Annotated in this window: 122 protein-coding genes and 24 pseudogenes (1 of these 146 cut by a window edge); 82 read left to right on the forward strand and 64 right to left on the reverse strand. The window is 63.6% G+C overall.

Going from position 1 to position 107,829, the window contains the following annotated elements:
• Positions 1–136: 136 nt before the first annotated feature.
• From U5L98_RS07685 to U5L98_RS07705, 5 genes are all read left to right on the forward strand, one after another.
• The gene (locus tag U5L98_RS07685; RefSeq protein WP_322557727.1) at positions 137–601 is read left to right on the forward strand and encodes a 2-hydroxyacyl-CoA dehydratase; all 465 of its coding nucleotides are present in this window, start codon (positions 137–139) and stop codon (positions 599–601) included.
• Between the two features lie 10 nt (positions 602–611).
• Positions 612–1,034, forward strand: a complete 423-nt coding sequence (locus U5L98_RS07690; protein ID WP_322557728.1) for a GIY-YIG nuclease family protein — start codon at positions 612–614, stop codon at positions 1,032–1,034.
• Positions 1,034–2,284, forward strand: coding sequence for a GspE/PulE family protein (locus U5L98_RS07695; RefSeq protein WP_322557729.1), 1,251 nt, complete (start codon positions 1,034–1,036; stop codon positions 2,282–2,284). Before U5L98_RS07690 ends, U5L98_RS07695 begins: the two co-directional genes overlap by 1 nt.
• 119 nt (positions 2,285–2,403) lie before the next feature.
• Positions 2,404–3,015: a L,D-transpeptidase gene (locus U5L98_RS07700; protein ID WP_322557730.1), complete on the forward strand. Its 612-nt coding sequence runs from the start codon at positions 2,404–2,406 to the stop codon at positions 3,013–3,015.
• Positions 3,016–3,192: 177 nt separating this feature from the next.
• On the forward strand, positions 3,193–3,456 hold the full coding sequence (locus U5L98_RS07705; RefSeq protein ID WP_322557731.1) for an Lpp/OprI family alanine-zipper lipoprotein: 264 nt from the start codon (positions 3,193–3,195) through the stop codon (positions 3,454–3,456).
• Positions 3,457–3,595: 139 nt separating this feature from the next.
• Here U5L98_RS07705 and U5L98_RS07710 read toward each other — a convergent pair whose 3' ends face one another.
• Positions 3,596–4,645 carry a L,D-transpeptidase family protein gene (locus U5L98_RS07710; protein WP_322557732.1) on the reverse strand — a complete coding sequence of 350 codons (1,050 nt, stop codon included), beginning with the start codon at positions 4,643–4,645 and terminating at the stop codon, positions 3,596–3,598.
• 232 nt (positions 4,646–4,877) lie between these two features.
• Positions 4,878–8,327 carry a transcription-repair coupling factor gene (gene mfd / locus U5L98_RS07715; RefSeq protein ID WP_322557733.1) on the reverse strand — a complete coding sequence of 1,150 codons (3,450 nt, stop codon included), beginning with the start codon at positions 8,325–8,327 and terminating at the stop codon, positions 4,878–4,880.
• Between the two features lie 203 nt (positions 8,328–8,530).
• Here mfd and U5L98_RS07720 point away from each other — a divergent pair, with 203 nt between their 5' ends.
• The 9 genes from U5L98_RS07720 (at position 8,531) to U5L98_RS07760 (ending at position 17,499) form a co-directional block, all read left to right on the forward strand.
• Positions 8,531–9,991 (forward strand): glyceraldehyde-3-phosphate dehydrogenase, encoded by a 1,461-nt coding sequence (locus U5L98_RS07720; protein ID WP_322557734.1) that lies wholly within the window; start codon positions 8,531–8,533, stop codon positions 9,989–9,991.
• Between the two features lie 486 nt (positions 9,992–10,477).
• The gene (locus tag U5L98_RS07725) at positions 10,478–11,827 is read left to right on the forward strand and encodes a Na(+)-translocating NADH-quinone reductase subunit A (RefSeq protein ID WP_322557735.1); all 1,350 of its coding nucleotides are present in this window, start codon (positions 10,478–10,480) and stop codon (positions 11,825–11,827) included.
• The gene (locus tag U5L98_RS07730; RefSeq protein WP_322557736.1) at positions 11,827–13,053 is read left to right on the forward strand and encodes an NADH:ubiquinone reductase (Na(+)-transporting) subunit B; all 1,227 of its coding nucleotides are present in this window, start codon (positions 11,827–11,829) and stop codon (positions 13,051–13,053) included. Before U5L98_RS07725 ends, U5L98_RS07730 begins: the two co-directional genes overlap by 1 nt.
• Positions 13,053–13,868 carry a Na(+)-translocating NADH-quinone reductase subunit C gene (locus tag U5L98_RS07735; protein ID WP_322557737.1) on the forward strand — a complete coding sequence of 272 codons (816 nt, stop codon included), beginning with the start codon at positions 13,053–13,055 and terminating at the stop codon, positions 13,866–13,868. The genes U5L98_RS07730 and U5L98_RS07735 overlap by 1 nt, the downstream gene beginning before the upstream one ends.
• A 2-nt stretch (positions 13,869–13,870) precedes the next feature.
• Positions 13,871–14,539, forward strand: coding sequence for an NADH:ubiquinone reductase (Na(+)-transporting) subunit D (locus U5L98_RS07740; protein WP_322557738.1), 669 nt, complete (start codon positions 13,871–13,873; stop codon positions 14,537–14,539).
• A gap of 1 nt (position 14,540) precedes the next feature.
• Positions 14,541–15,158, forward strand: coding sequence for an NADH:ubiquinone reductase (Na(+)-transporting) subunit E (gene nqrE, locus U5L98_RS07745; RefSeq protein ID WP_322557739.1), 618 nt, complete (start codon positions 14,541–14,543; stop codon positions 15,156–15,158).
• A gap of 71 nt (positions 15,159–15,229) precedes the next feature.
• On the forward strand, positions 15,230–16,462 hold the full coding sequence (gene nqrF / locus U5L98_RS07750) for an NADH:ubiquinone reductase (Na(+)-transporting) subunit F (protein WP_322557740.1): 1,233 nt from the start codon (positions 15,230–15,232) through the stop codon (positions 16,460–16,462).
• A 189-nt stretch (positions 16,463–16,651) separates the two neighbouring features.
• Positions 16,652–16,906 (forward strand): (Na+)-NQR maturation NqrM, encoded by a 255-nt coding sequence (gene nqrM / locus U5L98_RS07755; protein ID WP_322557741.1) that lies wholly within the window; start codon positions 16,652–16,654, stop codon positions 16,904–16,906.
• Positions 16,907–17,178: 272 nt separating this feature from the next.
• Complete coding sequence (locus tag U5L98_RS07760; RefSeq protein WP_322557742.1) at positions 17,179–17,499, forward strand: hypothetical protein; 321 nt, start codon at positions 17,179–17,181, stop codon at positions 17,497–17,499.
• A gap of 78 nt (positions 17,500–17,577) precedes the next feature.
• Here the strand turns inward: U5L98_RS07760 and U5L98_RS07765 are convergent, their stop codons facing one another.
• The 4 genes from U5L98_RS07765 to U5L98_RS07780 form a co-directional block, all read right to left on the reverse strand.
• Entirely contained in the window at positions 17,578–19,740 is a 2,163-nt protein-coding gene (locus tag U5L98_RS07765; protein WP_416208187.1) for a YjbH domain-containing protein, read from the reverse strand.
• Positions 19,741–19,853: 113 nt separating this feature from the next.
• Complete coding sequence (locus U5L98_RS07770; protein ID WP_322557744.1) at positions 19,854–20,654, reverse strand: capsule biosynthesis GfcC family protein; 801 nt, start codon at positions 20,652–20,654, stop codon at positions 19,854–19,856.
• On the reverse strand, positions 20,645–21,247 hold the full coding sequence (locus tag U5L98_RS07775; RefSeq protein ID WP_322557745.1) for a hypothetical protein: 603 nt from the start codon (positions 21,245–21,247) through the stop codon (positions 20,645–20,647). Before U5L98_RS07775 ends, U5L98_RS07770 begins: the two co-directional genes overlap by 10 nt.
• 199 nt (positions 21,248–21,446) lie before the next feature.
• Positions 21,447–21,698 (reverse strand): hypothetical protein, encoded by a 252-nt coding sequence (locus tag U5L98_RS07780; RefSeq protein WP_322557746.1) that lies wholly within the window; start codon positions 21,696–21,698, stop codon positions 21,447–21,449.
• 532 nt (positions 21,699–22,230) lie between these two features.
• Here U5L98_RS07780 and U5L98_RS07785 point away from each other — a divergent pair.
• From U5L98_RS07785 to U5L98_RS07855, 15 genes and pseudogenes are all read left to right on the forward strand, one after another.
• A complete protein-coding gene (locus U5L98_RS07785) occupies positions 22,231–23,349 on the forward strand; it encodes a polysaccharide export protein (protein WP_322557747.1) in 1,119 nt (372 codons plus the stop codon).
• Positions 23,349–23,786, forward strand: a complete 438-nt coding sequence (locus U5L98_RS07790; RefSeq protein ID WP_322557748.1) for a low molecular weight protein-tyrosine-phosphatase — start codon at positions 23,349–23,351, stop codon at positions 23,784–23,786. The genes U5L98_RS07785 and U5L98_RS07790 overlap by 1 nt, the downstream gene beginning before the upstream one ends.
• 196 nt (positions 23,787–23,982) lie before the next feature.
• Positions 23,983–24,324: a four helix bundle protein gene (locus tag U5L98_RS07795; protein WP_322557749.1), complete on the forward strand. Its 342-nt coding sequence runs from the start codon at positions 23,983–23,985 to the stop codon at positions 24,322–24,324.
• 180 nt (positions 24,325–24,504) lie between these two features.
• On the forward strand, positions 24,505–26,679 hold the full coding sequence (locus U5L98_RS07800; RefSeq protein WP_322557750.1) for a polysaccharide biosynthesis tyrosine autokinase: 2,175 nt from the start codon (positions 24,505–24,507) through the stop codon (positions 26,677–26,679).
• 178 nt (positions 26,680–26,857) lie between these two features.
• Complete coding sequence (locus U5L98_RS07805; RefSeq protein WP_322557751.1) at positions 26,858–28,276, forward strand: MBL fold metallo-hydrolase; 1,419 nt, start codon at positions 26,858–26,860, stop codon at positions 28,274–28,276.
• Positions 28,277–28,638: 362 nt separating this feature from the next.
• On the forward strand, positions 28,639–28,800 hold the full coding sequence (locus U5L98_RS07810; protein ID WP_322557752.1) for a hypothetical protein: 162 nt from the start codon (positions 28,639–28,641) through the stop codon (positions 28,798–28,800).
• 27 nt (positions 28,801–28,827) lie between these two features.
• Positions 28,828–29,127 (forward strand): nucleotidyltransferase domain-containing protein, encoded by a 300-nt coding sequence (locus U5L98_RS07815; RefSeq protein ID WP_322557753.1) that lies wholly within the window; start codon positions 28,828–28,830, stop codon positions 29,125–29,127.
• A complete protein-coding gene (locus U5L98_RS07820) occupies positions 29,124–29,420 on the forward strand; it encodes a hypothetical protein (RefSeq protein WP_322557754.1) in 297 nt (98 codons plus the stop codon). The genes U5L98_RS07815 and U5L98_RS07820 overlap by 4 nt, the downstream gene beginning before the upstream one ends.
• A gap of 310 nt (positions 29,421–29,730) precedes the next feature.
• Positions 29,731–30,021: a hypothetical protein gene (locus U5L98_RS07825; RefSeq protein WP_322557755.1), complete on the forward strand. Its 291-nt coding sequence runs from the start codon at positions 29,731–29,733 to the stop codon at positions 30,019–30,021.
• Positions 30,018–30,305, forward strand: coding sequence for a type II toxin-antitoxin system RelE/ParE family toxin (locus U5L98_RS07830; RefSeq protein ID WP_322557756.1), 288 nt, complete (start codon positions 30,018–30,020; stop codon positions 30,303–30,305). The genes U5L98_RS07825 and U5L98_RS07830 overlap by 4 nt, the downstream gene beginning before the upstream one ends.
• An 87-nt stretch (positions 30,306–30,392) precedes the next feature.
• A pseudogene (locus tag U5L98_RS07835) lies at positions 30,393–31,711 on the forward strand (IS1380 family transposase).
• 248 nt (positions 31,712–31,959) lie between these two features.
• The gene (locus U5L98_RS07840; RefSeq protein WP_322557757.1) at positions 31,960–32,184 is read left to right on the forward strand and encodes a DUF2281 domain-containing protein; all 225 of its coding nucleotides are present in this window, start codon (positions 31,960–31,962) and stop codon (positions 32,182–32,184) included.
• Positions 32,171–32,548: a type II toxin-antitoxin system VapC family toxin gene (locus U5L98_RS07845; RefSeq protein WP_322557889.1), complete on the forward strand. Its 378-nt coding sequence runs from the start codon at positions 32,171–32,173 to the stop codon at positions 32,546–32,548. The genes U5L98_RS07840 and U5L98_RS07845 overlap by 14 nt, the downstream gene beginning before the upstream one ends.
• Positions 32,549–32,635: 87 nt before the next feature.
• The gene (glmS, locus tag U5L98_RS07850; protein WP_322557758.1) at positions 32,636–34,573 is read left to right on the forward strand and encodes a glutamine--fructose-6-phosphate transaminase (isomerizing); all 1,938 of its coding nucleotides are present in this window, start codon (positions 32,636–32,638) and stop codon (positions 34,571–34,573) included.
• A gap of 59 nt (positions 34,574–34,632) precedes the next feature.
• The gene (locus U5L98_RS07855; RefSeq protein ID WP_322557759.1) at positions 34,633–34,962 is read left to right on the forward strand and encodes a hypothetical protein; all 330 of its coding nucleotides are present in this window, start codon (positions 34,633–34,635) and stop codon (positions 34,960–34,962) included.
• Between the two features lie 59 nt (positions 34,963–35,021).
• Here the strand turns inward: U5L98_RS07855 and U5L98_RS07860 are convergent.
• Positions 35,022–35,243 (reverse strand): annotated as a pseudogene (locus U5L98_RS07860) (3'(2'),5'-bisphosphate nucleotidase CysQ family protein); the annotation flags it as partial.
• Between the two features lie 316 nt (positions 35,244–35,559).
• Here U5L98_RS07860 and U5L98_RS07865 point away from each other — a divergent pair.
• Positions 35,560–35,808 (forward strand): DUF2442 domain-containing protein, encoded by a 249-nt coding sequence (locus U5L98_RS07865; RefSeq protein ID WP_322557890.1) that lies wholly within the window; start codon positions 35,560–35,562, stop codon positions 35,806–35,808.
• A 148-nt stretch (positions 35,809–35,956) separates the two neighbouring features.
• Here U5L98_RS07865 and U5L98_RS07870 read toward each other — a convergent pair.
• Positions 35,957–37,009 (reverse strand): annotated as a pseudogene (locus U5L98_RS07870) (elongation factor 1-alpha C-terminal domain-related protein); the annotation flags it as partial.
• A 378-nt stretch (positions 37,010–37,387) separates the two neighbouring features.
• Here U5L98_RS07870 and U5L98_RS07875 point away from each other — a divergent pair.
• Positions 37,388–38,383: an Rpn family recombination-promoting nuclease/putative transposase gene (locus U5L98_RS07875; protein ID WP_322557760.1), complete on the forward strand. Its 996-nt coding sequence runs from the start codon at positions 37,388–37,390 to the stop codon at positions 38,381–38,383.
• Positions 38,384–38,482: 99 nt separating this feature from the next.
• Here the strand turns inward: U5L98_RS07875 and cysQ are convergent, their stop codons facing one another.
• The 4 genes and pseudogenes from cysQ to U5L98_RS07895 form a co-directional block, all read right to left on the reverse strand.
• Positions 38,483–39,247, reverse strand: coding sequence for a 3'(2'),5'-bisphosphate nucleotidase CysQ (cysQ, locus tag U5L98_RS07880; protein ID WP_322557761.1), 765 nt, complete (start codon positions 39,245–39,247; stop codon positions 38,483–38,485).
• 122 nt (positions 39,248–39,369) lie between these two features.
• Positions 39,370–41,264 (reverse strand): annotated as a pseudogene (gene cysN, locus U5L98_RS07885) (sulfate adenylyltransferase subunit CysN).
• A gap of 19 nt (positions 41,265–41,283) precedes the next feature.
• The gene (cysD, locus tag U5L98_RS07890; RefSeq protein WP_322557762.1) at positions 41,284–42,183 is read right to left on the reverse strand and encodes a sulfate adenylyltransferase subunit CysD; all 900 of its coding nucleotides are present in this window, start codon (positions 42,181–42,183) and stop codon (positions 41,284–41,286) included.
• 41 nt (positions 42,184–42,224) lie between these two features.
• On the reverse strand, positions 42,225–43,037 hold the full coding sequence (locus U5L98_RS07895; protein WP_322557763.1) for a helix-turn-helix domain-containing protein: 813 nt from the start codon (positions 43,035–43,037) through the stop codon (positions 42,225–42,227).
• Positions 43,038–43,172: 135 nt separating this feature from the next.
• Here U5L98_RS07895 and U5L98_RS07900 point away from each other — a divergent pair.
• A pseudogene (locus U5L98_RS07900) lies at positions 43,173–44,168 on the forward strand (SLC13 family permease); the annotation flags it as partial.
• A gap of 181 nt (positions 44,169–44,349) precedes the next feature.
• The gene (locus tag U5L98_RS07905; protein ID WP_416208216.1) at positions 44,350–44,901 is read left to right on the forward strand and encodes an SLC13 family permease; all 552 of its coding nucleotides are present in this window, start codon (positions 44,350–44,352) and stop codon (positions 44,899–44,901) included.
• A gap of 4 nt (positions 44,902–44,905) precedes the next feature.
• On the opposite strand, the gene U5L98_RS18750 is transcribed toward U5L98_RS07905, so the two are convergent.
• The 4 genes and pseudogenes from U5L98_RS18750 to U5L98_RS18755 all read right to left on the reverse strand — a co-directional run.
• Positions 44,906–45,160 (reverse strand): TatD family hydrolase, encoded by a 255-nt coding sequence (locus tag U5L98_RS18750; RefSeq protein ID WP_416208217.1) that lies wholly within the window; start codon positions 45,158–45,160, stop codon positions 44,906–44,908.
• Positions 45,072–45,710: a TatD family hydrolase gene (locus tag U5L98_RS07910; RefSeq protein ID WP_322557764.1), complete on the reverse strand. Its 639-nt coding sequence runs from the start codon at positions 45,708–45,710 to the stop codon at positions 45,072–45,074. The genes U5L98_RS18750 and U5L98_RS07910 overlap by 89 nt, the downstream gene beginning before the upstream one ends.
• A complete protein-coding gene (locus tag U5L98_RS07915; protein WP_322557765.1) occupies positions 45,644–47,440 on the reverse strand; it encodes an ATP-binding cassette domain-containing protein in 1,797 nt (598 codons plus the stop codon). The genes U5L98_RS07910 and U5L98_RS07915 overlap by 67 nt, the downstream gene beginning before the upstream one ends.
• Positions 47,441–47,629: 189 nt before the next feature.
• Positions 47,630–48,229: pseudogene (locus U5L98_RS18755) on the reverse strand (hypothetical protein); the annotation flags it as partial.
• 278 nt (positions 48,230–48,507) lie between these two features.
• On the opposite strand from U5L98_RS18755, the gene U5L98_RS07920 reads away from it, so the two are divergent.
• Positions 48,508–48,654 (forward strand): hypothetical protein, encoded by a 147-nt coding sequence (locus U5L98_RS07920; protein WP_322557766.1) that lies wholly within the window; start codon positions 48,508–48,510, stop codon positions 48,652–48,654.
• Positions 48,655–48,680: 26 nt separating this feature from the next.
• Here the strand turns inward: U5L98_RS07920 and U5L98_RS07925 are convergent, their stop codons facing one another.
• The 5 genes from U5L98_RS07925 to U5L98_RS07945 form a co-directional block, all read right to left on the reverse strand.
• Entirely contained in the window at positions 48,681–49,280 is a 600-nt protein-coding gene (locus U5L98_RS07925; protein ID WP_322557767.1) for a hypothetical protein, read from the reverse strand.
• A gap of 752 nt (positions 49,281–50,032) precedes the next feature.
• Complete coding sequence (locus U5L98_RS18760; RefSeq protein ID WP_416208188.1) at positions 50,033–50,356, reverse strand: hypothetical protein; 324 nt, start codon at positions 50,354–50,356, stop codon at positions 50,033–50,035.
• Positions 50,308–51,270, reverse strand: coding sequence for a hypothetical protein (locus U5L98_RS07935; RefSeq protein WP_322557769.1), 963 nt, complete (start codon positions 51,268–51,270; stop codon positions 50,308–50,310). The genes U5L98_RS18760 and U5L98_RS07935 overlap by 49 nt, the downstream gene beginning before the upstream one ends.
• Positions 51,271–51,334: 64 nt before the next feature.
• The gene (locus tag U5L98_RS07940) at positions 51,335–51,724 is read right to left on the reverse strand and encodes a GNAT family N-acetyltransferase (protein ID WP_322557770.1); all 390 of its coding nucleotides are present in this window, start codon (positions 51,722–51,724) and stop codon (positions 51,335–51,337) included.
• A gap of 119 nt (positions 51,725–51,843) precedes the next feature.
• Entirely contained in the window at positions 51,844–52,089 is a 246-nt protein-coding gene (locus tag U5L98_RS07945; RefSeq protein WP_322557771.1) for a hypothetical protein, read from the reverse strand.
• A gap of 220 nt (positions 52,090–52,309) precedes the next feature.
• Here U5L98_RS07945 and U5L98_RS07950 point away from each other — a divergent pair, with 220 nt between their 5' ends.
• The 5 genes and pseudogenes from U5L98_RS07950 to U5L98_RS07965 all read left to right on the forward strand — a co-directional run bounded on the left by U5L98_RS07950 (position 52,310) and on the right by U5L98_RS07965 (position 55,792).
• Positions 52,310–52,687: an aminotransferase class V-fold PLP-dependent enzyme gene (locus U5L98_RS07950; protein WP_322557772.1), complete on the forward strand. Its 378-nt coding sequence runs from the start codon at positions 52,310–52,312 to the stop codon at positions 52,685–52,687.
• 1 nt (position 52,688) lies between these two features.
• Positions 52,689–53,081, forward strand: a complete 393-nt coding sequence (locus U5L98_RS07955) for an aminotransferase class V-fold PLP-dependent enzyme (RefSeq protein ID WP_322557773.1) — start codon at positions 52,689–52,691, stop codon at positions 53,079–53,081.
• 695 nt (positions 53,082–53,776) lie between these two features.
• Positions 53,777–54,115, forward strand: a pseudogene (locus U5L98_RS18765) (pyridoxal-phosphate dependent enzyme); the annotation flags it as partial.
• 212 nt (positions 54,116–54,327) lie between these two features.
• Entirely contained in the window at positions 54,328–54,954 is a 627-nt protein-coding gene (locus U5L98_RS07960; protein ID WP_322557774.1) for a pyridoxal-phosphate dependent enzyme, read from the forward strand.
• 43 nt (positions 54,955–54,997) lie between these two features.
• Complete coding sequence (locus tag U5L98_RS07965; protein ID WP_322557775.1) at positions 54,998–55,792, forward strand: ABC transporter ATP-binding protein; 795 nt, start codon at positions 54,998–55,000, stop codon at positions 55,790–55,792.
• Positions 55,793–55,836: 44 nt separating this feature from the next.
• Here the strand turns inward: U5L98_RS07965 and U5L98_RS07970 are convergent.
• The 13 genes and pseudogenes from U5L98_RS07970 to U5L98_RS18795 form a co-directional block, all read right to left on the reverse strand.
• Positions 55,837–56,394 (reverse strand): annotated as a pseudogene (locus U5L98_RS07970) (FAD-dependent oxidoreductase); the annotation flags it as partial.
• A gap of 141 nt (positions 56,395–56,535) precedes the next feature.
• Positions 56,536–57,264, reverse strand: coding sequence for an NAD(P)-binding protein (locus U5L98_RS07975; protein ID WP_322557776.1), 729 nt, complete (start codon positions 57,262–57,264; stop codon positions 56,536–56,538).
• Positions 57,265–57,439: 175 nt separating this feature from the next.
• Positions 57,440–57,670 carry a 4Fe-4S binding protein gene (locus tag U5L98_RS18770; protein WP_416208218.1) on the reverse strand — a complete coding sequence of 77 codons (231 nt, stop codon included), beginning with the start codon at positions 57,668–57,670 and terminating at the stop codon, positions 57,440–57,442.
• Positions 57,642–57,968, reverse strand: a complete 327-nt coding sequence (locus U5L98_RS18775; protein ID WP_416208219.1) for a hypothetical protein — start codon at positions 57,966–57,968, stop codon at positions 57,642–57,644. Before U5L98_RS18775 ends, U5L98_RS18770 begins: the two co-directional genes overlap by 29 nt.
• Complete coding sequence (locus U5L98_RS18780; protein ID WP_416208220.1) at positions 57,946–58,128, reverse strand: hypothetical protein; 183 nt, start codon at positions 58,126–58,128, stop codon at positions 57,946–57,948. The genes U5L98_RS18775 and U5L98_RS18780 overlap by 23 nt, the downstream gene beginning before the upstream one ends.
• A gap of 32 nt (positions 58,129–58,160) precedes the next feature.
• A pseudogene (locus U5L98_RS18785) lies at positions 58,161–58,697 on the reverse strand (hypothetical protein); the annotation flags it as partial.
• 344 nt (positions 58,698–59,041) lie between these two features.
• The gene (locus U5L98_RS18790; RefSeq protein ID WP_416208189.1) at positions 59,042–59,170 is read right to left on the reverse strand and encodes an NADH-quinone oxidoreductase subunit C; all 129 of its coding nucleotides are present in this window, start codon (positions 59,168–59,170) and stop codon (positions 59,042–59,044) included.
• A 194-nt stretch (positions 59,171–59,364) separates the two neighbouring features.
• Positions 59,365–59,487 carry a hypothetical protein gene (locus U5L98_RS07985; protein WP_322557778.1) on the reverse strand — a complete coding sequence of 41 codons (123 nt, stop codon included), beginning with the start codon at positions 59,485–59,487 and terminating at the stop codon, positions 59,365–59,367.
• A 12-nt stretch (positions 59,488–59,499) separates the two neighbouring features.
• Entirely contained in the window at positions 59,500–60,084 is a 585-nt protein-coding gene (locus U5L98_RS07990) for an NADH-quinone oxidoreductase subunit NuoB (protein WP_322557779.1), read from the reverse strand.
• A 126-nt stretch (positions 60,085–60,210) separates the two neighbouring features.
• Positions 60,211–60,603: an NADH-quinone oxidoreductase subunit H gene (locus U5L98_RS07995; protein ID WP_322557892.1), complete on the reverse strand. Its 393-nt coding sequence runs from the start codon at positions 60,601–60,603 to the stop codon at positions 60,211–60,213.
• A pseudogene (locus tag U5L98_RS08000) lies at positions 60,534–60,836 on the reverse strand (NADH-quinone oxidoreductase subunit H); the annotation flags it as partial. The pseudogene U5L98_RS08000 and the gene U5L98_RS07995, both read right to left, overlap by 70 nt.
• A gap of 286 nt (positions 60,837–61,122) precedes the next feature.
• A pseudogene (locus tag U5L98_RS08005) lies at positions 61,123–62,127 on the reverse strand (proton-conducting transporter membrane subunit); the annotation flags it as partial.
• Positions 62,058–62,423, reverse strand: a complete 366-nt coding sequence (locus U5L98_RS18795; protein ID WP_416208221.1) for a proton-conducting transporter membrane subunit — start codon at positions 62,421–62,423, stop codon at positions 62,058–62,060. The pseudogene U5L98_RS08005 and the gene U5L98_RS18795, both read right to left, overlap by 70 nt.
• On the opposite strand from U5L98_RS18795, the gene U5L98_RS08010 reads away from it, so the two are divergent.
• Positions 62,340–62,528, forward strand: a complete 189-nt coding sequence (locus U5L98_RS08010; protein ID WP_322557780.1) for a hypothetical protein — start codon at positions 62,340–62,342, stop codon at positions 62,526–62,528. The genes U5L98_RS18795 and U5L98_RS08010 overlap by 84 nt on opposite strands.
• 431 nt (positions 62,529–62,959) lie before the next feature.
• On the opposite strand, the gene U5L98_RS18800 is transcribed toward U5L98_RS08010, so the two are convergent.
• The 10 genes and pseudogenes from U5L98_RS18800 to U5L98_RS08045 all read right to left on the reverse strand — a co-directional run bounded on the left by U5L98_RS18800 (position 62,960) and on the right by U5L98_RS08045 (position 67,018).
• Complete coding sequence (locus U5L98_RS18800) at positions 62,960–63,715, reverse strand: proton-conducting transporter membrane subunit (protein WP_416208190.1); 756 nt, start codon at positions 63,713–63,715, stop codon at positions 62,960–62,962.
• Positions 63,716–63,996: 281 nt separating this feature from the next.
• Positions 63,997–64,125, reverse strand: a pseudogene (locus U5L98_RS18805) (proton-conducting transporter membrane subunit); the annotation flags it as partial.
• Between the two features lie 150 nt (positions 64,126–64,275).
• On the reverse strand, positions 64,276–64,596 hold the full coding sequence (locus U5L98_RS18810; RefSeq protein ID WP_416208222.1) for a hypothetical protein: 321 nt from the start codon (positions 64,594–64,596) through the stop codon (positions 64,276–64,278).
• Positions 64,597–64,619: 23 nt separating this feature from the next.
• Positions 64,620–64,877 (reverse strand): NADH-quinone oxidoreductase subunit K, encoded by a 258-nt coding sequence (locus U5L98_RS08020; protein WP_322557782.1) that lies wholly within the window; start codon positions 64,875–64,877, stop codon positions 64,620–64,622.
• Positions 64,874–65,413 carry an MnhB domain-containing protein gene (locus U5L98_RS08025; protein ID WP_322557783.1) on the reverse strand — a complete coding sequence of 180 codons (540 nt, stop codon included), beginning with the start codon at positions 65,411–65,413 and terminating at the stop codon, positions 64,874–64,876. The genes U5L98_RS08020 and U5L98_RS08025 overlap by 4 nt, the downstream gene beginning before the upstream one ends.
• On the reverse strand, positions 65,410–65,553 hold the full coding sequence (locus U5L98_RS08030; RefSeq protein WP_322557784.1) for a hypothetical protein: 144 nt from the start codon (positions 65,551–65,553) through the stop codon (positions 65,410–65,412). Before U5L98_RS08030 ends, U5L98_RS08025 begins: the two co-directional genes overlap by 4 nt.
• Positions 65,550–65,831 carry a Na(+)/H(+) antiporter subunit B gene (locus U5L98_RS18815; protein ID WP_416208191.1) on the reverse strand — a complete coding sequence of 94 codons (282 nt, stop codon included), beginning with the start codon at positions 65,829–65,831 and terminating at the stop codon, positions 65,550–65,552. The genes U5L98_RS08030 and U5L98_RS18815 overlap by 4 nt, the downstream gene beginning before the upstream one ends.
• Before the next feature lie 30 nt (positions 65,832–65,861).
• Positions 65,862–66,242 (reverse strand): monovalent cation/H(+) antiporter subunit G, encoded by a 381-nt coding sequence (gene mnhG, locus U5L98_RS08035; protein ID WP_322557785.1) that lies wholly within the window; start codon positions 66,240–66,242, stop codon positions 65,862–65,864.
• The gene (locus U5L98_RS08040; RefSeq protein WP_322557786.1) at positions 66,242–66,433 is read right to left on the reverse strand and encodes a monovalent cation/H+ antiporter complex subunit F; all 192 of its coding nucleotides are present in this window, start codon (positions 66,431–66,433) and stop codon (positions 66,242–66,244) included. Before U5L98_RS08040 ends, mnhG begins: the two co-directional genes overlap by 1 nt.
• Positions 66,434–66,634: 201 nt before the next feature.
• Positions 66,635–67,018, reverse strand: coding sequence for a Na+/H+ antiporter subunit E (locus U5L98_RS08045; RefSeq protein ID WP_322557787.1), 384 nt, complete (start codon positions 67,016–67,018; stop codon positions 66,635–66,637).
• A gap of 979 nt (positions 67,019–67,997) precedes the next feature.
• Here U5L98_RS08045 and U5L98_RS08050 point away from each other — a divergent pair.
• From U5L98_RS08050 to cysM, 3 genes and pseudogenes are all read left to right on the forward strand, one after another.
• Positions 67,998–68,213 (forward strand): YeeE/YedE family protein, encoded by a 216-nt coding sequence (locus U5L98_RS08050; protein ID WP_322557788.1) that lies wholly within the window; start codon positions 67,998–68,000, stop codon positions 68,211–68,213.
• A gap of 25 nt (positions 68,214–68,238) precedes the next feature.
• Positions 68,239–68,664, forward strand: coding sequence for a DUF6691 family protein (locus tag U5L98_RS08055; protein WP_322557789.1), 426 nt, complete (start codon positions 68,239–68,241; stop codon positions 68,662–68,664).
• 49 nt (positions 68,665–68,713) lie between these two features.
• Positions 68,714–69,605: pseudogene (gene cysM, locus U5L98_RS08060) on the forward strand (cysteine synthase CysM).
• Here the strand turns inward: cysM and U5L98_RS08065 are convergent.
• Positions 69,572–70,054: a DapH/DapD/GlmU-related protein gene (locus tag U5L98_RS08065; protein WP_322557790.1), complete on the reverse strand. Its 483-nt coding sequence runs from the start codon at positions 70,052–70,054 to the stop codon at positions 69,572–69,574. The pseudogene cysM and the gene U5L98_RS08065 overlap by 34 nt on opposite strands.
• Positions 70,055–70,095: 41 nt before the next feature.
• On the opposite strand from U5L98_RS08065, the gene U5L98_RS08070 reads away from it, so the two are divergent.
• The 4 genes from U5L98_RS08070 (at position 70,096) to U5L98_RS08085 (ending at position 72,436) form a co-directional block, all read left to right on the forward strand.
• Positions 70,096–70,419: a hypothetical protein gene (locus U5L98_RS08070; RefSeq protein ID WP_322557791.1), complete on the forward strand. Its 324-nt coding sequence runs from the start codon at positions 70,096–70,098 to the stop codon at positions 70,417–70,419.
• 274 nt (positions 70,420–70,693) lie between these two features.
• Positions 70,694–71,389 carry an FAD-dependent oxidoreductase gene (locus U5L98_RS08075; RefSeq protein ID WP_322557792.1) on the forward strand — a complete coding sequence of 232 codons (696 nt, stop codon included), beginning with the start codon at positions 70,694–70,696 and terminating at the stop codon, positions 71,387–71,389.
• 197 nt (positions 71,390–71,586) lie between these two features.
• The gene (locus tag U5L98_RS08080; protein WP_322557793.1) at positions 71,587–71,904 is read left to right on the forward strand and encodes a hypothetical protein; all 318 of its coding nucleotides are present in this window, start codon (positions 71,587–71,589) and stop codon (positions 71,902–71,904) included.
• Between the two features lie 10 nt (positions 71,905–71,914).
• Complete coding sequence (locus U5L98_RS08085) at positions 71,915–72,436, forward strand: 2Fe-2S iron-sulfur cluster-binding protein (protein ID WP_322557794.1); 522 nt, start codon at positions 71,915–71,917, stop codon at positions 72,434–72,436.
• Between the two features lie 79 nt (positions 72,437–72,515).
• Here the strand turns inward: U5L98_RS08085 and U5L98_RS08090 are convergent, their stop codons facing one another.
• The 6 genes and pseudogenes from U5L98_RS08090 to U5L98_RS08105 all read right to left on the reverse strand — a co-directional run bounded on the left by U5L98_RS08090 (position 72,516) and on the right by U5L98_RS08105 (position 74,627).
• Complete coding sequence (locus U5L98_RS08090; RefSeq protein WP_322557795.1) at positions 72,516–73,226, reverse strand: Ldh family oxidoreductase; 711 nt, start codon at positions 73,224–73,226, stop codon at positions 72,516–72,518.
• Positions 73,195–73,353 (reverse strand): annotated as a pseudogene (locus tag U5L98_RS18820) (Ldh family oxidoreductase); the annotation flags it as partial. The gene U5L98_RS08090 and the pseudogene U5L98_RS18820, both read right to left, overlap by 32 nt.
• Before the next feature lie 85 nt (positions 73,354–73,438).
• Positions 73,439–73,954 (reverse strand): annotated as a pseudogene (locus U5L98_RS18825) (Ldh family oxidoreductase); the annotation flags it as partial.
• A gap of 13 nt (positions 73,955–73,967) precedes the next feature.
• Entirely contained in the window at positions 73,968–74,174 is a 207-nt protein-coding gene (locus tag U5L98_RS08100; RefSeq protein ID WP_322557893.1) for a DUF6062 family protein, read from the reverse strand.
• Between the two features lie 64 nt (positions 74,175–74,238).
• Positions 74,239–74,355, reverse strand: a pseudogene (locus U5L98_RS18830) (hypothetical protein); the annotation flags it as partial.
• Positions 74,352–74,627, reverse strand: coding sequence for a DUF6062 family protein (locus U5L98_RS08105; RefSeq protein WP_322557797.1), 276 nt, complete (start codon positions 74,625–74,627; stop codon positions 74,352–74,354). The gene U5L98_RS08105 and the pseudogene U5L98_RS18830, both read right to left, overlap by 4 nt.
• A 523-nt stretch (positions 74,628–75,150) precedes the next feature.
• On the opposite strand from U5L98_RS08105, the gene U5L98_RS08110 reads away from it, so the two are divergent.
• The 10 genes and pseudogenes from U5L98_RS08110 to ilvD all read left to right on the forward strand — a co-directional run bounded on the left by U5L98_RS08110 (position 75,151) and on the right by ilvD (position 84,688).
• The gene (locus U5L98_RS08110) at positions 75,151–75,552 is read left to right on the forward strand and encodes an AI-2E family transporter (RefSeq protein WP_322557894.1); all 402 of its coding nucleotides are present in this window, start codon (positions 75,151–75,153) and stop codon (positions 75,550–75,552) included.
• Between the two features lie 345 nt (positions 75,553–75,897).
• Positions 75,898–76,437, forward strand: coding sequence for an ABC transporter substrate-binding protein (locus U5L98_RS08115; protein WP_322557798.1), 540 nt, complete (start codon positions 75,898–75,900; stop codon positions 76,435–76,437).
• A 201-nt stretch (positions 76,438–76,638) separates the two neighbouring features.
• Entirely contained in the window at positions 76,639–76,845 is a 207-nt protein-coding gene (locus tag U5L98_RS08120; protein WP_322557799.1) for a hypothetical protein, read from the forward strand.
• An 818-nt stretch (positions 76,846–77,663) separates the two neighbouring features.
• Positions 77,664–77,795 carry a hypothetical protein gene (locus tag U5L98_RS08125; protein ID WP_322557800.1) on the forward strand — a complete coding sequence of 44 codons (132 nt, stop codon included), beginning with the start codon at positions 77,664–77,666 and terminating at the stop codon, positions 77,793–77,795.
• A gap of 456 nt (positions 77,796–78,251) precedes the next feature.
• Positions 78,252–78,563, forward strand: coding sequence for a hypothetical protein (locus U5L98_RS08130; RefSeq protein ID WP_322557801.1), 312 nt, complete (start codon positions 78,252–78,254; stop codon positions 78,561–78,563).
• Between the two features lie 339 nt (positions 78,564–78,902).
• Entirely contained in the window at positions 78,903–79,307 is a 405-nt protein-coding gene (locus tag U5L98_RS08135) for an ATP-binding cassette domain-containing protein (protein WP_322557895.1), read from the forward strand.
• A gap of 698 nt (positions 79,308–80,005) precedes the next feature.
• Positions 80,006–80,987 (forward strand): annotated as a pseudogene (locus U5L98_RS08140) (TRAP transporter substrate-binding protein).
• Positions 80,988–81,153: 166 nt separating this feature from the next.
• Entirely contained in the window at positions 81,154–81,477 is a 324-nt protein-coding gene (locus tag U5L98_RS18835) for a TRAP transporter small permease (protein ID WP_416208223.1), read from the forward strand.
• Positions 81,372–82,826 (forward strand): annotated as a pseudogene (locus tag U5L98_RS08145) (TRAP transporter large permease subunit); the annotation flags it as partial. The gene U5L98_RS18835 and the pseudogene U5L98_RS08145, both read left to right, overlap by 106 nt.
• Positions 82,827–82,837: 11 nt before the next feature.
• Positions 82,838–84,688, forward strand: a pseudogene (gene ilvD / locus U5L98_RS08150) (dihydroxy-acid dehydratase).
• A gap of 192 nt (positions 84,689–84,880) precedes the next feature.
• On the opposite strand, the pseudogene U5L98_RS08155 reads toward ilvD, so the two are convergent.
• Together U5L98_RS08155 and U5L98_RS08160 are read right to left on the reverse strand one after the other, a co-directional pair.
• Positions 84,881–86,014: pseudogene (locus U5L98_RS08155) on the reverse strand (aminotransferase class I/II-fold pyridoxal phosphate-dependent enzyme); the annotation flags it as partial.
• Between the two features lie 111 nt (positions 86,015–86,125).
• Positions 86,126–86,713, reverse strand: coding sequence for a cupin domain-containing protein (locus U5L98_RS08160; protein WP_322557802.1), 588 nt, complete (start codon positions 86,711–86,713; stop codon positions 86,126–86,128).
• 89 nt (positions 86,714–86,802) lie between these two features.
• Between U5L98_RS08160 and U5L98_RS08165 the strand changes: the two genes are divergently transcribed.
• Positions 86,803–87,075: a hypothetical protein gene (locus U5L98_RS08165; protein WP_322557803.1), complete on the forward strand. Its 273-nt coding sequence runs from the start codon at positions 86,803–86,805 to the stop codon at positions 87,073–87,075.
• A gap of 984 nt (positions 87,076–88,059) precedes the next feature.
• Here the strand turns inward: U5L98_RS08165 and U5L98_RS08170 are convergent.
• Positions 88,060–88,239 (reverse strand): hypothetical protein, encoded by a 180-nt coding sequence (locus U5L98_RS08170; protein ID WP_322557804.1) that lies wholly within the window; start codon positions 88,237–88,239, stop codon positions 88,060–88,062.
• A 36-nt stretch (positions 88,240–88,275) separates the two neighbouring features.
• On the opposite strand from U5L98_RS08170, the gene U5L98_RS08175 reads away from it, so the two are divergent.
• The 5 genes from U5L98_RS08175 (at position 88,276) to U5L98_RS08190 (ending at position 90,473) form a co-directional block, all read left to right on the forward strand.
• The gene (locus U5L98_RS08175; RefSeq protein ID WP_322557805.1) at positions 88,276–88,719 is read left to right on the forward strand and encodes a hypothetical protein; all 444 of its coding nucleotides are present in this window, start codon (positions 88,276–88,278) and stop codon (positions 88,717–88,719) included.
• Positions 88,703–88,870, forward strand: coding sequence for a hypothetical protein (locus U5L98_RS08180; protein WP_322557806.1), 168 nt, complete (start codon positions 88,703–88,705; stop codon positions 88,868–88,870). Before U5L98_RS08175 ends, U5L98_RS08180 begins: the two co-directional genes overlap by 17 nt.
• Before the next feature lie 97 nt (positions 88,871–88,967).
• Positions 88,968–89,291 carry a hypothetical protein gene (locus U5L98_RS08185; RefSeq protein WP_322557807.1) on the forward strand — a complete coding sequence of 108 codons (324 nt, stop codon included), beginning with the start codon at positions 88,968–88,970 and terminating at the stop codon, positions 89,289–89,291.
• A gap of 289 nt (positions 89,292–89,580) precedes the next feature.
• Positions 89,581–89,853, forward strand: a complete 273-nt coding sequence (locus tag U5L98_RS18840) for a squalene/phytoene synthase family protein (protein ID WP_416208192.1) — start codon at positions 89,581–89,583, stop codon at positions 89,851–89,853.
• 104 nt (positions 89,854–89,957) lie between these two features.
• A complete protein-coding gene (locus tag U5L98_RS08190; RefSeq protein WP_322557808.1) occupies positions 89,958–90,473 on the forward strand; it encodes a squalene/phytoene synthase family protein in 516 nt (171 codons plus the stop codon).
• A gap of 179 nt (positions 90,474–90,652) precedes the next feature.
• Here U5L98_RS08190 and U5L98_RS08195 read toward each other — a convergent pair whose 3' ends face one another.
• The 4 genes and pseudogenes from U5L98_RS08195 to U5L98_RS08205 form a co-directional block, all read right to left on the reverse strand.
• Positions 90,653–90,850 (reverse strand): FxsA family protein, encoded by a 198-nt coding sequence (locus U5L98_RS08195; RefSeq protein WP_322557896.1) that lies wholly within the window; start codon positions 90,848–90,850, stop codon positions 90,653–90,655.
• 344 nt (positions 90,851–91,194) lie between these two features.
• Positions 91,195–91,479, reverse strand: a pseudogene (locus U5L98_RS18845) (hypothetical protein); the annotation flags it as partial.
• Positions 91,480–91,582: 103 nt separating this feature from the next.
• Positions 91,583–91,693 (reverse strand): annotated as a pseudogene (locus U5L98_RS18850) (NlpC/P60 family protein); the annotation flags it as partial.
• Positions 91,694–92,230: 537 nt separating this feature from the next.
• Positions 92,231–93,271 carry a TrkH family potassium uptake protein gene (locus tag U5L98_RS08205; protein ID WP_322557810.1) on the reverse strand — a complete coding sequence of 347 codons (1,041 nt, stop codon included), beginning with the start codon at positions 93,269–93,271 and terminating at the stop codon, positions 92,231–92,233.
• Positions 93,272–93,369: 98 nt separating this feature from the next.
• On the opposite strand from U5L98_RS08205, the gene U5L98_RS18855 reads away from it, so the two are divergent.
• Complete coding sequence (locus U5L98_RS18855; protein ID WP_416208193.1) at positions 93,370–93,525, forward strand: zinc finger domain-containing protein; 156 nt, start codon at positions 93,370–93,372, stop codon at positions 93,523–93,525.
• Here the strand turns inward: U5L98_RS18855 and U5L98_RS08210 are convergent.
• The 3 genes from U5L98_RS08210 to U5L98_RS08220 all read right to left on the reverse strand — a co-directional run bounded on the left by U5L98_RS08210 (position 93,452) and on the right by U5L98_RS08220 (position 95,777).
• Positions 93,452–94,399: a glycosyltransferase family 4 protein gene (locus U5L98_RS08210; protein ID WP_322557811.1), complete on the reverse strand. Its 948-nt coding sequence runs from the start codon at positions 94,397–94,399 to the stop codon at positions 93,452–93,454. The genes U5L98_RS18855 and U5L98_RS08210 overlap by 74 nt on opposite strands.
• A 247-nt stretch (positions 94,400–94,646) precedes the next feature.
• Positions 94,647–94,832, reverse strand: coding sequence for a hypothetical protein (locus U5L98_RS08215; RefSeq protein WP_322557812.1), 186 nt, complete (start codon positions 94,830–94,832; stop codon positions 94,647–94,649).
• A gap of 321 nt (positions 94,833–95,153) precedes the next feature.
• On the reverse strand, positions 95,154–95,777 hold the full coding sequence (locus U5L98_RS08220; RefSeq protein WP_322557813.1) for a hypothetical protein: 624 nt from the start codon (positions 95,775–95,777) through the stop codon (positions 95,154–95,156).
• 120 nt (positions 95,778–95,897) lie between these two features.
• On the opposite strand from U5L98_RS08220, the gene U5L98_RS08225 reads away from it, so the two are divergent.
• The 9 genes from U5L98_RS08225 to U5L98_RS08255 all read left to right on the forward strand — a co-directional run bounded on the left by U5L98_RS08225 (position 95,898) and on the right by U5L98_RS08255 (position 100,300).
• Complete coding sequence (locus U5L98_RS08225) at positions 95,898–96,518, forward strand: ankyrin repeat domain-containing protein (protein WP_322557814.1); 621 nt, start codon at positions 95,898–95,900, stop codon at positions 96,516–96,518.
• Positions 96,415–96,654 (forward strand): ankyrin repeat domain-containing protein, encoded by a 240-nt coding sequence (locus U5L98_RS18860; RefSeq protein WP_416208194.1) that lies wholly within the window; start codon positions 96,415–96,417, stop codon positions 96,652–96,654. Before U5L98_RS08225 ends, U5L98_RS18860 begins: the two co-directional genes overlap by 104 nt.
• A 58-nt stretch (positions 96,655–96,712) precedes the next feature.
• On the forward strand, positions 96,713–96,952 hold the full coding sequence (locus U5L98_RS08230; protein ID WP_322557815.1) for an NAD(P)-binding domain-containing protein: 240 nt from the start codon (positions 96,713–96,715) through the stop codon (positions 96,950–96,952).
• A gap of 25 nt (positions 96,953–96,977) precedes the next feature.
• The gene (locus U5L98_RS18865) at positions 96,978–97,529 is read left to right on the forward strand and encodes an NAD(P)-binding domain-containing protein (RefSeq protein WP_416208224.1); all 552 of its coding nucleotides are present in this window, start codon (positions 96,978–96,980) and stop codon (positions 97,527–97,529) included.
• 105 nt (positions 97,530–97,634) lie between these two features.
• Entirely contained in the window at positions 97,635–98,096 is a 462-nt protein-coding gene (locus tag U5L98_RS08235; protein ID WP_322557816.1) for a hypothetical protein, read from the forward strand.
• The gene (locus U5L98_RS08240) at positions 98,084–98,713 is read left to right on the forward strand and encodes a hypothetical protein (protein ID WP_322557817.1); all 630 of its coding nucleotides are present in this window, start codon (positions 98,084–98,086) and stop codon (positions 98,711–98,713) included. The genes U5L98_RS08235 and U5L98_RS08240 overlap by 13 nt, the downstream gene beginning before the upstream one ends.
• Before the next feature lie 21 nt (positions 98,714–98,734).
• Positions 98,735–99,358 (forward strand): MFS transporter, encoded by a 624-nt coding sequence (locus U5L98_RS08245; protein ID WP_322557818.1) that lies wholly within the window; start codon positions 98,735–98,737, stop codon positions 99,356–99,358.
• A gap of 60 nt (positions 99,359–99,418) precedes the next feature.
• Complete coding sequence (locus tag U5L98_RS08250; protein WP_416208195.1) at positions 99,419–99,928, forward strand: MFS transporter; 510 nt, start codon at positions 99,419–99,421, stop codon at positions 99,926–99,928.
• A 9-nt stretch (positions 99,929–99,937) separates the two neighbouring features.
• Positions 99,938–100,300 carry a cupin domain-containing protein gene (locus U5L98_RS08255; RefSeq protein WP_322557820.1) on the forward strand — a complete coding sequence of 121 codons (363 nt, stop codon included), beginning with the start codon at positions 99,938–99,940 and terminating at the stop codon, positions 100,298–100,300.
• Positions 100,301–100,517: 217 nt separating this feature from the next.
• Here the strand turns inward: U5L98_RS08255 and U5L98_RS08260 are convergent, their stop codons facing one another.
• Complete coding sequence (locus tag U5L98_RS08260) at positions 100,518–100,988, reverse strand: hypothetical protein (RefSeq protein ID WP_322557821.1); 471 nt, start codon at positions 100,986–100,988, stop codon at positions 100,518–100,520.
• A gap of 318 nt (positions 100,989–101,306) precedes the next feature.
• Here U5L98_RS08260 and U5L98_RS08265 point away from each other — a divergent pair, with 318 nt between their 5' ends.
• The 4 genes from U5L98_RS08265 (at position 101,307) to U5L98_RS08280 (ending at position 104,560) form a co-directional block, all read left to right on the forward strand.
• Positions 101,307–101,786, forward strand: a complete 480-nt coding sequence (locus tag U5L98_RS08265; protein WP_322557822.1) for a hypothetical protein — start codon at positions 101,307–101,309, stop codon at positions 101,784–101,786.
• Positions 101,787–101,878: 92 nt separating this feature from the next.
• The gene (locus U5L98_RS08270; protein WP_322557823.1) at positions 101,879–102,361 is read left to right on the forward strand and encodes a hypothetical protein; all 483 of its coding nucleotides are present in this window, start codon (positions 101,879–101,881) and stop codon (positions 102,359–102,361) included.
• A gap of 166 nt (positions 102,362–102,527) precedes the next feature.
• Positions 102,528–103,259 carry a hypothetical protein gene (locus U5L98_RS08275; protein ID WP_322557824.1) on the forward strand — a complete coding sequence of 244 codons (732 nt, stop codon included), beginning with the start codon at positions 102,528–102,530 and terminating at the stop codon, positions 103,257–103,259.
• A gap of 1,004 nt (positions 103,260–104,263) precedes the next feature.
• On the forward strand, positions 104,264–104,560 hold the full coding sequence (locus U5L98_RS08280; protein ID WP_322557825.1) for a fibronectin type III domain-containing protein: 297 nt from the start codon (positions 104,264–104,266) through the stop codon (positions 104,558–104,560).
• 10 nt (positions 104,561–104,570) lie between these two features.
• Here U5L98_RS08280 and U5L98_RS08285 read toward each other — a convergent pair whose 3' ends face one another.
• Together U5L98_RS08285 and U5L98_RS08290 are read right to left on the reverse strand one after the other, a co-directional pair.
• Complete coding sequence (locus tag U5L98_RS08285) at positions 104,571–105,044, reverse strand: TIGR00730 family Rossman fold protein (protein WP_322557826.1); 474 nt, start codon at positions 105,042–105,044, stop codon at positions 104,571–104,573.
• Between the two features lie 85 nt (positions 105,045–105,129).
• Positions 105,130–105,897: an SDR family oxidoreductase gene (locus U5L98_RS08290; protein WP_322557827.1), complete on the reverse strand. Its 768-nt coding sequence runs from the start codon at positions 105,895–105,897 to the stop codon at positions 105,130–105,132.
• Positions 105,898–106,215: 318 nt separating this feature from the next.
• On the opposite strand from U5L98_RS08290, the gene U5L98_RS08295 reads away from it, so the two are divergent.
• The 5 genes and pseudogenes from U5L98_RS08295 to U5L98_RS08310 all read left to right on the forward strand — a co-directional run.
• Entirely contained in the window at positions 106,216–106,665 is a 450-nt protein-coding gene (locus U5L98_RS08295) for a homocysteine S-methyltransferase family protein (protein ID WP_322557828.1), read from the forward strand.
• Positions 106,662–106,925: pseudogene (locus U5L98_RS18870) on the forward strand (homocysteine S-methyltransferase family protein); the annotation flags it as partial. The gene U5L98_RS08295 and the pseudogene U5L98_RS18870, both read left to right, overlap by 4 nt.
• A gap of 77 nt (positions 106,926–107,002) precedes the next feature.
• Positions 107,003–107,113, forward strand: a complete 111-nt coding sequence (locus U5L98_RS08300; RefSeq protein WP_322557829.1) for a homocysteine S-methyltransferase family protein — start codon at positions 107,003–107,005, stop codon at positions 107,111–107,113.
• 221 nt (positions 107,114–107,334) lie between these two features.
• Positions 107,335–107,700, forward strand: a pseudogene (locus tag U5L98_RS08305) (dihydropteroate synthase); the annotation flags it as partial.
• A gap of 124 nt (positions 107,701–107,824) precedes the next feature.
• Positions 107,825–107,829: the 5' end (the start) of a hypothetical protein gene (locus U5L98_RS08310; RefSeq protein WP_322557897.1), read on the forward strand. The gene runs 373 nt beyond the window's last position; only the first 5 of its 378 coding nucleotides appear in the window; it begins with the start codon at positions 107,825–107,827; the stop codon falls past the right edge of the window.

Below are 107,829 nucleotides of genomic sequence, written 5' to 3' on the forward strand. Positions count from 1 at the left end.
GAGAAAAAGTGTCCAGCGACGCTTCCTTGTCCGGAAGCCTGCAAGTTGATATGCATCAAGCGTGATGGATGCGACTTGGCTAGGATAAAGGCATGGACCATTCGCCCGTCTCTGGGCATCAGTGGGAGGAGCCGAAATGCGCTTTCATCAAGTCAAGGAGTTGGTCGCCTGGGCGGCCGACTACCACCGGAAGCTCGCCGAGCAGTATGATCAGCTGGCCGCTGGTGACGTAAGTGATCGGGTTCGCATGGCCCTGGAGTACCTCGCCGAGCACGAACGCAAGATGCAGACCGAGCTCACCGAATACCTCGAGGAAGAGAGCGATCATCGCAAGGTTCTCGAGACCTGGTTCGATGATCCGACCGACTTTCCCCATGCACCCATGCTCAATCGCCTTACCGAATGCATATCGTGCGACAGTGTGCAGGACGTGCTTTCCACGGCACTGACCATGCACAGGACGCTGCAAGACATGTATGCTCATCGTGCTGAGCTTGCGGCCGCAGACGCCGAGCGCGAGTTCTTCGAATCGCTCTCTACCGGCCACGAGGCCGAGGTACGGCGAATTGCTCGCGATATGCAACGACTCGAGGACTACTGAGGAGAAAGCGATGTCGGATCAGATCCTGTCACTCAAGCTGCTGGGCTACTGGACGGACGAGCAGCTTGGCGAGATTCCTGACGTATCGGGAATCTTCTGTGTCTACGCTGGCACGGCCGCAGCCGATGGCGAGCCCGGCGTTGAGCGGTTGCTCTATATCGGTGAATCCGGCGACGTGCGTCAACGCATTCGCCATCACGAGCTGAGAGAAACCTGGGCCAGCCGCCTGGAAGAGGGCGAGGTGCTTTGCTATAGCGTGGCGGCGGCCACCTATGTCTACCGCGAGCGGCTAGAGGCGGCTCTGGTGTACGTCCACAAACCGCCGGTAAACCAGGACTACATCGACCGTTTTCCCTTCGACAAGACCGAAATGCACTTGCGCGGTCGTACCGACAAGCTGATGTCTCAGTTCATTGTCGAGCGTAGCGACTGATGGCGAGTGAACGGCAGCCGGCAGGGCGTCGGCTCCTGCCGCGCCTCGCGGCCCTGGTGGCCGATCCGGCAGGGGCCGACAACGAGCCCCTGATGGCCCATGTGCTGCTTGAGGAGGCCTCGCGCGCGCGGGCCAGTGATATCCATATCGATCCTTCCCCGGAGCAATGGCGACTTCGCCTGCGCATCGACGGTCGCGTCATTGATGGGCTGGAACTCGATGTCGGCACGGGGCTGCAACTGGTCAATCAGTTCAAGGTCCTGGCCCAGCTCGATCCCATGCCCTCGCATGGCGCCCACGACAGCAGCTTCAGCTGGTTTCTCGATGACGAGGACGAGGAAGGGATCTCGCTGCGAGTGACCGCCGTGCACTGCGTTGCCGGTGAGAAACTGGCCATTCGCTTTCTCGCCCCCCCCATGACCTTTGAGGATCCCCTCTCGCTGGGGATCGGCGAGGAGGGCGCACGGGGAATTCGCCGCTGGATGGATGCCACCGGCGGCATGCTGCTGGTGGCTGGTCCCACCGGGGCCGGCAAGACCACTACCCTCTACACGTTGCTGAACCAGCTTCGCCTCACCGACAGTCACGTGGTGACGCTCGAGGATCCCGTGGAGTACGCCATCCCCGGCATCAACCAGATCCAGGTAGACACCGCGAACGGGCTCGACTTCGCCTCCGGCACCCGCTCCATGCTGCGCCTGGATCCGGACTATATGCTGATCGGCGAGATTCGTGATGCCGGCTCCGCCTCGGCGGCCGTCAGTGTGGCCAGCAGCGGTCGTTCGCTGATGGGAACCCTGCATAGCCGCGATGCCGTTGGAGTTGTCTCGATGTTGCGACAACTGGGGTTGGAGGATGCCGACATTAGCGCCACGCTTGGTCTGGTGATTGCCCAGCGTCTGGTTCGCCGCCTCTGTGAGCACTGTCGCGAGCGTCAGCCAACTCCCGCCCAGGATGCCCAGTGGCTCGAAGCGGTAGGGGTCGAGGTACCCGAGTATGCCTGGGTGCCGGTGGGGTGCGAGCACTGTGATGATCTGGGCTATCGGGAGCGCATCGGGGTATTCGAGATATGGCAGCCCACTCCGGAGGATCATGCCCTTTTGCTGCGCCATGCCGACGACGCGGCTCTGCGACGCAACCTGCTGGAACGCGGCGAGACCTTGATGTTTGCCGACGGCCTGGCCAAGGCCGAGGCCGGCATCACCAGCCTGCGCGAGGTCTTCCGGATGGGCGCTATTCTGCCCGGCTGACGCGCCGGGGAGGACCGGCATGGAGTGCTCGCGCTTCCCTCCTGACAGTCGGAGGCCAATCCGGTATAACGGCTGCACTGCGCGCTTTCATTTCCTTCCATGCCACAGAGATGCCACCGATGAAGCATTTGTCCCGTCGCCGCTTCGGCCTGCTGGCGCTGAGTTCGCCCTTGCTGCTGCTGGACTCGCACGCGTCTGCGAGCCTGATGGATAGCCTGCTGTCCCGTGCCATCGTCCCTCGCCATGACAGCGAGCTGTGGGTGCTGGTCGAAGACAGCGAAGCGGCGCTCAGTGTCTACCGGGGTAACCGCTTGCTCGAGCGCTTCGAGCCGGTTTCGCTGGGCCGCGGTGGCGCCAGGCCGCAGCGCCAGCGAGGCGACCGGGCCACGCCACTCGGCGAGTTCCGGGTCAACCGCTTCAATCACAGCAGCAAGTTTCACATCTTCATCGGGCTCGACTATCCCACCCCGACCCACGCCCGCATGGCGTTGGAGGCCGGGATCTACAGTCAACAGGACTATGACGACTATTTCTCCTACTACCGTCGACACGGCTATCCTCCCCAGGAGACCGCGCTCGGCGGCTTCATCGGCATTCATGGAGTCGGCAAGGGGGATACCGATATCCACGAGCGATTCCATTGGACGGATGGCTGTGTGGCGGTGACAGACTCGCAGGTCGAGCGTCTGTCGTCATTGATCGACATTGGCACACGCGTCGTGATCCGCTAGGCTTTACATACGCTAGGGACGTTCTAAGCTATGGACAAGCGCCGTTGCATATTATAAAACAGCGTTTGACTCCTGTGCTTCGCAGCAGAAGTCGCTGCAAGAAGGCCTGCTTCCGCAGGAAGCCTGATTCTCAGGCAACATCAATGCAGTACCCAAGGAAGACTCAAGGAGAACACTATGACTCTGAAGACTACTCTGAAGCTGACCGCCGCTGCCGCATCCCTGGCCGTCCTGGCTGGTTGTGCCTCTAGCAGCGCCCTGGAAGACGTTCGCATGACCGCTGAGTCTGCACAGGCCGACGCTGCTGAGGCACGCAGCATCGCTACCCAGGCGCAGAGCACTGCCAACCAGGCACAGCGCGACGCTCGCGCGGCCCTGCAGATGTCCGAGCAGAACCGCGAAGAGATGAACCGCATGTTCGAGCGTTCCATGCGCAAGTGATCGTTCTCGACCGCCCGGCAGGGCGGTAGTAGAACCTTCAAGACAGGGGCCTCGCCGTTCGGTGAGGCCCCTGTTTTATGGGCGGGAGCTTATGAACGGGAGCTTATGAACGGGAGCTTATGGGCGGAAGCTTAGTTTTCTAGCCTTCCTCGGCCTGGCGCTCCTCAGAGGCAGTGTCGGCGGCGATCAGTTCAAGGCGATCCCAGAGCGTCTCCGGCGCCGGTTGCGGGGCGTTGGCATCCAGCGCCACGGGCATGCCCTGCGGCACTTCCACGACCTCGCGAAGACGAGCGTAATCCACCGGATAGTCGAGCCCGCTGGTCGCCATATCGACCTGGTTGAGGGCCTCGGTGATGCGCTGGATGGTGGTGCCGTCCTCCTCGTCCAGGTAGGGATAGGCCTGGACGTGCAGGGTGCCATCGGCCCAACCGAGCTTGAACGTCTCGTTTATCAGCGTGACCTGGGTGCCGATGGGCAGGCGTGGGAAGAGGGCCTCGATGTCCTCGGGCAGCATCCTGATGCAGCCATGGGTCACGCGCATGCCCACGCCCTCGGGGCGATTGGTGCCATGGATCAGGTAGCCGGGAATACCCAGGCGCATCTTGCGAGTCCCCATGGGATTGTCTGGCCCCGGTGGCACCACGCTGGGAAGAGGATCGCCAGCCTCGGCATGCTCACGACGGATCGACGCCGGCGGGTACCAGGCCGGGTTCTTGACCTTCTCGGTGATGCGAGTGGTGCCCAGGGGGGTCTTCCAGTCCATGCGACCAACGGCGATGGGGTAGGTCTCGACGCGTGGCGTCTCGTCTTCCCCGGCCGGGGGGTAGTAGTAGAGACGCATCTCCGCCACGTTAACCACCACACCCTCGCGGGACCCCTCGGGAAGGATGAAGCGGCCGGGAATCACCACCGCAGTGCCCGCGAAGGGCGCCCAGATGCTGACATCCGGATTGGCGCGCACCATCTCCTCGTAGCCGATGCCATGCTCGTGTCCGATATCGATCAGCGTATCGCCGCTCTCGGCGACGACTCTGTATACCTCGCCGACCAGGTCCCCTTCCTCGGGAAGAGGATAGTAACCACGCGGCCACTCCTGGGTGCTAGCCTGGAGCGGCGTGGTTAGGGCAGTGCAGAGACCCAGCGCCGTGGCGAATCGGGCAACGCGCCCGAGCGAGGAAGAATGTTTCATGAGGTCGTTCTCTAGGTTGCCGTGGGTCGGGGGCTGCGATGGGCCCATCCTGGGCGCTCTGACCCTATAGTATCGCCCGGCGAGGCAGAAATCCGCTAGCTCCCACTTGGGGTTCCACTCACTTGGGGTCAGACCCTTAAGCAGCCTTTGGGATGGAATCCCAAAGGCTGCTTAAGGGTCTGACCCCGGTGCACCCCGACCCCGGTGAAATCCGGTGCAATCTTTCCGGGCCTTACGCCGCCTCGGCCTTGCGGTTGAGCGTGTCGAGAAGCTGCTCCACCGCCTGGAAACGGGCCTCTTCCTTCTCCATCGGCGCCTCGAAGCGCAGGGTGTCGGCGCCATCCAGGCGGTAGCGATCCGGTGCGTGCTGGATCAGCTCCACCAGCACTAGCGGGTCGACGTCAGTCTGGCTACCGAAGATCACCCGGCCCTTCTCGGGACCTGCCTCCAGGCGGGTGATGCCCAGGCGCTCGGCACGCTGGCGCAGCCGGGTCTGGCGCAGCAGGGTCTTCACCGGCGCCGGCAGCAGGCCGAAGCGGTCGATCATCTCCACCTGCAGCTCCTTGAGTTCGGCCTCGTCATTGGCGTTGGCGATGCGCTTGTACATCACCAGCCGCTGCTGGACATCGTGGAGGTAGTCGTCGGGAATCAAGGCCGGCAGGTTGAGGCTGATCTCGACGCCCTGCTCCAGCGGCGCCTCGATGTTGGGCGTGCGGCCCTCGCGAATCGCCTTCACGGCGCGATCGAGCATCTGCATGTAGAGGCCGTAACCGACGGCCTCCATCTGGCCGCTCTGCTCCTCGCCGAGCAGTTCGCCCGCGCCACGGATCTCCATATCGTGGCTGGCCAGGGTGAAGCCAGCACCCAGGTCCTCGGCACCGGCGATGGCCTCCAGTCGCTTGGCGGCATCCTTGCTCATCAGGCGGGGCGGCGGGGCCAGCAAGTAGGCATAGGCCTGGTGATGGCTGCGCCCGACCCGGCCGCGCAGCTGGTGGAGCTGGGCCAGGCCGAACTTGTCCGCCCGCTCGATGACGATGGTGTTGGCGCTGGGAACGTCGATGCCGGTTTCGATGATGGTCGAGCAGATCAGCACGTTGAAGCGCTTATGATAGAAGTCGGACATCACCCGCTCCAGCGAGCGCTCCGGCAGTTGGCCGTGGGCGACGCCGACCCGGGCGTCGGGCACCAGTTCGCGCACCTTCTCGGCGGCGGTCTCGATGGTCTTGACCTCATTGTGCAGGAAGTAGACCTGGCCGCCGCGCAGGATCTCGCGCAGGATCGCCTCCTTGATCACCGCTTCGTCACGCTGCTGGACGAAGGTCTTCACCGAAAGGCGTCGGGCCGGGGGCGTGGCAATGATCGACAGGTCGCGGATGCCGCTCATTGCCATGTTCAGCGTGCGCGGGATCGGCGTGGCGGTCATGGTCAGGATATCCACCTCGGCCCGCAGGCTCTTGAGACGCTCCTTCTGGGCCACGCCGAAACGGTGCTCCTCGTCGATAATCAGCAGCCCCATGTGGGGCAGTTTCGTGTTCTTCGAGAGCAGCTTGTGCGTGCCGATGACGATATCCGCCTGGCCCTCCTCGATGCGCTTCAAGGAAGCGGCCTGACCCTTACCCGCCGTGAAGCGCGAGATCAGCTCGATGTTCACCGCGGTGTCGGCGAAGCGATCGCGGAAGTTCTCATAGTGCTGGCGGGCGAGCAGGGTGGTGGGCACCAGCACCACCACCTGGCGGCTGGAGTGCACGGCGAGGAAGGCCGCGCGCATGGCGACTTCCGTCTTGCCGAACCCCACATCGCCGCAGACGACTCGGTCCATGGGGCGCGGGGCGGTCATGTCGCCGATCACGGCCTGGATGGCCGCGCGCTGGTCGGGGGTTTCCTCGAACGGGAAGCTGGCCGCGAAGCGGGCGTACTCTGCGTCGGGCGGTGCGCAGGCGAAGCCCTCCCGGGCCTCGCGGCGGGCGTAGATGTCGAGCAGCTCGGCGGCGGTGTCGCGGATCTTCTCGGCGGCGCGGCGGCGCGCCTTTTCCCACTGCTCAGAGCCCAGCCGGTGCAGCGGCGCCAGTTCGTCATCGGCGCCGGCGTAGCGTGAGATCAGGTGTAGGCTGTCCACGGGCACATAGAGGCGCGCGCCATCGGCATACTCCAGGGTCACGAACTCGGCGGCCTGGCCGCCCGCCTCGATCGTCTCGAGTCCCTTGTAGCGACCCACGCCATGAGCCTGGTGGACGACCGGGGCGCCGGGGCGCAGCTCGGAGAGATGACGGATCGCCAGCTCGCTGTCATCGGTGGAGCGTTCGCGGCGCCGGCTCTGGCGTACCACCTCGCCGAACAGCTCCGTCTCGCTGATCACCGCCAGATCCGGGTCGGTCAGCCACAGGCCGGCATCGATCTCGCCCTCGGTGATTGCCAGGCGCGAGTCGCAGCTCAGAAAGGCCGGGAAGTCCTCCACATGGCGCAGCTCGAGCCTCAGCGGCCCCAGGGTCTCCTCCAGGGCCTCGCGCCGACCACGCGACTCGGCGACGAACAGCACCCGCGTGGCGGGATGCTCGGCGAGGAAGCTCTCCAGCTCGGCCAGCGGTTGCTTGGCCCGGGCATTCACCGTCACCGTCGGCGGTGGCTGTGTGGCAGGCGCCACGGCATGTCGATGCTCGGCATCGTCGGTCAGGGCCACCCGGGGGTGGCGTTTGATGGCGCCGAACGCCTCGGAGACGGGCACGAAGGCGCGATGGGGCGGTAGCAGCGGACGAGTGGGATCGACACCGAGGTTCTCGTAGCGGCTCTCGATGGCCTCCCAGTGGTGCTCGGCGGCCTCGAACACCCCAGGCAGCATGGCCACCCGGGTGCCCTCGGCCAGGTGCTCGAAGAGCGTGGCGGTCTCCTCGAAGAACAGCGGCAGATACTGCTCCAGCCCCGGTGAGGGAATGCCCTTGAGGGCATCCACATAGAGCGGGCACTGGCGCGGGTCGACGTCGAACAGCGTCTCGAAGCCCTCACGGAAACAGGCGATGGCGCTGCGCGAAAGAGAATATTCGTGGGCGGGCAGCAGCTCAACGCGCTCGACCCTGTCCTGGCTGCGCTGGGTGTCCGGATCGAAGTGACGCAGGGTGTCGATCTCGTCATCGAACAGATCGATGCGCAGCGCTGCCTCGGCGCCCATCGGAAAGAGGTCGATCAATGCGCCGCGCAGGGCGTACTCGCCGGGCTCATAGACCGTCTCCACGGCCCGGTACCCGGCCCGCGACAGGGCATCGCGGAACCCTTCGCGGTCCAGGGTCTGGCCGGTTTCCAGCGTCATCACGCGCCCGGCGATGTAATCCACCGGCGGCAAGCGCTGCATCAGGGTGTTCATGGCCGCCAGCACGATGCCATGTTCACCGTCCTGCAGTCTTCGCAGGGTGCGTAACCGCTCAGACACGATGTCCTGGTGTGGCGAGAAGCTGTCGTAGGGCAGCGTCTCCCAGTCGGGAAAGGGCAGCACCGGCAGGTGACCATAGAAGCCCAGATCACTCTCCAGGCGCTGGGCCGTGGCAGTGTCGGGGGTGATCACCAGCAGCGGGGCATCCTCGGCCAGGTGGGCCAGTGCCAGGGCGGTGGCGCTACCCGGCGGTGTCTGCCAGTAGAGAATGTCGCGCAGCCCCTGAGGGCGCGGCGGGTCGAGCGGCGAGAAGTTCGGCATGCTATCGGTTACCCAACCGTGGTCGTGAGCGGCGTGCAGAAAGGGGGCATGATACCAGCCTCGCGGCTGCCCTGTAGTCAGCGGCAGGTTTCTGTAAATCGCCTACAGCGGGTGCGACCATCCTGCGATTGCCCCGACAGGTGCCGCCCCGGATAATGCAGAGGTAATTTTACCCACCTGTTCCCACCAAGTAGAGGTCACCCGTGAGTCAGCAAGCCCTCGATACCGTCTTCCAGGAATGGCACGACAACCAGGCGATCGCCGAGCAGATGATCCCGATGATCGGCAGCCTCTATCGTCACAACAACGTGGTCGTGACCATGTTCGGGCGGTCGTTGTTCAACCGCAGCGTGATCCGCATCCTCAAGGATCACCGCTATGTGCGCAAGATCGAGGGGACAGAACTGTCCGTGCAGGACACCTTCCCACTGGTCAAGGCGATGACCGAGCTCAACCTGGGGCCGGCCCATGTCGACGTGGGCAAGCTTGGTGTGGCCTTCAAGGCGCAGGGCAGCGACCCGGTGACCTTCCTGCGTGACGAGCTGGCCGAGATCATCGATGCCCGTGACGCGGCTGGTCACAACGGGCAGCCCAAGGATGTGGTGCTCTATGGCTTCGGCCGGATCGGCCGGATCCTGGCGCGTGTGCTGATCGAGAAGGCCGGCGGCGGCAACCTGCTGCGCCTGCGTGCCATCGTGGTGCGTGGCCGGGGTGATATCGCCAAGGACCTGGAGAAGCGTGCCAGCCTGTTGCGTCGCGATTCCGTGCATGGCCCCTTCGATGGCACCATCAGCGTGGACGCCGAGGCACGCACCATTACCGCCAACGGCAACGTCATCCGGGTCATCTACGCCGACTCACCCACCGAGATCGACTATACCGCCTACGGCATCGATAACGCCGTGGTGGTCGACAACACCGGCATCTGGCGCGACGAGGACGGCCTCGGTCAGCATATCCAGTGCAAGGGGGTGGCCAAGACGATCCTCACTGCCCCGGGCAAGGGCAACATCGCCAACATCGTCTACGGCATCAACCACCAGGACATCGGCGATCAGGATCGCATCCTCTCCGCGGCTTCGTGCACCACCAATGCCATCGTGCCGGTGCTCAAGGTGCTCAATGACGAGTTCGGCGTCGAGCACGGCCACGTGGAGACCGTGCACTCCTACACCAACGACCAGAACCTGATCGACAACTATCACAAGGGCGACCGCCGCGGCCGCAGCGCCCCGCTCAACATGGTGCTCACCGAGACCGGCGCCGCCAAGGCGGTGGCCAAGGCGCTGCCGGAGTTTGACGGCAAGCTGACCGGCAACGCCATTCGTGTACCGACGCCCAACGTCTCCATGGCGATCCTCAACCTGCGTCTGGAGAAGGAGACCGACGCCGCGGCGCTCAACGACTTCCTGCGTCGCATGTCGCTGGATTCGCCCTACCAGAAGCAGATCGACTACGTCGATTCGCCCGAGGTGGTCTCTACCGACTTCGTCGGCAACCGCCATGCGGGCATCGTCGACGCCAAGGCGACCATTGCCAACGGCAAGAATGCGGTGGTCTATGTCTGGTACGACAACGAGTTCGGCTACAGCTGCCAGGTGATCCGCATCCTGCAACACGTCTCCAACGTGCACTTCCTCAAGCTGCCGCACGCCAAGGTGTAGACCTTCGGGTAGCTACAAGCTGCAAGGGCCCTTCGGGCGGCTACAAGCTTCAAGGATCAAGCTATAAGGAAGATCCTTGCAGCTTAAAGCATGAGGCGAATCACTCTGCCTTGCAGCTTGCAGCTTGCAGCTTGCAGCTTGCAGCTTGCAGCTTGCAGCTTGCAGCTTGCAGCTTGCAGCTTGCAGCTTGCAGCTTGCAGCTTGCAGCTTGCCCCTTGCCCCTTGCCCCTTGCCCCTTGCCCCTTGCTCCTTGGCCGCTTACCCCTTGGCATCTCCCTGAGACACTTTTACCCTGTCATGTGACCGTCTTGCGGTTGCGACCATAGGGCAGGTGGTCATCCTTCACGCTTCTCTTTATAATACGACTGATTTTCGGGGTGGTTCGAGCGTGTCTCGGGCCTGACTGGTAACGTACTGAAAACAGAAGAATTCGAATCCATTCGAACTCCTTTCTTCAGCTATCCGATCCATCAACTGGGCGAGACTATGATCGAAGTCAAGAAAGGCCTGGATCTCCCCATCGCGGGGATACCGGAGGCGCGTATCGAGGATGCGCGACCGGTGCGCCATGTGGCCGTCCTGGGCACCGACTATGTCGGCATGAAGCCGACCATGGAGGTCAGTGAGGGGGACAGGGTCAAGCTGGGCCAGCTGCTCTTCACCGACAAGAAGATCGACGGGGTGCGTTTCACGGCGCCGGCGGCCGGTGAGGTCGTCGCCATCAATCGCGGCGAGAAGCGCAAGCTGCTCTCGGTGGTCATCAAGGTCGACGAGACCGAAGAGGCGGTGGAGTTCACGGCTCATGGGCGCGACAAGCTCGAGGGCCTCGAGCGGCAGGCCGTCGTCGACCAGCTGGTCGAATCGGGGCTGTGGACCGCGCTGCGCACCCGGCCCTACTCGCGCACCCCGGCCATCGACAGCTCGCCGACCGATATCTTCGTCAGGGCCATCGACACGCATCCGCTGGCCGCGGATCCAGCGGGGATCATCAACGAGCAGGCCGAAGCCTTCGAGGATGGCCTCAAGGTGCTGGCTCGGCTGACCGAGGGCCAGGTCTACCTCTGCACGGCGCCGGACGCTCGTGTTCCGGGTACCGACGTCAAGGGCGTGCAGCACGAGACCTTCGCCGGTCCACATCCCGCTGGCCTGGTCGGTACTCATATCCATCATCTTTCGCCCGTGGCGCTGCACAAGCGGGTCTGGCATATCGGTTACCAGGACGTCATCGCTTTTGGCAAGATGTTCGCCGAAGGCAAACTGGATGTTCAGCGCGTGATCGCCGTGGGTGGCCCGCGCGCCGAGAATCCACGCCTGCTGCGTACCCGGATCGGGGCAAGCTCCGAAGAGCTGCTTGATGGCGAGGTGATCGATCGCGAGGGTACCCGCGTTATCTCCGGTTCGGTGTTCGCCGGTGCCACCTGCGAGGGCAGCCTGCGCTACCTGGGGCGCTTCCATGATCAGGTCAGCCTGCTCGAGGAGGGCAACAAGCGCGTCTGGATGGGCTGGTTGTCGCCCGGCAAGGATCGCCACTCCGTGATGGGCATCTACCTGTCGAAGATAACCGGCCTGCACAACTATGCGCCGACCACCTCGACCAACGGCTCCGAGCGCGCCATGGTGCCGGTGGGCATGTACGAAGAGGTGATGCCGCTGGACATCCTGCCCACTCAGCTGCTGCGCTCGCTGATCGTCGGCGACATCGAGACGGCGATGCAGCTCGGCTGCCTGGAGCTGGATGAAGAGGACCTGGCACTGTGCACCTATGTGTGCCCTGGCAAGTACGAGTACGGTCCCATCCTGCGTGACAACCTCACCATGATCGAGAAAGAGGCCTGATGATGGGTATCCGACAGACACTCGACAATCTCGAACCCCACTTCCACAAGGGGGGCAAATACGAGAAGTTCTATCCCCTCTATGAGGCGGTGGACACCATCTTCTACGCCCCGCCCGATGTGGCCAAGACCACGGCCCATGTGCGCGACGGCGTGGACCTCAAGCGCATCATGATCACCGTCTGGCTGTGCACCTTCCCGGCGATGTTCTTCGGCATGTGGAACGCCGGCTGGATGGCCAACTCGGCCATTGCCGAAGGCTTCACCTCCATGGGCACCTGGCGCGAGGCGATCATGATGACCCTCGCCGGCGGCCATGATCCGGGCAGCCTGTGGGCCAATCTGGTGCTGGGCGCCACCTACTTCCTGCCGATCTATCTGGTGACCTTCTTGGTCGGCGGCTTCTGGGAGGTGCTGTTCGCCATCAAGCGTGGTCACGAGGTCAACGAGGGCTTCTTCGTCACCTCCATTCTCTATGCCTTGATCCTGCCCGCCACTATCCCGCTGTGGCAGGTGGCGCTGGGCATCACCTTCGGTGTGGTGATCGGCAAGGAGATCTTCGGCGGTACCGGCAAGAACTTCCTCAACCCGGCGCTGACCGGTCGTGCCTTCCTCTATTTCGCCTATCCGGCGCAGATCTCCGGCGATGCGGTCTGGGTGGCGGCCGATGGCTACACCGGGGCAACCGCGCTTTCTGTCGCCTTCTCGGACGGCATGGCGGCCCTCTCCAACCAGTTCAGCTGGTGGGACGCCTTCCTCGGCTTCGTCCCGGGCTCCGTGGGCGAGACCTCGACCCTGGCGATCCTGATCGGGGCCGTGGTACTGCTGTGGACCAAGATCGCCTCCTGGCGAATCGTGCTCGGGGTCTTCCTGGGCATGGTGGCCACCAGCGCACTCTTCAATCTGATCGGCTCCGACAGCAACCCGATGTTCGCCATGCCCTGGTACTGGCACCTGGTGGTAGGCGGCTTCGCCTTCGGCATGGTGTTCATGGCCACCGACCCGGTCTCCGCCTCCATGACCAACCAGGGCCGCCTGATCTTCGGCGCGCTGATCGGCGTCATGACGGTGCTGATCCGCGTCGTCAACCCGGCGTTCCCCGAAGGCATCATGCTGGCGATCCTGTTCGCCAACCTGTTCGCCCCGCTGATCGACAACTTCTTTATACAGGCCAACATCAAGCGCCGCATGCAGCGCACCGGTGTACCGGCCGAGGAGACTGCCTGATGGCACAGAGCAACAACTCCATCAAGAAGATCCTGACGGTGGCGTTCGCACTTTGTATCGTGTGTTCGATCATCGTCTCCACCGCCGCGGTGGCCCTGCGCTCCAAGCAGCAGTTCAATCAGGAGCTGGATCGCAAGACCAACATCCTCGAGGTGGCTCAGCTCTATGAGCCCGGCATGGACGTGAACGAGACCTTCGAGTCCATGATCACACCGCGCGTGGTGAACCTTGATACCGGTGAATACAGCGAGGAGCATGACCCGGAGACCTACAACGCCTTCGAGGCGCGTCGTGATCCTGCCAGCGGGCGCACGCTCTCGGGGCCGGACGATATCGCCGGCCTCACGCGTCAGGAGCTCTACAGCACCGTCTACCTGGTGGGCGACCCGGATGACCCCAAGCAGATCATCCTGCCGATTCGCGGCCAGGGCTTGTGGGGGCTGATGCGCGGCTTCCTCGCCGTGAAAGGCGACGGCAACACCATCGTCAGCATCACCTACTACCAGCATAGCGAGACCCCCGGACTGGGTGCCGAGGTCAACAACCCGCGCTGGCAGGCTCAGTGGGAAGGCAAGGAGATCTACGCCGAGAGCGGCGAAATCGATCCTGCGATCAGCCTTGTCAAGGGCGGTGCCAGCGGCGAGACGGAAGTCGATGCGCTCTCCGGTGCCACCCTGACCAGCAATGGCGTCACCGACATGCTGCAGTTCTGGCTTGGCCCCAAAGGCTTCGCCGACTACCTGGCGAAATTCCGCCAAGGTGACCAGCCTCGTGTAGATGACGTTGCGGGCGATAACGAAACGGAAGGAGCCTGATCATGTCTGATGTGAGCGCAAAGAGCGTCCTGACGACGCCTATCTTCAAGAACAACCCCATCGCCTTGCAGGTGTTGGGTATCTGCTCGGCGCTGGCGGTGACCACCAGCATGAGCGTCTCGCTGGTGATGACGCTGGCGGTGATCTTCGTGACGGCCTTCTCGAGCCTCTTCGTGTCGCTGATCCGTCACCATATCCCGTCCTCCATCCGCATCATCGTGCAGGTGACCATCATCGCCTCGCTGGTCATTGTGGTTGACCAGATCCTCAAGGCCTACGCCTACGAGATGTCCAAGCAGCTCTCGGTGTTCGTCGGGCTGATCATCACCAACTGCATCGTACTGGGCCGCGCCGAAGGCTTTGCCACCCAGAACCCGCCGGGGCTCTCCTTCCTGGACGGCATCGGCAACGGCATCGGCTATGGCTTCATCCTGATGGTCGTGGGCTTCTTCCGCGAGCTACTCGGTGCCGGCAGCGTGTTCGGCTTCACCGTGCTGCAGCCCGTGCAGGATGGCGGCTGGTACGTGCCCAATGGCCTGCTGCTGCTGCCGCCCTCGGCGTTCTTCATCATCGGTCTGATCATATGGGGGCTGCGTGCGCTCAACCCGGAACAGATCGAGGAGAACGAGTTCAAGATGAAGGCAAACACCCAGCCGAAGGAGGCCGTGTAACATGGAACATTATATCAGCCTGTTCGTCGCCTCGGTTTTCGTCGAGAACATGGCCCTGGCCTTCTTCCTGGGTATGTGCACCTTCCTGGCACTCTCCAAGAAGATCTCCTCGGCCTTCGGCCTGGGCATCGCCGTGATCGTGGTGCTGACTATTACCGTGCCGGTCAACAATCTGGTCCTCAACCTTCTCTTGGCTGAAGGCGCGCTGAGCTGGACCGGGATTCCCGGCGCCGAGAACATCGACCTCTCCTTCCTGGGTCTACTCAGCTACATCGGCGTCATCGCCGCGGTGGTGCAGATCATCGAGATGTTCCTCGACAAGTACGTGCCTGCGCTCTACAACGCGCTGGGCGTCTTCCTGCCGCTGATTACCGTGAACTGCGCCATCCTGGGTGGCGTCCTGTTCATGGTCGAGCGTAACTACAACTTCGGTGAATCCGTGGTCTATGGTTTCGGCGCCGGCACCGGCTGGGCGCTGGCCATCACCGCGCTGGCCGGCATCCGCGAGAAGCTCAAGTACAGCGACGTACCCGACTCCCTCCAGGGGCTGGGCATCACCTTCATTACCGTTGGCCTGATGTCGCTGGGCTTCATGTCCTTCTCCGGCATCCAGCTCTGAGACGGGGCGTGCTCTTCCGGCGGCGTCAATTGCCGCCGGTGACCAGGTAACGCAAGCAATAGGAAACCGACATGGTTGATACAGCAGTCATCTTGCTCGGTGTGGTCATGTTCACTGTCATCGTCATCAGTCTGACGTTGGTGATCCTGGCTGCCCGCAGCAAGCTCGTCAGCAGCGGGGACGTGACCATCGAGGTCAACGGCGACCCCGAGCACTCCCTTACCACTCAGGCCGGCGGCAAGCTGCTCAACACCCTGGCCGCCAACGGCATCTTCCTCTCCTCCGCCTGTGGCGGCGGTGGCTCCTGTGCCCAGTGCAAGTGCCGTGTGGAGGAGGGCGGTGGTGCCATCCTGCCCACCGAGGAGTCTCACTTCACCCTGCGCGAGAAGAAGGATGGCTGGCGCCTCTCTTGCCAGGTGCCGGTAAAGCAGGACATGAAGATCGAGGTTCCGGAGGAGGTCTTCGGCGTCAAGCAGTGGGAATGCGAGGTCATCAAGAATCCCAACGTCGCCACTTTCATCAAGGAGCTCAACCTCAAGCTGCCCGAGGGTGAGGAAGTGGGCTTCCGCGCCGGCGGCTATGTGCAGCTGGTGGCGCCGCCCTACGATATCTCCTTCAAGGATTTCGACATCGAGGAGGAGTATCGCGGCGATTGGGAGAAGTTCGGCCTGTTCGATGTCTCTCACAAGAACCACGAGGAAGTCATCCGCGCCTACTCCATGGCGAACTATCCGGACGAGAAGGGCATCCTCAAGTTCAACATCCGTATCGCCACGCCGCCGCCCAACACCAACCATCCCCCGGGGCTGATGTCCACCTATGTCTTCTCGCTGAAGCCGGGTGACAAGATCACGGTGATGGGGCCCTTCGGCGAGTTCTTCGCCAAGGACACCGATGCCGAAATGATCTTCATCGGCGGTGGTGCCGGCATGGCGCCGATGCGCAGCCACATCTTCGATCAGCTCAAGCGTCTCAAGACCGACCGCAAGATCTCCTTCTGGTACGGCGCGCGTTCCTGGCGTGAGACCTTCTACAACGAGGAGTACGACCAGCTGGCCGAGGAGTTCCCCAACTTCGAGTGGCACCTGGCGCTCTCCGACCCGCAGCCCGATGATAACTGGGACGGGCCGACCGGCTTCATCCATAACGTACTCTACGAGAACTACCTCAAGGACCACCCGGCTCCCGAGGACTGCGAGTACTACATGTGTGGGCCGCCCATGATGAACGCCTCGGTGATCAAGCTGCTGACCGATCTGGGCGTGGAACCCGAGAACATCCTGCTGGACGACTTCGGCGGCTGATCTCGATCGCCGCAAGGCGAGCCCAGGGGGCCGGCCGCAAGGCCGGCCCTTTCGCATCTGCTGCCCGACATGCCGATAGATGATTATCGTCATCTCAGGCACTAGATATTCCTCATCCTGGACCTCTCACCGCCTAGTGTTGTCTGAACAGGATGGCCAGCTCTATCTCTACTCTCGAGGAGCCTTGCAATGACAATTTACCTGATGGTATTCGCCTTCTTCCTGCTGATCATGGCCGCCATGGCCGTCGGCGTGATCATGGGCCGCAAGCCCATCGCCGGCTCCTGCGGCGGGCTCAACCAGCTCGGCATGAAGGAAGGCTGCGACATCTGCGGCGGCAAGGACGAAGTCTGCGAAGAAGAGAACCGCAAGCAGAACAGCGCCCGCCGCCGCAGCGACGAAAGCCGCGGCGCCGACCTTGGCTACGACGCCACCCGGCGCTAGGCAATGTCCGGGGTCAGACCCTTAAGTGGCCTTTGGCATGGAATGCCAAAGGCCACTTAAGGGTCTGACCCCTTGTGGAACCGACCTCTTGTGGAACCGACCTCTTGTGGAACCGCAAGCTGAACAGCGCCTGCCGCCGCAGCGACGAAATCCGCGACGCCGACCTCGGCTACGACGCTACCCGGCGCTAGAATCAACTGGAAAAGATAGCGCTCAGGATTAGAGCTGCTAGCCTTGGAGTATGTCTTGCAACTGATGGGAGCGTCGAAACCATGCAATGGAAAACCACCGCGGGAATAACGGCACTTTTTCTTGCCCTGAGCGGCTGTGCCACATCAATGGAAGGACCGGGTGCTTACCCTGCCGAAACACCGCCCAAGCTGATCGAGAAAGGCGAACATCCGACGTGGAATGATCCAGGACTTTTTGGCCCTGTACCGGCGGAATTGCAGGCCATGGGTGATGAAGTATGCCAGTCCGATAATTATCGACACGCCATCGGTTATCACCCTGAAGCCAGAGATATCAACGGATCTCCCATTCCCGGTGGTGGCTTCCTCTGCGTCGACGAGCTCGCCCCCGACACTACCTGACCGCGCTAGCCCCTGGACCGCGCTAGCCCCTGGGGGCCTCCCAGGGGCTGGGCACTGCAAGCTTTTTTCCCCCGTTCCCTATTCCCAGGTTTTGTCATAGTCCTGCCAGTAATCACCCAACTGGCGTTCCCGGGTGAGGTCGTAGAGTTCATATTGGCGATTAAGCCTCGCTCCGCCGTCGCGGGTGAGCGGTCGCCAGGCGATATCGGCGCGTTCGCGGCTCGAGCGGGTGAAGATGGCATCGTAGGGAATCGACAGGTAGAGCCCCTTGTCGAAGCCGCCCTCGCCGAAGTCCTCCACTCCGGCATCGGTCCAGGTGGCCCAGGCGCCGATCCGTACTCCCGAGTCGAATTCCCGTGACAGGTCCAAAGTACCGCCGACATCACCTGCCAGGTAGCGCCCGACACTGACCTTGGCCAGTACATCCTCGACACCGGTCTCGATGTAGCTGGTCAGGTGGCCCGTCCAGTTGTCGTAGTCGCGCAAGCCGAAGCCCTGGTCAAACTCCCGCTGGTAGACCTGATTGGCTTCCAGGCCGATCGCCACCGGGCTGTTGAATTCGCGGTAGAGTATCTCGCCGCCCACACCGGTATACATCATCTCCAGCAGGCCGCCGTAGCCCATGGCATACCAGTTGTCGCCGAGCTTGCCTGTGCGCGTGTATTGCAGGGTCTGGATCCCCACGCTGGATTCGGAGAGATAATCGGCGATGAAGGTGCGCACCCGCGGAAGCCCGGAGCCCTCGACGAAGTCGAAATTGTCCAGGTTGTCCACCACGGTCCAGGCGGCCTCGCCGAACAGCCAGCCGTTGTCATCGGTACGGTATTCGGCATCGACGGCCGCCATCAGGCGAAAGAGATAACCATCCGTCCCGCCGAAGTTCTGATCCAGGCGCGGGCCCACCCCCCAGCTGAAACGCTGCTCGGAGGCGTCGTAGAGCACCTCGCCGTCAGGGTCCGAGAGCCGGCCATGGGTATAGATGCCATGGCGGTGGTCGCGGGCCTGCTCGGCCGAGGTGGCAGCGACGACGAAGGCTTCACGTTCATGCACCGCCTCGCGCAGGTCCATGCCGCGGTTCTCCCAACGGTAGTGGAAGCTCTCCACCTCCTCGTCGGCCTGGGCATGCAGGATGCGACCCGCACGTCCCTCGCTCTGAGTCAAGGCGCGGAAGGTGACCGGCTCGGCCTCCACGCGCAGATCGTCTTTGTCGCGGCTGATGCGGGACACCCGCATGCCAGCGTTCTGCTCCAGCGCCTCGGCCACCTCAGCCCAGTTCTCCCGCGGTGGGGCATCGATAGGCGCCGGCGGTGGGTCTCGCTTGACCTGGCTGAGCCCAGCCAGATCTACGTTGTAGACTAGACCCGCCATGGCCGTATTGCCGCGCTGCCAGCCACCGCGTAGTTCGAAATTGTCCGAGAGCGCCAGCCGAGCTCCCAGGTTGAAGCGGGAGTCCTGATCCTGCTCGGTATCTCTGGGTTCGTTCGAATAGTCGTTGCCTTCCAGCTCGAGCTGTAGCACCAGCGGATCCCAGGGTGTCTGATACTCTACGCCGCCGAAGAAGGCCATGGGGCCCCGAAAAAGGGCTTCCAGGGCGAATTCACCACCCCGGCTGCCCCCCACGTCGGTAGGGCGTTCGTCGAATTCCTCGGAAAGAAAGCCCAAGGGTGAATCGATATCCGCCGCATTGCCCAGATAGCCCCAGCCGACCCCCAGACTGAAGTCGAAGTCGTGCCAACGCTTGCCGGCGACCAGGTACTCCGCACCGAACAGCGTGGTCCCTGCCAGGTCGCGAAAGCCCAGTGAAACCTCCGGCCAGTGGCGGGTCTCCTCCAGCAACCGCAGCTTCATATCGAAGCCCTTGTCCAGAAAGGAGGTATCGCCTTCTGTTGCCAGAAACTCGCGATTCTCGATCTCAACGAAGCGAAAGCCCCCCTCCAGCCAGTCAAGGGGCTGGAAGATGAGATTGAAGCGACGATAGGGCTCCGTCCAACTGAAGCTGGCCGACATCGTGCCCTCGGGTGCCATTCGTGCCGTTGGGTTCTGCATCAAGCCTACCCCACCGAAATCACTCTGGCCTTGGCCCAGTTTCCCCGCCAGGCCATCGGCCTGAACCGGCAACGCCAAAAGCGGCAAGCTACAAGCCGCAAGCAACAAGGACCCTTTGACCCCTTGACCCCTTGAACCTTGTAGCTTGCTCCTTGAAGCTTGTAGCTGCCCGAAGGGCTTCTTGTCACTCATCATCCCTTGCCCCTTGTAGCTTGCTCCTTGAAGCTTGTAGCTGCCCGAAAGGCCTCTTGTCGCTCATCCCTAGATCCCTTGTTCCTGTTCTAGTTTTCGCTTGCCCCTAGCCCCCTTCATTCCGCCCTCCACAGACGGCAGTCGTCACCAGGCAGCCGGGTCGCGAGATAGGCGGGAAGCCGGGTATTGACCAGTTGACGCTCCTCCACGGTGCCGGGGAACGGCAAGGCGCCGCGCAGCCCCTGTCCGGCAGGGAACTCGAGCATTACCCGGCTTCCCGGTGCCAGCGGAGCCGGTTCGGCGTTCCAGGCAGCAATACCCAGGCGGTGCACCTCGCCCGGCGGGGTGATCAGCTGGGCGTGGTTACTATCCCGGCGGGCAGCTTCCGGCAGGGCTTGCAATGCCTCGTCAAGCGTCAGGCCGGGTCGCCAAGCCAGACGCGTCACGCCTGTTACGTGCCAGAGTTCCACCCAGCCAGGCACCTCGCAGACTCCCCACCCGGCGATGGTCGAGAGAGGCGGATTGTGGCGCAGATGGGCGCCGAGCCAAGGCAAGTCCATGCGTCCCGGCGTGCGACCTCGAGCATCATCCATTGCCTCGAGACGAGCCTGCCAGGTCAGCAGGCCTGTGGTGCGGCTCATGTCACCGGCGATGGTGGCACTGGCGATCAGGGTGCGCAGCTCCTCGATCATGCGCCGACGCTGGCCGGGCAGCTCGGCGGCGGTTTCCTGGCGCAGGGCGAAGGCATGGCTCCAGGCCGGGGGTGCACTCCTGCCCTGTAGCGTCTCGATCCAGGCATCAGTCAGGGTGGGGGCGGATTGTGCCAGGGCGGGCAGGGCCGCCAGCGTCGTCAGTACCGACAGGCCAAGTGCTATCAGGACCCGGCGACATCGGCAGGTCGCTCTCCTTACCACCATGGCCGTGCCACCTCCCATTTGAACTGCGCCGCGCCAGGCCAGGGCTGCTCACTCACCGACCAGAGCCTGAGTGTCTCGGCGTCTCGCCACAGCGTGCCCTCCGTGATGCTGCCGTCCTGCCACTGCAGTCGCTGCTCACAGCGCTGCAGCGATAGTGTGGCCAGTGGCAGCTCGCGAGGGGTAGGGGCATGACAGGTCAAGTGCCCCTGGGCCTCGCCACCGGCCACCAGGCCCTCCGTAGTGCGCCACAGACGAGTCACACGGAAGGTGTCCGGTGTAGCGTCCCGCCAGGGGACGTACCCCTCGAGACTAGCTTTCTCGAGAGAGGCGCCCTGATTGTTGGAGTCTTTCGGATGCATTGAATAGCGGGTATGCAGAAGGTCCTGAGGCAAACCGGCGGTGGCGTGCAGGCCCTCTTGATGCAAGGCTACCAGGCCATTGGCCCCTGTTGGCCAATAGCTGGTTTCGCCGGTCAGTGTTCCCAGCACCACCAGGCCCCGGCGGTCGCCGGTGTCCAACGAAAGCGAAGCGAAGGAAAGCGCCTCGGCGCGCTCGGCCAATGAGTCGCTTTCGCCGGGCAGCAGGCCCTGCAAGCTTCCCTTCCAAAGGGTGCCGTCACTGGCGCAAGCACCCAGAAGAGGCAGAGCCACAACAAGAAGTCCCGCAGGCCTGAATTTACCAAAAAGAAGCTTACGGAGAAGAGCTGCACGATAAAGAGCCGCCATGAGGCGGCTGCGGTGTTGCGGGCGATGCTGTCTTCCATGACTTCCCTGGCGCATTGCTTGAACTCGTTTACGGGGTCCCGGTAGGGCTTGAGCCATCACCGGAATCGGCGATGGCGACCGCGACGGCAATGACAGTGATGGTCCCGATGCCTGCTAAGACGGGCACGGAAAGGCCGGTTGCCTGGGACAGGCCGGCCAGCCCTCCACGCTGGGGAGGCCCACCTCCCTGGGGGTTCTGCGCCAGGGCCAGCGGTGAAACTAGCATGCCGGCGGTCGCCACCATGGCCAACGCTTTCTTCGCTTTCGCCTGGTTTATCATATCGCTTCTCCCGATGGTCTAGTCGGCTTGCTGTGAGAAAGGTTCCGACAGCAGTTGAATTACCCTTGAATCTTATAGCCCCATGATAGATGAAGACAGGCGAAAGTCTACCTCTTGAATGCTTTGTGAGTCTGTATCACCAAGCTCATCGAAATTCCGCATAGTCCATCGTTTTCGCTTCCCTATACTCATTTCTTCCTTCGCAAGAGATCGCCTACGAGGCAAAACTTTCTTCACCAGGGGTGGAGAAGGATCAGGCGAGTCGCGTAAACTGCCCTTCCTTGTGCTGTAGCAGGTCGCATCGCAGCCAAGCCAGAGGGCAGGATGAGCCGCTCACACGCTTTGCCGATTCAGCTGCTGTCTATGCAGCGAGCCAATCAGGCCAAGATGGCAGGGTTGAAGCCAGATGCCTACGGTAGGAGCGTGCCGGATCAACGGCCTCGGGGAATCGCCAGTTGACCTCGGGGCGGTAGCGTGTCCGAAAGCCCACAATGAGAACGGTTTCCCCATGTCAACAAGAAGGTGAGCTGGTATGAGAGACATTCTGCGGATCCAAAGGCTGATGCTGCCCCTCGCTGCTGCCCTCTTGCTGGGAGGCTGCGCCTTCGCCCCGGGCAGCCACATGGATTACCAGACCGAGACGGCCCCCATCGATGATCTGGTCGATATCGAACCGATCACTCCCGGCCTGCTGGCCACCTGGCAGTCACCTCAAGGCGCCCAGCCCATCAGCGATGAGCTGCAGGCAAAGCTGGAGGCGTACGAGTATCGGGTGGGCCCCGGCGACGTGCTCAGCATTATCGTCTATGACCACCCCGAGCTCACCAACCCCGGTGGCACCGATCGCAGTGCCGCCGAGGTGGGCAATCTTGTGCAGGCCAATGGCACCTTCTTCTATCCCTACATCGGCCGGGTCAATGCCGAAGGCAAGACCCTGGATCAGATCCGCAATGAACTGTCTCGCCGGCTGGCCACCTTTATTACCGAGCCCCAAGTGGAAGTCAGCGTCGCGGCCTACAACGCCAAGAAGGTCTACCTCAGCGGCGAGGTCAGCCAGCCCAAGACCCTGCCCATCACCAGCGTGCCGCTGACCCTGGTCGACGCCATCAGCCAGGTGGGTAGCGCCAATCCCGGTGCCAACTGGCACTCGGTGTTTCTAAACCGCAACGGCCAGCAGGAGCAGATCTCGCTCTACGCGCTGATGCGCAACGGCGACATGAGCCAGAATCGCCTGCTGCAGACGGGCGACATCCTCCACGTGCCCAGCGCCGAGAACCAGGCTGTCTCCGTGATGGGGCAGGTCAATCGCCCGGGCAGCATCCCGTTGGGTAACGAGCGCATGACCCTCACCGACGCCATCTCGCGCAGCGGCGGCATCGACGAGCGCAGCGCCGATCCCTCGGGCATCTTCGTGATCCGCGGCCAGCAGGCGCCGAGCGCCAAGCTGGCCACCGTGTATCAGCTCGACGTGACCAACGCCGCTTCGTTCACCCTGGGTAATCGCTTCACGCTCCAGCCGCAGGACGTGGTCTACGTGACCACCGCGCCCATCGCTCGCTGGAACCGCGTGATCAGCCTGCTGCTGCCCTCCATCAGCCTGCCGGGCACCGCCGTCGGCGCCGTGGATGACGTGAGAGACATCAATAACTGATGTTCGACCGCATCCTGGTAGTCTGTACCGGCAACATCTGTCGCAGCCCGGTCGCCGAGGCCATGCTGCGCCAGGCCCTGCCGGCGAAGGAGCTCAGCTCCGCCGGCCTGGGGGCGCTGGTGGGGCAGGGCGTTGAGCCCACCGCCCGAGAGCTGGCTGAAGCCGAGGGCCTCGAAGTGGCCGGCCACAGCGCGCGTCAGCTTACCCGCGAGATGATCGCCCAGGCCGATCTGGTGCTGGTGATGAGCGACGGCCAGCGCCGCGCCGTCGGTGAACTCGCCCCCGAAGCCCTGGGCAAGACCCTGCCCCTGGGCAAATGGCTCGACGACGGCCAAGGCCGCGACATCCCCGACCCCTATCGCAAGAGCCGAGAAGCGTTTGAGCATGTGCATGGTCTGCTCAAGGAAGCCACCGAGGCATGGGCGGGTAAGCTTTAGCGGCCAAGCGGCCAAGCGGCCAAGCGGCCAAGCGGCCACAAGCGAGCCCCGTGGGTCAGACCCCGGCGGGGAGCGTTTCAGTGGCAAGCAGCACGTTACGAGCTGTGGCGATATGGCAGGGGTCTGACCCGGAGGGGCGATCGAGGCGTCTCATTAGCTAATTTCAGGGAACACGTTCTCCTTGGAGATTGGCAGCATGCAATTCGAAGATCTGCAGGTCTGGAAGCGGTCCGCACGGCTATGTGCTGATGTCTACACAGAGTTCAAGAGCTGTCGCGACTTCGGTTTCAAGGACCAGATAACGCGGTCGGCCTTGTCGATTGCCAGCAACATCGCCGAAGGCTATGAGCGAGAGACCGAAAAGGATCGTGTCAGGTTCTTGAGCTACTCGAAGGGCTCCTGTGGCGAGCTGAGAACGCAAATCTATATTGGCATCGAGATCGGCTATATCAGCAAGCCTTTGGGTCAGAAGTGGGCTCAGGAAACGCGAGAGATTTCCAAGATGCTGCACGGCCTGATGGCCTCTTTTCGTCGCTGATCCCACTTACATCAACGCATCACGTTAACTATTGCTTTTGCTGGTTTCCTTGCAGCTTGCTCCTTGAAGCTTGCAGCTCCCACTTGCAGCTTGCTCCTTGTAGCTTGTAGCTGACCTCCCAGCCCGGAGACACCACCCCACATGACTGACCCGCAGAACCCTGGAACGAAGCCACCTTCGGTGGCAGATGACGAAATCGACCTCGGCCGCCTGTTCGGCCTGCTGCTGGACCACAAATGGCTGATCATCGCCATCACCTTTTTCTTCGCCTTGGGCGGTATCATCTATGCTCAGTTGCAGACCCCGATCTACCAGGGCGATGCGCTGGTGCAGATCGAGCGGCGCTCCAACATCAGCCCGCTGGGCGACATGGCCGAGGTGTTCGGCCAGGAGAACGAGTCCAGCACCGCCGCCGAGGTGCAGATCCTCAAGTCGCGCATGGTGCTCGGCCAGGTGGTGGATCGCATCGGGCTGGATACGGTAGTGCAGCCGCGCATGCTGCCGGTGATCGGCGAGTTCGTGCTGCGTCACGGCATCGAGCGGCCGGACGCCATGGCCGGGCAGGCGTTCGTCTGGGGGGGCGAAACCATGGAGCTCGGCCGGCTGGATGTCGAGCAGCGGTGGCGCGGCCAGCCGCTGATGCTGACCTCACTTGGCGATGGCCGCTTCCAGATTGGCCACGAGGGCCAGGTGCTGGGTCGGGGTGACGTCGGCCAGCTTCTTACCCTGGAGCGGGCGGGGATCACCGTGCGAGTGGCGGAGCTGCAGGCACCGCCCGGCGCCCAGTTCCAGCTGCTCAAGCGCAGCCGCTCTGCCGCCACCCGCAGCCTGCAGATCCGGCTCTCGGTGAACGAAGTGGGCGGCGGACGCAGCAGCACGGGCATGCTGCAGATCACCCTGACCGGCACCGAGCGCGAAGAGATTCGCCGCGCATTGAACGCCGTCACGGAAACTTTTCTCACCCAGAACGTGGAGCGCCAGTCCGCCGAGGCCCAGCAGAGCCTGGAGTTTCTGCGTGAACAGGCGCCGGAACTGCGCGCCCAGCTGGCTGAGGCCGAGGATGCCCTGAACCAGTACCGGGTTGAGATGGACAGCGTCGATCTCTCCAGCGAATCCCAGGCCGCCATCGAGCAGTTTATTGCTCTGGAGCAGCAGCTCAACGAGCTGGAGTTCCAGGAGGCCGAGCTCGCTCAGCGCTTCACACCCAACCACCCCGCATACCAGACACTACTGCGCAAGAAACGCCAGCTGCAGGAAGAGCGCGCCCAGCTCAACGAGCGGGTCAACGAGCTGCCCGCCGCTCAGCAGGAAGTGGTGCGCCTGACCCGCGATATGGAGGTCACCCAGGCCATCTACGTCAACGTGCTCAACAAGATTCAGGAGCTGGAGGTCGCCCGCGCCGGCACCGTGGGCAACGTGCGTATCATCGACGAGGCGCTGGTCGGGGGCGCGCCCATCGAGCCCAAGAAACCGCTGATCGTGGTGCTGGCCACGCTGCTGGGCGGCATGCTCGCCGTCGGGTTGGTGCTGCTGCGCGGCCTGCTCAACCGCGGTGTGGAATCGCCGGAGCAGATCGAGGACGCCGGCCTGCCTGTCTATGCCACCGTGCCGCTCTCCGACGCCCAAAACAAACTGACCCGCCGGGTGAAGCATCGTCGTGACAAAAAGGCCACCGAGATCGCCACCGGCGTGCTGGCCCATCGAACCCCCGCCGACAATGCCGTGGAAGCGCTGCGCGGCCTGCGCACCAGCCTGCACTTCGCGATGATGGAAGCCGCCAACAACCGGCTGATGATCACCGGCCCCAGCCCGCATATCGGTAAGAGCTTCATCTCCATCAACCTGGGCGCGGTATGCGCCCATGCCGGCCAGCGCGTGCTGGTGGTCGACGCCGACATGCGCAAGGGCCATGTGCACCATGCGTTCGGCGAACGCGCCGAAGGCGGGCTCTCCGAGCTGCTCTCCGGCCAGGCCACGCACGGGAGCGTGCTGCGCCACAGCAAGATCCCCGGGCTGGACTTTGTCACGCGCGGTAAGGCCCCGCCTAACCCCTCCGAGCTGCTGATGAATGCTCGCTTTACCGATTTCCTCGAACGCGTCAGCCAGGGCTACGATCTGGTCGTCATCGACACCCCGCCGGTGCTCGCCGTGACCGACGCCGCCGTGGTCGGCAAGCAGTGCGGCACCAGTTTGATGGTCGCCCGCTTCCAGCAGAATCCCGTGAAGGAACTGCAGATCGCCAACCGCCGCCTGGAAACCGCCGGCGTCAACCTCAAAGGCGTCATCCTCAACGCCATGGAACGCAAAGCCGCCACCTACTACGGCTACGGCTACTACAGCTACTCGTATAAGTAGGGGCAAGGGGGCAGGTGCAATGAATCAAGGAGTCAGTAGAGGCCACCTAGCCCCACCTCGCGGGTCAGACGCCCGGCGGCGGGCACTCCGCCAACACCCCGCACCTCCATAACCCTTGCAGGGTAGCGGGGTCTGACCCAAGAGTGTCTGGAGACAACCGCCATCAGGGCTTCCAACCATGAGTCAGTTCCCCGTCATCACCCACCACGGCGGCCATACCGGCGTCACCGGCAGCTGCCACCGCCTGCAGATCAGCGAGGACCTCGCGCTGCTGGTCGATTGCGGCCTCTTCCAGGGCGAGGATGCCGACCGCGCGCTCAGCACCCTCGAGCAGCACTGCGTGACCTTCCCGGTCGACGATGTGCTGGCGCTGGTCGTCACCCATGTCCACATCGACCATATCGGCCGGCTGCCGTATCTGCTCGCCGCCGGCTACCAGGGGCCGATCCTCTGCTCAGTGCCCTCGGCGCGCCTGCTGCCACTGGTGATCGAGGACGCTCTGAAGATCGGCTTCACCCGCGACCGGGCCTTGATCGAGCGTTTCCTCGAAGAGGTGGAAGGCCGCCTGGTGCCGCTGGACTACAACCACTGGCACACCCTGGTCGACGATGACCGCCACCGAGTGCGTGTTCGCCTAAAGCGCGCCGGGCATATTCTCGGCTCGGCCTATGTTGAAGTGGATAGTGAGGAAGTGGACAGCCTGGATCACCAGAGCGGCCAGGCCCAGCGCACGGTGTTCTCTGGCGATCTCGGCGCTCCCCATTCGCCGTTGCTGCCGGCGCCCGAGCCGCCCGAGCGCGCCGATGTGCTGGTGCTCGAAAGCACCTATGGCGATCGTCTGCATGAGGATCGCACCACTCGCCAGCTGCGCCTCAAAGCCGCCATCGACCACGCCCTGGCCGACGGCGGCACGGTGATCATCCCGGCCTTCAGCGTCGGTCGCACCCAAGAGCTGCTCTACGAGCTGGAAGGGCTGATCCATGACGCCGAAGACGCGCGCTGGCAGGACATCGAGATCATCGTCGACTCGCCCCTGGCCGCGCGTTTCACCGCCGTCTATCGCGAACTCAAGCCCTGGTGGGACGCCGAAGCCCAGGCGCGGCGGGACGGCGGCCGCCACCCGCTGGCCTTCGACAACCTCTACACCGTCGATAGCCACGACGAGCACCAGCAGACCGTCGACTACCTGGCAGGCAATCACCGCCCCGCGGTGGTCATCGCCGCAAGCGGCATGTGCGCCGGCGGTCGGGTGGTCAACTACCTGAAGCGCATGCTCGATGACCCGCGCCACGACGTGCTCTTCATCGGCTACCAGGCCGTCGGCACCCCCGGCCGCGACATCCAACGCTACGGCCCCCGCGGCGGCTGGGTGGAACTCGACGGCCAGCGCATCGACATCCGCGCCCAAATCGACACCATCGGCGGCTACTCCGCCCACGCCGATCAAGCCGACCTGCTGCGTTTCATTCAAGGCATGGCAGAGCCGCCCCACGAGATCCGCCTCGTCCACGGCGACCCTGGCGCCAAGCAGGCCCTCGAAGCCGAGATCCACGCCTGGGCCGCCGCCTCGGGCCACCATGTTCAGATAATAAGTTAGAGTTATCGCAATTCTGCTTGAAAATGATGGGATTACGTAGGCCGGATAAGCCGAAGGCGCATCCGGCTTGACGACGGTATCCTCTCCAAGCCCGGTGCGCTATCGCTTACCGTGCCTACGGGATTGGGTGCCAGTGGCTATCTAGGTAACGAAGCGGGGGCTTCAATACATGCCAGTTTTGCCAAAAAGGTAACGAATGAATCTTGAGCGGCAGACGGGCCTCTCCCGGCAGGATCTCGAACTCATCGGGGAGGCGGCTGAAAACCAGCCTGCCATAGAATGCCTGGTGCTCTTCGGCTCACGCGCCAAAGGAACTCATCGGCAAGGTTCCCGACGTCGATCTGGTGGTACAGGGTAATAACGTGACCGACGCCATCGTTGTTGCGTTTAGCGATACGCTCAACGAGGAACTGCCTCTACCCTATCTTTTTGATGTGATTAACGACAACACCTTGGTCAATAATGACCTGATCGAGCATATCAGCCGTGTCGGCATCAAACTCTATGAAAAAAACCCCATGTGACCCCATGAGTGCATAAGACGACAAACCATGCGTTTAAGCGAAAGGCAACGCGAGCAGATCCGGCAAATCGTCGGCGAAGAAGCCGGCTCGGAGGCGATAGTAAAGCTGTTTGGTTCCAGGCTCGACGACCACGCCAAGGGTAGCGATGTCGATCTGATGGGGGAAATCGACTCTGCGGTGCAGCATCCGGCAGAACTCGCCGCTAGACTCAGTTCGCGAATCAGTCGCGCACTGCATGGCCGCAAGGTTGATGTCTTGATCAGTGCCGCGAATCTTAGCCACTTGCCGATTCACGATATCGCGCGCGAGCAAGGAATTGCCTTATGAACGCCCATGACGCCGAACGGCTCTTGTTTCTGCAATGGGTGGTCACCAAAGAGATCAGGCACCTGAACTACTCGTCCAAACGGGTTTTCGATGAGCCATTTACGGTAGAGCGAGCAAAACGATTCGCGGACGATGAAGCGCTTGCCGAAAAGGTCGAAGCCTTCACCAGCCGCTTCAGTAGCCTGCAAGATACGGTAGGCGACAAACTACTGCCTGCCTGGCTTACGGCGCTTGGAGAAAAACCGGCGCCGCCATCGACAACCTCGATAAGGCAGAAAAACTGGGCCTCTTGAAGTCAGCCGTCAAATGGCTCGAGATCAGGCAGCTTCGCAGCCAGATGGTGCACGAGTACATCTAGGCGCCAGAGATTCTTGCCAATGCCTTGGAAGCAGCCAACCGCTATCAGCCCGAATTGATTGGCTTCGCTAAAGCGATGCTGGATGACATTAGCATTAGAGACTTCATCTAGCTTGACGGTGGGGGCCCCATGATTGTGTGACCCATGAATGCATTGAGCATCGTGCGGAGTTTTTGGAAGACTGGGCGCTGGGTGCCGGTACGTGCTACTCTGCACTTGTCTTGTAACACATGGAGAGGCAGTCCATGAGCGATGCAACCTTCACCTTCCGTGTCGATGACGCGCTCAAAGCCGAATTTACCCAAGCGGCCAAGGCCAAAGACAGGACAGGGGCGCAGCTCCTTCGGGACTTCATGAGAGACTACGTCCGCCAGCAGCAGGAAGCAGCCGAGCATGACGCCTGGTTCCGTCGTGAGGTTCAGATCGGTATTGACTCGGCCAATGCCGGAAACCTGATTCCTGCCGCCGACGTCGAAGCCGAAGCGGCTGAATGGCGTGCTGAAACACGACGTAAGTTGATTGATTCCGCGTCATGAATCTGGTTTGGACACCTTCGGCACATCTCGACCGGAAGAAAATCTGTGAATACATAGCACAAGACAACCCCGCCGCTGCGCTGGCGCTCGATGAACTCTTTTCGGAGAATGCCAGCCGCTTGGTCGATCATCCCGACCTCGGCAGGCCCGGTCGCGTCAGTGGTACCCGTGAACTGACAGCCCATCAGAATTACATCCTGATCTATGCTGTGAGCGGGGATACCGTGCGAGTTCTGCGTTTATTGCATGCGGCGCGCCAGTGGCCACCTTCCCGAGAGCCTTAGCCCGAAAATTGCACCGGGCATGAAAAAAGCGGCTGAAAGTCGGTTATAATTCAAGGGTCTAGACAAGAATTAACCGGATCAGCCGCCATGACAAAATGTACCATGCCCTCCGCCTCTTTTCCACGCTGCAAAGGCCGTCAGATCGTCGCCAGCTTCGATGGCGGTGATGTCACCTCCGACGGCGGTATCCTGCTGTTGCGTCAGCTCGATCGTGAGATGGGACTGATACGCGCCATCGCTCGCCGGCTGAGCGATGAGCGTGATCCTCAGCGCTGCCTGCACCGCACGGACACCCTGGTCCGCCAGCGCGTCTTCGGCCTGGCGCTGGGCTACGAGGATCTCAACGATCATCACGCGCTGCGCCATGACATCGCGCTGCAAACCGCTATCGACACCGAGGGGTGCTGGCCAGCCAGTCGACCCTGTGTCGTTTCGAGCAGCAGGCCGACCGGGACTGGGCGGTCGCCATCCATGAGGAGATGGTCGAGCAGTTCATCCGTTCGTTCCGCAAGCCGCCCAAGAAGCCGCTCTACCTCGACTTCGATGCGACCGACGACCGCGTGCATGGCCAGCAGCTGGGGCGGCACTTCAACGGCTACTACGACCACTACATCTTCCTGCCGCTGTTCGTGTTCTGTGGTGACCAGCTGCTGGTCAGCTACCTGCGCCCGGCCTCGCGGGATGCCGCTTACCACGCCGGCGCCATCCTCGCCCTGCTGGTACGGCGGCTGCGCCAAGAATGGCCTGACGTGAAGATCGTATTCCGCGGCGACAGCGGCTTCTGTCGCCCACTGATCTTCAGCTGGTGCGACCGCCACGGCGTCGATTACATCATCGGCCTCGCTGGCAACAAGCGCCTGGCCAAGCTGGCCCTGGACATCGACTACGAATCGGCCATCCGCTTCGAGGCGACCTGGGAGAAGCAGCGCGTGTTCGGCTTCATCGAGTATGCCGCCGATAGCTGGAAGAAGCGCCGACGCAAGGTAATCGTCAAATCCGAGACCACGCGGCGCGGCTTCAACACCCGCTATGTGGTCACCAACCTGCGCGGTTGCAGCGCCGAATGGCTCTACGACAATCGCTACTGTGCTCGGGGCGAGATGGAAAATCGCATCAAGGAGCAACAGTTCCTGTTCTCCGACCGCACCAGTTGCCACGAGTGGTGGCCCAACCAGTACCGGCTGCTGCTCTCGGGGCTGGCCTACTTACTGCTGGAACGGCTGCGTCGGCTTTACCTCAGGGGCACCGCCTTCGCCCAGGCACAGGTCAACACCATACGCCTGAAGCTGCTGAAGATCGGCGCCGTCATCACCCGCAATACCCGCTCCATCCGGCTGATGCTGAGCAGCCAATACCCGGAACAAGACCTCTTCCTGAAGCTGGCTAACAAACTGGTGCCCGGATAACCCCGCGGCGTGCTGTCCCCGGCACAGAAAACACATGGGGGTAGGGGGAGGTGCGCCCTGAGCCCAGGAAATTGATCAAAAACTAGCCAATTTCAGGCCCTGAGTGCCATCACGCCCACCGAACCTGAAACCTGGACGCTTCTGGCCAGCCCGGTGCAATATCCGGGTTAGGCAGCCACCGAATCAACTACCTCGGCCCTTGCCCCTCGGTCCTTGCCCCTCGGCCCTGGATTTAATGAGGTGTCACCATGACGCTAACCAATGACATTGTGCAACAGATCGAGCGTTTACCTGAGCCGCTTCAGAAAGAAGTGATTGATTTCGTTGAGTTTCTTCAGAGCAAGCATTGTGTGATGCCGGATCAGTCATCCGCGGATTCCTTACTGCAACTCAAAGGGGGGCTAGAAAGTTCGATGACCTTCATCGGTGACGATGTAGAGATTCAAGAGAAGCTCCGTGATGAGTGGCAATAGATACCTTCTGGATACCAACTACATCCTTGGTCTGCTCAAGTCATCACCCAAGGTGATGGATGACATATCCAGGCGAGGTATCCTAACCAATCAGGGGGCCTACAGTGTCATTACACGGCTCGAATTGCTGGGCTATCCGGGGATCACTGACCAAGAGCACCGACTGATTCTTGAGAAACTGCAGAGACTCAGCTACTTGCCACTCACCAGGCCAATCGAAGAACAAACGATCAGATTACGTCGGACACATAGGGTCAAACTACCGGATGCCATCATCGCGGCGACATCAATGGTGCATGGTCTGGACCTGCTGACCTTCGATCAGAAACTGACTTCTATCCTGTCGGTAATGACTTCCCCATGACATTGGCATCTCAAGCTGTGCTTCTCGGCCCTCGGCCCTCGCCCCTCGAACCTCGGCCCTAAAACAACCAGATCCAAGGAAGCTCCTATGTGCGGCATCGTAGGCGGGATCGCTCAACGCGACATCACCCCCATCCTGCTGGAAGGCCTCAAGCGCCTGGAATACCGCGGATACGACTCCGCCGGGATGGCCGTGGTGCGTACCGGCGAGCTGCAGCGTGAACGCGCCCAGGGCAAGGTCGCTGAACTGGAAGCCGCGCTCACCCGGCGCCGCCTCAACGGCCGGCTGGGCATCGCCCACACCCGCTGGGCCACCCACGGCAAGCCCAGCCGCGAGAACGCCCATCCGCACCTCTCCAGCGCCAGCGTGGCGGTGGTGCACAACGGCATCATCGAGAACTTCGAGTCGCTCAAGGCGCGCCTGGAAGGGCAGGGCTACCGCTTCCACTCGGAGACCGATACGGAAGTCATCGCCCATCTCTTCGACAGCCACTACCGCGCACAGACCGAACCGCGCCACGCCCAGGAAGCCCGCGATTCCCTGCTGGCCGCCTTCCGAGCCACCCTGGCCGAACTGCACGGCGCCTACGCACTGGGCATCATCCATCGCGAGCACCCCGAACAGCTGCTCTGCGCCCGCATGGGCAGCCCGCTGGTCATCGGCGTGGGCAGCGGCGAGCACTTCATCGCCTCCGACCCTCTGGCGCTGCTCCAGGTCACCGACCGCTTCATCTACCTGGAAGAAGGCGACCACGCCCTCCTCACCGCGGCCAGTTGCGACGTCTATAGGGCAGCGAGTGACACGCCTGTTGATGACGTCACCGATCCGCATGAGCCTGAAGAGGCGGGGGTTCTTCCAGCTTCAAGCTTCCCGCTTCAAGCTCGCGAAGCGGTTCGCTTCGAACATGGTGACCAAGCCGCCAGTAAGGGCGACTACCGCCACTTCATGCTCAAGGAGATCCACGAGCAGCCCGAGGTGCTGGTCGATACCCTCGCCGACAAGCTGACCCCGGAGGGCACGCTGCTCACCGCGGTACTGGGCCCCGAGGCCGCCGAGCTGCTACCCCGGGTCAAGCAGGTGCAGATTGTGGCCTGCGGCACCAGCTATCACGCCGGCCTGGTAGCCCGCTATTGGCTCGAGAGCCTGGCGGGGCTGCCGTGCAGCGTGGAGGTGGCCAGCGAGTTCCGCTACCGCCATGTGGCGTTGCAGCCCGGTACGCTGTTCGTCACCCTCTCCCAGTCCGGCGAGACCGCCGATACCCTGGCCGCACTGCGCTTCGCCAAGTCGGCGGGGTATCTGGCCACGCTTACCATCTGCAACGTGCCGGGCAGCTCGCTGGTACGCGAGAGCCAGCTGCGGCTGATGACCCACGCCGGCCCCGAGATCGGCGTGGCCTCGACCAAGGCCTTCACCACCCAACTGGCGGTGCTCGCCTGGCTGGCGCTGGTGCTGGGGCGCGAGCAGGGCAGGCTGGATGAGGCGGAACTGGCCGAACAGATTGCCGCATTGCAGGCGCTGCCCGAGCAGCTGCGCCAGGTGCTGAAGCTCGAACCCGCCATCGCCGAGCTGGCCCACGGTTTCGCCGAGAAGCGCCATACCCTGTTCCTGGGCCGCGGCGCCCACTATCCGGTGGCCATGGAAGGCGCGCTCAAGCTCAAGGAGATCTCCTACATCCACGCCGAGGCCTACGCAGCCGGCGAGCTCAAGCACGGCCCCCTGGCGCTGGTCGACGATGCCATGCCGGTGGTCAGCGTGGCCCCCAGCGATGCGCTGCTGGAAAAGCTCAAGAGCAACCTGCAGGAAGTGCGCGCCCGCGGCGGCCGGCTGATCAACTTCGTCTGCGAGCGTGCCGGCCTGGAAGACGAAGAGGGCGTGCGCAATTTCCCGCTGCCCAAGGTCCCCGAGCTGACCGCCCCGATCCTCTACAGTGTCCCGTTGCAGCTGCTCAGCTACCACGTCGCCCTGGTCAAGGGCACCGATGTGGACAAACCGCGTAACCTGGCCAAATCCGTCACCGTCGAATAGTACCGGCTACGAGACTTGGCCCGAAGTTTTGCGCTGATTAACACTCTGGCCGCTTGGCCTTGTCGAAGCGCTACCGGCCAGAACTGAGCTACCTGCTGCTCGACGAAGGTGCCCTGGTAAATGCGCCCGAGTGGTCCGACGAGTTGCGCAATGTCGCCGCGGCGCTCTTCCGGATCGAGAAGCACCGCAGCGAACAGGACGTGGTCGACAGCCTCGGCCACTTGGCCGATTGGCTCAGCGGCCCGGAGCAGGCGAGCCTGCGGCGGGCTATCATCGTCTGGTTCTACCGGGTATTCCTGCCAAACCGCGCACCGAGCTTGGAATTCCCTGACGTAAGCGACGTTACCGACTTGCACGAGGTACACGACATGTTGGCGGCTAGTCTCTAGCCCCTCGGCCCTAGCCTCTAGCCCCTCGGCCCTAGCCCCTAGCCTCTAGCCCCTAGCCCCTAAGCCATCCCCCAAACAACGAAGTAAGGATTCAACTTCTCCTCCGGCGTGGCGTAGGAAAGAGGTCGGCCGTCGAGCGTCTCCACCCGTCCTCCGGCCTGCTCCACTACCGCCTGGGCGGCACCGGTATCCCACAGGCAGGTCGGGCCGAGGCGCGGATACACATCCGCGGCCCCCTCGGCCATCAAGCACAGCTTCAGCGAGCTGCCCATGGGCACCATGTCGGATTGCCACCGCCACCCCCGTCAAGGAAGATGTCGCCAACTTCGTCGCCTGGTATCGCGAGTTCTATGGCGTCTGATGTCATGTCAGCGGCTGCAACCGCCCAGTTTTTCGTAGTAGGGACAGGGCCAATGCTTCGGCATACCAGCTCTTCAGCGCCAATAACGCTGCTGGTGCCCAGCCAGTGTCGAGAGGTGGGGTTATACTCAATTAACACGGGATAGCGGTATGTCAGTTGTATTGCGATTGGAGGGGTTCAAGTTTTTTTTCTATTCTTCAACAACCGCCATCGTGAGCAGTTCGAGAGGGCCTGGCATGACTACTTCTCCTAAGCGCGTAACGTTTGACGAAGACAGCTTCTGGGTCGAGCTGAACGACGGGCGCACAATCGGTGTTCCGCTGGCATGGTTCCCACGGCTGCTCAATGCAGCTCCTGCACAGCGAGCCGATTACGAATTAAGTCCCTGCGGGATCCATTGGGATGCTTTGGACGAAGACATTTCCATTGAGGGGCTATTGGCTGGACGAGGCGATATGACCCACCGTCGCCAGCATGTCGCCTGAACTGGATATTTCCCCAGAAACACTCGACCCTGACACTCCTTAGCGCTAGGCGCTGTGCGCTAGGCTCTAGTGGTTTTCCTTGCCCCTCGGCCCTTTGCCCCTCGTCCCTCGTCCCTCGGCCCTTGCCCCTCGTCCCTTGCCGGTCGGCATCGGTGAAGCCCAGGTCGCGGTTAAGGCCGTGGCGGACGTTGTCGCCATCCAGCTTCTCCACCCGATTGGCAATGGTCGACTTGCCGGCACCGGAGAGCCCCGTGAACCACAGCACCGCCGGCTTCTGCCCCTTGGTGAGGGCGCGCGCCTGCTTGTCGATATCCACGTGCTGCATATGGATGTTCTGGCTGCGGCGCAGGGCGAAGTGCAGCATGCCGGCGCCCACGGTGTTGTGGGTCATCCGGTCGATCAAGATAAAGCCGCCGGTGTCCTGACTCTCCCGGTAGGGGTCGAAGGCCACCGGCTTGTTCAGGCTCAGCGTGCACACGCCGATGGCGTTGAGGTCCAGCTGCTTGGCCGCCACGTGCTCCAGGGTATTGACGTTCACCTGGTACTTGATGTCGGTGACCGTGGCCGACACCGTCTGAGTGCCCAGCTTCATCAGATAGGGGCGGCCCGGCAGCAGCGGCTGGTCGTGCATCCATACCAGGGTGGTCTCGAACTGATCGGCGGTCTGGGCCGGCTGCTCGATGCCGGAGATCACATCCCCCCGGGAGATATCGATCTCGTCGTTGAGCAGCAGGGTGATCGACTGGCCGGCCACCGCCTCCTCGAGATCGCCGTCCCAGGTGTAGATGCGCTTGACGCTGCTGCTCTTGCCGGAAGGCTGCACGCGAATCGCGTCGCCCGGCTTCACTGACCCGCTGCCGACCATGCCGGTAAAGCCGCGGAAATCCAGATTCGGGCGGTTGACCCACTGCACCGGCATGCGGAAGGAACCGCGCTGCAGGCGCTCGTCGTCCACCTCCACGGTCTCCAGGTAGGCCATCAGCGTGGGGCCGTGGTACCAGGGCAGATGATCGCCATGCACCACCACGTTATCGCCCTTGAGCGCCGACATCGGGATGAACGTAATGTCTTCGAGCCCCAGCTGCTTGGCGAACGCCCGGTATTCTTCGACGATCTGGTCGAAGCGCGCCTTGGAGTAGTCCACCAGGTCCATCTTGTTGATGGCGACCACCACGTGGCGCATGCCGATCAGCGACATCATCAAGACCGGCTTGCCGGTGTCCCTGGCCTACTCCGTCACCGTGCTCCTTCTCACGCCGGTCGTGTTTCCGTTTTAGACGGGATAGCCCGTGGCTTATAGGAAATCACTGACAATAGCGGTGTCTGGCCGGGTCGCGCATAGAAGCAAGCGGCGGGCCGTGTTAGCATCCGATCGTCGATATCGAAGCTAACTTTGCCTCTAGCACTCTTTAGATCAAGGTATTACGAAAAGACGACAATAGCGGTCCGTTTGAATGACGGTGCTGTAAAAACCCTGCCGCCCCCGTCAAGGAAGATGTCGCCAACTTCGTCGCCTGGTATCGCGACTGCTACCAGGTCTAACGCTTCTTGTGGACTCCCAGAGCCGCTGTGTGATCTCATGACCAAGCATCACGACCACAGCTACAAGCTGCTGTTCTCGCACAAGACCATGGTGAAGGACCTGCTCACTGGCTTCGTCAAGGAAGCCTGGGTCGAGCAGCTGGATTTCAGCCGGATGGAGAAGGTGAGCGGCTCCTACGTCACCGACGAGCTGCGCGACCGTGAAGACGATATGATCTGGCGGATCTGGTGGCGCGACCGTTGGCTTTATGTCTATCTCCTGCTCGAGTTCCAGTCGAGCGTCGACAAGCACATGGCCGTGCGGGTCATGAGCTATCTGGGGTTGCTTTACCAGGACCTGATTCGCCAGGACGCCTTCACGCCCAGTGGCAAGCTGCCGCCAGTACTTCCCATCGTGCTCTATAATGGTGAGCAGCGCTGGACAGCGGCACAAAATGTCGCGGACCTTGTCGAATCGGTACCCGGTGGCCTGGAGCGATACCGTCCGCAGCTGAGCTATCTGCTGCTTGATGAGGGTGCCCTGGTCAATGCGCCCGAGTGGTCCGACGAGATGCGCAATGTCGCCGCGGCGCTCTTCCGGATCGAGAAGCACCGTAGCGAACAGGACGTGGTCGACAGCCTCGGCCACTTGGCCGACTGGCTCAGCGGCCCGGAGCAAGCCAGCCTACGGCGGGCTATCATCGTCTGGTTCTACCGCGTATTCTTGCCGAACCGCGCGCCGAGCCTGGAATTCCCCGACGTCAGCGACGTTACCGACTTGCACGAGGTACACGACATGTTGGCAGAACGTATCAAGAAATGGCCGGAACAGTGGGAAGCACGAGGCCATGAGAAAGGTCTCCACGAAGGCCGCCAGGAAGGCCGCCACGAAGGTGTAGAAGGCACACTTCGCAAGCAGATCGAGCTGAAATTCGGCGGTGTTCCCGCCTGGGCCGATGAGCGCCTGGCACACGCCAGTGACCAACAGCTTGATACCTGGGTCGCCAGGATCCTCACCGCCGACAGCCTCGATAACCTGTTCGCGGAAGAGTAAACCTCGGAATCACCTACTATTCTTCGGAACTTATACTCCTTTGCGCTGAGCCCTTGTGGTTTTCCTTGGCCCTTGGCCCTCGGCCCTCGGCCCTCACCCCTAACCCCAAACAACGAAGTGCGGGTTTAAGTTCTCTTCCGGCGTGGCGTAGGAAAGGGGTCGGCCGTCGAGGGTCTCCACCCGTCCTCCGGCCTGCTCCACCACCGCCTGGGCGGCACCGGTGTCCCACAGGCAGGTCGGGCCAAGGCGCGGGTACACATCCGCGGCCCCCTCGGCCACCAGGCACAGCTTCAGCGAACTGCCCATGGGCACCATGTCGTGGCTACCGAGTTGCTCCAGCCACGCGGCGAGGTCCGGGCTCGGGTGGGAGCGACTGCCCACCACGCGCCAGCTGGCGCCCTCGGCAGGCTTACCGGCCACGTGAATCGGCTGCCGTTTACCTTCCTCCGCCACCTTGAAGGCGCCCACGCCCTCGGCGGCCAGATAGGAGACCTCAAGCGCCGGGGCCACCACCACCCCCAGCACCGGCCGGCCGTTCTCGATCAGGGCGATATTGACGGTGAACTCGCCGTTGCGCTTGATGAACTCCTTGGTGCCATCCAGCGGGTCCACCAGCCAGTAGCGGCCGTTGGCGTCGGCGCCGCTAAAGCCCCCGGCGTCCTCCTCGGAGAGCACCGGAATGCCCTCCGGCAGCGCCGCAAGGCCAGCCACGATCACCTCATGGGCCGCCTTGTCCGCCTCGGTAAGCGGGCTCTTGTCGTCCTTCTCCTCCACGGAGAAATCGCGGGCGTAAACGGCCATGATCGCCGCGCCAGCCTCCTTGGCGAGGGCGTGGGTCTGGTCTAGCAAGGTTGCAAGATTCATGTGGATTCCTTTTGTATCGCCACCGGGGTCAGACCCTTACAAGCCGGCTTAGCACGTGGTTTCGCTCTGAGCCGTTTAAGCGTCCTTCGACACGCTCTGCGGCTGAAGTTCCTGCAGGGAAGTCAGGCGATCAGATCATCGCTCTCGTCACGCGGCAACTCGACGATCGCGTCTGCCGCTTCTTCCTCGCTCATCCGGGTGGTATCCAGGCGCAGCTCCGGGGTTTCCGGGGCTTCGTAGGCGGAGTCGATGCCGGTGAAGTTCTTCAGCTCGCCGCGGCGGGCCTTCTTGTAGAGCCCCTTGGGGTCGCGGTCTTCGGCGATTTCCAGCGGGGTATCCACGAAGATCTCGATGAATTCGCCGTCGTCTATCAGGTCCCGGGCTAGCTGGCGCTCGCTGCGAAACGGCGAGATGAAGGCGGTGAGCACGATCAGGCCGGCGTCCACCATCAGCTTGGCGACCTCGCCCACGCGGCGGATGTTCTCGACCCGGTCGGCATCGGTGAAGCCCAGGTCGCGGTTGAGGCCGTGGCGCACGTTGTCGCCATCCAGCAGGTAGGTGTGCTGGCCGGCAGCGTGCAGCGTCTTCTCCACCAGGTTGGCGATGGTCGACTTGCCGGCACCGGAGAGCCCCGTGAACCACAGCACCGCCGGCTTCTGCCCCTTGGTGAGGGCGCGCGCCTGCTTGTCGATATCCACGTGCTGCATATGGATGTTCTGGCTGCGGCGCAGGGCGAAGTGCAGCATGCCGGCGCCCACGGTGTTGTGGGTCATCCGGTCGATCAGGATGAAGCCGCCGGTGTCCTGACTCTCCCGGTAGGGGTCGAAGGCCACCGGCTTGTTCAGGCTCAGCGTGCACACGCCGATGGCGTTGAGGTCCAGCTGCTTGGCCGCCACGTGCTCCAGGGTATTGACGTTCACCTGGTACTTGATGTCGGTGACCGTGGCCGACACCGTCTGGGTGCCCAGCTTCATCAGGTAGGGGCGGCCCGGCAGCAGCGGCTGGTCGTGCATCCACACCAGGGTGGTCTCGAACTGATCGGCCGTCTGAGCCGGCTGCTCGATGCCGGAGATCACATCGCCCCGGGAGATATCGATCTCGTCGTTGAGCAGCAGTGTGATCGACTGGCCGGCCACCGCCTCCTCGAGATCCCCGTCCCAGGTGTAGATGCGCTTCACGCTGCTGCTCTTGCCGGAAGGCTGCACGCGAATCGCGTCGCCCGGCTTCACGGACCCGCTGCCGACCATGCCGGTAAAGCCGCGGAAATCCAGGTTGGGGCGGTTGACCCACTGCACCGGCATGCGGAAGGGGCCGCGCTGCAGGCGCTCATCGTCCACCTCCACCGTCTCCAGGTAGGCCATCAGGGTGGGGCCGTGGTACCAGGGCATGTGCGTCGCCATGCGTCGATGACGTTATCGCCCTTCAGCGCCGACATGGGGATAAAGGTAATGTTCTCGAGGCCCAGCTGCTTGGCGAACGCCCGGTACTCTTCGACGATCTGGTCGAAGCGCGCCTTCGAGTAGTCCACCAGGTCCATCTTGTTGATGGCGACCACCACGTGGCGCATGCCGATCAGCGACATCAGGAAGCTGTGGCGGCGGGTCTGGGTCAGAATGCCGAGACGGGCGTCCACCATCAGGATGGCGGCGTCCGCGGTGGAGGCGCCGGTGACCATGTTGCGGGTGTACTGCTCGTGCCCCGGGGTGTCGGCGACAATGAACTTGCGCTTGTCGGTGGAGAAGTAGCGGTAGGCCACATCGATGGTGATGCCCTGTTCCCGCTCCGCCGCCAGGCCGTCCACCAGCAGGGCGAAGTCGATATCGCCGCCCTGGGTGCCGAACTTCTTCGAGTCCGCCTCGATGGCGGCCAGCTGATCCTCGAACAGCAGCTTGGACTCGAACAGCAACCGCCCGATCAGGGTGCTCTTGCCATCGTCCACGCTGCCGCAGGTGATGAAGCGCAGCAAGCCCTTGTGCTCGTGGGACTCGAGGTAAGCGGCGATATCGCCGGCGATCATGATCCGATGACGTGCGCCATTAGAAGTATCCTTCCTGCTTTTTCTTTTCCATGGAAGCGGCACTATCGTGGTCGATCACGCGGCCCTGGCGTTCTGAGGTCTTGGTCAGCAGCATTTCCTGGATGATCGCCGGCAGCGTATCCGCCTCGGACTCGATGGCGCCGGTGAGCGGGTAGCAGCCCAGTGTCCGGAAGCGCACCTTGCGCATCATCGGCACCTCGCCCGGCTTCAGCGGCATGCGCTCATCGTCGACCATGATCAGGGTGCCGTCGCGCTCCACCACGGGGCGCTCGGCGGAGTAGTAGAGGGGCACGATGGGGATGTTCTGCAGGTAGATGTACTGCCAGATATCCAGCTCGGTCCAGTTGGAGATCGGAAAGACGCGGATCGACTCGCCCTTGTGCTTGTGGGTGTTGAAGAGCTTCCAGAGCTCCGGGCGCTGATTCTTGGGATCCCACTGGTGCTGGGCGGTGCGGAAGGAGAAGATGCGCTCCTTGGCGCGCGACTTCTCCTCGTCGCGGCGCGCCCCGCCGAAGGCAGCATCGAAACCGTACTTGTCCAGCGCCTGCTTGAGGCCCTCGGTTTTCATCACATCGGTATGGATCGCCGAGCCGTGGGTGAAGGGGTTGATGTCCTTGTCCACGCCTTCCGGGTTGATGTGCACGATCAGGTCCATGCCGATCTCCTCGGCCATCTTGTCGCGGAACTCGTACATGGCCCGGAACTTCCAGCGCGTATCGATGTGCATCAGCGGGAAGGGCGGCGGCCCCGGCGCGAACGCCTTGCGCGCCAGATGCAGCATCACCGCGCTGTCCTTGCCCACCGAGTAGAGCATCACCGGATTCTCGGTCTCCGCGACCACCTCGCGCATGATCTGGATGCTTTCGGCTTCAAGCCGTTGCAGATGGGTGAGTGTCATCGTCGTCTATCCATGCAAAGGAAAATTTGGGGTCAGACCCCTCAGCGAACTTTGGGGTCTGACCCCAAGGCAAGGTTCGGCGGTACGTTGATCAGGTGTAACGCGGGGTGATCCGCCAGCCAGTCCTGGATCTCTGGGCTGGCCTGAAAGGCAGCGCCGTGAAACACCAGCACGACCGGCTTGCCGTTTGCCTGGTCGAGCAGCCGCTCGAAGAGCTGCAGATAGTCCTCGGCCAGGAGCGGGGCGGCAAGAATCCGGGTGTAGAGAGCGCCGCGCTTGCCGTGAAGGTAGAGCTGGTAACGGAGTTGATCGGGCGCTCCCTGGGCCTTGGGGTGTGCGATTCGAACGCCGCCCTGCCAGGCGCTGCCGTTGGCTTGCTTCACCTGCTCTTGCACCGGCGCCACCTGTTGGCGGTACCAGCGGCCCGGCTGGCCGCGGCGCCTGGTCGGTGCCTCCAGCGCCAAGGGGGCGGGCTTCAGGTCTTGTTGCACTAGCCAGTGGTCGATGGCCCGAGGAGAGACGCCGGGGGCATCGCCTGTCTGAAGCGCTTCGGCCAGCAGCTGGCGGGTCCAGCCCGGTGAGGGCGGCGGGGGCAGGGTGGTCAGCAACTCCCGGAGCCGCGCCTGCTGCTCGGCTTCCAGCACGTTGGCCTGCCCGACCTTCCGCCCGCGAGGCTTGAGCGGCACCGCCTCCCAGCCGCCCTCGCGAAAGGCCTTCCACGCCGCCGAAACAGTCGGGGCGGAGAGCCCTGTTCGCCGGCCTACCTCGGCCACGGTATGGCCATCCAGGCGTAGGCGCACCGCTTCCAGGCGGCGCTCACTGAGCATTTCGGGCGAAAAAGCTTTAGTGGTCAAGTAAGCTATAACCTATTGAAATTGATAGGCAGAGCGTGTGTTTTCGGCGTCTTGTCTGGATCCTGATCGACATTATCATAAAAGCCTGCGTAGAATCCTACAAGCGATGCGATTGACGACAAGGATGGCCCGGTCATGCTCACTTGGGGGGTTCTGCTTTCGATTGCCGGCCTGCTGGCCGTGCTGATCTCGGGTCGGGTGCGGCCCGCCCTGGCGTTTGTTGGCCTGGCCGCGGCCTACTTGCTGCTGGGGCTGGTGGATACCGCCACGCTCCTGGCCCAGTACACCAACCCGGCCCTGGCCACGCTGTTGCTGCTGCTGCTCGTGTCGCTGGCGCTTGAACGAACCCCGTTGCTGGACTGGCTATCCCAGCGGCTGCTGAGTGGCCCTGAAAAGGCGGCCACCGCCAAGCTGATGGGTGCCAGCGCCGTACTCTCGGCGTTTCTCAACAACACCGCGGTGGTGGCGGCCTTTCTGGGCGCCGTATCGCGGCAGAAGCGCATTGCCCCCTCGCGGCTGCTGATCCCGCTCTCCTATGCCTCGATCCTCGGCGGTATGACCACCCTGGTGGGTACCTCCACCAACCTGGTGGTCAGCTCCTTCGCGCTGAACAGCACCGGTCAAGAGCTGGGCATGTTCCAGTTCAGCCTGGTAGGCGTGCCGGTGGCGCTGGTCACCTTCGTGGTGCTGCTGTGGCGTGCCCGCTCGCTCCCGCACCATCGGCCCGAAGCCACCGAGGATAAGTTGGCCTACTTCCTGGCCGCCGACCTGCAGGCGGATTCGCCGCTGGTTGGGAAGAGCATCGAAGCCAACCACCTGCGCAGCCTGGATGGCCTCTACCTGTTGGAGATCGAGCGGGAGGGTCGGCTAATCAGCCCCGTGGGGCCGGAAGAGATTCTTCACGCCCACGATACGCTGGTGTTTACCGGCGAAGTGGGCAAGGTGCAGGCGCTGCAGCGCTTTCCGGGCCTTACGCTGTTTGGCCATCAAGCCAATGACCTCCTGGCCACCAACCTGGTGGAGGTGGTGGTTTCCCACGAGTCGGAACTGACCGGGCAGACGCTGCAGGACGTGGATTTCCGCAGCATGTTCAATGCCGGCGTGGTGGGCATTCGCCGCGGCGGCCGGCGCCTGGAAGGCCAGCTGGGCAAGATTCCGCTGCGGGTGGGGGATTGCCTGCTGATGGCGGTGGGCAGCGACTTTCGCCAGCACCGCAATCTCGACCGCAACTTTCATCTGCTCAGCGGCAGCTTCAAGCGCCCCCAGCTCAGCCGCGTGGAGAGCGGGCCTGACCCTGGCCGGCTTCGCCAGCGTGATCGGCCTGGCCGCCCTGGAGTGGCTGCCGCTCTTTCACGGCCTGCTGCTGCTGATGGCCGGGCTTTTGGCCGGCCGAGTGCTGAGCCCGGCCGAGCTGCGTCGCCGCTTCCCCTTCGAGCTGTGGATGATCATCGGCTCGGCCCTGGCCATCGCCCAGGGGCTGGAGAATTCCGGCGCGGCCGACCTGCTCGCCGCTGGCATGCAGGCGCTGTTCAGCGGCCACGGCGTCTATGCGGCCTTTATCGGCTGCTACCTGCTCACGCTGCTGCTCACCGAAACCGTGACCAACAACGCCGCGGCGGCGCTGGCCTTCCCGGTCGCCTGGACCACCGCCCAGGCCTTCGGCGTCGACCCCATGCCGTTCATCATGGCGGTGGCCTACGGCGCCAGCGCCTGCTTCCTGATTCCCTACGGCTACCAGACCCACCTGATGGTCTACTCGCCCGGCCGTTACCGCATCAGCGACTTCCTCAAGGTGGGCCTGCCGGTCAGCCTGACCTACTCGGCCGGTGTGCTGGTGCTCACGCCCGTGGTGTTTCCGTTCTAGCATTTCAGCGTCGGAGAAAGATGCGCTCGAAGTTCGCGCGAGCCGCGGACGCAAGCGTATCGGCGCTCTGCCCGCGCATCTCGGCGAGGAACTCGTAGGTGTAGCCCACGAAGCCCGGGTGGTTCGGCTTCCCTCGGACTGCCTGGGGTGCGAGAAAGGGGGCGTCGGTCTCAACTAAGATGCGGTCGTCCGGGGTAAGGGCTGCGGCGCGGCGGATATCCTCGGACTGCTTGTAGGTGACGTTTCCTCCGAACGATATGGAGAAGCCGAGGTCGAGGAAGCGCCTCGCAGCTTCTGGGTCTGGCCGAAAAACAATGCATGACACTCTCCGCTGCAGGAGGGTGTGCGGCGAAGACGTCGAGAATGTCGGAGGTGGCATCACGGTTGTGAATGACCACCGGCATGCGGAGCTCGTTGGCAAGCTCGATCTGTGAGACGAAGAGGTCGCGTTGCTGCTGCGGCGTGCCGTGGTTGCGGTACCAGTCGAGACCGATCTCTCCCAGCGCAACCACCTTTTGCATCGAGAGCGCCTCCCGGAGCTTTGGCTCCTGTGTCTCGAACGAGACGCTGCCGGCGTTGGAAGGGTGCAGTCCTCCCGTCAGGTATACGCGATCGAGGTGGGCGAGGCGGGAGCGACGTTCCTCGAAATCCTCAAGAGACACCGCGACATCGAGTCCGTAGGCCATTTCCGCCTCGAAGCACTCGCGCAGGATCTCGATTGCCCCAAGTCCCTTTTCTTCCATTACCAGCGTGTGAAAGTGTGAATCGACACTGCCGGGTATGATATGCGGCGGGCGATCTCTCGACATGAGTTATTCCTCCACGGTTCGTGCGGAATGACTGCGATGGAGCACCGGCTCGAGAAATCGGCCGGTCCAGGAACGGGTGCGTGCCTCCACGATGTGCTCGGGTGTTCCCTCCGCGACGATCGTGCCGCCGCCGTCCCGCCCTCGGGACCGAGATCAATGACCCAGTCGGCCTCGGCAACGACCTCGAGGTTGTGCTCGATGACGATGACGGTGTTGCCCGCCTCCACGAGGCGGTGCAGAACGGAAACCAGCCGCTCGACGTCCGCCATGTGCAGGCCGATCGTTGGCTCATCGAGAATGTAAAGGGCGTGTCCCGAGGCGGAGCTTCGGGCCTTTGCGAGCTCGGTCACGAGCTTTATCCGTTGCGCTTCACCGCCGCTGAGAGTCGGACTCTGCTGGCCGAGCTTGAGGTATCCGAGCCCGACATCACGCAACATCTCGACCGCGCGGTGAATGGCGGGGTGCGCTTCAAAGAAGTCGACCGCTTCCGCCACGCTCATGTCCAGCACGTCGGCAATCGTCTTGCCCTTGAACTCTACCTCGAGGGTGTCGTCGGTGAAGCGCCTGCCGCCGCAGCGATCACATACCACACTGACGTCGGGAAGGAAGCTCATCTCGATTCGCTTCAAACCCTGTCCACCGCACTCCGGGCAGCGCCCGTCGGCCGTGTTGAAGGAGAATCTGCCGGCGGTGTAGCCGCGCATCCGTGATTCGGGAAGGCCCGCGAAGAGGCGGCGCACCTCGTCCCAGAAGCCCACGTAAGTCGCCGGGCAGCTGCGCGGTGTTTTGCCGATGGGTGTCTGATCGACCTCCCTCACGTAGTCCAGAGAGGAGTAGCCGTCGATGCCCGTGCAGCCGACCCATTCCGGCGTGGCGCGGGTGGTGCCGAGCCGTGGTCGGAGGTTGCGATGAATGATATCGCGAACGAGCGAGCTCTTTCCGCTTCCGCTGACGCCTGTGACACAGAGCAGCCGTCCGAGGGGTACAGAGACATCGATATCCCGCAGATTGTGCAGCGTAGCCCCGTAAACGGTGACCCGATCGGTATCGTCGGTGAGGTGGCGACGCGGGACCAGCGGGTGCGCCGGCGGGCGCTCGAGAAAACGGGCGGTCACCGACCCCGGTGAGGCGAGAACGTTCTGCAGCGTTCCCTCTGCGACCACGGTCCCTCCCTCGACGCCGCCGCCGGGGCCAAGGTCTATGACGTAGTCGGCGCTTCGTATGGTGTCTTCGTCGTGCTCGACCACGAGGATCGAGTTGCCCTTCGCCTTGAGCTCGTGGAGGGTATCGAGCAGCATGCGGTTATCCCGGGCGTGGAGTCCGATGGTGGGCTCATCGAGTACGTAGGCCACACCGCGGAGATTGGAGCCGAGCTGGGCGGCGAGGCGGATTCGCTGGGCTTCGCCGCCGGAGAGTGTCGGCGCGGCACGATCGAGGGGCAGGTAGCCGAGGCCCACGCGCTCGAGGAAGGACAGTCGCGCGCCGAGCTCGGCAAGAATATCACGTGCGATTTCCCCCTCGCGTTCGGTGAACGAAGAAGAATGGATCCGCCCGGGCCTTCGCGACGGCGGAGCGCCGTCACGTCGTATGATGCCCGCCCCCTGCAGGAACACGGCACGCGCTTCGGGGCGAAGACGGCGTGCCGCCGCACGCGGCGCAGGGGGTGCCTTCGTTGAAGGCCTCTGCACCGGGACCGGAGGTGGGCGAATCCTCGTCTTCTTCGTGCTCATGACCCGCGAGTCCTGTCCCTCTACATTCCGGGCACCACCCGTGTCTGGAGTTGAACGAAAACAGTCGCGGATCGAGCTCTTCGAAACCCCGGCCGCAGACGGGACACGACCGCTCGGTTGAGTAGACCGTCTCCTCCTGCGTATGACCGTCGAGCACGTGGATGACACCCTTTCCAGGGCCGCGGCCCGCTCGAGCAGGGCGCGAAGGTGCGCGCGGTTGCCAGGTTCGACCACCACGTCACCGACGGGGGCCTGGATCGTGTGTTCGTGGAACCGATCGAGTCGCGGCCAGGCGGACGTCTCGAGCAGCTCGCCATCAACACGCAGGTGCTTGAAGCCCTTTCCTGCCGCCCAGGTGGCGAGGTCGGTGTCGTAGCCCTTGCGTGCCGTGACCAGCGGGGCCAGCACGGTTACAGGACGCTGTTTTGCACGAGGAGAGCAGGGTGGCGGTAACCGAATCGAGCGCTCTGCGGCTCGATGGGCACACCGCAGGTGGGGCAGTACTGTGTACCGAGCTTCACGAAGAGCAGACGTAGAAAGTGATAGACCTCCGTAACCGTGGCAACCGTGCTCTTGTTCGCGCCTCGGCTTGTGCGCTGCTCGATGGCGACCGTGGGCGGAACGCCGACGACCGACTCCACGTCCGGGCGGCTGCTCGGTTGCACGAAGCTGGCGGGCGTAGGCGTTCAGGACTCGAGGTAACGGCGCTGCCCCTCCCCGAAGACAATATCGAACGCGACGGTGCTCTTCCGCTTCCACTGACGCCGGTGAAAACCACGAGCTCGTCACGCGGGATGGTAAGGTCGACGTCTCTCAGGTTGTGCTCCCGGGCGCCGCGAATCGTCATCTCGCCACCGGCGACCGTCGGGGCCGCCTCCGTCGCCACTTCCGCCGCCGTGAGCCCGGCTTCCTCGCGGCCAAGGTATCGACGAAGCGCCGCGGCCGTATAGCCGCTCCCCATCTCCACGAGGCGCTCCGTGGGCCCTCGGCGACGAGCTCGCCTCCGGCCTCTCCGCCGTCGGGGCCGAGGTCGAGATCCAGTCGGCCGCTGCAAGCACGTCGAGATTATGCTCGATTACGACCACCGAGTGCCCGGCCTCCACGGGACGGCGGAAGGCCTGCAGGAGAACCTCGATATCGCGGAAATGAAGACCGGTGGTCGGCTCGTCGAAGAGGAAGAGCGGGGGTTCGTGTTTACGCTTCGAGCTTCGTGAGGCGTCGGCGAGGTGTCCGGCGAGCTTTAGGCGCTGGGCCTCACCACCGCTGAGAGTGGAACCGGCTGCCCCAGGGTGACGTAGCCGAGACCCACGCCGCGGAGCGGCTCGAGCCGCCGCGCTACGCGTTTGGAGAAGGAAAACACCTTGACCGCCTCATCGACAGTGAGCTCGAGGACATCGGCGATGGAAAGACCGCCGCCGACGGGCGGGGTTCCCGTGCCTGCGTGTGCGCTATCGCCGAGCTCTCGGTCGGCCGGCGGATGCATCTTCACGTCGAGCACGTCGGAGCGGTAGCGCGTACCGTTGCATTCGGGACACCGAAGGTAGACGTCGCTCAGGAATTGCACTTCCACATGCTCGAACCCGTTCCCTCCGCAGGTCGGGCAGCGACCGTCGCCGGAGTTGAAACTGAAGGTTCCGGCGGTGTAGCCTCGCTCGCGTGCGAGAGGCTCGCGGGCAAAGAGCTTTCGTATCTCGTCGAAAGCCCCCACGTAGCTTGCGGGGTTCGAGCGGGTCGTCTTGCCAATGGGGGACTGATCCACCATGACCACGTCGTCTATGTGCTCGAGGCCCGAGAGTGCCTCGTAGGTGCCCGGCTGCTCCACGGGCGCCCCTGTTTCCATGCGAATCGCGTTGTAGAGACGTCCTGCACGAGGGTCGATTTCCCCAGCCGCTGAGCCCGTCGCAGCGCACGAGCATGCTGAGCGGAATATCGACGTCGATCGAGCGCAGATTGTGCTCGGCTGCACCTCGCACGGAGAGAAACGAAGCCGCGCGCGAATCGTTACCGCGGGCGGAATCCGCGGCGGCCGTGCCCGCGTCCCCGGCGGTGGCATGCCCGGTCCGTGCCGCCGGCGCCGGGCGGCGACCGAGGTAGCGTCCCGTAACCGAGCCCGTCGCGGTGCGGAGCTCATCGGGCGTTCCGTAGAACGCGATAGCGCCACCGCCGGCCCCCGCATCCGGGCCGAGATCAAGGACCAGGTCGGCTGCTTCGATGAGCTCCGGATCGTGCTCAACAACGATGAGGCTGTTTCCGGCGTCCCGCAGTCGATGCAGAACGCGAATAAGCCGGCCGATATCACGCGAGTGAAGCCCGATGCTCGGTTCGTCGAGCACGAACAGCGCATTCACCAGCGAGGTGCCCAGCGCCGTGGTCAGGTTTATGCGCTGCACCTCCCCGCCGCTGAGGGTGCGCGACTGACGGTCGAGGGTCAGATAGCCAAGGCCCACGTCGAGCAGGTATCCGAGCCTGGTTGCTATCTCCTCGAGGAGGAGCTCAACCGCCTCGTCGAGAGGTCTGGGGAGGTCGAGGTTCTCGAAAAACGAAACCGCTCGGGAAATGGGAAGGAGCATGAGCTCATGAATGTTGAGCCGCTCACCGCCGCTCGAGAGTCGCCACAGAAGCGGCTCCGGTTTGAGCCGGGCTCCGCCGCAGTCGGGGCAGGGCGTGTAGGTCCGGTACTTGGAAAGCAGCACCCGGATATGCATCTTGTAGCTCTTCGACTCGAGCCAGTCGAAGAACCGGCGAATGCCGTACCATTCGCGCCGTCCTCCCAGGGCCCCTCACCCTCGATGACCCAGTCCCTCTCCTCATCCGTAAGGTCGCCCCGGGGACGTCTGTTCTGACGTTGCGTGTGCGGGCGAAGTGCATCATCTCCGTCCGGCAGACTCCGTAGCTCTCACTCTGCCATGGACGCACCGCGCCTTCGGCCAGAGTCTTGGTCTTGTCCGGGATAACGAGGTCGTAGTCGATGCCGATGACCCGCCGAAACCCCGGCAGGTGTCGCAGGCCCCCATGGGCGAGTTGAACGAGAAAAAGTTCGGTGCCGGCTCACGGTAGTGGATGTCGCAGGTCGCGCAGTGGAGATCCGAGGAGTAGTGCCTGGTTTCCCGGGGCTCGAGGTCGGCGCCGAGGATGTAGAACGTCACCCGACCCTTGCCGTGGTGCATTGCCGCCTCGAGGTCTTCGCTGAGGCGCTGACGGTTCGCCGGCGTATAGCGGGTGCGATCCTGTATCACCTCCACCGCCGCCGGCGTCTGGGAGCGAATGCGTGTATACCCCTCCTGCCCGAGAAGCTCGATGATTTCCGCGGGGTCGAAATCGGTCGGGACCGGCACGGTGAAAGTGATCATGATGCGGCTGTCGGTCGGGACTTCACCTTCGAGGCCGTCGAGAATGCTCTGTGGCGTGTCGCGGCGCACCTCGCGCCCGCAGGAGCGGCAGTAAAGGGTTGCCGCCCGCGCAAAGAGCAGTTTCAGATGATCGTTGAGCTCGGTCATGGTGCCGACTGTTGAGCGGGAGGTGCGCACCGGATTGGTCTGGTCAATGGCGACCGCCGGCGGTATCCCCTCGATGCGGTCCACTTGCGGTTTGTCCATACGGTCGAGGAACTGGCGGGTGTAGGCGGAGAAGGTCTCCACGTAGCGCCGTTGCCCTTCGGAGTAGACGGTGTCGAAGGCCAGCGACGACTTGCCCGAGCCACTGACTCCGGTGACAACAATCAACTTGTTGAGGGGGAACTCGAGACTCAGGTTTTTAAGATTGTTCTGGCGTGCCCCCTCGACGCGGATGGCGGCCCGGTATGCTTCGCTCGTCTGTGTGTGCTGCGCCATGTGAAACTCAGGGCTTAAGCTATAGTTGGCGCCGGCCGGAGGCAAGTGATGAGGACACGATGGCTCAGAGCTCCTTGCTCATTTTGATGAGCCTGTGACCGGCAACCCATTCCTCACCGGCCACCCGCCGATACCCCAGTCGGGCGTAGAAGTCTTCGAGGTAGTAGTGCGGCGAGAGCTCCGCCACCGTCGCTGAGCGTTGTCTGGCCCGCTCCTCGAGCATGCCGACGATGCGCGCACCTATGCCCTGTCCGCGGTATCCGGGAAGCACGGCGATCCGGGCGATGGTAGCCATCCGGCCGTCGATGGTTACGCGCCCGGTGGCCACCGGGGTTTTGCCGTCGAAGGCGAGTACGTGCGAGGCCTCTGCGTCGAGGTCGTCGAGCTCGAGTTCCCGGGGAATTTCCCTGTTCCTCGACGAAAACCGCCACGCGGATTCGAGTTGCCGCGGCAAGCCCGTCCTCATCCTCGACAAGGCGATACTGGAGCTCCATGGCACGTATCATATCACGTATGGCGGGGCCCGGCGGTCCGATAGGCGATCGGCCGCGTTGCTTTCAGGCAGGGGAGGGGTTACGTTTCTCGATCGGCGTCGGATTCGTCGGCTTCGCCGTTCTCCTCGCCGTCCTCGTCGTTCTCTTCTTCTTCTGCGACGTAGCGTTCATCCATGGGACCGCCGGGCGAAAGATACTCGAGGTAGGACTGGTCCTCGCCCTCCGATCCGTCTTTGGTCTGCTTTTTCTGTCGCTTCTGCTCCTGCTTCTTCTTTTTCTGGAGCTGACGACGACGTTTATCCGCCTTGAATGAGCGTCTTGCCATAGAAGGCCTCCTTGCGAGTAAGTATGCCGTTGTACAATGGAGAGCGAGAATGGCTGGCTCTCTCGGTTCACGCCCCGTGGAGCATGAAGAACGTGGCCTTTGCTATCAAGTCTCACATGTACGGACTGAAGGGAAGCGGCTTCGAAGCGTCCGTGACATCGGCGGCGATGTAGTCTATACTGTTGGAGCATAAAAACCTACGCAATCTGGAGAGAACACAATGACACATGTACTGACTGAGGTCCCGGAGGTCCTGCTGATGGGGCCCGGACCGTCCGCCGTACACCCGGAAACATACAAAGCGATGAGCGTGAGCACGCTCGGCCACATGGACGGGCAGTTCATCGACATTATGGACAAAACGAGCGAGAAGCTGCGAAACCTCATGAACACGAAGAACGCCGTCACCTTCCCGGTGTCCGGCACCGGAAGCGCCGGCATGGAGGCGGCCTTCGTGAACCTCGTGGAGCCCGGTGACCGGGTGTTGGTTCTGGTCAACGGTGTCTTCGGTACACGCATGACCGACGTCGGCGGGCCGCCTTGGTGCGGAGGTGGACACGATCGAGGCGGAGTCGGGGTAGCCGATCGACGTAGCTGAAGTGAAGAAGCGTCTCGGCGAGCAGCGCTATAAGATTGTGGCGGTGGTGCACGCGGAGACATCCACCGGTGTGCGAAACCCGGTGGACGAGATCGGTGCGCTTGTACGCGACACCGACGCGCTCTATCTTGTCGACGGTGTCACGAGCCTCGGCGGTATTCCAGTGAAGCTCGATGAGTGGGGCGTGGACGCGTTCTACAGCGGAACGCAGAAGTGCCTGTCGGTACCCCCCGGTCTCGCGCCGGCATCCTTCTCCGATCGCGCGATTTCGGTGGTCGAGAATCGAAAAGCAAAGGTGCCGAACTGGTATCTGGATGTCTCCATGCTGTCTGCCCTACTATGCAGGGGCAGAGCAGGAAGCGAAGCTACCACCACACCGCGCCAATCAACATGATCTACGGCCTCCTGCAGGGACTGGCACTGATCGAGGACGAGGGCTACGAAGCCGTATATGAACGTCATCGGCACGTACACGAACGCCTCGTGGCGGGGATCGAGAAACTCGGCCTCTCCATCGGTGGTAGACCCCGACTATCGGTTGCCGAACCTCAACGCCGTGTCGATTCCCGAGGGAGTCGACGAGGCGGCAGTCCCGCCAGGCGCTGCGGAACAAACATCACATAGAAATCGGGGCCGGGCTCGGGCCGCTCGCCGGGAAGATCTGGCGCGTGGGCATCATGGGGCACACCGCACGGGAAACCAACGTGGACCGCTTTCTCTCCGCCCTCGCCGAAGAAATCGGCGCCTGAGACTCTCGGGAGGCGGTATGCGACGGGTCGTGGCGCACCGACCCCGTCGGCGCTCCCGTGGACGCTCCCTTTGTTGACCGCATCCGATCGAGGTGCTACACTCCGCCGAACGTATAATCATGCATCAGAAATGCAGGATCATCGAGGGAGGACGAGATGGATTCGGTCAAATACACCCTGCCGGAATCAAAGATACCGAAGAGCTGGTACAACATTCAGGCCGACCTGCGAAACGCGGCGCCGCCGGTGCTTCATCCGCAGAGCAAAGAGCCCATTGGCCCTGACGATCTGGCTGCCCTCTTTCCGATGGAGCTCATAAAGCAGGAAGTCTCGACCGATCGTGAGATCGAGATTCCCGAGCCCGTGCGGGATATCTACCGGCAGTGGCGACCGACGCCCTCACCGCGCGCGGCGCCTCGAGAGGGCCCTCGATACCCCGGCCCGCATCTACTACAAGTACGAAGGCGTGAGCCCGAGCGGCAGTCACAAGCCCAACACGGCCGTCCCGCAGGCCTTTTACAACAGGGAAGCGGGCGTCACGAAGTTGACCACCGAAACCGGCGCCGGGCAGTGGGGAAGCGCACTGTCCATGGCCTGTGCCTTCTTCGGGATGGAGTGCAGCGTGTACATGGTGAAGGTCAGCTACGACCAGAAGCCGTACAGGCGCGGGTTGATGGAAGCGTTCGGCGCCAACGTTACTCCGAGTCCGAGCCGCACCACTGCCTCCGGGCGCGCCGTGCTGGAGGAGCATCCCGACTCTACCGGCTCTCTCGGTATCGCCATCTCCGAGGCGGTCGAGGTGGCGGCCACCAGCGACGATACGAACTACGCCCTCGGAAGCGTTCCTGAATCACGTGCTGACCCATCAGACCGTGATCAGGTCTCGAGACCATGGAACAGATGGCGGCCGCCGACGACGAGCCGGATATCCTCATCGGCTGCACCGGCGGCGGCTCGAACTTCGCCGGCATGCGCTTCCCCTACGTGGGAGAGAACCTGCGAGGCGAGAAAAATCACCGCGTCATAGCGGTGGAGCCCGCCGCCTGTCCGACCCTCACCAAGGGCCCCTACGCCTACGATTACGGCGACACCGCCCATCTTACCCCCATCGTAAAGATGCACACCCTCGGCAGCGGCTTCGTGCCGCCCGGCTTCCACGCGGGCGGACTGCGGTATCACGGGATGGCGCCGCTTGTGAGCCAGTTGCACTCCGAGGGGCACATCGAAGCCACCGCCTATGACCAGCTCCGCACCTTCGCCGCCGGAATTCAGTTCGCGCAGGCTGAGGGAATCCTGCCCGCGCCGGAGGCGAATCACGCCGTGGCCGCGGCCATCGACGAGGCTCTTGCCTGCAGGGAATCGGGCGAGAGCAAGGCGATCCTGTTCAACCTCTGCGGGCACGGGCAGTTCGACATGCAGGCCTATCTCGACTACAACGCGGGCAAGCTGGTGGCCTACGAGTATCCGGAAGAGGAGGTCGCCATGGCGCTCTCCGGTCTTCCGAGCGTCTCCGGGTAGGCGACCTACGGCGGGACGGCGAAACACGAACGGGCGGTACGGCATGATAACGCTGAAGAACGTCACGATGCACCGTGACGACGAAATGATTCTCGACGGAGTAACCTGGGATATCTCTTCCCACGGACATACGGCACTCCTCGGTCTGAACGGATCGGGCAAAACCGCGATGCTGCAGGTGGTCACCGGCTACATGTCGCCAAGCGGCGGCGAAGTGGAGGTGCTCGGCTACGTTCGCGGCAGGAGCGATCTCCGGGACGTCCGGCGCCACATCGGGTGGGTGAGCTCGGCGCTCAGCGAGCGCATCCACGATCGCGATACGGCGCTCGATGTCGTCGTGAGCGGGCGCTACGCATCAATCGGGCTCTGGGAGCCGATAACGGAGGAGGACGTCGCCCTTGCGCGTGAGCGGCTGGCTTTCATGGGATGCGAGCGCCTCGAGGAACGCCGCTATGCGGTGCTCTCGCAGGGGGAGAAGCAGCGGATCCTCATTGCGCGTGCCCTCGTGGCGCGGCCGACCCTTCTGATCCTCGATGAGCCGTGCAGCGGCCTCGACCCGGCCGCGCGTGAGCATTTTCTGGAGTTCGTGGACAAGCTGGGCACCGAGCCCGACGGTCCGACCCTCATCTACGTCACCCACCACATCGAGGAGATTACCCCGGTGTTCCACCAGGTTTCGATCATGAAGGACGGGCGGATCCACGCTCACGGCTCGCCCCAGGAGGTGCTCACCCACGATCTTCTCTCGAGCGTGTACGGCCTGGAGATGGAGGTGGTCCGGCGAGGCGGGCGCTACTGGCCGCAGACGGCAACCGTGCTTGGTGCCGCGGCCCGGTAAGCGCCGCGCGGGAGACTCGCGCCCGGCGCCGCGGCTGCCGGCTGCTATATGCGCTGCTTCGTCGGGTTCAGCTTCAGAAGCTGACGGTCGATACCCTTCGCGGCCCGGTGGCCGTTGGCGATGGCGCTGATGGCGTCGCGTTTGGTGTTGGTGATATCGCCGCCGGCGAAGACCTTGGGGTCGTCAGTCGCTCCGAAGCGATCGACGGCGACTCTCCCGCGTTCGACCTTGATCTTCGAGAGCACTTCCTCGGGCAGGAAGGAGTAGTCGGCATCCTGCCCGATCGCTGAAACCACCGAGTCGAAGACGTCGCGGTGCTCCGAGCCCTCGATGAGGACGGGCTTCGGACGCTTTCCCTCGCCCTGATCCACCATCTCCTGCCTCCGCCCAGACGAAGGCTGCTCGTGTCTCGCTCTCATCTTCCACGCGGATGGGAATGGCCTGCGGACGATGCGCACGCCTTCCTCCAGCGCCTCGGTGATCTCCTCCTTCGTTGCGGGCATGTCCTCGATGCGACGCCTGTAGAGAATCGTGACCTCGCAGCCGAGCCGGCGCGCCGTGCGAGCGGCATCCATGGCGACGTTTCCGCCGCCGATGACGGCGACGGCCTTGCCGAGGCCCGGATCCGCGGCCGTCGGTGACGTCGTCGAGGACTTTGAGCCCGGCGAGCACGCGGGTGATGGTCCTCCCCCTCGATTCCCATCGTGTAGGGATTGGGAAGGCCGGTGGCGAAGAAGACCGCATCATAGCCGTCGTAGAGGTCCTCGAAGCTGGTCTCGCGTCCGATCATGATGTTTCTGGTGCACCGTGACGCCGAGGGACCGAATGTAGTCGATGTCCTTGTTGATCTGATCGTAGGGCAGGCGATACTCGGGGATGCCGTAGCGGAGCATGCCGCCGGGCAGGTCTCTCCCGTCGTAGACGGTGATCCGATAGCCGAGGAGTCTGAGATAGTACGCGGCGGCGAGTCCGCCGGGACCGGATCCGATAATCGCCACGTGCTTGTCGTTCTCCGGTTCGGGCGCGGGCAGCACCTTCTCGTAGTCCTGCGCGTAGATCTGATCGGCGATGTAGCGCTTGAGCCAGCGGATGGATATCGGCTCGCCGTCGTTGTGTCCCTTGCTGCAGACGTACTCGCAGGAGTGCGTGCAGACGCGACCGCAGGAGGCGGGCAGCGGATTGGACTCGTAGGCGATGCGCAGTCCGCGCGGAATGTCGTCGTCGCGGATGGCCTCGATGTAGCCCGGGACGTCCATGTGCGCCGGGCAGGTCGCCGCGCAGATGCCGCAGGCGACGCAGCGGTCGGCCTCGAGCTTGGCCTGCTCCTCGGAGTAGCCCTGCACGAGCTCCTCGAAGCTCTTGAGGCTTTCCTCCGGCTCGAGCATACGCATGTCCACGCGCTGCTTCTCGAGGAGCTCGTAGCCTTCGGAGGGGGCGTAGCCGAGCTCGCTTCTCGTCCCAGGGCTTCGCATCGCTGCCGGGAACGTAGCGGAAGGCGTCCGGGTCGGTGTCCACCCAGATGTACTCGTTACTCATCCCGAGGACCCGGTCGGGCAGATGTCCACGCAGAGCGCGCACCAGCAGCAGCGTCCGTAGTCGACCGTGCGGCCTGAGCCCGCTGTCGCCGTGCTTGCGTTTCCCGCTCGATCAACCGGCACCGAGATCGATCGCCGCGTTCTGGCAGACCGTTTCGCAGGTGCCGCAGCCGATGCAGATGTCGTGTCTGTTTGTGTGAAACCCGCGGTAGCGCGCAGCGCCGGGCCGCTCGTCTATGCGGATCCATCGTCGGTGTACGGCTTTTCGAACGCACGCTTCCAGACGGAAAAGGGGGCGATCAGGTCTTTGACGCTCATTCGCTACCTCTCGATCTCGGCGGATAGGTGTGCAGGCTCACCATGAGGCTGGCGATGTCGGCGATATTGGCGCCCACCGCGAGTTTCTCCATGACCGCGATCGCATGGGTGTAGGAGGGGCCTCTGACGTATACGCGGCGCGGGTAAATCGTGCCGTCGGCGACCATGTAGTATCCGTACTCGCCGCGGGTGCACTCGGCGCGGTGCCAGGTCTGCCCGGCGGGATGCGCCAGTGAAGCACGTTCGGCAGCTTCGTGTGGATCGGTCCCCGTCGGCGGATGCGCTCCATGATCTGCCGAATCAGGCGACACCGACTGGTACATCTCCTGGAATCGCACCTGCAGGCGCGCGCGTAGGCGTCGGAGTCTCGGCGGTGACGACCTCGAAGTCGAGCTCGTCGTAGCCGAGGTAGGGCTCGTCCTTGCGGATGTCCCGCGCGACACCGGCTGCGCGGGCGTTCGGGCCCGGTGATGCCGTAGCGATCGATCATGTCCGGCGTGATGACCGCCGAGCCCTTCGGCGCGCATCTTGAAGACGGCGTTGTGGAACATGGCCAGGTCGATCTCGGAGAGCAGCTTCTCGATCTTCACGAGTAGTGCCTCCATGCGATCCTCGAAGCCCTCCGGCAGGTCCCCGCGCACGCCGCCGGGAATGATGTACATGTGGTAGATCCGTCCGCCGGTGAGCTCCTCGAAGAGGTCGAGCATGTAGTCGCGGTGCGTGATCGTCCACTGCCCGATGGTGCCCATCCCGAAGGCGCCGGCCTGCCCGCCGATCCACTGGAGAAAGCTCGTGAGGCGCGCCATCTCGAGGGTGAGCAGCGAAGCCAGTTCGCCTTCTCGGGCACCTCGATCCCCGCGAGGTCTTCCACGCGACGCGGCGTAGAGATACTCGTTGAAGTCGGGCTCGGACGCAGATCCGGCAGACCAGCGGGAAGTTCTGGATGTAGGTGCGTCGCTCCATGAGCTTCTCGAAGCCGCGGTGCAGGTAGCCGACGTGCGTCCTGAGCACTCGACGACGTCGTCGCCGCTCACGGTGAGCTCCACCGACATGTTCCCGGTGATGCCCGGATGGTTCGGCCCCTGCCAGAGCTTGAGGTACTTCCCGCGAGTCGAGATCTACTTTCCGGAGCTGCCGGTGTCGCTCGTGCCGCGGTTGCGGTCGCCGGTCGTCGAACTCTACGTAGCGCGGCTGCTCGGGAACGTGGCGGATGTCGATCCCGCGTAGAGCCTGGTGTCGCTGATCCGGGTGCCGGCGCGTGTCTCGCTCGTGCGTGTGTCACTCATGCGTCTTCCTCCGGATAGAGCTTCTACCTTCATGTGCTTCGGTCGTGTCGTGAGTCGACCCGGCTCTGGCGCGGAACGTACGCGCCTCGGAGTAGGCCTTCGTATCGAACTCACGTGCGCATCGGCGGAATGTCGTCCCAGCTTTCGAGGACGAAGGGCTCGTCGACGCGCGGGCTTCCGGGAAAGTCGATGCCGAACATCTCCTTGAGCTCCCGCTGACGTCCTCGGCCTGCGCCCACAGGATGGTGGATCGTATTCCATCACGGCGTCGTCACGACTGATCTCCACCTCGACGCCGATGTCGCGTCTGCGTGCTCGTAGTTGTGCAGCAGATAGCGTCGAGCCGGAATACGCCCTGCTCGATGATATCCACGGCGGTGAAGAAGACGAGATGCGTGAAGGCCTCCCGGTCGCGGAGATGGGTGATGAGATCTCACCGCGCTCTACCGCGGTCGACACGCAGGAATGCCAGGTCCGCGAACTTCAGGCGGTCGTCGCGCGGCAATCGGTAGACGCCGAAGCGGGCTTGCCAGATCGCTTCAGTAGTTGCTTCCACTGCGTCGCGTTCCTACCAGTTGTAGTCCGGCATGTTCCAGTCGGTGATGATCTGCTTCTGGTTCTCTTTGTACCAGTCGAAGTGCTCGGCGTAGTAGTTTGCCCCCTCGGCCTCGCCGCTTCGGATGAGCGTCTTGAGCTTCTTGAATCCGGCGAGAATGGCCTCCGGTCGCGGCATGCAGCCGGCAATGTACACATCCACGGGGATGTACTGGTCGATTCTGTTGATCGTGTTGTAACTGTCCCAGTACATGCCTCCGTTTATCGTGCAGCTTCCGAGCCCGATGACGAACTTCGGATTCTGCATCTGCTCGTAGCTGCGGATGATGCGCTTGAGGGTCTTCAGCGACACGTAGCCGCCGATGATGAACACCGAGGACTGCCGGGGGTCGGCGCGGCCCTGTATCCCGTAGCGGTAAGCGTCGAATCGAGCGGTCATGAGGGGGCGCAACTCGATGGCGCCGCACCCGGTGCCGAAACCGAGAACCCACAGGCTCTGCGATCGCGCCCAGTTCAGAAACTTCTCGATTGCGCCACGGAACGGCGCCTCGACGTGAGGACGCGCCGAACAGAAGTGGCCTGCATCCTCGATCGGCATATCTGCATTGGGAAGCTGGATCTTGCCGCGCGTGGAGCGTGCATCGTCCTCGACGTGCGGTTCGGGCTCGGCGGGCTGTGTGACGCCGAGCGGCTCTCGTCTCGTGCTTCACTCATGGGAGTACTCCTACAGGGCGGTAAGAATCACGGCGACCACACCGATCGCCGCAGGTATTTTCAGAAAGAATCGAATTGATTGGTCCGCTCGAAAGCGGGGGAAGGATACCCCTACGATCACGGTCATCATGTACAGCGCGAAGGTTTTCAGCACCATCTCGAAGATGTTCGTGGCGCCGCCGAGGAAGAGGTTCATGTAGAGGATGCAGCTTCGCGCCGTTGAAGATGGCGCGGTTGCTCTGCAGCATGCCGAGGTAGTTGCTGCTGGTACTCTGTCGGAGGCCAATGGGGATCTCCTGTGGGCGGTGACCACGCTGAAGGGGTTGTTCATCGTCATCCCGAGAAACGCGATGAGGGCGGCGATCGTCGCAAGCGGATTCGTAAACAGGTTCCACGACAGGATGCTTCCTGCTGCGCAGCTACGAGCTCGGTTATCGAGAGGGTTCCGTGCTGTATGACGAGCGCGATCACGCCGAGGGTAAAGGGCACCTCGAAGGCGGTCATCTGGGCAAGGCCCCGGGACACGCCGATCGGGCTGTAGGGATGACCTCCCTCACCTGCGCCGAGCGCCATGCCGAGCTGACCGAAGAAGATGAAGTAGATCACCAGCAGCGACGTCGCCGGCAAAGCTGAAGTTGCCGAAAACGGGCGAGCCGAAGATCACCGGAACGAACATCAGCGTGCCGATGCCGCCGGCAAGCCGGAACACCGGGCCGAGGTAAAACATGACGCCGTGGGATAACCGAGGTCCGATTGGCGTTGTTCTTGATGATGTCGATGTAGGGCTGCCATACCGGTATCCCGATACGACCCTGCACGCGGGCCCGGATCCGGGCCGTCGTGCCCATCAGCAGGATACCGTAATTGAACACGATGAACAGGGTGAGTGCCGCGTATGCTAACCGGAGAAGGAGAGGCTCCGTCATCTACATGCCTCCTGCAATGAGATAGAGAACGGCAAGGAGGAGCACGATGTGCAGGGCGTAGGTCTGGCCGTTGCCGGAGTAGATCCGTCTGACCGCGCCCCCCACCGATGATACCGCTTCCTGTATGCCGTTCCAGAATCCGATAACGCCCGGGCGCGTGAGGAATCCAGTGCCCGGTAATAGGGGGTGAAGAAGTTGTGCGCATAGTGGGTGGTCTCGGGGCGCTCGGGCCGCTCGGCGGCGAAGACGATGTTGAACTGTTCCACCCGCTGTGGTTTTTTCATTGCGACGAGCAGCCAGACGAGCGGCAGGGCGAAGACACCCATCGTCACGTACATCACCGTGTTTCCGTTCCAGTAACCGAGGGCACTCACCACCGTGTAACCCTCGAAGGCCACCGTGCTCGCGATGTAGGGCGAGACGGCCGCCGCGATGGGCCCGAGAATGATTGTCGGATACATGGACATCGCCATGATACCGCCGACCAGTGCCAGCTGCGGGATGAGAAGCCATACCGGCGCTTCCCGTACGCCTCGCAGCTCGTCCTTCGGCTGACCGAGGAAGACCGCGTGAATCAGCTTGAAGAGGTAGAGAAACGCGATGGTGCTCGCGAAGAAGGCGAGGGCCGCCTGAAGGTTCAATCCCTCCTCCAGCAGCGCGGTGTAGAGCAGCCACTTCCCGCCGAAGCCCGCGAGGGGCGGAACTCCGACACGGAGATGATGGAGATGAGCACCGTCACGAAGGTCAGCGGCATCTTCCTGATGAGGCCGCCGAGCCTGTGAAAGGTGCTCGTGCCCGTTCGCAGAATCACCCCGGCGATCGCAAGGAAGAGGATACCCTTGAACGCGAAGTGGAGCACCGAGAGGTAGAGTCCCGTCGTCCACCAGGTGACTCGCCGCGGCGAAAGCGGCGATGATATAGCCGATCTGGCTCATACTCGAGTAGGCGAGCAGATACTCGGCGTCCTCCTGGAAGACCGCGAGCAGGGCGCCGAAGAGGGCCGTCGAGGCCGACCCAGCCGAGCACGGGGAAGATCACGCCCGCCGCGGCGGCCGCGGTACCGGCCGCGCGCGCCTGAAGCGGCCTCGACCCCGCTCCCCACGAGAGCCAGCACGGCGAGGATAATGCCGAACACCGGCACCTTGCTCAGCACCGCGGAGAGCAGAGCCGAGGTCTCGCCTTCGGCCTCGCCGTAGCTCGACGGCAGCCAGATGTGCACACCGACCGCACCGGCCTTCACGAGGAAGCCGATAACAATCAGGGCCACGGCGGCCGCCGGAACGGCCGTTCCGGCCACGCCGCCCGCGATCGAGCCGGCGCCGCCCCCGGCGCCCACAGCCGCGAGGGCGCCGGTGGCGCTCCCTCCCACCGCCAGGAGCTGCGCCGCCGACCTGGGGTGTGAGCGTCCGGCCAATCGCGGAGAGCACGGGCGCCTGCAGTGCGGCCCCCGGCGCCGCGGAAGCTGCCGCCGGCGGCGACGACCATCGCGAGGCCCGTCATCGGCGCGAAGGCGCCGCCGAGTGAGAACACCGAGATAGCGGTGGGCGGGTAGCTCGGCGCGCTCGCCGCGTTGGAGCAGCAGGTAGGAGCTCACCGTCATGAGCTCGAATGCGAAAAGGAAGCCGAGCGCACTACGCGCGACCAGAAGCGAGGACATCGCAAGTGCGAAGAGCACGAACAGCGGGAAATGCCCCCGACACCCTGCCGCGCCTGTGCAGGGTCGCCAGCAAGCAGCAGAGCCGGACCGCCGGCGAGGATCGAGACCGAACACGAGCGTCATCCCGGCGAGGGCGGGTGCCACGAGGTACGCGTAGACCGCGATCAGGACAATGCTCACGACACCCTTGACGAATCCGGGCAGGCCGTCGAGCACCAACAGAATCGCCGCTGCCGGCAAGAGGCAGGAAGAGCAGAAGATCCCTGAAAGCCGAAGAGCCAGGCGCCGGCGATACCCGCAGCCGCCGCAGCAGCGGCGAAAACGGCCGTGGGAACCGTGGCCGCGAGGCGGGCAGGCTGGAGGCCGACGGGCTCTGAGTTCGCGGGTTGTGTCTCGTCGCCCCGGGGCGTGGTGGCTCCCTGTATGGCGGGCGCCGGCGCGCGCAGGATGCCGAAGAACCGGAACAGGTACGTTGCTTCGAAGAGCGAGCCTCCGAGCAGCAGTGTCACCCAGAGGAACTGCCCCGCCCCCGTGAGCGAGACCACGAGCTGCCACTTGGCCCAGAAGCCGGGGAAGGGCGGAAGGCCCGCCAGTGCGACAAGCAGCAGCGCCGAAGAGCAGGCTGAGTCCGTAGGCACCGTGAAGGCGACCCCGGGCCTCCTCGATGGTGCGGATGCCCAGCGCTCCGACCAGCCAGAAGAGTCCTCCCTTTGGCAAGGAAATGATTCAGCAGGAGGCCGCCGGCTATCGAGCGCGACGGTAGCCGGCGCGACGTCGGTGAAGAGGCGCGCCCCGGAGACCACCGCAACGACGAGCCCGATCTGGGCGACCGAGGAGTACCCGAGCATGCGTCGCGCATCACGCTGACGCAGGCCCACGAGGTTGGACGCCGTGAAGGAGCAGGACGCCGGCGCCGGCAAGCACCGCAGCAACCGCCCGCGGCATGAGGGGCGCGATCTTGATCAGGGCCGCGACCATTGCGGTGGAGGTGCCGATGGACAGGACCGCAGAAACGGCAGGGTTCGCGGACTGGTATACATCGAGCGCCCATCCGTTTGCCGGGAAGGGCTTGAGCTCGATGAGCAGCGCGACGATCACGAGGAAGATGCGCCGAGAGACCGGCGCCGCCGGCGAGGACGCCCGCGTTCGCGTTCGCCCAGGCGATCATGCCGTCGATGTTGAGGGTTCCGGTGATCCGGTACAGGAAGATCGTTCCGAGCAGCAGCACCGCCGAGGAAATACCGCCCGCGATCACGTACTTGAAGCCCGCCGCGAGGCTGTTCTCATCGTCCTCTATGGCGAGGATGCCGTAGCTCGCGATGGCCGCAATCTCGAGAAACACGAAGAGATTGAAGAGGTCGTCGGGTGAGCACGATGCCGTTCGCGCCCATAGCCATCATCACCAGTAGCACCTGCGCGCCCACCGAGTCGGTGCGCAGCCTACGGAGCATGACGACGGCGGAGCCCAGGAACGCGAGGTTGATCAGCAGGTTCAAGCGCCGCTTCCAGCGTGCCCATCCGCAGATTGATCGACAGCGGCGGGGAGAATCCCGCCGTCAGTACCTCGGCGGTCGCTGCTCCCGAGAGTAACGAAACCGCCCATGCGAGGGACAGCCCGACCATCCACAGCGGGCCCCGAAGGTAAGGGTGAGAGAGAGACCCCGACCGCGCACGGTCGGCGAAGCCCGAGAAGAAATGCCGCGAGGAGTGGAATCGCGATGAGGTAGATCGGGCTTACCATTTCGAGCTCCTTGTAGTCGTCAATGAGAAGTGAGCCGCGTCGCCGGTGAAGCTGCACGGCGTAGGTCAGCATCAGCGCCGTCACCGCCAGACCGATCACGATGGCGGTGAGCACCAGGCGCCGACGGGGAGGGGGTCGACGACGCTGCGACGGCCGCGGTTGACGTTCCGACGCGCGTCGTCGAGAATTGGCGCCGTTCCGCCACGAATGTAACCGACGGATACGATGACCAGGTGAATGCCGGTATCGACTATGGAAAACCCGATGATGATCTTGAAGAGGTTGCGTCGAGTGAGCATTGCCCAGAGCCCGACGCCCATCAGCAGAAGGCCGATGGTAGTTACCAGTGTCATGCGTGCCCTCCTTCCCGGGAGCGAAGACGATCAAGGATGCCCGAAAGCTCGGCGCCCACCTTGACGCCGACGAGGGAGTAGATGATGGGAATCGCGCCGGCACTGAAGAGCGTGCCGAACTCCCTCAGAGGCAATGATGCGGTTATCCAGGAATCCCGCGGCAAGGACGAGTCCGAGCGCGCCAAGCACCACATACGTTGCGCCGGAGAGAGATTCCACCGCCGTGAGCAGGGTGTGGCCGATGGCGCTCGCCCGGCGTCGCGAGAAAGCAGCAGCAGCAGTGCGGAGACAAGGATAACGCCGCCCTGGAATCCGCCGCCCGGCGTCAGATGCCCGTGAGTGAAGATGTAGACGCCGAACAGCGCCACCACGGGCACGAGAATGCTGTGCCGCCGGTAGTGCAGGATCTCCGATGGCCCCTGTCCCGGGCCCGCTTCCGTCACGGCCGGTACGCCGTCGGCGCCCGAGCGAACGGCCGGACCCTGCCGCCTCAAGAGAAAGCCCACTCCGGCGGTCGCGATGAAGAGGACGCTCACCTCGCCGAGGGTATCCAGCCCGCGGTCATGGTCACGATCACCGCGGTCACCACGTTCTGGGCGCCGAGCTCGCCGGGAGTACGCTCTACATAGGCCTGCGCGACCGCGGTCAGCTCCTCCAGGGGCGGGAGCTCGGTCACGAGCGGCACGGCGAATCAGTACGAAGCCGGCGATGGCGAGAATTGCCGAATACCCTAGCTGACCATGGGACTCTCCCTTCGCCGTGCGCACCCGATTGAGGGCGTAGAGGAACACCACCGTGGTTATGCGCCGAGCCGATGGCGGCCTCCGTCATGGCCACATCCGGTGCGGCGAGCATCACGTAGACCACGCTGGCGGAGAGGCTGACAACGCCCGAAGCGATGATGGCGGCAAGAAGGTGTTTCTGATACACGGCCACCACGGCCGCCACCAGCATGACGAGTGCCGAGAAGCGACAGAAAAACCGTCATCGATACCGCGCCTCCCGTTTGCGTGCGGTCTCGGGGTATGCTGTGGCCGAGCCACATGCCGCGTGTCCGCGAGATCGTCCTTGACGGTTTTCGCCGCCAGGGGGGTCCCCGAATGGCGCAGCCGCGCGGATGAGCGCGTGGGACGATATAGGGTTCGTGAACACGATGAACACCACCAGCAGAACGATGCGGCCACTCCACGGCGGATTTGCCACGGCGATCCCGATCAGGAAGAGAATGCTTCCGAGGGTCGTCGCCTTGGTGCCCGCCTGCATCCGGTTATAGACATCCGGCATACGCACGAGGCCGATGGAGGCGAGCAGAAGAAAGACGGCTCCGACGATGCTCAGGAGCCCCCCGATAATCGGTAGTATCATTACAGCCCCCTTTCGAGATAGCGGGCCACCGCGACCACGCCCAGAAAACTCACCAACCCGTACACCAGCGCAACATCGATGTAGATGATCCGGTCGGCGATGACTGCCAGAAAGGCGATGAACGAGATAGCGATGATGGTCATGCCGTCCAGCCCGACGGTACGGTCGGCAGCGCTCGGACCGATCACCACCCGGTAGAAGGCCAGACGGCGGCCAGAGCGGCTATGCCGCCGGCGATCCAGAAGAGCATCTCAGCCACAGACAACCTCCAGATATCGCTCGAACTTCGCCACGATCCGCTCCGTGGCCTCCTCGATGTCGTCGCCGGCGACGTTGATCCAGTGCGACGTAGAAGACGTCTCCGTCGGTGTCCACGGTCATCGTGCCCGGGGTCAGGGTGATCGAGTTCGCCAGCAGGTGTTCGCCCGAGCCTTGTGTGGCAGGTTGGCCCTCACCCGCACGATTCCCGGCCGGATCGGCAGGTCCGGCTTCAGGACGCGGAAGGCAACGTCTATGTTGGCCTTCAGCAGCTCGGCCAGGAACACGAACACGTAGGCAATCGCGAACACCAGGGCGCGCGGAGACATGCGGATTTCGCCGAATACACCGGCCGAGCCGAGTGGAAGCACACTAATGACCAGCGCCACGACAGCCGCGACGGCAAGCTCCTGTGCGTCGAGCGGATAGGCAAGGCCCGCCCACACGGCGAGCAACAGTACGAGGAGAATGAGCTTTCCTTTGAGAAGCTTCACGGCTACCCCTTTACGTCCGTACATATACACCGCCTTCGCGCTGTCTCAGAGGAGACGATTCGCACGTCGATTCGCGCGTAAATATCGATATCATATATGGATGACTATATAACCCGAAGTGTATACGGAGATCGGCGAGTTGTCCACGAAAAACTAGTCGATTTCGGCCGGGCGAAGGGCTGATTCCTATGGCATCGCGCCACGCGGTCGGGCTCGAACCCGAAGTAATACTCGCCGTCGACCTCGAGGATAGGGTAGATAAGCCGCTCGCCTCGCCGCGCTTCCAGATCGTCGGTTACACGCGTGCCGTATTTCGCCGCGAATTCGGTCGAGGTACACGTAGACGAAGCCCGAGGCCTTGAGTTCTGCGAGAAAATGAATCGCATCCTTGCAATGGTCGCAGTACGAAAGCCCGTACACGTAGACCGAGTCGAGCCACTGCGGTCCATCGAGGTCCTTGTACCGCACATCCTCGTACATAGCATTCCTCACTGCGTATATAAGCAGAAAGTCTATACCATGTGAGCTGAGCGCGCAAGGATGAATTGACGGATTGATGGAACCGCGCCGAAACGCGTGGGAGCTGCCCACCGACCGGATACCCAGTTGTACCTTGACCCGGAACATAAGCTTTAGCACTATCTGGGTATGCTTGAATGGTTGAGCCAACCATGGCCATGGTATATATCGGGCCCCCTGCTTGGACTGATGGTGCCGCTCTTGCTCCTCTCGAGCAACAAGCACTTCGGCGTCTCCTCTTCGTTCAGGCACGCCTGCGCGGCTGCATTTCCGAAGGCTTCGGGTGTCATATCTCAGGTACAACTGGAAGGACGAGGCCTGGAGTCTCGTCTTCGTGGGCGGCGTCATTGCCGGAGCGGCGCTCGCGGTCGGGTTTCTCGGCGGAAACCGGATGCCCGGGATAAGCGCGCAGGCCCGGCGAGATGTTCTCTCGCCTGGGGCCTGACCGATTTCTCGACCCTTCAGCCGGCCGAGATCTTCGAGATTGTCGCGGTTCGGCGATCCGCGGAACCTCATCATGCTCCTCGGCGGCGGGTTTCTCGTCGGCTTCGGCACGAGATACGGAAACGGCTGTACCTCGGGGCATGCCATCATGGGGCTGTCGCTCCTGAGCTTCGGGTCTCTGGTGGCGACGGTAAGCTTCTTTCTCGGCGGGCTTCTGGTCTCGAACCTCGTCCTGCCGGCGCTCATGACGCTATAGGCCCACATACTTCAGGAGTACATCAATGAAACACCTGGCGAAACATGCGAAGTTTTTCCTGATCGGCGTCTACTTCGGCGTCGTGCTCATCAAGGCCGAGGTCATCTCCTGGTTCCGCATTCAGGAGATGTTTCACTTTCAGTCCATCCATATGTACGGCGTGCTCGCAACGGCGATCGCCGTCGGCGTGGCGAGCGTGATCGTCATCCGGATCTCGGGCCTGCGGGCAGCCGGCGGCGCACCCATAGACCTGAAGCCGAAGCCCTTCAACCGCGTCGGCAACGTCGCCGGCGGGTTGATCTTCGGGTTCGGCTGGGCCCTCACCGGGGCCTGTCCGGGGCCGCTCTACGCCCTGCTCGGCGCCGGCTATGCGGTCATCGCGCTGGTCATCGCAAGCGCCCTGCTCGGCGTGGTAACCTACGGCGTACTGCGACCCAGGCTGCCGCACTGAAAACCTGACAAACCGCGGGATCAGCATATCGCGGGACCGGAGCGATACGATGAACTACAAGACGATAGATGAGATGATCGGGAATACGCCGCTCGTGCGGCTGCAGCGGCAGGACACGGGCACGAGCACCGTGCTCGCCAAGCTCGAAGGGAACAACCCCGCAGGGTCCGTCAAAGATCGGCCGGCCTACGGGATGATCGCCGAGGCCGAACGTCGCGGCGACATAAGGCCCGGCGATACGCTGATCGAGGCGACGAGCGGCAATACGGGAATTGCGCTTGCGATGGTTGCGGCAATGCGCGGCTACCATATGGTGCTCATCATGCCCGAGAGTGCCTCCGAGGAGCGCAAGGCGGTCATGGCCGCCTACGGTGCGGAGCTCATCCTCACGCCCAAGGACGGCGGGATGGAGGCGGCGATCGACCGGGCGCGAGCGCCTCGAGGCCGAGGGGCGCGGACGTATCCTCAACCAGTTCGGAAATCCCGACAACCCCGCGGCCCACTACGGGACGACGGGTCCGGAGATCTGGCGCGATACCGGCGGAGACCTGACCCATTTCGTGGCTTCAATGGGTACCACGGGTACCATCATGGGAACCGGCCGCTACCTCAAGGAGCGCAATCCCGGGATTCAGATCGTGGGTGTGCAGCCGGGAGAGGGCGCGAAGATTCCCGGAAGCCGCGCCTGGCCCGAGGAGTACCTGCCGACCATCTACGAGCCCGCGCGCGTGGACCGCATCATGGACATCACCCAGCCCGAGGCCGAGGAGATGGCTCGCCGCCTTGCGCGCGAAGAGGGGATTTTTGCCGGTATATCGTCCGGGGCCTCCATCCATTCGGCGGTCAGCCTGGCCCGCGAGGTCGACCGCGCGCTCATCGTTGCCATCGTCTGCGACCGCGGTGACCGCTACCTGTCCACCGGCGTGTTCCCCGCGCCCTGAGTCCCGCCCCGCCGCGCGGGACCGCGTCGCGGCCCGTGGCATACCGTGGAGCCGTGCTCTACCGGCGGCGTGCGCTGGCGAATGCGATTGTCCGGCTTCTCGATGGTGACCTTGCTGTAGGGGTCGACGTCGTGGGTCAGGAAGACGTTTCCGCCGATCGCCGACCCGCGTCCGATGGTCACCGGCCCGAGGATGGAGGCGTTCGAGTAGATCACCACGTCGTCCTCGATGGTGGGGTGGCGTTTGAAGCCGCGGTGGAGATTGCCCTCCTCATCGGTCGGGAAGCTCAGCGCCCCGAGCGTGACACCCTGATAGAGCTTGACGTTGTCGCCGATCTCGGTGGTCTCGCCGATGACCACGCCCGTGCCGTGGTCGATGAAGAAGTTCCGCCCGATACGGGCCCCGGGATGGATGTCGATACCCGCCGCGCTATGGGCGAACTCGGCCATGATGCGGGGCAGGAGCGGTACGCTCCCGCACGATGGAGGTGATGGGCGACGCGGTGGGTGAATATTGCCTGGAACCCGGGATACCCGATGATGATCTCGTCGTTACCCGTGGCTGCCGGGTCCCCGAGGTACGCCGCTTCCACGTCGCCGTCGAGAACCTCGATGAGCTGCGGCACGCTTTCGAGGAGATCGAGCGCATGCTCGGCCGCCTCGGCGCGCGCCCGTTCGAGATCGGGATTGGTCTCGTTTCGGCGCGAGTGGAGGATGCACTTCGACGATCTCCTCCGACAGCATGTCGTATGTTTCGTTCGCGGTCTGGCCGAGGTGAAATCGAAGGTTCGGCTTATCCACGGCCTTCCGATTGAAATAGCCGGGGAAGAGCAGGCGCTCGATGAGCGTGAGAAGCTTTCCGACGGTCTCCCGATGGGGCAGCGGGCAGGTGCACACATGATTCACCGCGTCGCGATCGTCGAGCTTGTCGAGAATGGCGTCGGTCAGAGCCGGGATACGGCGTCGCGGGTCTGTGTCCGTCATGTCTGCTTCCCCCTTGCCGCGGATGCGGTGTGTCTGTCAGTATCACTAAGGTACATACCTCGCAGCTCGTGGTCGAGCCGATAAGTTGTGAAAGGAATCGATCGCATGGCAGGCGAACACGTATTGGTGATCGGAGGCGGCGGAACCGGTGCCGCCATCATTCATGATCTCACGCGACGAGGGTATCGGGCAACACTCGTGGAGCGTGGCGAGTTGACGGCGGGCACTACAGGCCGACACCACGGGCAGCTGCACTCCGGCGCCCGCTACGCCGTGGGCGACCGGGATATCGCACGGGAGTGCATGGAAGAGGTGCGGATCCTCCGAAAGATCGTTCCCGAGTCCCTCGAGATGAACTACGGACTCTTTGTGGCGACCAACGAGGAAGAAGCAGCCTACGGCGATCATTTCATCGCCGCCTGCAACGAGGCGACCATCCCCGCGCGTGACATCCCCGTGGAAACGGCCCTCGAGATGGAGCCGCTCCTCAATCCCGACATTACCCGCGCCGTGCAGGTCCCCGACGGAACCCTCGACGCCTGGCGGCTTCCGCTTCACTTCTTTGCCACCGCACGGGCGGCCGGCGCGACGGTGCGGAACTTTACCGAGGTAGTCGGCCTGCATCGTGCCCAGGGTCGCGTGACGGGTGCCCGCGTGCTCGAGCACGCCACCCGGCGGGAGTACGACATCGGGGCCGACTTCGTGATAAACGCGACCGGTGCCTGGGCCGGGCGGGTCTTGCGCCATGGCGGACATCGACCTGCCGATCACCCCGGCGCCCGGAAGCCATGGTCGCGGTGAAGAAGCGGCTCGAACAACATGGTCGTCGAGCCGCCTGCATCCGACCGGCGACGGTGACATCATCGTTCCCCAGCGCAAGCTCTCCATCATCGGGTCGACTCAGTGGCAGACCGACGATCCCGACAGTACTCCTGCCCGCCACGAGGACATCGAGTTTCTCATCCGCAAGGCAAACGAGATGATGCCGTCCTTCGGCGATGCCGGGTTCCACGCGCGCCTGGTCGGCCGTCCGTCCCCTTGCCGGGCGCGCGGAAGGCGCCGACGGGCGAGGGCTCAGCCGCGACTTCACCTGCATCGATCACGGCGCGGAGGACGGGGTTGCAGGATTCCTGAGCGTCACCGGCGGAAAGGCGACCGTGCTGCGGGCCATGGCGGAGAAGACCGTCGACACCCTCTGCAGCATCCTCGGTGACGAAATACCCTGCACCACGGCGGATGCCGAGTTGCTTCCCCATCGCGCCTTCTTCAACCCGAGTTTGGCATGGAAAGCCGGCCGCGAGGAGCACCCTGATTAAGGAGCATGCAATGCCCGCGAATGCCGATACGAAGACCGTCACGTTTACCGTCTCACGCGAGCAGCGCGAGCCCGGACGAACGGACGACTTCGAGGTCCCCTGCGACGCCTATACCACCGTTCTCGACGGCCTCGAATACATCCGCACACGCATCGACTCGACGCTGATGTATCGTCACTCATGCCACCACGGCTCCTGCGGAACCTGCGGCATGATCATAAACGGGGAGAAGCTTCTGGCCTGCACCACCAACGTCTTCGCTCTCGAGGCGGACAGCGTTACGGTGCGGCCCCTGCCGCAGTTCGAGCACGTCGGCGACCTCGTCGTCGACCCGAGGAGTCTCTTTGCCGACTTCCCGGCGCGTGCCGACTACCGCCGCGCGAGCGGGTACAACAAGGACGCCCGCGTTCCAGACGAGATCGAGGCCTACGAGCGCTTCGAGAACTGCATCGAGTGCGGGCTCTGCGTTCCAGCCTGCTCCGGTGACCTCGGATTGGATGGGACCCGCCGCTCTTGCCGCGTGGAATCGTGAGCTCGAGAAGAATCCCGACCGGCGGCGAGGAGATCCTCGACACCGTCGACGTCGACCGCGGGGCGTGGTCCTGTGAGCGTCACCTCAAGTGCAGCGCAGTCTGTCCGACCGGGGTGTATCCGGCAAAGCACATCGCCCTGTTGAAGCGCGCGGCGAAGGAGCGGCGCGAGGGATAGCGCGTCGCGGGTCCGTACTCCGGATGCTTCGCGCGTTCAGCTCTTACAGGAAGTCGTACCCCTTCATGGCGAGCTCGCTTTTCACTCGCCGGAGCGTCGCGCGAAGTGTGTCGTTGATCGGGGATACCGTCGGCCCGGCGCTGCTGCTCGATCTCGTACTCCTTCTCGCCGGCGACGTAGATGCGATCATGCCCCGGCGCCTTCTTCGACTGCTGCAGCTTCTGAAGGATATCGGTCGCGATTCGTCGGAACTCGGCAGGCTCGATGAAATGGGCGACATCGACGGCCAGAAAGAAGTGGCCGAGGCGGAACGGCTGCGCCGTGCCCGTGTCGTCGAACCCGGCGAGATCCCAGAGATAGCTTCCACCGGAAAGCGCGGCGCTGAGGATCTCCACCATCGTTCCATAGCCGTAGCCCTTGTGTCCCCCGTAGAGCTCTCCCGCGCCGCCGAGTGGCAGCATCGCCGCCGCGCCGGTGACCAGGTCCTTCAGAAGCGGTCCGGTGTCCGTCTGCGACGTCCCGTTCTCGACCTGTGGCCAGTCCTTCGGGGGTGTCTTCGCCCCGCCGGTTGAAGTACTCGAGTTTGCCCCGCTGCGTGATTGACGTGGCAGCATCGATCACGAAGGGGAAGGGGAGGTCCGTCGGAGCGCCGAACGTGACCGGGTTGGTTCCGATCATCGGCTGCACGCCGAAGGTCGGTGCCACGCCGGGGCGGGCGTTGGTAACGGTCAGTCCGACCATGTCCTCTCGCGTGCCGCCATGATGGGGTAGTACCTGCGAAGCCGTAATGAGTGGAGTTTCTCACCGCGACGGCTCCGAGGCCGTAGGCCCGTGCCTTCTCCATTGCCATGCGCATCGCCCGGTAGGAGATGACGTGGCCCATGCCGTGGTGGCCGTCGAGGGTTGCGGTCGTCTCGGTCTCTTTCACAACCTCCAGGTTCGTGGTCGGAGACTGAATGCCGGTGCGAATCCGGTCGTGATACATCGCGAGGCGACCGACGCCGTGGGAATCTATTCCGCGGAGGTCCGACGTGATGACGACGTCCCGGCAGATCGCCGCCTCGTCCTCGGGAACGCCGAGACCACGGAAAACGTCGAGGACGAACTGCTTCAAGTGTTTCAACGGGTACGCTTTGGATTGGCTTGACTCATGGTAACTCGCCGGAAGCTTCCCGAATCCTGCACGTCGTGTCAACCTTCGAGCCCTCGCGCCGATGGTCAGCGCCGGCGTCGGACGGCCCGTCGCTACCGTCGACGATCTTCGAGATTGCGCGGGAAGGGCGGCCTTTACCGGAATTCCGTTACCGGCGCTCGTGGAGCGATAGTCATAGCGCGCGACCATCTCCTCGAGCCCCTCAGCCGAGCGAGCCGATCGCGGCGTCCTGCACGGCGAAGAGATCGGATAGCCAGGCCCCGAGCTCTTCGCCCCGAAGCACCTCGCGGCCGACTTCGACGGTGGTGCGCATATGGGGCAGACAGAACCCGTGTGAACCCCGAAAGGTTTCCGCGAAGTCCTCGTCCGAGCGATGCAGGCTTACGATCGTGAACGCGTAGTTCGCCAGGTCGGCGCCGGAGGCGTTCGCAGATCATGCAGCTTCGCTCCTCATCCGCGAGGGCTTCGAGCAGGGCGTCGAGCTGCTGCCCGTATTTTTCGCTCTCTTCCCGCTGCCCGGCCGCGCGCTCCGCCGATCGGCGCGCCGTCTCGAAGCGCGCGCGGCGTTCGGCGAGGTGTGTCTGCGTCATGAGTGCGAGGCCGAGACGGTCTGGAGCCAGCGCTCGAGCAGGGAAAAGTGGCGGGCGCAGAAGCCGATGCGATTTACCTCCACACGCATCTCGGGTGCCATCACCGCACTCCCGAGGAAGAACCTCTGGTAATCCGCCTCGAGTTTCTGCTCGAGATAGCATAGCGGGCAATCGGCCTCGTGCTCGTAGGCATCCCACACGGGAATGGTCTGGAGTTCGTATTTCACTCCGCCATGGTAGCCCGTGTGCGCCGGCTGTTCCAAGCGACTCACTTCAACTATACTCCGCCGCATGAGACGCATGCCGAAAAGAACCGATGCGGAGTCTCTCTACCGTCCGTTTGTTCTGGTTCTGCTCGTCGGGGCGCTGGTCCTGTCATTTTTCGTACTGCGGGCCTTCTTCAATCCCATTATCTTTGCGATCCTTCTCTGCGACGCTTGCCTTCCCCTTCTACCGGCGCCTGCTCCCGCGGCTCGGGGGCCGGGACACCCTTGCGGCTCTCGTGGTCGTGCTCGGTGTATGCGTGGTGATCATCGTTCCCGTGTTCTTTTTTCTGTTTCTGCTATTTCTGCAGGGGGCGGAGTTCGCGCGGGACCTGGTGTCCTGGGTCCGTTCCGGTGAGCTCGAGGCACTGTTCGGCGGACCCGCGCTCGGCCGTTTCGAGGAGCGCCTCTCCGCATGGCTTGCCGGGGTGGACGTGGATCTGTCGAGCCTCGAATGTTCGCGAGCGTCTCCTCGGGTTCGCCCAGACAGCCACGCAGTACTTCGTACGAAACAGCGTGCAAATCTTTGGAAATGTCGATGGACGTTGTCTCGAATTCTTTCATTCTGGTGTTTCTTCTCTTCTACCTGGTACGCGACGGGTCGCGCATGGCGCAGAGCCTCCGGGATTTCCTGCCCATGCGTCCCACGCAGAAAGAGGCCGTCTTCCAGCGGATCCGTGACGTGACCAGAGCCGTGGTGTTCGGCACCTTTGCGATTGCCCTCATCCAGGGCGTGCTCGGAGGCATCGGCCTTGCAATCGTCGGCATACCGGGGCTGATCTGGGGAACCGTCCTGGGCTTCTCCTCGATGATTCCCATCATCGGAACGGGATTGGTATCGATCCCGGCTGTGGCCTATCTTGCAGTCAGCGGGTCGGCACTGGCAGGCTGTGTTCTTCGCGGTCTGGGCCCTGCTTCTGGTCGGGGGCGTTGACAACTATCTGAGGCCCTTCCTGATGCAGGGGCGCGCGGCGATGTCGCCGTTCTACATCTTCCTCGCCGACCATCGGTGGACTCTCGTACTTCGGGCTCCCGGGTCTCGTCTACGGTCCCCTCGTCATCGCCTTCACGGCGGTCATGATCTACGTATATCGGGTCGAGTTCGGCGGTCTTGCGAAAACCTGAGCGAAGTGGTAGGCTATGTTCATCTGAATCACTCAGGGAGGTTTGCGTGCCACGCACGATTTTCACGTTCGTGCTTTCCATATGTGTCGTACTCTGTCCGCATCCGCGGCCGGAGAGGCTGAGAAGGGCGGGGCTTCGAGAGCGGGCACGGTCAATGTCTATTCGCACCGTCACTACGACGTCGACCGCCGACTCTTTGCCGAGTTCAGCGAGGAGACCGGCATCGAGGTCAACGTGGTCAGCGCCGGCGCCGACGAGCTCATCGAGCGACTCGCCGCGGGAGGGCGCAGACACACCCGCCAACCTCATCATTACGGTGGACGCCGGGCGCCTGAACCGTGCCCGGGAGCGAGGTCGTCTCCAGCCCGTCTCCTCACCGCGCCTGTCACGGCAGGTGCCGGAGCATCTGCGGGACGACGAGGGCTACTGGCATGGTCTCACGTCACGGGCCCGCGTGCTGGTCTACCATCCCGGGCGGGTGAGTGTCGGCGAGCTTTCCACCTACGAAGCGTTGGCAGAGCCGCAGTGGGAGGGCAGGATTGCGGTGCGCTCGTCGAGCAACATCTACAATGTTTCTCTTCTTGCGTCGCTCGTGGCCCATCACGGCGCCCGCAGTCTGCACGAGGAATGGGCCGCACGGTGTCGTGTCGAACCTTGCCGAGGCCGCCGCAGGGCAACGACCGGGATCAGATAAAGGCGGTGGCGGCGGGTGTCGCCGACATCGCGGTGGTCAACACGTACTACGTGGGGTTGCTCGAGGCGTCCTCCGATGAGGCCGAGCGGGAAGTGGCCGAGCAGGTGGAGATCTTCTTCCCGAACCAGAGCGGGCGGGGCGCGCACATCAACGTAAGTGGCGCCGGCGTTACCCGACACGCACCGAACGCGAGAGAACGCGGTGCGACTGCTCGAGTTTCTCACCAGCACCGCGGCTCAGCGGGAGTTCGCCTCCGCAAACTTCGAATACCCCGTAAACCCGGAGGTCGAGCCGGCCGAGCGAGTCGCGGAGTGGGGTGAGTTCAAAGCCGATCGGCTGAATCTGGGATCGCTCGGCGAGTACGCGGACGAGGCGGTAGCGATTTTCGATGAAGTTGGCTGGCGCTGAGCGGCCCCTCGCGCGGATGTCCGCGGCCCATGCCGGCGTGCTTGCGGTGGCGGTCGCGATTGCCCTGCCGGTCGGCGTGGTCGTCGCATCCGTCGCCGTACCGACGAGCGGGGGCATACTGCGCCTCTGGCGGACAGTGCTTCCGGAATATCTCGTGAACACCGCCGTCGTTGCCGTCGCCGTACCGGTAGCGTGCGGGCGCGGTCGGCACGGCGCTCGCGCTGGGTTACCACCCGTTATGAGTTTCCGGGACGGCGGGTGCTGACCGCGGCGGCCGCGGCCCCCCTCGCCGTACCGTCTTACATCGCCGCCTACGCCTATGCGGGGCTGCTCGACTACACCGGGCCCCTGCAGGCGGGCCCTTCGAGGCGCGGGGCTGGTCCTGGACTCACTCTACCTGCTCCCCATCGCCTCGCTTCCCGGCCTGGTGTTCATCCTCTCCGTGGTGCTCTATCCCTACGTGTTCGTTACGACCACGGCAGCATTTGCCGGCGCGCTCCGAGCGCCTGGTGGAAGCCGCCCGCTCCCTGTGGGGTGCGGCACGGCCTGTTCTTCCGGCTCGGGCTGCCGGTGGCCAGACCCGCCGTGGCCGCGGGGATGCTGCTTGTATCTGATGGAGTCGCTCGCGGCCTACGGCGCGCCCTTCTACCTTGGCGTCGGATGCACTCGACCACCGGAATTTTCCGCAGCTGGCTTTCCGCCGGCAGCGTGCTCACGGCGCTCAAGTTCGCCTCCGTGCTGCTGCTCATCGTGGTCCATCGCCGCGTGGGCCAGAGCGTGCGGGTCGGGGACGAGCGGAGTACGCCGGCGGGGCGGGCATGGCCAAGCATCCGCCGCGGCGCACGCGCCTCTCCGGTCTGGCCGCGGGTGGAGTGACGGCTCTGGTGGCGCTTCCCGCCGGCGGCGGGGTTCGTGCTGCCGGTGGCGATGCTCCTCCGCTGGGCCCTTAGCCGCTGCCGGGCGGCGTCCGCCGCCGGCGGGCACCAAGCTCGCTGACACGCTGCGCGCGGCGGCCGGCACGCTGAGCTCATCCGGCGGCGCCGCCGGTGCGTGACGGTGGGGCCGGCCCTGTTTCTCTCGTGGAGTGACGCGCAGCGGCGGCACCGCGGGCAGTCGCATCCGCGCCGCGGTGAGCGTAGCTCGCGTCCGGCTACGCGGTGCCCGGCGCCGTGATCGCCGTCGGGGTGCTCGCGGTGGCGACGCGGCCTGGACAGAGACCGTCGAACCCGTCTTTGCCACGCTCACCGGGACCGATCCGCGGGGATCCTCATGGGAAGCTTTCGTGCTGCTTCTCTATGCCTATGCGGTGCGCTATCTCGCGGCGGCCTACCGGCCGCTTGCCGCCGGTTTCGACGGGATCGGAGTGCCCGCTCGAGCGCGCCGCCCGGTCGCTCGGACATGGACCGGTGTCCACGCTGGCCCGCGTGCACGTGCCGCTGGGCCTGGCGAGCCTTGCGGCGGCGTTCATGCTGGTGTTCGTCGACGTCTCCAAAGAGCTCCCGCTGACACTGGTTCTCCGGCCCTTCAATTTCGAGACGCTCGCCAGTTCGGGCGTTCGCCGCTCGCGGGCGACGAGCGGCTGTCGCAGGCCGGGTCTGCCGTCGCTCGCGCTGGTCGCGCTGGGCCTCGCGCGGTATGGTCGCCGCGTGGAGGATGCTCGAGCACGGTCCGCACGGGGTTGTGAGATGGGAGGGGCTGTGAGATGGGAGGGGCTGTGAGACGGGAGGGGCTGTGAGATGGGAGGGGTTGTGAGATGGGAGGGGCCGCGAGATCGGAGGCGTCGTGAGATGGAGGGGTGTGAGACCGGCGCGGATGCGCCCGGAAATGGACGTGGACGACCCGTGCTGCGCCTCGACCGGGGTTAGCAAAGCGCTATCCGCGCGGAGCGCGGGACGCGGTGTCGGGGCTCTCCTGCACGTGGAGACGCGGGCGAGGTTCCTGGCTCTGGTAGGAGAGAGCGGCTCCGGCAAAACGCACGGCGCTCCGGCTCATCGCGGGCTTCGAGGCCCCGGACGCAGGCACCGTGGAGCTGCGCAGGTCGCAGTCGGTCGCCGCCGATCCACCCGAGACGAAGAGGGGTGGGGGTGGTGTTTCAGGATCAGGCGCTCTTCCCCCACCTGACAGTGTTCGACAACGTGGCGTTCGGCCTCCGCGGCGGTCGCTCCACCCGCGGTGGTGGTGACCGCCGCGGCGCCGCGGAGATACGCCGCCGCGTCGGGGAGGTGCTCGAGTTGACCGGCACCGCGGATCTCGAGGCTCGGTATCCGCATGAGCTTTCCGGAGGTCAGGTGCAACGGGTCGCGGTTGCCCGGGCCCTCGCGCCGCAACCAACGCTGATCCTCTTCGATGAGCCCTTCAACAACCTCGACGCGCCGCTCAAGCGGCGCCTCGCACAGGAGTTGCGCGAGCATCCTGCGGGCGACGGAAACCTCCGCGGTTCTCGTCACCCACGACCCGGATGAAGCCTTCGCGCTTGCGTCGCGCGTGGTCTTTCTCAAGGACGGACGGGAGGTCCAGCGCGGCACGCCCCGGCAGCTCTTCGAGACCCCCGCGCGCGCCGAGGTGGCGACCTTCTCTCGGACCGGGTAAACGCTGCGTACCCGCGGTTCGGATGCGCGACGGGTACGAGACCGCGCTGGGCCGCATAGGTCAGGCGCGCAGCAGCCCGTCTCTTCACCGCCGTCTCGCCCGGCGAGGACGTGATGGACACGACGCGGGGTTGCGAGCTGCTCATTCGCCCGGACGCTTTCACCGGTGGACGGCTTCGGACGGCGCGGACGAAGCCGGCGTGATGCCCGGGGCGTCGCCGGCCCGCGCGGCCTGCTGCGCATCATGCGGCCGTGTGCGGGAGGTTGATCTTTCGTGGTGACTTCTACGAAGTGCTCGTCGTGCCCGAGCTGCGCTCTCACCATATCCGGGCGCCCGCGTTCTCGAGGTCCATGTGCCGCGCCTCGCGGGCGCGCGACGCGCCAGCCACGCACGCGTGATGAGGACGTCACGTTGTCCCTCCGCAGGATACCCCGTGTGCCGCCTGCCGAGCTCTCCCCTTCGTTGACAGCGTGACGGAAACTGCTCGCAATAGGCGCCAATTCTAACGAACCAGTTTCCATTTCAACGAAGGAGAAATCACATGAAACGCGTTGTAGGCCTTTTGGCCTTGATGGTGTTTGCGGCGAGCGTAGCGTTCGCCGGTGGCCAGGGAGAGTCCGCGGGGAGCGGATCGCTCGAGGAGATGGACCCGGTGTCCTTCCGTCTCGCACATGTCGTGAACGAGCAGGACGGGTTCCACGTCGCAGCGGTCAAGTTCGTAGAGCTCGTGGAGGAGCGCACCGACGGCAAGATTTCCATCGAGATCTTCCCGAACGCTCAGCTCGGTGACGAGCGCACCCTGCTCGAGAGCATGCAGATCGGCACCGTGGACATGGGTGTCATCACCAACGGCCCGGTCGCCAACTTCGTGGAGGAGATCGCGGTGTTCGAGCTTCCTTCCTCTTCCCGAGCCCCGAGGAACGCCTACGCGGTCCTCGACGGTGAGATCGGTCAGGAGCTTCTCGACAAGCTCGAAGAGGTGGACCTGAAGGGTCTCGCATATGCCGAACGCGGATTCCGAAATCTGACCAACTGCGCCGACCCGTTCGCACGCCGGCGGACGTGGAAGGCCTGAAGATCCGTGTCATGGAGAACCCCGTCTACATCGACACCTTCCAGGCACTCGGCGCCAACGCCGTCCCCATGGCCTGGACCGAGGCGCTGACCGCCATGCAGCAGCAGACCATCGACGGGCAGGAGAACCCGATCAACGTCATCTACTCCTTCAAGCTCTACGAGCCCCAGCAGTATCTGTCGTTGACTCGGCACACCTCGCGCCGGCGATCATCGTGATGAGCCTCGACTACTGGAACCGGCTTCCGGCGGACGCCCAGCAGATTCTCGAGGACGCGCGCGAGGCGGCCGAGTACGAGCGGCAGTGGAACGCCGACATGGCGAGCGAGCAGCTCGAAGCACTCCGCGCAAACGGCATGGAGGTCATCGAGAATCCCGATATTGCCGCGTTCCAGGATGCCGTCGCGCCCGTGTACGACAAGTACGGTGAGGCCTTCGGTGACTACCTGAGCCGCATTCGAAGTCAGCTCGGCCAGTAACCTCGGAGACTCAACTATCATAGCCGACGAAGCTTCCGCCCGCGGGGGCTTCGTCGGTCTTCATAACCCGTTGGAAGGGCAGCCCGTGATTGCTCGAATTCTCGACAGGATTTCGCACGCGATAGACGAGGTCGTTCAGCGCGTCGCTTTCGTGTGCTTGGTGGTAATGATTGTCTCGACCACTCTTCAGATCGTGTTCAGGGTCTTCTTCGACGCCCTTGCGTGGTCCGAAGAGGTGTCGCGCTACATGCTCGTATGGTCGACCTTCCTCGGCGCCACCCTCGCCTATAAGCGGAGCATGCACATCTCGGTTACCTTCGTCCGCGAATCGTTCTCCCAGAGAGTGCGAAAAGCGCTGCGGATCGCGCGGTGGTTTCCGCGCTCGTCTTCTTCGCAGTGGCGTTCGACTTTGCGGTGGACTACATGTCGCGGCAGTGGCAACAGGTTTCTGCCGCCCTGCGGCTTCCGATGCCCGTCGTGTACATCGTGATGCCGATATCTCTCTTCGTCATGATTCTGCACGCCCTCGACGCCCTCGTCGCCGAGTTTGCGCGGCCGCGAGAGGAGGAGCTGATGGGACCTACTTCTGCTTGTGACGTTTCTCCTGTTCCTGCTTCTCGGCGTGCCGGTGGCTATCACCATCGGGCTGTCCTCCATGTTTGCGCGCTCATGAGCGGCAACACGAGTCTCATGGTAATAGCACAGCGGATGTTTGCCGGGACCGACAGCTTCGCGCTGATCGCGGTGCCGTTCTTCATTCTCGCCGGCGACATCTTGCAAAGGGCAAGATATCCGAGAAACTCGTGGAGTTCGCCGACGCCGTGTTCGGCTTTCTCAAGGGCGGCCTCTCGGTGGTCGCGGTGCTCGCCGGCATGTTTTTCGCCGCGATATCCGGCTCCGGCGCGGCAACGACGGCGGCGGTCGGGACGACCCTCGTCCCCGAGCTCAAGCGCAAGGGCTACGAGGAGGCCTCGAGCGCCTCGTTGATCGCGGCAAGCGGCACCATCGGTGTCGTCATACCGCCGTCGGTGCCCATGATCATCTATGCGGTGATCGCGGATCAGTCGGTTGCCGACCTCTTTCTCAACGGCTTCATCCCCGGGGTGGCGATGGGGCTCATCCTCATCGCCATCGCGATCCGGCAGGCGGTAAAGCGGCAACTACCGCGAGGGTCGAAGCTGGAGCTGCGAAACATTGTAAAGACCTTCTTCGACGCGCTGTGGGGGCTGCTGACTCCGGTTATTATCCTCGGCGGCATCTTCGGGCTACTTCACGCCCTCGGAGGCCGCGGTCATCGCGGTGAACTACTCGCTTCTGGTCTCTACTGCCGTGAATCGCGGACCTCAGCCTGAAAGATGTTTACCGCATCATGGTGGCGCTCACTGCATGACGATGTCGGTCATCATGTTTATCATTGCGACCTCCTCGGTTCTGAGCTGGGTGCTCGCCAACTGGGGGATCCCGGCGATGATCGCGAACGGCGTGCTGTCGCTGTCCTCGAATCCGCACGTGATCATGTTCCTCATCGCGCTCATCATCGTCATCACCGGCGTCTTCGTGGAAACCGCTTCGGCGCTCATCATCCTCACGCCGGTGTTTCTGCCGCTGGTGAATCAGCTGGGTATCGACCTCGTTCACTTCGGCCTGGTTATTGTAGTGGGGCTTGCCATCGGAATGATCACTCCGCCCGTCGCCATCAATCTCTACGTGGCGTCGTCCATCACGGGGTTGTCCATCGAACGAATCACCCGGGCGATCGTGCCGTACCTGCTGGGCCTGCTGCTCGTGCTGCTGCTCATGGTGTACGTGCCGATACTTCTGCCCGGAATCATTTTGTGAGGAGATAGACTATGCCACGAGAGCTGAGAAGTACAACGACAACCGGCGGGCGTCGCATGGCGGGCGCACGGAGTCTCTGGCGGGCCAACGGCATGAAGTCGGAGCACATGGGAAAGCCCATCATCGCCATAGCGAACTCGTTTACCAAGTTCGTGCCGGGCCACGTTCACCTCCACGAGATCGGCCAGCAGGTGAAGCAGAAGATAGAGGCGCGCGGCTACTTCGCCGCGGAATTCGACACCATCGCCATTGACGACGGGATTGCGATGGGCCACGGCGGCATGCTCTATTCCCTGCCGTCGCGAGAGCTCATCGCCGACAGCGTGGAGTACATGGTCAACGCCCATCGCGCCGACGCGCTGGTGTGCATCTCGAACTGCGACAAGATCACCCCGGGCATGCTCCTCGCGGCCATGCGCCTCAACATCCCCACGATCTTCGTCTCCGGCGGTCCCATGGAAGCCGGTAAGGTGGGCGACAAGACCTACGACCTCATCGACGCCATGGTCATGGCCGCGGATCCCAAGGTATCGGACGAGGAGATGGAGCAAGTTGAGATCTCCGCATGTCCTACCTGCGGGTCCTGCTCGGGCATGTTCACCGCAAACTCCATGAACTGCCTCAACGAGGCGCTGGGCATGGCCCTTCCGGGCAACGGCTACCGTCGTCGGCCACTCACGCCGATCTCGCACGCGAGCTGTTTCGAGACCGGCGGCGGATCGCATCGTGGAGATGGCCGAGGCATACTACGAGAAGGAGGACGACTCGGTTCTGCCGCGGTCGATTGCCACGAAGCCCGCGTTTATGAACGCCATGACCCTCGACATCGCCATGGGCGGCTCGACCAACACGGTGCTCCATCTCCTCGCCATTGCGCGTGAGGCCGGGGTGGACTTCACCATGAATGATATCGACCGCTTGCGCCGCAAGCTCCGAACCTCTGCAAGGTCGCCCCGAGCTCGCGCTGACCCACGTCGAGGATGTAAACCGCGCCGGCGGAATTCTCTCCATCATGGGCTGAGCTCGAGCGAGGCGGACTGCTCGATACGTCGGTGGGTCGGGTCGACGGTCTTTCCCTCGGCGATGCGATCGACCGCTACGACATCTTGCGGGAGTCGCGGTCACCGGAAGCGGAGCGGATCGCCTCGAGCGCGCCGGGGAACACCGTCGGCAACCGGGTGATGGGCTCGCAGACGCGCCACCTTCGAGGAGCTCGACACCGACCGCGCGACGGGATGCATCCGGGATATCGAGCACGCCTACAGCAAAGACGGCGGCCTCGCGGTTCTCGAGGGCAACATCGCGAAGCGTGGCTCCATCGTGAAAACAGCCGGCGTGGATGAGTCCATCCTGACCTTCAGCGGTCCGGCGCGCGTGTATCACTCCCAGGAGGACTCCATCGAGGGGATCCTCTCGGGAGAGGTCAAAGAGGGTGATGTGGTGGTAATTATCTACGAGGGTCCCAAGGGCGGGCCCGGCATGCAGGAGATGCTCTACCCGACGAGCTATCTCAAGGCGCGCGGGCTCGGGAAGGCCTGCGCCCTCGTCACCGACGGGCGTTCTCAGGCGGGACCCTCGGGCTGTCCATCGGCCATGTATCGCCGGAAGCCGCAGCGGGTGGTGCCGTCGCGCTCGTGCGTACCGGGGACATGATCGATATCGACATTCCGAACCGCAGCATCGATCTGCGCGTGTCGGCCGAGGAGCTTGCATCGCGGCGGGCCGCGGAGGAGGAGAAGGGCGAGGTGAACGCCTACCGGCCGGAGCGTGAGCGGGAGGTTTCCGTGGCCCTCAGGGCCTACAGCCTGCTCGCGACCTCCGCGGACCAGGGGGCCGTGCGGATGCTTCCCGAGGGTTGCTGAGCCCCATGGCTGCCGAGTGTAGAGGAATCGCGCGCGCCGGCGCGGCGCGGCCGCCGCGCCGCGCCGCGCGCAGCGCGGCCGGCTACGCGGTCCTGCCGGTAGCCCGCGAGGAAGCGGCCGAGCCCCTCCGATGGCGGCCTTCAGCTGCTCGATGTCGGGCAGGAAGACGACCCGAAGTGATCCTGCTCGGGCCAGTTGAAGCCGGTGCCTTGTACGACGAGGCGTGTGCTCTTTCTTCAGGAAGTCGAGCACGAATTGCTGGTCACTGGTGATTCCGAACTTCTCGGTGTCGAGACGGGGAAAGAGATAGAAGGCTCCTCGGGGTCTGACCACGCTCAGCCCGGGGATGCTCGAGACCATCTCGTAGGCGAGGTTCCGCTGGTCGTTGAGCCGACCGCCGGCGGCGAGGAGCTTCGGGCGCTCTCGGTGTAGCCGCCGAGGGATGCGCCGAGCGCCGCCTGCACGCCGAGCTGCGCCGGGAACGTTGCTGCAGAGGCGCATGTTCGCAAGCATGTTCAGCCCTTCGATGAAGTCCTTCGCCTTGGCCTTGTAGCCGCTGAGCGCGAGCCAGCCGCATCTGAAGCCGGCTGCCAGGAAGTTCTTGGAAAGCCCGGAGTAGGTGAGAACGAGGGTGTCCTCGGTCATGGCCGCCGGTGAGTGGCATACCTCGTCGTCGTAGAGCACCTGATCGTAGATCTCGTCGGCGAAGACGATGAGCCCGTGCCGCTCGGCGATTCTCACGAAGCTGCTCGACGAGATCGCGCGAATACACGGCGCCGGTCGGGTTGTTGGGGTTTATGAGTACGACGCCCTTCGTGCGGTCGGTGATCTTCCGACTCGAGGTCGTCGAGGTCGGGCTGCCAGTCGGCCTGCTCGTCGCAGCGGTAGCGGCACCGGACTCGGCCCGCCGGCCAGGTTCACCGAGGCCGTCCACAGCGGATAGTCCGGCGCCGGGATGAGGATCTCGTCGCCGTTGTCGAGCAGCGCCTGCATCGTCATGGTGATGAGCTCGCTGACCCCGTTCCCGATGAAGACGTCCTCGATATTCACGTTGGGAAACTGCCGGTGCTGGTAATACTGGTAGATTGCCTTGCGCGCGGAGTAGAGGCCTTTGGAGTTGCTGTAGCCCTGCGCGTCCTTCAGGTTGACGACGACATCGTGCAGCAGCTCATCCGGTGCATTGAACCCGAACGGCGCCGGATTCCCGATATGCAGTTTGAGGATGGAATAGCCCTCTTCCTCGAGCCGCTCGGCCTCGTCGAGAATGGGACCGCGAATGTCGTAGAGGACGTTGTCGAGTTTCGTCGATTTGCGTATTTCCTGCATAAGCCTTGCCGACGCGGCCGGAGTCTGCCGGTTCAGAGTCGCACGTAGTCACCGATCGTGGGGTCGGCGCGCAGCTGCTCTTTTTCCTCATCGGCTGGACGGCGCGGGCGATCACGCTCGTTCTCCACGAGGCACGAGGAAGCCGAGGTGTTCGTCCTCTGCTGCCTGGAACTGATGCCAGGTGAGGGGTGGCACGTGTACGACGTCGTGCTCAGCGATGTCCTGGACGTGGGAGCCCCGATCCGAGTAGGCAACGACCCTGCCATGGCCGCGCAGGATCATCACGCCGTGCACATGCTCGTGGAGCTCCAGCGATGAGTAGCCGCCGGGCTTTACCTCGAAGTACCGAAACTCACACGAGAGACCCTGCTCGCCGTCAAAAAAGACCTGCTTATTGATGCCCCGGAAGAAGTCCCCGACCTTCCGGTATTCCTTCACGTCGACATCGTCCCAGCGGAAGGCATCGCCTTCCTTGTGGAACGTGCGAACGCTGATTGGTGCGTTGCTAACGCGTGCTTCTTTCTCCATACTGGGAGTATAACAAAAAGGGCCGAATCGTGCACGGCGGTCGGTCGGGCTCCGCGCGCGATTACTACGCTCATGGTACGACGTACGGAAGCGAGAGGTCAGCATGAAAGGTGACGTCATCATTGTGGAGGAACACCACCGCAGGGCGGCCGCGAAGATCGCCGCAGCCATCGAGGAGTCCATTCGCGCCACTGCGCGCGATCACACACGATCTGGTCGCCGGTGAGTCGGGAAGCGGCAAATCCGAAACCGGCAAGGCATTGAAAGAGGAGATCGAGAAGTTCGGATTCAGGGCCGATGTGCTGCAGCAGGACGACTATTTCGTGCTGCCGCCGAAATCGAACGACGCGAAACGCCGGGAGGACATCACCTGGGTCGGCGGGCAGGAGGTTCGCACCGAGCTCCTCGACGAGCACCTCGCCGCGGCGCAGCGGGGCGAGAAGTTCGATGACCGAGCCCCTGGTCATCTACGACGAGGACCGCATTACCGAGGAGGAGATGTCCCTCGAGGGCGATCGGTAGGTAGCTCATAGCGGAAGGCACCAGATGACGGCCCTCCTGGAGCATGGTCGACACGCGCGGTGTTCATTAAAAAAATCCTGACAGCTTCGCTCGAAGACGCCGGGAGTTCCCGGAAGAGGCGAGGACGCGAGGAGAATCGAGCCCTTCCTCGAAGAGGTCCTTGAGTTCGAGCACGATACCGATCTCCAAGCACATCGACGAAGGCCGATATTGCGGTTGACCGCCCGCGAACTACGAGGTGCGGCTTGCGAGCAACGGGTGCCGATGAACCTGGCGAAAGACCTGACACGGAGCTCAGAGATACATGGGCGGCCCGGGCGGCCGACGAGCGGCGTGCCTGACGAGCGGTGGCGAGCTGTCCGTTCGGCGGTGGGCTCTCCTCCCGAGGATGCGGTGGAGGAGCCTGTTGGAGCTCTGGCACGGCTCGGCGGGCGCGTCGCGGGAGAGGCGGCGGACGCGGCCGTCTGCGAGAGAGCAGAGGACCCTCCGTAGCCGGTCGACCGGAATGGCCCGCCGAGCTCCGCGGACCGGCGGCAGGCGCGCGCGACAGCGACTGGCTTCGCCGCACCAACATGGTGGGAGTCAACGTGCGCACGATCGGCTCCTTTCTGTCGGTCGCGAAGTACGCGATGACCCTGCCGCCGTACCCAGGATTCGATACATCTGCTGCCCGTGTGGGAGCCCGGCGTGGCTGGGAGCCTCTACGGGATCAGCAGTTTCAACATCAACGCTGAGTTCGCGAGCGATGAGCTCGCCGAAGCGTTCTCCCACCTCGCCGGCCCCGAGCGACAGCTGCGGGCGGTGCGTGAACCGCTCTCACGTGATGGGTTTCGCCGTCGGCATGGACGTGATCCCGCATACGCACCGCTCTCAGAGGTCGTCCTCGGCCATCCTCAGCACTTCGAGTGGCTTCGCCGTGAGGACCTGCGCATCGTCGACCATCGGGCCGATCTCCATACCGAGGTGCAGGAGCGCATTACCGACTTCCTCGACCTCTACGGACCCGCCGGCGGCGCGGGGGCCGGCGAGGCGCCGTCCGGCACGCGCGAAGCGTCCCGCGCGGCGCCGAGCTGTTCGCGCAGGACTTCGACGAGGCGCTCACGAAACCGCATCTCTTCGGCGATATCGCCGACAAGGAGGCGCGGAACCGCCGCCGCGGCGAGCTTGCCCGCCACATCTACCGCCACGGATACGAGCCGGTGCCCGCGACGATGGCGCCGCCCTACCGGGGCATCGAAGTCGACCCCGACACCCGCTACGAGGACGCCGACGGGCATATCTGGCGGGACTATCGCATTACCGAGCCGCAGAGCATGTCACGCGTCTTCGGTCCGCTCGCGCGGTACAAGCTCTACGAGCGCCTCGACGACAACCGCGATTGGCAGGTGGACTTCTCCCGGCCGCGCGAGGCGGTGTGGGCCTACGTCTGCCGGCGCTACGCCGAGATGCAGGAGCGCTTCGGCTTCGACTTCATGCGCGGCGACATGTCCCACGTGCAGATGCGGCCCGAGGGGGTTCCCGAAGAAATCGACGAGCGATACGACCTTCTCAAGGCTGTTCGCGGATACATTCGCGAGCAAAACGACGCGCCGTACTTCGGGTACTTCTGCCGAGACCTTCATCGCGCCGCGCGGCGTCATGGCCTACGGCGATGAGATCGATCATCTCGAGGCCTGCGACGCGGAAGTGACCCTTGGAGATCTGCAGTCGGTGCCGGTGGGAAGCGAAGATTTCATCCGGAGCTTCCGGCTGGTACCGGATATCGCCGAGCACGCGCCGTCGTCACGCCGAGTTTCACCATCATGACCGGCGACAAGGATGATCCGAGGTTCGATTCGTTCTATCTGGCGGGAAACGAGCTTCGTCTCTTCATGGGGCTCTTCTGACCGACATGCCGAGCTACATGGCCCTCGGTTTCGAATGCCGCGATGTGCACAACAGTCCCGCCCCCAACGAGCACTACACGAAGCTTTACGTCTTTCAGGAAACGGACGGACCGAAGGCAACCAGCGGTCTCTACCGTTTCGGGCGCAACGGGAACCTCTTCTACAACCTCACGCGCATACGGCTTTTCGCCGAGGATGTCCTGCCGGAGCTCACCGGGGCGCCCTGTCGCCTGCTCGTCCCTCCGGATGCCACGGCCTCGCAGGCGTTCTTCGCCTGGACACAGGCCGATGAGCCGCGGTATCTCTTCGTCGGAAACGCCGATACCTCGACGGCGGTGTGAGAACTTCAACATCCCGGCCGGCCCGGTCCTGCCGGCCGGTGCAGCTCTGACACCGGTGTTCTCGACCGCGGAGGGGCTCACCGAGAGCGAGCTCGCCGCACCCGGAAACGGTCGCACGTTCAGGATTCGCCGCCTCGAGCCCGGAGAGGGGCGGGCGTATCGCATCGCATAAAAGAGAGCGCTATGCTAAGATATCGTGCGTGGAGCACCGAACAGCGATTCTCGAAAAGGCCGGAACCGCCGGCGATCTCGCCGCGCCGGAGGTTTCCGATGACACACTCACTGGACCTTGCTCGGCCGGGTAAGCCGAACGTTCGCGCTCTCGAACCGCTATTTGCCGCAGCCTCTGCGCCGCGCGATGACGGTCTCCTACCTCCTTTTTCGCGTCTCAGATTACCTCGAGGACAACCACGTAATGAGCCCCGCGCGCAAGGTGGAGCTGTTGAACCTCTGGGAACGGGTTCTCAGCGGCCGCGGCGGGAGGAGCGGCTGCGCGGTGAGCTGCAGGACCTCGAGGACGACGATCCGGAAGCAGAGGTGGCTCGCCGGTTCCCGGAGTTGACGCAGAAGTCTGGCGACACTCGGTGAGGCGTCGGATAACGCGGTGCGACGACGGGTATGCGAGACTACACGCGGCATGGCCCGGCGCCGACGCAGGGGCCCGTCGTGGAGACCGAGGCCGAACTCGACGAGTACATGCACGACGTTGCCGGCATCGTCGGCTATCTCATCACCGAGGTCTTCTCCCACTTCGACCGCCGAATCGCGCGTCGTCGTCAGGCGATGATGGGGCTCGCGCGCGAGTACGGGCTGGGTCTGCAGACGGTCAACGTGATTCGCGGGTTGCGGAAGGACTATGCGCGGGGATGGCTTTTCGTGCCGCGACGCTACCTCGAGGAGCTCGGCCTCAGCCCGCGGCAGTTTCTCTCACCGCTGCACGTGGAGCGGTCCATGCAGGTCGTGCGGCGCCTCGTGGAGAAGGCCGAGCATCATCTTCGCGACGGACTCGAATACGTGCTGCAGATCCCGCGACATCTTCACCGGCGTGAGGCTTGCGACCAGCGTGGCCGCTTCTCTTTGCCGCCCGCACCCTGGCCCTCAGTCGCGATAACCGGGACGTGCTGCTCTCCGAGGCGAAGATGTCACGCGAGGACGTCGAACGGATCGTGCGCCGAACGATGATTCACGGCTGGTCCAATCGGTGGCTCCAGCGCTACCACGAGCAATTGCTGCGCGGCGACGGCGTCTGAGGGACGCGCGCCGCGGGCGACTCAGCGCAGGAATTCGCTGTAGTGGATGGTGCCGCGGTCCATCATCCGCTAGAAGCGGTGCCTTCACCCACTCACGGATGGGTGCGCGGCTCAGGGAACGAGGATCGCGAAGCCGAGAACGTCGGCGAGCACTCCGGGGGCGATGAGCACCGCTCCGGCCACAACGAGCAGGAGCCCGTCTATGAGACGGTCGGCGGGAAACTCGCCCCGCTGCATCTGCATCTCGATCTCGAACCACACGCGTGCCCCCTGTTGGCGGGCAAGCCCGGCCCCGACAATACCGGTGATGAAGTACGATTGCGATCGTCGGGAGCGCCCCGATCACCTGGCCGATCTTGATGAGAATGTAGAGCTCGACGATAGGTATGGCGGTAGAGTACCGCGAGTCCGAGAAACATCGCCTTAAAGCTACCACATAGGAGGCGAAGAGGGAACGCCGACACCAGAATCTCTCGCTGCTCCTGCTTCCACTGCTCGAAGGCGTTCTGCTCATCCTCCCACCAGGCTGCAAAGTCGCCACGGACCACCCCGTCGAAGTCGTTCCAGGGTGAGCTACGCTCCTCGAGGTAGGTTTCCCGAGCGCCCGATTCCGCGATCGCGCCGCCGACGAATCTTCCGGTGTAGCTCCGGCCGTCCGCCCAGGTGTAGGTTCCGCTGCCGTGGAAGACTCCGCCGCGGAACTCACCCTCGTAGCGATCGCCGTTGTTCATGCGCAGCACGCCGGTGCCGTGGGGCTCGCCGTCTCGAAGCTCGCCGGTGTAGGTGCCCTTCGCGAACCGGATCGTGTCGGAAGACGTTGCGGGGTCCGGCTGCGCAGTCTCGGGCGTCGGCTCTGCGGGTGTCGGCGGGGCGAGGGTGAGCACCCGGCGTGCGCTGTGAACGCGCCGGCTCCAGTATCGAGCGGAGAGCGGGGTCATCGTGACGCCACGTTCCGGCCCGTCGGATATGGCATGTATGATGGAGTCCTGTCCCGATGTAGATGGCAACGTGCGAGATGATGCTCGGGTCGGGCCCGGTTGCGAAGAACAGAAGATCTCCCGGTCGGACCTGGTCGACGTCGATGGCCTCACCAAAGCGCGCCATTGCGCGTGAGCTTCGCGGAAGCTTGGGAACATGCGGGCGGTAGATGTAGTTGACGAAGCCGCTGCAGTCGAAACAATTCGGGTTCGCGCTTCCAAAACAGTAACCGCTTCCGAGATAATCCTGTGGGGGCGACGATCTCGTCCGTCACATCGATTGCAGCCGCCGGGGCCGCGACCGCCAGCAGCAGAACGAGCACGGCAAACGGCGCCGCCGGCGTCCGTGCAGGCCGTGGTTTCAGTGTACGCATGGTCGATTCTCCCTCGGTCGTCATACTCACCTGCGCCAGAAGAAGGGGGTAAACACGATGAGAACGGTGAACACTTCCAGCCTGCCGAGCATCATGACAAAGCTCAGGAACCACTTGATGTAGTCCTGGAAGAAAGCATAGTTCTCGAGCCGGCCCCACTAGCCCGAAGCCGGGGCCGATGTTACCGAGGGTAACCAGCGCCGTCGAAAAGCTGCTCAGCAGCCCGTACCCCCCGGTCGCTACTACAAATGTCGTCACGAGCAGGACCGTAACGTAGAGGAAAACGAAACCGGAGATCGCGTAGACCACGTTCTTCCGCACCGTCTCTCCGTTGAGTTTCACGCCGAAGACGCCGCGGGGTGCAGCAGGTAGCGCATCTCGGTGAAACCCTGCTTGAGGAGCGTTACCACGCGCACCACCTTGATGCCACCGCCGGTCGAGCCGGAGCAGCCCCCGATGAACATGAGTATGAAAAGCATCGCCTGTGAGACTGCGGGCCACGCGGCATAGTCGGCGGTGACGTAGCCCGTCGTCGTGAGGATGGACGCGGCCTGGAATGCGCCGAAGCGGAGACTGGTACCGAAGGTCTGGTACACGCCTGCGCGATGCAGCCCAAACGCCACGACGAGGGAACCGACCGCGAATATCAAAAGATAGGACTTCAGCTCCGTATCCCGCAGGATGCCGATCGCCCGACCGGTGAGGAGTTTGTAGTACATGACGAAGTTTACGCCGGCCATCACCATGAATGCGGTAACGACGACGTGAATGAACGGAGAGGCATAGAAGCCGACGCTGGTGTTCTTGGGCGAGAAGCCGCCGGTGGCGAGGGTGCCGAATGTGTGCGTCAGCGAATCAAAGAGGTCCATCCCCCCCATGAGCAGAAGAACAGTTTCCGCCGCCGTCAGCCCGAAGTAGGTCAACCAGAGAATCTTTGCGGTCTCGGTGACCTTCGGGGTGATCTTGTCGACGGTGGGTCCCGGTGCTTCCGCCTTGAGAAGCTGCAAGCCGCCGATTCCCAGAATTGGAAAGATCGCCACGGTTAGCACGATGATTCCCATGCCGCCCAGCCAATGGGTGAGCGAGCGCCAGAAGAGCATCGATCGTGGAAGTGATTCGATGTCGGTGAGAATCGAGGCCCCCGTCGTCGTGAACCCCGACATGGTCTCGAAGAATGCGTCGACGAATTGCGGGATGGCGCCGGAGGTGTACAGCGGTACCGCACCGAAGAGCGACACCAATACCCAGCTCGCCGCGACGAGAAAGAAACCGTCTCGCGTGGAGAGGTCGCTCTGCTCGCTTCTGGTCAGGATCAGAAAGCCGGAGGCGGCGACGGCGAGGACGCCGATAGGGATGAGAAAATGTCGGAGTAAGCTCATGCTCGCCGTAGTACCACGCGACCACGACCGGCGTAAGCATTAGAGCCGCTACGATGAGAAGCAAGAAGGCAATCACGCGAAAAACCAGCTTCGGGTTCATGGCACGAGCGCGATGCTACACCATCGTGCCGCCCTTTGTCTGCATTTCGGGCGTGGGTTGTCCGCGCTGCGGCGGGAGTATCAATCGGGAGGTCGTCTCCGGACGGGGCTCCTACTTCTGCGACTCCCACCAGGAGCGCTCCCTCGCGTCTTAGCTTCTCTGGGGAGGCATTCGGAGCCGCGGGCAACTTCCGGCGAGGCGCCGAAGAAACTCTGAAGGAGACCCGTGAGCCGCTGCTCCAACATCGCAAACGAGAAAAAGCGCCGGGCGATCTCGAAGTTGCGATCGGTCATCGCCTCGCGGGCTTCCGCGTCGAGGAGCAGCGCGCGCACGCGGTCCACCGCCTCACGTGTGAGGAAGCCGTCTATTGCCACTGTCTCGAAGCCTTTCGGCTCGATGTCCACGATGTAGACGCTGTAGCGGTTCACCAGCAACGGCTTTCGAAAGTAGACGGCCTCGAGGAAGGCGTTGCCGAAGCCTTCGTAGAGGCTCGGATAGGTGATGAGATCGGCGTGGGGGTAGACGTCCCACAGGGTGTAGAGCTTGCGTCCGTCGTCGTCGAACTTCCGGGTATCGTGGAGCCTGTTGGCGAGCAGGTGAATTTCAACGTCCCGCCGCGCCGGCGGTATCGAGCAACCAGTCCTGATAGCCGGTGCCCTCGGTCGCCGTGCCGAGTGCGAGACCAGAAGCTTCGCGTTGGGCAGGTCGAGCTGCTTCACGAGATATAGTGCTTGCTCGATCCCTTTCCGCGACACCACCCGCGTGGGCTGTAGAATGAGTATGTCATCGGCGGAGAACCCTAAGCTTTCGCGGAAATCGTTGTTGAACTCGTCGACCTCGGTCCGGGGTGCATCGAAGTCGATGACGTTGTAGATCATCGTCGAGGTAAGACCACGACGTGCCGCGAGCTCGCGCTGCATCATCGAGTTGATCACCACGTGACGAACGGACGGCAGGTCGGGAGGAAACGCGGATTGGAGGATATCCTGCACCGCGTTCAGGAGGAACCGGGATCGCTCCCACCACATGTCGTGATGGTGGGCAATCGTCGGAGTGCCCGTCTCCGCGATGACTTCGGTCAGCGCGATGCCCAGGGAATGTGCATCGGTATCGATAGGGCGTTCTGCGGCACGAGCACGTCGATGTCGAAGCGCTCGAGGAAGTCATAGAGGCGATCCTTGAGGATATTCAGCACGACGCCGCGATGGTGTTCGGACTCTGCCGGCTTCGGACCTGTGTGCCGAAGATCAGGTCGTTCAGCGCGAGGTTTTTGCCTCAGCGTTGAAAAAGGCTTCCGGTACCGAGCAGGCTCCGATCGGGCTCGGTGTCCAGCACGCCGCGAACCAGAAACGATTCATGCCCGAGGCGGGCGAAAACGTCGGCCCATTTTCGCGCCTCGAGCGACACGCCGTCGGTACCGGCAAACCTCGTCGATACAAAACCGATGCGTTTCTTATCCATTCCAGACTGACCGTGATTTCACTGTATCATGAATTGCCGTTCCCGACCATGAGACGAACTGAATCAACGATTTCCTTTGCGGTTGTGATCGTTTCCAGGTTCCCGGCAATTGCCCTGGTGCCTCTGCCGTCGGGACTCAGCGGGCCATCTCGAAGTCCGCTTTGGGGAGTGGCAGCTCGTCACTGCCCGCGGCCTCCGCACCACGCGAGCCATCTGGGCGCGTCGCTCACACGAATGAGGGCATGTACACGGAGCTTGTGGGCTGAAGCGCTCGCCGGCGGTCACCGAAAATGGTTGCGGATACGCCGCCGTCGATGATGTCTACGCTTTCAGCAGCTCAGCCACCGCATCTGTAAGCGCTTCCCAGCCGACCTCGGAGCCGATGTTGATACCGTTGAACTCGGTGACTGCGTCGCTGCGGAGGGTCAGGTAGAAGACCGCGCCCGGTGATAATGGCGAATAGCGCGTGCATGTCGAGGTCTCGGGCTGATCCTGCGGCGCAACCACCTTCCGATACCGGTCCGTGAAGCTCCAATCCCGCTCTTCTTCCCGCGCCTCGGAGAAAGCCTCGGTAGTCGCATCTGGCGGTAACGCGAGCTCCCAGATGAAGAAGCTGCTCGGCGAGGTCGTCTCCTTCACCGCGGCGTGAAGGTCCAGGATTACATGGCGCACCACGTCGGCGAGCGGAGTGCCTGCTGATGCGTCCCAGCGCCTGTTCCGCAGCGCGGGACTGCAGGGGATCCAGATCGGCGACGGCGCGGTAGAGACCAGACAGGTCGCCGAAGTAGCGGTATATGAGCACCTTGCTGACGCAGCACGATCGGCAATTGCGTTTACCCCCAGCGCGGAGAAGCCGTCGGTGCGAATGATCTCGATTGCGGCCTCCACCAAACGCTTTTCCGTGCGCTTTCCGTCCTCGCCGTTTCCGCTTCCCGGCTCGCTCATGCGGCAATGTTACCGGTTAGTAACCTGGCTGTCAAGGGCCGTGCCTCTTGGTCAAGAAGGCCTATCATCCGTATACTGGTATCAGACTTCCGACAGGAGGATTCCGATGAAGCGAGCCTGATGGCGAGCTCCACTTTTGCAGTTCTGGGCGTGATGTTGATGGCCCCGGTAATGCCGGCCCAGAGTGATTTGTTCGACGTGGTCCGAGAAGGAAGCCCGACGGAGATCCGCGAGGTGATAGCGGACGGCGCCGACGTGAACGCGAGGTCCGAGAAGGGCCGGACGCCGCCGATGCTGGCCGTAGCATTCAACGAGTCGCTCGGGAGTATTCGTGCGCTGCTGGAAGCCGGCGCCGATGTGAACGCCCGCAGCGAGGCGGGAACCACCGCGCTGATGATGGCAAGCGCGTACAACTCCGACCAGCGCGTCGTCGCCCTGCTCCTCGACGAGGGCGCACGCGTCAACGTGAAGAACAATATCGGAGAGACGCCCCTGCTGTCGGCCTCCCGAAGCAATCCGAATCCGGAGGTCGTCCGTATGCTGCTCGATGCGGGCTCTGACATAGATGTGCGGGGCGCTGACGGGTCGACTCGCTGCTCATCGCAGCTCGGCGTGAATCCGAACACGGAGGTGCATGATGTGCTGCTCGAGTGCCGGCGCGGACGTAAACGACACCGGCGAAAACGGTGGCACCGTGCTGATGACCGCGGCGCTGTTCAACAGGAACCCCGAGGTGATTGAGTACCTGCTCGACGCCGGCGCCGAGCCCGGCCGTGAGGACGTGCATGGCAATACCGCCTGGGACTACGTTCAGATGAACAGAGCAGCTGGCCGGCACGGAGGCCTTCGACACCCTGAAGGCTCTCCTGAAGAATAAGAGGCCGAGATATGCAGAGCCGGGTGACGAGGTGTCGAATCTGCGCGACAATGGGGGCATGAAACCCGAAATTGGATTCGTTGGGCTCGGGGTCATGGGGCGCCCGATGGCCTCCCACCTCTCCCGTAAGTACTCGGTTATTGCCTTTGATGTCGACCGCTCGCGCCTGGAAGGGCTGACCGGTGTAGAAGCCGCCGGACGCCCCTCGGAGGTATGCGAAGCGGACGTGGTGCTGCTGTCGCTGCCGTCCACGCACGCGGTCGAGACAGTCGTGCTCGGCGGCATGGACGGCCGCTGAACACCTCGAGCCGGGTTCCACCCTCATCGATCTCTCAACCACCGAATCCGTCGCGAGCCGCCGCATCCGCGACGTGCTCGACCGGAGAAACGGATCGACTTCCTCGATGCGCCGGTTCTCCGGGCGAGAGAAGGGCGCCCGCGAGGCGTCACTGTCCATCATGGTCGGCGGTGCGCCGGAGGTATTCGCGCGTCACAAGGATCTGCTGTCGCTCATGGGCTCATCGGTAGTTCACGTGGGCGAGGTGGAAGCGGCGGCATCGACGAAGCTCGTGAACAACATGATCGCGGCGGCCGCTTTCACGTCCACCGTCGAGGGGTTCAGCCTCGCCCACGGAACGACATCGACCTCGACACGCTCTACCACGCGATCCGGGTGGCTGGGCCGGCTCGAAGGTGCTCGACGTCAGCGCCGAGGCGATCACGAGCGGCGACTTTGCTCCGGGGTACGGTTGAGCTGCTGTGGAAAGACCTCGGCTATGCGCGGGACCTCGCCCGCATGCAGGATGTCCCGATCCCTGGCGACCGCCGCCGTCGATCAGGGTGTTCGTGGCCGGCCGGGCCGCTGGGCTCGGTGATCTCTCCCAGCCCTCACTGATAAAGCTGTGGGAACAGGTGATGGGGCGCGAGATCTCGGGCGACGGCGGCGCCCCACGACCGGACGAGCGCACGGAGGGATCCTCGTGAAATTCTCCCGGGTGTTCTCCTGCCCCCTGTCCGATCCTTACGTAGTGAGTCCCTTGCATCCCGGGGACGGTGTCGGTTTTCTCGCGGCCCCGGAGACCGAGGGCCCGGTGATTCGGCTGAGGTTGGAGAACGGTGTGTGGCAGAATGACGAGATAGCGCCGGGGCCGGGGGGCTGCATGAGCATCATATCCGAGCCCGGCCGAAAGGGCGCCTACCTCGCCATCATGCAGTGCTATCCGATCTTTCGCTTCGAGGCCGGCGGCATCTACCGCCTGTCGCCGGACAATGAGGCAGGCGGGTCCGTACAACGTCTTTTCGAGCTACCCTTCGTTCATCGTATCGAAACGGTGCCCGGGGAGGGTGGCTATCATCTCGTAGCGGCGACCATCACCCAGGCCAAGGATTCGCAGGAGGATTGGTCCCGTCCCGGTGTCGTCTACCACGCGTGGATACCCTGACCGATGGCGAACCGGGCGGCTCTACGCCGGTTCTCGAGGGCCTCTATCATAACCACGGGATGCTCCGCACGCGTCTCGACGAGCGGGACGTCGTGCTCGTGTCCGGAGATCAGGGGCTGTTCGCGATTACCTTCGACGATTCCGCACATCCGCGGGCGGAGGGGCCGCTGCTCGAGGCGCCCATCAGCGAGGTCGCGCTCGTCGACCTTCTCGGCGATGGGGCTCCGCAGCTTGCGACCGTCGAGCCGTTCCACGGAAACCGGATCGCGCTGTATCGGGCGCAGCAGCGGGCGAATCTACTCGAGCGAGACATCTGGTCGAAGGTCTGGTCCGCGCCGGCCGCCTTCGGGCACGGCACCGCGGGGCGGAAACTCCGGGGTGAGCCCGCCGTGCTGGTTTCCGACCGTCGCGAAAGCTCCGATCTGCGCGTAATACGGCGTGGGGCGAGCGCGGGAACGGGCGATGAGGCATTCGGCGACCAGGTGGGGGTGACCGACGAGCCTGCGGCGAAGGGTGTCAGCGCCGCGAACGTGGCCGTGTTGGAATCGGACTCGCAGACCTACGTCGCCGCGGCCGAACAGGCTACCAACGAGATCGCGGTCTACACGGTCAAATGAATAGAAGGGAGATTCCGGTAGATGTCGGACAATGAACGGTTCGCCTCGGCGGTGCCCTGGGTGATGTTTCTCATCATGATGGTGTTCTTCGCCGTTTTCCCGCGCCTCCTGCTCGCGCCGCTGCTGCTGCGGATCTCATCAGGTCTGGGCATCGAATACGGACGAGCATCCAGCTTCTTTCTGACCGCGGCCTTCGGTTTTACGACGGGGCTCTTGATATCGGGCTTTGCCGCAAAGCTCTACACCCATCGCTGGACCATCGTGGGCAGCGTAGCGTTGACTGGCGTATCGTTTCTCGTCCTCTCGACGGTGCAGACCGTTCTCGCCTTCCACGTCGTGCTGTTCGTGGGGGCCTTCGGCAATGGCCTCTATCCCGGATCCGGAGTCGCCTCCGTTGCGGCGCTCGTGCCCGACCACCACCGGGGAAAGGCGCTCGCCATGCACGAGACGGGGCCGAACCTGGCGTTCATTCTCGCGCCGATACTCGCAGCCATCATCGCCCCGTTGGCGGGATGGCGCGGAGTATTTGCGCTCACCGGCGTGGCCGCATTGATAGCGGCCGCGGTGTTCGCCGCATTCGGGGCGCGGACACCGAGAGAGCGGCGAAGCCGCCGCACTTCGAGAACATCAAGTTGTTCTGCATAGCCGCGATTTCCTGGATCACCGCCGACCCTTTTCGCCGTCGTCGTGAGCACGGCGGTCGGTGTGTTCTCGATGCTTCCGACCTTTCTGGTTGTTGAGCACGGGCACTCGGAGCGGTCCGTGAAATACCTGGTTGGAGTCTCCCGCATTACCGGCTTCGCGGCGATTTTCACGGCCGGGGCGCTCTCGGACCGCTTCGGCTTCGCCGCGGTGGTGAGTGTCATCATGAGTGTGACGGGGGTCATGACGGTTCTGATCGGGCTCACTCACGGTACGGTGTTGCTCATAGCCGGTGTTTCTGCAGCCCCTTGTCGTGCAGGCCTTCTTCCCGGTCGCGATTCGGCACTCACGGACACAGCGCCGGTCGCGGCACGTAATCTGGCCGTTGCACTTGCAATTCCCATGGCAAATCTGGTAGGTGCGGGTATAGCCCCGCGTGCATTCGGTGCAGTAGCGGCAGCCGGTTACTTCGAAGCCGGTTTCATAGCGCTCGGAACGCTGACCGTGGCGAGTCTCGCGCTGTTGCCGCTGCGACGGGCGAAACAGGCAACCCCCGGCACCACCCCGGCCTGAGGAGACAGGATGAGCGACGCGTATATCAAGCAGGACACACCTTTTGTGGTGCCGACCGACGACGGTAAGCACATCGAAGAGCACTTCGGCATACCCAGTACCGGTATGAAGGACGTCAGCGTAGCTCGGATGGAGGCCCCGCCCGGGTGGTCCGAACCGGCTCAGACTCCCGAGTTCGACGAGCTGACCCTCATGGTCAAAGGCCGCAAGCGGATCATCGTGGGCGAGGAAGCGTTCGAGCTTTCCGCCGGACAGCTCACACTGGTTCGCGCCGGAACGCGGGTACAGTACTCGAACCCCTTCGATGAGCCGGCGGAATACTGGTCGGTGTGCCGTCCGGCGTTCTCTCCGGACCGTGTGCACCGCGAGTGAGAGGTATCTTCCTCCGCGGCGGTCGATCTCAGGAGGTTCCGGTGAGCGATTCCATACACACGGTGCTCGATGCGATTCTGTTCGGCTCGGAGGGGCGAGAGCCCCTCGGTGGCGTCGACTTTCGGGGGCTCGGCGATACGAGTACCGCGAGGCGACTCTCGACCCTCGGTGCACGCCTCGCCGGCAGAGACCATGGCGGAACAGGCGGCGGCGCGGGTTACAAAACAGAACCCGGACCGGCGGGTGCGAGCGACGAGTTGGACACGTTTCTCGAAACCGCCGCGGAGCGGGCCCTCTCCGAGCTCTCCGATCTACGGGACTCCGACACCGAGTGGCGCAGTAACCTCGACGAGGCCGCCGAAGCCGTTCGGGCCGGACGCGTAGGTGGGACGAGGACGCCCGGAGTCTTCTGTGGGAGGTCCTCTTCCCGGAGGGTGCGCGACTCCTCGGTCGGACGGAAGCCGCAATAGCGGAGCTCCGCGACCGCCGCGGCGTCGAGCTTCAGAAGCTCAACGACAGACCGCTCGCCGACCCTGTCACCGAGCTCCTTGTCACGTCGAACGTCCTCCTGACGGTCCCCCATACCCGTGAGGAAATCGATGCGCTGCCCCACGGCGACGGTGTAAAATCCCGCATCCGCCATGCCTTTGAGGAGGAGCAGCGCTACTTCTACGACCATCCCATCCATATAGGGACTCCGCCCGAGAACAACGAGGCGATATACGGGTTGCGGGGTCTCAATGATGCGGTTGCCTGGGAAAAGGAGCACCGTGGGGTCGCCTCTGAGGCACGTCTCACGGTCGGTCCTCAGTCTGTCGGTGACGCACGACGGCCTCCACGAGGTGGGACGCGAGTATCTCGGCGAGGAGATACGGCGAGCGGGTGCCTTCGAGCATCTCGATGTATACCTCTTTACCGAGGGTGGACTGCCGCCGCATCGTAGAAGACGTGCTCGCGCCCTGACCTCTCGGCCGACTCGCTTCAGTCGGTCGTGGAGGTGTTCGGCGTGGACGGAGAGTACGGCAGACATTACTCCTTTCTGAAGGCGATCGCGGGGTTCTGGCAGGTCTTTGTCGATCCGCACATTCGCGCGACCTTCAAGATAGATCTCGACCAGGTGTTTCCCCAGCCCGAGCTCGCCGAACAGACCGGCGCGTCGGCTTTTGAGCACTTCATGACCCCGCTGTGGGGTGCCCAGGGGGTCGATCGTGAGGGAAATCGGGTGGAGCTCGGCATGATCGCCGGCGCGCTGGTGAACGAGAAGGACATCGGTAAGGGTGTATACACGCCCGACGTGCCGTTTCCCGAAGATATTCCGGCGGGCGAGGCTGCCGTGTTCTTCAACAAGCTCCCCATGGCGGTTAGTACGCGGGCCGAGATGATGACACGCTACGACGCCGATACCGCGCTCGACGGCCGTACCCGCTGCATCGAGCGGGTTCATGTAACCGGCGGCACGAACGGCATCCTCGTGGACTACTCGTAGACGTTACCGGCCTTTCACCCCCTCCTTCATCGGCCGCGCCGAGGACCAGGCGTACATTCTGTCGGTGCTCTACGAGGAAGGACGGGAGCTCCTTGCGGTACGTGCACGAGCCGGGGCTCATCATGCGGCATGACAAGGAGGCCTTTGCCGGTGAGTCCATCGCCGCGGCCCGGACCGGTCGGTTCATCGGGGACCTCGCGAGAACCTACTACTTCACACGCTACGCCGAAGTCCTGCCCTGGGGGATGGAGAGAACGAAGTCCCGGATCGATCCGTTCACCGGCTGTTTCGTGACATCACGCTGCTACAGCGTTATCGTGTTGCGGCTGGCGCTGCACGCCGCACACCTCGCTTCCGCCGGGCGGCACGAGGAGGCCTCCGGCGTCCTGCGCCTCGCCGCACGAAGTCGGCCCCCGTTCCGGGATCCCGCCGGCGAGAAGGTGCGGACGCGGTACCACCTCGAGCGTGCGGCGTGGAACAGTTTCTACGACGCTCTCGGCCGTGCGGAGGCCGCCTCCGGGGATAGTGGCATTGCAGCCCGCAGCGTGGTAGCTCCGGCACATCTGGGACTTTGACTTACGTTCTCGTCATCGGCCGGCGTCAGGTAAATCGTACACCGAAATAATCCTCCAAATCCAAGTCACTTTTTCGTAACCAGTTAGAGCGCCGTCACCGTGCGGATTCCGGCTTGGCACGGTTCATGCAAGGGTGTATCCAACAACTTGTGTTGGAGGTTTCCTCATGAATGGTGTTTTTAGCAAACGGGCGAGGTATGCCCGGACGGCGGTACGGACCGCGGCGGCCCTTGTCGCAGCAATTGCCCTGGCGGGTCTTGCCGCCTGTCAGCTTCCGGTTCACGACCCCGGTGGCTCACTCGAAGTGAACGTCGGGTCCATCGGTACGCAGAGCCTGTTGCCCGACCTGGATATGGATGTGGATTCGTACGTCGTTTCCGGGACCGGGCCGAACGACGCTTCTTCCGAGCGAACAACCACCGGTAGTACGATCGTTGTGGAGGAGCTCACCACGGGGCCGTGGACGATCGATGTCGTCGGCTACAACCTGGACGGGGTCGACGTCGCGAGCGGCAGCGGTGAGACCGACATCTCGGCGGGGGAGACCTCCCAACTCACGGTAGCCGTGCGTCCGTACGAGGGTGCGGGGACGCTCAGTGTCTCTGTCACCTGGCCGGATGCCGATGTCTCCGACCCTTCGATCGCGGCGGAGCTCGTGTCCTCCGACGGGGAGAGCGTGAATCTTCCGTTTACCATCTCCGGGGCGGGGCAGGCGACCTACGAAAGTGCCGACACTGCGGCAGGGTACTATACCCTTTCGGTGCAGGTGCTCGACGCCGGCACCGCAGTTGCCGGTGCTGCCGAGGCCACCCGTGTCGCGGCAGGGGCTACCACCAGCGGCACGATCGAGTTCAGTAGCGTCAATCCGCCGACAGGCGATACGGATCACCACGATTGACCCTGATCTCGATGAACCGCTCGAGGTGAGCCTGAGCGAGCAGTGTCGAGCCTGGAGCTCGGCGGCTCGATGACCGTCACGGGTACGGTGAGAAAGCGAGACGGGGACACGGTGTCCTTCACCTGTACGCAACGGAGCCTACCTGGCTGCCGGGGACACGGTGACGCTTGGGCAGAGCCTTACCCCCGGAACGTACCGGCTCGACGCCATTGCATACACGGCAGACGGGAATCGATCCGGTTCGGCCTCACACGGCTTCTCGGTGGTCGAATGATGGGTGCTCCACGCACGTGGAAGCCGCCGGTCCCGCGCACAGCCGCGGGGCCGGGTAGTCGTTCTGATCGCCCTGGCCGGGCGTCCTGGCCACGCTGTGGTCCGCGACCAGCCGCTCTCCGGCAACGTCGTTGTCGGAGAGCGGGCGTCGGTAGCGCTCAGCGTCGGCGGTCTCTCGTCCAGACGATACTGCCGGATGCGGACACGCAGCTGGCGGGGTACCGGCTGACGGGTACCGGACTGACGGAGACAGTTTCGAGGTCGATACTGCCGACGGCAGCGCCACGGTAGCTGATCTGAACCCGGGTACGTGGTCGGTAGACGCCGTAGGCACGAACAGTACGGGTTTCTCCGTTGCGGACGGGACGGCTTCCGTCTCGCTCTAGGCGGGAACGCAGACCTCGGTGGCAATACATGTCAGCGTCGTCGACGGGACGGGAACGCTCGAGCTGAGCACCACCTGGAACGACGAGCACACCGTTTCCCCGTCCGTCCAGGCGACGATCGTCGACGCCGACGGATACGAGACGACTCTGTCGGTCCCCGCGAGCGTCTGGCGGCCGCGCCTCCACGACGGTTACCGGAGTAGCTGATGGGTACGATCGGCTGTCGTTACAGCTTCTCGACGGAGGAGACGTAATTGCGGGTGCCGGTGAAAGCGTGCGTATCATCGCCGATGCGACTACCACCGCCGATCTCCCGTTTCCGGACCTCAACAAGGTCGGGAAGCCGTGCGTGTAGCCGCGGAGAGCTTCGTGCTTGCCTGGGACCCGCCCGCCGACGCGTCCGAGATCGACTCCTACCATGTGTACGCCCGACCCCGGGGAGAGTATCAATGGCAGAGCGTGTCCGAGGTACAGGCAGGCGACACGCCGACGCTGACCGTGACGCAGAGCCTGCTGACCTACGGCACGTGGGAGTTTGCCGTCGCGGCCGTGGCCGGAGGTGTCGAATCCGACTTCCATACATCGATGGATGACGACGCAATGCCCGCGACAGGCTGGTTTCTGGAGTGGACCGCTCCGTAACCTGTGGGGTCTACAGACGGTCGAGGAGCCGATCCATGTCGGCCTCAACTACGAGCGCGCGCCGCGCGTCCTCGGCCATGAACCCCTCGGAGACGACCTGCGAGAAGAACGCGTCGAGTCGGTCGTAGTAGCCCTCGGTATTCAGCAATCCTATGGGCTTCCCGTGCAGGCCGAGAAGCCTCCATACCCAGGCCTCGAAGAACTCCTCCATCGTGCCGGGTCCGCCGGGAAGGGCAATAAAGGCGTCCGCCGCAGCCGCCATGGTCGCTTTGCGCTCGTGCATGTCCGCGACGACTTTCAGCTCCGAGAGCCCCCGATGGGCGACCTCACGATCGACGAGATGCTGCGGCATAACGCCGACGACGCGCCCGCCGGCGGCGAGGGCCGCGTCGGCTATCACGCCCATGAGGCCTACGTTGCCGCCCCCGTACACCAGTTCGATGCCGCGCTCGGCGAGCACCTGCCCGAGACGGCCCGGCCGCATTCCGGTACGCTTCGTTGCGCCCGGTAATCGAGCCGCAGAACACCGCTACCGCCGCGAGCCCGGCCGTCTTCCCGTGCATCGGCACCTACTTTTGGTCCTCGGGTGTGAGCAACCCCGCCGCCATGAAGCCGCCGTCCACATCGATGTTGTGCCCGGTGATGTATGAAGCCTCCTCGGAAGCGAGGAAGAGCACCGCGTAGGCGATCTCCTCGATGGTCCCGTAGCGCTCCTGGGGTATCTGGGCGTAGTAGCGCTCGCGCTGGTACTGAGTGTGGACCTGCTTCGTCAGCTCGGTGTCGACCGGCCCCGGAGAGACGGCATTCGCTCGGATACCGCGCGAGGCGAGCTCGATGGCCATCTGTTTCGTCAGATGGATGATGCCGGCCTTCGTGGTTCCGTAGACCGTGCGTCCCGTTCCCGCGCGACTGCCGGAGATCGATGCAATATTCACGATCGAGCCGCCCCCGCTCTCCGTCATGGCGCGAGCCGCGTGCTGGCTGCAGAGAAAGGTGCCGGTGAGGTTTATCGCCATGGCCTTGTTCCAGAGGTCGAGCGACGTGTCGATGAAGGGGGACTGTGTGCCGATTCCTGCGCAGTTCACCAGGATGTCGAGTCGCCCGCCGGTGGCATCGAGAACTTCCGCGAACAGCTTCTCGATTGACTCCGGGTCCGAAACGTCCGCGACGAGGCCGCGGGCCTTCTCTCCGAGGGCCGCGGCGGTTGCCTCCACGGTCTCTTTCTGCAGATCGACGAGGAATACCTCCGCGCCTTCCTGCACCATGAGCTTTCCTATACCTTCCCCGATTCCGCGTGCACCGCCGGTAACGACGGCAATCTTTCCATCCAGACGCATGAGTTCCTCCTCGAGTTATCGCATATGTGTGTGGTGCCACTATAGACCGCGCGGGGTCCCGTGTGCAACCGGGCGAACTACGGCGCAGTGGCCAAGTCCATTCGTGATCTGTATACTGAGCAACCTTGTAGAGGGATCCCCATGACGCGAGAACAACGCATTTCAAGCATCCGTGAGACGCTTCGGTAGCCGCATCGTCTTCCTCGACGGTGCAATGGGCACGATGAGCAGAGACCCACGCCCTCTGGAGGAAGAGGACTTCCGCGGAGAGCGTTTCGCCGCATTTTACCGCCAAAGACGGAAGTCCCGTCAACCTGCGTGGTAACAACGATCGCTCAACCTCACCCAGTCCGATATTATCGGCGGCATTCACACTCAGTTTCTCGAGGCCGGCGCGGACATCATCGAGACGAACACCTTCAACAGCACCGCAATCTCGCAGGCCGACTATCACATGCAGGAGCTGCGTATACGACCTCAACGTCGCAGGGCGCCCGCATCGCCCGCGCCGCCGCGGACGCGTTCACCGAGAAGACGCCCGACAAGCCGCGCTTCGTCGCCGGCGCGGTCGGCCCGACCAACAAGACGCTGTCCATCTCGCCCGATGTCAACGATCCCGGGCTTCCGCGACGTGACCTTCGACGAGGTTGCACGGCGCCTACGCCGAAGCAGGCTGCGAGGCCTGATCGAGGGCGGGGTCGATCTCGTGCTCGATCGAGACCATCTTCGACACCCTCAACTGCGAAGGCGGCCATCTACGCGGCCTGAGAGACCTTCGAGGACGAGAGCGGTCGTCGAGCTTGCCCATCATGATCTCGGGCACCATCACCGACCAGAGCGGCCGCACCCTCACCGGACAGACCGCCACCGCGTTCTGGTACTCGATGGAGCACTGCCGAGCCGCTGCAGCGTCGGGCTCAACTGCGCCCTCGGCGCCGATCAGATGCGCGCCCTACGTTCGAGGAGCTGGCGAGGCTGCGCGACACGTGCACCAGTCTGACTACCCGAACGCGGGGCTGCCGAACGAGTTCGGCGAGTACGACGACAGCCCGGAGTTCATGGCCGAGTCGCTCGGCGAGTATCGCCGAGGAGGGGCTGCTCGAACATGGTCGGCGGCTGCTGCGGCACCACGCCGGAGCACATCCGGCCATCGCCGAGGCCGCTGCGAAGGCACGCACGCCGCGGCAGGTGCCCGGAACGCCGAGGCACGGCGTGACCTTCTTCAGCGGGCTCGAGCCGCTCACGCTCGCTTCGGACAGCCTCTTCGTGAATATCGGGGAGCGAACCAACGTTGCCGGGCTCGCGGCAGCTTCAACGCGGCTCATCAAGGACGAGCGACTACGACGACGGCGCTCGAGGTTGCCCGCGACCAGGTGGAGAACGGCGCGCAGGTCATCGACATCAACATGGACGAGGCGATGCTCGACTCGGCCCGCGATGACGACCTTCCTCAAGCTCGTCGCCGCCGAGCCCGACATCGCGCGCGTGCCCATCATGATCGACTCCTCCAAGTGGGAGGTCATCGAGGCGGGGCTCAAGTGCGTGCAGGGCAAACGCATCGTCAACTCCATCAGCATGAAGGAGGGCGAGGAGGACTTCCTCGACGCAGGCCCGCAAGCGTCAGCAGCTACGGCGCCGCTGCCGTCGTCATGGCCTTCGACGAGGCGGGGCAGGCCGACACGCATCGAGCGCAAGGTCGACATCTGCGAGCGGGCCTACAACCTGCTGACCGAAGAAGTCGGCTTCGCCGCCGAGGACATCATCTTCGACCCGAACATCTTCGCCGTGGGCACGGGCATCGAGGAGCACGCCCGCTACGGCATCGACTTCATCGAGGCCACGCAGTGGATCAAGGAGAACCTGCCCGGCGCGCCAGGTCAGCGGCGGCGTCAGCAACATCTCCTTCTCGTTCCGCGGCAACAACGCCGTGCG

It is taken from the genome of Halomonas sp. (assembly GCF_034520545.1).
Classification (GTDB): Bacteria; Pseudomonadota; Gammaproteobacteria; order Pseudomonadales; family Halomonadaceae; genus Halomonas.

Coding starts and splice junctions, on each gene's coding strand:
- cysD (WP_322557762.1), bottom strand. CDS start 42,183: ATGACACTCACCCATCTGCAACGGCTTGAAGCCGAAAGCATCCAGATC.
- U5L98_RS08230 (WP_322557815.1), top strand. CDS start 96,713: ATGAAACCCGAAATTGGATTCGTTGGGCTCGGGGTCATGGGGCGCCCG.
- U5L98_RS07875 (WP_322557760.1), top strand. CDS start 37,388: ATGACCAAGCATCACGACCACAGCTACAAGCTGCTGTTCTCGCACAAG.
- U5L98_RS08210 (WP_322557811.1), bottom strand. CDS start 94,399: ATGTGGTGGGAGCGATCCCGGTTCCTCCTGAACGCGGTGCAGGATATC.
- U5L98_RS08115 (WP_322557798.1), top strand. CDS start 75,898: ATGTCTATTCGCACCGTCACTACGACGTCGACCGCCGACTCTTTGCCG.
- nqrE (WP_322557739.1), top strand. CDS start 14,541: ATGGAACATTATATCAGCCTGTTCGTCGCCTCGGTTTTCGTCGAGAAC.
- U5L98_RS08185 (WP_322557807.1), top strand. CDS start 88,968: ATGGCCCTCGGTTTCGAATGCCGCGATGTGCACAACAGTCCCGCCCCC.
- U5L98_RS07845 (WP_322557889.1), top strand. CDS start 32,171: ATGAGTGGCAATAGATACCTTCTGGATACCAACTACATCCTTGGTCTG.
- U5L98_RS08075 (WP_322557792.1), top strand. CDS start 70,694: ATGGCAGGCGAACACGTATTGGTGATCGGAGGCGGCGGAACCGGTGCC.
- U5L98_RS07805 (WP_322557751.1), top strand. CDS start 26,858: ATGAGTCAGTTCCCCGTCATCACCCACCACGGCGGCCATACCGGCGTC.
- U5L98_RS08065 (WP_322557790.1), bottom strand. CDS start 70,054: ATGGCCGAGTTCGCCCATAGCGCGGCGGGTATCGACATCCATCCCGGG.
- mnhG (WP_322557785.1), bottom strand. CDS start 66,242: ATGATACTACCGATTATCGGGGGGCTCCTGAGCATCGTCGGAGCCGTC.
- U5L98_RS08215 (WP_322557812.1), bottom strand. CDS start 94,832: ATGGATAAGAAACGCATCGGTTTTGTATCGACGAGGTTTGCCGGTACC.
- U5L98_RS07865 (WP_322557890.1), top strand. CDS start 35,560: ATGACTACTTCTCCTAAGCGCGTAACGTTTGACGAAGACAGCTTCTGG.
- U5L98_RS08045 (WP_322557787.1), bottom strand. CDS start 67,018: ATGTACGGACGTAAAGGGGTAGCCGTGAAGCTTCTCAAAGGAAAGCTC.
- U5L98_RS07975 (WP_322557776.1), bottom strand. CDS start 57,264: ATGCGAAGCCCTGGGACGAGAAGCGAGCTCGGCTACGCCCCCTCCGAA.
- U5L98_RS07740 (WP_322557738.1), top strand. CDS start 13,871: ATGTCTGATGTGAGCGCAAAGAGCGTCCTGACGACGCCTATCTTCAAG.
- U5L98_RS08260 (WP_322557821.1), bottom strand. CDS start 100,988: ATGGATGGGATGGTCGTAGAAGTAGCGCTGCTCCTCCTCAAAGGCATG.
- U5L98_RS18855 (WP_416208193.1), top strand. CDS start 93,370: ATGGCACGAGCGCGATGCTACACCATCGTGCCGCCCTTTGTCTGCATT.
- U5L98_RS07960 (WP_322557774.1), top strand. CDS start 54,328: ATGGAACAGATGGCGGCCGCCGACGACGAGCCGGATATCCTCATCGGC.
- U5L98_RS07925 (WP_322557767.1), bottom strand. CDS start 49,280: ATGGAAACAGGGGCGCCCGTGGAGCAGCCGGGCACCTACGAGGCACTC.
- U5L98_RS07790 (WP_322557748.1), top strand. CDS start 23,349: ATGTTCGACCGCATCCTGGTAGTCTGTACCGGCAACATCTGTCGCAGC.
- U5L98_RS08085 (WP_322557794.1), top strand. CDS start 71,915: ATGCCCGCGAATGCCGATACGAAGACCGTCACGTTTACCGTCTCACGC.
- U5L98_RS08220 (WP_322557813.1), bottom strand. CDS start 95,777: ATGAGCGAGCCGGGAAGCGGAAACGGCGAGGACGGAAAGCGCACGGAA.
- U5L98_RS08225 (WP_322557814.1), top strand. CDS start 95,898: ATGGCGAGCTCCACTTTTGCAGTTCTGGGCGTGATGTTGATGGCCCCG.
- nqrF (WP_322557740.1), top strand. CDS start 15,230: ATGGTTGATACAGCAGTCATCTTGCTCGGTGTGGTCATGTTCACTGTC.
- U5L98_RS18815 (WP_416208191.1), bottom strand. CDS start 65,831: ATGCTGGTGGCGGCCGTGGTGGCCGTGTATCAGAAACACCTTCTTGCC.
- U5L98_RS07840 (WP_322557757.1), top strand. CDS start 31,960: ATGACGCTAACCAATGACATTGTGCAACAGATCGAGCGTTTACCTGAG.
- U5L98_RS07795 (WP_322557749.1), top strand. CDS start 23,983: ATGCAATTCGAAGATCTGCAGGTCTGGAAGCGGTCCGCACGGCTATGT.
- U5L98_RS07825 (WP_322557755.1), top strand. CDS start 29,731: ATGAGCGATGCAACCTTCACCTTCCGTGTCGATGACGCGCTCAAAGCC.
- U5L98_RS08290 (WP_322557827.1), bottom strand. CDS start 105,897: ATGCGTCTGGATGGAAAGATTGCCGTCGTTACCGGCGGTGCACGCGGA.
- U5L98_RS07735 (WP_322557737.1), top strand. CDS start 13,053: ATGGCACAGAGCAACAACTCCATCAAGAAGATCCTGACGGTGGCGTTC.
- U5L98_RS07935 (WP_322557769.1), bottom strand. CDS start 51,270: ATGGCGCAGCACACACAGACGAGCGAAGCATACCGGGCCGCCATCCGC.
- U5L98_RS08080 (WP_322557793.1), top strand. CDS start 71,587: ATGCCGGGTTCCACGCGCGCCTGGTCGGCCGTCCGTCCCCTTGCCGGG.
- U5L98_RS07965 (WP_322557775.1), top strand. CDS start 54,998: ATGATAACGCTGAAGAACGTCACGATGCACCGTGACGACGAAATGATT.
- U5L98_RS08020 (WP_322557782.1), bottom strand. CDS start 64,877: ATGACACTGGTAACTACCATCGGCCTTCTGCTGATGGGCGTCGGGCTC.
- U5L98_RS07765 (WP_416208187.1), bottom strand. CDS start 19,740: ATGATGAGTGACAAGAAGCCCTTCGGGCAGCTACAAGCTTCAAGGAGC.
- U5L98_RS07685 (WP_322557727.1), top strand. CDS start 137: ATGCGCTTTCATCAAGTCAAGGAGTTGGTCGCCTGGGCGGCCGACTAC.
- U5L98_RS07915 (WP_322557765.1), bottom strand. CDS start 47,440: ATGAGCACGAAGAAGACGAGGATTCGCCCACCTCCGGTCCCGGTGCAG.
- mfd (WP_322557733.1), bottom strand. CDS start 8,327: ATGCCGAACTTCTCGCCGCTCGACCCGCCGCGCCCTCAGGGGCTGCGC.
- U5L98_RS07705 (WP_322557731.1), top strand. CDS start 3,193: ATGACTCTGAAGACTACTCTGAAGCTGACCGCCGCTGCCGCATCCCTG.
- U5L98_RS08285 (WP_322557826.1), bottom strand. CDS start 105,044: ATGCGGCCGGGCCGTCTCGGGCAGGTGCTCGCCGAGCGCGGCATCGAA.
- U5L98_RS08180 (WP_322557806.1), top strand. CDS start 88,703: ATGGCCTACGGCGATGAGATCGATCATCTCGAGGCCTGCGACGCGGAA.
- U5L98_RS08205 (WP_322557810.1), bottom strand. CDS start 93,271: ATGAGCTTACTCCGACATTTTCTCATCCCTATCGGCGTCCTCGCCGTC.
- U5L98_RS08090 (WP_322557795.1), bottom strand. CDS start 73,226: ATGCTGCCACGTCAATCACGCAGCGGGGCAAACTCGAGTACTTCAACC.
- U5L98_RS07760 (WP_322557742.1), top strand. CDS start 17,179: ATGCAATGGAAAACCACCGCGGGAATAACGGCACTTTTTCTTGCCCTG.
- U5L98_RS07820 (WP_322557754.1), top strand. CDS start 29,124: ATGAACGCCCATGACGCCGAACGGCTCTTGTTTCTGCAATGGGTGGTC.
- cysQ (WP_322557761.1), bottom strand. CDS start 39,247: ATGAATCTTGCAACCTTGCTAGACCAGACCCACGCCCTCGCCAAGGAG.
- U5L98_RS18775 (WP_416208219.1), bottom strand. CDS start 57,968: ATGTACCAGTCGGTGTCGCCTGATTCGGCAGATCATGGAGCGCATCCG.
- U5L98_RS07945 (WP_322557771.1), bottom strand. CDS start 52,089: ATGGCAAGACGCTCATTCAAGGCGGATAAACGTCGTCGTCAGCTCCAG.
- U5L98_RS18860 (WP_416208194.1), top strand. CDS start 96,415: ATGTGCTGCTCGAGTGCCGGCGCGGACGTAAACGACACCGGCGAAAAC.
- U5L98_RS07910 (WP_322557764.1), bottom strand. CDS start 45,710: ATGTCGAGAGATCGCCCGCCGCATATCATACCCGGCAGTGTCGATTCA.
- nqrM (WP_322557741.1), top strand. CDS start 16,652: ATGACAATTTACCTGATGGTATTCGCCTTCTTCCTGCTGATCATGGCC.
- U5L98_RS08110 (WP_322557894.1), top strand. CDS start 75,151: ATGTCGATGGACGTTGTCTCGAATTCTTTCATTCTGGTGTTTCTTCTC.
- U5L98_RS07990 (WP_322557779.1), bottom strand. CDS start 60,084: ATGCCGATCGAGGATGCAGGCCACTTCTGTTCGGCGCGTCCTCACGTC.
- U5L98_RS07690 (WP_322557728.1), top strand. CDS start 612: ATGTCGGATCAGATCCTGTCACTCAAGCTGCTGGGCTACTGGACGGAC.
- U5L98_RS08125 (WP_322557800.1), top strand. CDS start 77,664: ATGGCCAAGCATCCGCCGCGGCGCACGCGCCTCTCCGGTCTGGCCGCG.
- U5L98_RS07695 (WP_322557729.1), top strand. CDS start 1,034: ATGGCGAGTGAACGGCAGCCGGCAGGGCGTCGGCTCCTGCCGCGCCTC.
- U5L98_RS08300 (WP_322557829.1), top strand. CDS start 107,003: ATGGTCGGCGGCTGCTGCGGCACCACGCCGGAGCACATCCGGCCATCG.
- U5L98_RS07700 (WP_322557730.1), top strand. CDS start 2,404: ATGAAGCATTTGTCCCGTCGCCGCTTCGGCCTGCTGGCGCTGAGTTCG.
- U5L98_RS07725 (WP_322557735.1), top strand. CDS start 10,478: ATGATCGAAGTCAAGAAAGGCCTGGATCTCCCCATCGCGGGGATACCG.
- U5L98_RS07780 (WP_322557746.1), bottom strand. CDS start 21,698: ATGATAAACCAGGCGAAAGCGAAGAAAGCGTTGGCCATGGTGGCGACC.
- U5L98_RS18835 (WP_416208223.1), top strand. CDS start 81,154: ATGATTGTCTCGACCACTCTTCAGATCGTGTTCAGGGTCTTCTTCGAC.
- U5L98_RS07920 (WP_322557766.1), top strand. CDS start 48,508: ATGCTCGATTACGACCACCGAGTGCCCGGCCTCCACGGGACGGCGGAA.
- U5L98_RS08245 (WP_322557818.1), top strand. CDS start 98,735: ATGTCGGACAATGAACGGTTCGCCTCGGCGGTGCCCTGGGTGATGTTT.
- U5L98_RS08175 (WP_322557805.1), top strand. CDS start 88,276: ATGGCGCCGCCCTACCGGGGCATCGAAGTCGACCCCGACACCCGCTAC.
- U5L98_RS08255 (WP_322557820.1), top strand. CDS start 99,938: ATGAGCGACGCGTATATCAAGCAGGACACACCTTTTGTGGTGCCGACC.
- U5L98_RS08275 (WP_322557824.1), top strand. CDS start 102,528: ATGAATGGTGTTTTTAGCAAACGGGCGAGGTATGCCCGGACGGCGGTA.
- U5L98_RS07770 (WP_322557744.1), bottom strand. CDS start 20,654: ATGGTGGTAAGGAGAGCGACCTGCCGATGTCGCCGGGTCCTGATAGCA.
- glmS (WP_322557758.1), top strand. CDS start 32,636: ATGTGCGGCATCGTAGGCGGGATCGCTCAACGCGACATCACCCCCATC.
- U5L98_RS08070 (WP_322557791.1), top strand. CDS start 70,096: ATGGGCGACGCGGTGGGTGAATATTGCCTGGAACCCGGGATACCCGAT.
- U5L98_RS08055 (WP_322557789.1), top strand. CDS start 68,239: ATGAAACACCTGGCGAAACATGCGAAGTTTTTCCTGATCGGCGTCTAC.
- U5L98_RS07710 (WP_322557732.1), bottom strand. CDS start 4,645: ATGAAACATTCTTCCTCGCTCGGGCGCGTTGCCCGATTCGCCACGGCG.
- U5L98_RS07785 (WP_322557747.1), top strand. CDS start 22,231: ATGAGAGACATTCTGCGGATCCAAAGGCTGATGCTGCCCCTCGCTGCT.
- U5L98_RS18810 (WP_416208222.1), bottom strand. CDS start 64,596: ATGCTGACCTACGCCGTGCAGCTTCACCGGCGACGCGGCTCACTTCTC.
- U5L98_RS07815 (WP_322557753.1), top strand. CDS start 28,828: ATGCGTTTAAGCGAAAGGCAACGCGAGCAGATCCGGCAAATCGTCGGC.
- U5L98_RS07950 (WP_322557772.1), top strand. CDS start 52,310: ATGACACATGTACTGACTGAGGTCCCGGAGGTCCTGCTGATGGGGCCC.
- U5L98_RS07830 (WP_322557756.1), top strand. CDS start 30,018: ATGAATCTGGTTTGGACACCTTCGGCACATCTCGACCGGAAGAAAATC.
- U5L98_RS08160 (WP_322557802.1), bottom strand. CDS start 86,713: ATGGCTGCGGCGATCTTCGCGGCCGCCCTGCGGTGGTGTTCCTCCACA.
- U5L98_RS07730 (WP_322557736.1), top strand. CDS start 11,827: ATGATGGGTATCCGACAGACACTCGACAATCTCGAACCCCACTTCCAC.